The 115,343-nt window shown below is 37.5% G+C and carries 107 protein-coding genes and 2 pseudogenes (1 of these 109 running past the window's edge); 45 read left to right on the top strand and 64 right to left on the bottom strand.

Annotated features, from left to right (window positions below):
• The 3 genes from V6R96_RS06320 to V6R96_RS20740 form a co-directional block, all read right to left on the bottom strand.
• On the bottom strand, positions 1-1,411 hold the 5' portion of the coding sequence (locus tag V6R96_RS06320) for a substrate-binding domain-containing protein (RefSeq protein WP_336378360.1). The gene continues 1,358 nt to the left of window position 1, outside the view; 1,411 of the gene's 2,769 nt are visible here — the first part of the coding sequence; the start codon lies at positions 1,409-1,411; its stop codon lies off the left edge, out of view.
• 147 nt (positions 1,412-1,558) lie between these two features.
• Complete coding sequence (locus V6R96_RS06315; protein WP_336378359.1) at positions 1,559-2,116, bottom strand: dihydrofolate reductase family protein; 558 nt, start codon at positions 2,114-2,116, stop codon at positions 1,559-1,561.
• An 80-nt stretch (positions 2,117-2,196) separates the two neighbouring features.
• Positions 2,197-2,568: a DoxX family protein gene (locus V6R96_RS20740; RefSeq protein WP_111954645.1), complete on the bottom strand. Its 372-nt coding sequence runs from the start codon at positions 2,566-2,568 to the stop codon at positions 2,197-2,199.
• Between the two features lie 92 nt (positions 2,569-2,660).
• Between V6R96_RS20740 and V6R96_RS06310 the strand changes: the two genes are divergently transcribed.
• Both V6R96_RS06310 and V6R96_RS06305 read left to right on the top strand, forming a co-directional pair.
• A complete protein-coding gene (locus V6R96_RS06310; RefSeq protein WP_336378358.1) occupies positions 2,661-3,017 on the top strand; it encodes a helix-turn-helix domain-containing protein in 357 nt (118 codons plus the stop codon).
• Between the two features lie 169 nt (positions 3,018-3,186).
• A complete protein-coding gene (locus V6R96_RS06305; protein WP_336389744.1) occupies positions 3,187-3,603 on the top strand; it encodes a hypothetical protein in 417 nt (138 codons plus the stop codon).
• A 207-nt stretch (positions 3,604-3,810) separates the two neighbouring features.
• Here the strand turns inward: V6R96_RS06305 and V6R96_RS06300 are convergent, their stop codons facing one another.
• The 5 genes from V6R96_RS06300 to V6R96_RS06280 form a co-directional block, all read right to left on the bottom strand.
• Positions 3,811-4,752: an alpha/beta fold hydrolase gene (locus V6R96_RS06300; protein WP_336378356.1), complete on the bottom strand. Its 942-nt coding sequence runs from the start codon at positions 4,750-4,752 to the stop codon at positions 3,811-3,813.
• Positions 4,753-5,159: 407 nt separating this feature from the next.
• Positions 5,160-5,804 carry a hypothetical protein gene (locus V6R96_RS06295; RefSeq protein WP_336378355.1) on the bottom strand — a complete coding sequence of 215 codons (645 nt, stop codon included), beginning with the start codon at positions 5,802-5,804 and terminating at the stop codon, positions 5,160-5,162.
• Between the two features lie 754 nt (positions 5,805-6,558).
• The gene (locus V6R96_RS06290) at positions 6,559-7,110 is read right to left on the bottom strand and encodes a putative glycolipid-binding domain-containing protein (RefSeq protein ID WP_336378354.1); all 552 of its coding nucleotides are present in this window, start codon (positions 7,108-7,110) and stop codon (positions 6,559-6,561) included.
• Positions 7,111-7,281: 171 nt separating this feature from the next.
• Positions 7,282-7,755, bottom strand: a complete 474-nt coding sequence (locus tag V6R96_RS06285) for a DinB family protein (RefSeq protein WP_336378353.1) — start codon at positions 7,753-7,755, stop codon at positions 7,282-7,284.
• Between the two features lie 255 nt (positions 7,756-8,010).
• Positions 8,011-8,196 carry a hypothetical protein gene (locus tag V6R96_RS06280; protein ID WP_223559088.1) on the bottom strand — a complete coding sequence of 62 codons (186 nt, stop codon included), beginning with the start codon at positions 8,194-8,196 and terminating at the stop codon, positions 8,011-8,013.
• A gap of 22 nt (positions 8,197-8,218) precedes the next feature.
• On the opposite strand from V6R96_RS06280, the gene V6R96_RS06275 reads away from it, so the two are divergent.
• The 10 genes from V6R96_RS06275 (at position 8,219) to V6R96_RS06230 (ending at position 19,091) form a co-directional block, all read left to right on the top strand.
• Positions 8,219-8,755, top strand: a complete 537-nt coding sequence (locus V6R96_RS06275) for a cyclase family protein (protein WP_336378352.1) — start codon at positions 8,219-8,221, stop codon at positions 8,753-8,755.
• 306 nt (positions 8,756-9,061) lie between these two features.
• Positions 9,062-10,945, top strand: a complete 1,884-nt coding sequence (locus tag V6R96_RS06270; RefSeq protein WP_336378351.1) for a phage baseplate assembly protein V — start codon at positions 9,062-9,064, stop codon at positions 10,943-10,945.
• A 92-nt stretch (positions 10,946-11,037) separates the two neighbouring features.
• Positions 11,038-12,717, top strand: coding sequence for a PAAR-like protein (locus V6R96_RS06265; RefSeq protein WP_336378350.1), 1,680 nt, complete (start codon positions 11,038-11,040; stop codon positions 12,715-12,717).
• Positions 12,698-13,273 (top strand): hypothetical protein, encoded by a 576-nt coding sequence (locus tag V6R96_RS06260; protein WP_336378349.1) that lies wholly within the window; start codon positions 12,698-12,700, stop codon positions 13,271-13,273. The genes V6R96_RS06265 and V6R96_RS06260 overlap by 20 nt, the downstream gene beginning before the upstream one ends.
• Positions 13,274-13,293: 20 nt before the next feature.
• Positions 13,294-14,961, top strand: a complete 1,668-nt coding sequence (locus V6R96_RS06255) for a hypothetical protein (protein WP_336378348.1) — start codon at positions 13,294-13,296, stop codon at positions 14,959-14,961.
• Positions 14,958-15,440, top strand: coding sequence for a hypothetical protein (locus V6R96_RS06250; protein ID WP_336378347.1), 483 nt, complete (start codon positions 14,958-14,960; stop codon positions 15,438-15,440). The genes V6R96_RS06255 and V6R96_RS06250 overlap by 4 nt, the downstream gene beginning before the upstream one ends.
• Before the next feature lie 19 nt (positions 15,441-15,459).
• Entirely contained in the window at positions 15,460-16,329 is an 870-nt protein-coding gene (locus V6R96_RS06245; RefSeq protein WP_336378346.1) for a hypothetical protein, read from the top strand.
• Positions 16,316-16,486: a hypothetical protein gene (locus V6R96_RS06240; protein WP_336378345.1), complete on the top strand. Its 171-nt coding sequence runs from the start codon at positions 16,316-16,318 to the stop codon at positions 16,484-16,486. Before V6R96_RS06245 ends, V6R96_RS06240 begins: the two co-directional genes overlap by 14 nt.
• Before the next feature lie 33 nt (positions 16,487-16,519).
• Positions 16,520-18,112, top strand: a complete 1,593-nt coding sequence (locus V6R96_RS06235; RefSeq protein ID WP_336378344.1) for a hypothetical protein — start codon at positions 16,520-16,522, stop codon at positions 18,110-18,112.
• Complete coding sequence (locus V6R96_RS06230; RefSeq protein WP_336378343.1) at positions 18,105-19,091, top strand: hypothetical protein; 987 nt, start codon at positions 18,105-18,107, stop codon at positions 19,089-19,091. Before V6R96_RS06235 ends, V6R96_RS06230 begins: the two co-directional genes overlap by 8 nt.
• A gap of 47 nt (positions 19,092-19,138) precedes the next feature.
• On the opposite strand, the gene V6R96_RS06225 is transcribed toward V6R96_RS06230, so the two are convergent.
• Positions 19,139-19,849 carry a hypothetical protein gene (locus V6R96_RS06225; RefSeq protein ID WP_223559077.1) on the bottom strand — a complete coding sequence of 237 codons (711 nt, stop codon included), beginning with the start codon at positions 19,847-19,849 and terminating at the stop codon, positions 19,139-19,141.
• A 331-nt stretch (positions 19,850-20,180) separates the two neighbouring features.
• The gene (locus V6R96_RS06220; protein WP_336378342.1) at positions 20,181-20,705 is read right to left on the bottom strand and encodes a hypothetical protein; all 525 of its coding nucleotides are present in this window, start codon (positions 20,703-20,705) and stop codon (positions 20,181-20,183) included.
• 111 nt (positions 20,706-20,816) lie between these two features.
• Here V6R96_RS06220 and V6R96_RS06215 point away from each other — a divergent pair, with 111 nt between their 5' ends.
• From V6R96_RS06215 to V6R96_RS06205, 3 genes are all read left to right on the top strand, one after another.
• Positions 20,817-21,038 carry a hypothetical protein gene (locus V6R96_RS06215; RefSeq protein WP_099767852.1) on the top strand — a complete coding sequence of 74 codons (222 nt, stop codon included), beginning with the start codon at positions 20,817-20,819 and terminating at the stop codon, positions 21,036-21,038.
• A 224-nt stretch (positions 21,039-21,262) separates the two neighbouring features.
• Positions 21,263-21,394, top strand: coding sequence for a hypothetical protein (locus V6R96_RS06210; RefSeq protein ID WP_261512659.1), 132 nt, complete (start codon positions 21,263-21,265; stop codon positions 21,392-21,394).
• 139 nt (positions 21,395-21,533) lie between these two features.
• Positions 21,534-22,298, top strand: coding sequence for an HNH endonuclease (locus V6R96_RS06205; protein ID WP_223559074.1), 765 nt, complete (start codon positions 21,534-21,536; stop codon positions 22,296-22,298).
• 187 nt (positions 22,299-22,485) lie between these two features.
• On the opposite strand, the gene V6R96_RS06200 is transcribed toward V6R96_RS06205, so the two are convergent.
• A complete protein-coding gene (locus tag V6R96_RS06200; protein WP_336378341.1) occupies positions 22,486-23,940 on the bottom strand; it encodes a hypothetical protein in 1,455 nt (484 codons plus the stop codon).
• Positions 23,941-24,561: 621 nt separating this feature from the next.
• On the opposite strand from V6R96_RS06200, the gene V6R96_RS06195 reads away from it, so the two are divergent.
• Positions 24,562-24,792, top strand: a complete 231-nt coding sequence (locus tag V6R96_RS06195) for a hypothetical protein (RefSeq protein ID WP_336378340.1) — start codon at positions 24,562-24,564, stop codon at positions 24,790-24,792.
• A 411-nt stretch (positions 24,793-25,203) separates the two neighbouring features.
• On the opposite strand, the gene V6R96_RS20735 is transcribed toward V6R96_RS06195, so the two are convergent.
• The gene (locus tag V6R96_RS20735) at positions 25,204-25,374 is read right to left on the bottom strand and encodes a bacteriocin-like protein (RefSeq protein ID WP_155859086.1); all 171 of its coding nucleotides are present in this window, start codon (positions 25,372-25,374) and stop codon (positions 25,204-25,206) included.
• Positions 25,375-25,593: 219 nt separating this feature from the next.
• Between V6R96_RS20735 and V6R96_RS06190 the strand changes: the two genes are divergently transcribed.
• A complete protein-coding gene (locus tag V6R96_RS06190) occupies positions 25,594-26,034 on the top strand; it encodes a hypothetical protein (RefSeq protein ID WP_336378339.1) in 441 nt (146 codons plus the stop codon).
• 160 nt (positions 26,035-26,194) lie between these two features.
• On the opposite strand, the gene V6R96_RS06185 is transcribed toward V6R96_RS06190, so the two are convergent.
• Together V6R96_RS06185 and V6R96_RS06180 are read right to left on the bottom strand one after the other, a co-directional pair.
• Complete coding sequence (locus tag V6R96_RS06185; protein ID WP_336378338.1) at positions 26,195-26,791, bottom strand: Crp/Fnr family transcriptional regulator; 597 nt, start codon at positions 26,789-26,791, stop codon at positions 26,195-26,197.
• 129 nt (positions 26,792-26,920) lie between these two features.
• A complete protein-coding gene (locus tag V6R96_RS06180; RefSeq protein WP_336378337.1) occupies positions 26,921-27,094 on the bottom strand; it encodes a hypothetical protein in 174 nt (57 codons plus the stop codon).
• A 64-nt stretch (positions 27,095-27,158) separates the two neighbouring features.
• Between V6R96_RS06180 and V6R96_RS06175 the strand changes: the two genes are divergently transcribed.
• Both V6R96_RS06175 and V6R96_RS06170 read left to right on the top strand, forming a co-directional pair.
• Positions 27,159-28,433, top strand: coding sequence for an NAD(P)/FAD-dependent oxidoreductase (locus V6R96_RS06175; RefSeq protein WP_336378336.1), 1,275 nt, complete (start codon positions 27,159-27,161; stop codon positions 28,431-28,433).
• A 3-nt stretch (positions 28,434-28,436) separates the two neighbouring features.
• Positions 28,437-28,898 carry a PA2169 family four-helix-bundle protein gene (locus tag V6R96_RS06170; protein WP_336378335.1) on the top strand — a complete coding sequence of 154 codons (462 nt, stop codon included), beginning with the start codon at positions 28,437-28,439 and terminating at the stop codon, positions 28,896-28,898.
• Positions 28,899-29,174: 276 nt separating this feature from the next.
• On the opposite strand, the gene V6R96_RS06165 is transcribed toward V6R96_RS06170, so the two are convergent.
• From V6R96_RS06165 to V6R96_RS06115, 11 genes are all read right to left on the bottom strand, one after another.
• Entirely contained in the window at positions 29,175-30,683 is a 1,509-nt protein-coding gene (locus V6R96_RS06165; protein WP_336378701.1) for an FAD-dependent oxidoreductase, read from the bottom strand.
• Between the two features lie 365 nt (positions 30,684-31,048).
• On the bottom strand, positions 31,049-31,660 hold the full coding sequence (locus tag V6R96_RS06160) for a ferritin-like domain-containing protein (RefSeq protein WP_336378334.1): 612 nt from the start codon (positions 31,658-31,660) through the stop codon (positions 31,049-31,051).
• 79 nt (positions 31,661-31,739) lie between these two features.
• Positions 31,740-32,492, bottom strand: a complete 753-nt coding sequence (locus V6R96_RS06155; protein ID WP_336378333.1) for a KGG domain-containing protein — start codon at positions 32,490-32,492, stop codon at positions 31,740-31,742.
• 809 nt (positions 32,493-33,301) lie between these two features.
• Entirely contained in the window at positions 33,302-34,483 is a 1,182-nt protein-coding gene (locus V6R96_RS06150; RefSeq protein ID WP_336378332.1) for an alpha/beta hydrolase, read from the bottom strand.
• A gap of 4 nt (positions 34,484-34,487) precedes the next feature.
• On the bottom strand, positions 34,488-37,172 hold the full coding sequence (locus tag V6R96_RS06145; RefSeq protein WP_336378331.1) for a TonB-dependent receptor domain-containing protein: 2,685 nt from the start codon (positions 37,170-37,172) through the stop codon (positions 34,488-34,490).
• Complete coding sequence (locus V6R96_RS06140) at positions 37,159-38,037, bottom strand: prolyl oligopeptidase family serine peptidase (RefSeq protein WP_336378330.1); 879 nt, start codon at positions 38,035-38,037, stop codon at positions 37,159-37,161. The genes V6R96_RS06145 and V6R96_RS06140 overlap by 14 nt, the downstream gene beginning before the upstream one ends.
• Entirely contained in the window at positions 38,034-39,566 is a 1,533-nt protein-coding gene (locus V6R96_RS06135) for a long-chain fatty acid--CoA ligase (RefSeq protein WP_336378329.1), read from the bottom strand. Before V6R96_RS06135 ends, V6R96_RS06140 begins: the two co-directional genes overlap by 4 nt.
• Positions 39,567-39,796: 230 nt before the next feature.
• Entirely contained in the window at positions 39,797-40,672 is an 876-nt protein-coding gene (locus V6R96_RS06130; RefSeq protein ID WP_111954597.1) for a helix-turn-helix transcriptional regulator, read from the bottom strand.
• A 61-nt stretch (positions 40,673-40,733) separates the two neighbouring features.
• On the bottom strand, positions 40,734-41,864 hold the full coding sequence (locus V6R96_RS06125) for an alpha/beta hydrolase-fold protein (RefSeq protein ID WP_336378328.1): 1,131 nt from the start codon (positions 41,862-41,864) through the stop codon (positions 40,734-40,736).
• A 184-nt stretch (positions 41,865-42,048) separates the two neighbouring features.
• Positions 42,049-43,044 (bottom strand): alpha/beta hydrolase, encoded by a 996-nt coding sequence (locus tag V6R96_RS06120; RefSeq protein ID WP_336378327.1) that lies wholly within the window; start codon positions 43,042-43,044, stop codon positions 42,049-42,051.
• A 137-nt stretch (positions 43,045-43,181) separates the two neighbouring features.
• A complete protein-coding gene (locus tag V6R96_RS06115) occupies positions 43,182-44,039 on the bottom strand; it encodes an AraC family transcriptional regulator (protein ID WP_336378326.1) in 858 nt (285 codons plus the stop codon).
• Positions 44,040-44,116: 77 nt separating this feature from the next.
• Here V6R96_RS06115 and V6R96_RS06110 point away from each other — a divergent pair, with 77 nt between their 5' ends.
• Together V6R96_RS06110 and V6R96_RS06105 are read left to right on the top strand one after the other, a co-directional pair.
• Positions 44,117-45,055, top strand: coding sequence for an alkene reductase (locus tag V6R96_RS06110; protein WP_336378325.1), 939 nt, complete (start codon positions 44,117-44,119; stop codon positions 45,053-45,055).
• Entirely contained in the window at positions 45,016-45,996 is a 981-nt protein-coding gene (locus V6R96_RS06105; RefSeq protein WP_336378700.1) for an alkene reductase, read from the top strand. Before V6R96_RS06110 ends, V6R96_RS06105 begins: the two co-directional genes overlap by 40 nt.
• A 68-nt stretch (positions 45,997-46,064) precedes the next feature.
• Here the strand turns inward: V6R96_RS06105 and V6R96_RS06100 are convergent, their stop codons facing one another.
• Entirely contained in the window at positions 46,065-47,195 is a 1,131-nt protein-coding gene (locus V6R96_RS06100; protein WP_336378324.1) for an acyltransferase, read from the bottom strand.
• 184 nt (positions 47,196-47,379) lie between these two features.
• On the opposite strand from V6R96_RS06100, the gene V6R96_RS06095 reads away from it, so the two are divergent.
• Positions 47,380-48,438 (top strand): histidine kinase, encoded by a 1,059-nt coding sequence (locus V6R96_RS06095; protein WP_336378323.1) that lies wholly within the window; start codon positions 47,380-47,382, stop codon positions 48,436-48,438.
• Positions 48,435-49,130, top strand: a complete 696-nt coding sequence (locus V6R96_RS06090) for a response regulator transcription factor (RefSeq protein WP_336378322.1) — start codon at positions 48,435-48,437, stop codon at positions 49,128-49,130. The genes V6R96_RS06095 and V6R96_RS06090 overlap by 4 nt, the downstream gene beginning before the upstream one ends.
• A gap of 36 nt (positions 49,131-49,166) precedes the next feature.
• Here V6R96_RS06090 and V6R96_RS06085 read toward each other — a convergent pair whose 3' ends face one another.
• Entirely contained in the window at positions 49,167-49,667 is a 501-nt protein-coding gene (locus tag V6R96_RS06085; RefSeq protein WP_336378321.1) for a GNAT family N-acetyltransferase, read from the bottom strand.
• A 547-nt stretch (positions 49,668-50,214) separates the two neighbouring features.
• On the opposite strand from V6R96_RS06085, the gene V6R96_RS06080 reads away from it, so the two are divergent.
• The 4 genes from V6R96_RS06080 to V6R96_RS06065 all read left to right on the top strand — a co-directional run bounded on the left by V6R96_RS06080 (position 50,215) and on the right by V6R96_RS06065 (position 53,192).
• Entirely contained in the window at positions 50,215-50,784 is a 570-nt protein-coding gene (locus tag V6R96_RS06080) for a hypothetical protein (protein ID WP_111954581.1), read from the top strand.
• Positions 50,785-50,942: 158 nt separating this feature from the next.
• Positions 50,943-51,644, top strand: a complete 702-nt coding sequence (locus tag V6R96_RS06075) for an ABC transporter ATP-binding protein (RefSeq protein ID WP_111954579.1) — start codon at positions 50,943-50,945, stop codon at positions 51,642-51,644.
• 5 nt (positions 51,645-51,649) lie between these two features.
• Entirely contained in the window at positions 51,650-52,690 is a 1,041-nt protein-coding gene (locus tag V6R96_RS06070; RefSeq protein WP_336378320.1) for a hypothetical protein, read from the top strand.
• A 58-nt stretch (positions 52,691-52,748) separates the two neighbouring features.
• Complete coding sequence (locus tag V6R96_RS06065; protein ID WP_111954575.1) at positions 52,749-53,192, top strand: hypothetical protein; 444 nt, start codon at positions 52,749-52,751, stop codon at positions 53,190-53,192.
• 141 nt (positions 53,193-53,333) lie between these two features.
• Here V6R96_RS06065 and V6R96_RS06060 read toward each other — a convergent pair whose 3' ends face one another.
• The gene (locus tag V6R96_RS06060) at positions 53,334-54,134 is read right to left on the bottom strand and encodes a patatin-like phospholipase family protein (protein ID WP_336378319.1); all 801 of its coding nucleotides are present in this window, start codon (positions 54,132-54,134) and stop codon (positions 53,334-53,336) included.
• Between the two features lie 165 nt (positions 54,135-54,299).
• Between V6R96_RS06060 and V6R96_RS06055 the strand changes: the two genes are divergently transcribed.
• Together V6R96_RS06055 and V6R96_RS06050 are read left to right on the top strand one after the other, a co-directional pair.
• Positions 54,300-54,878, top strand: coding sequence for a TetR/AcrR family transcriptional regulator (locus V6R96_RS06055; protein ID WP_111954571.1), 579 nt, complete (start codon positions 54,300-54,302; stop codon positions 54,876-54,878).
• Positions 54,879-54,955: 77 nt separating this feature from the next.
• Positions 54,956-55,807: a nuclear transport factor 2 family protein gene (locus V6R96_RS06050; RefSeq protein WP_336378318.1), complete on the top strand. Its 852-nt coding sequence runs from the start codon at positions 54,956-54,958 to the stop codon at positions 55,805-55,807.
• 158 nt (positions 55,808-55,965) lie between these two features.
• Here V6R96_RS06050 and V6R96_RS06045 read toward each other — a convergent pair whose 3' ends face one another.
• The 4 genes from V6R96_RS06045 to lpdA form a co-directional block, all read right to left on the bottom strand.
• Positions 55,966-57,906 carry a prolyl oligopeptidase family serine peptidase gene (locus V6R96_RS06045; protein ID WP_336378317.1) on the bottom strand — a complete coding sequence of 647 codons (1,941 nt, stop codon included), beginning with the start codon at positions 57,904-57,906 and terminating at the stop codon, positions 55,966-55,968.
• 77 nt (positions 57,907-57,983) lie between these two features.
• Positions 57,984-58,568 (bottom strand): hypothetical protein, encoded by a 585-nt coding sequence (locus V6R96_RS06040; RefSeq protein ID WP_336378316.1) that lies wholly within the window; start codon positions 58,566-58,568, stop codon positions 57,984-57,986.
• Positions 58,569-58,631: 63 nt separating this feature from the next.
• Positions 58,632-58,718: a YvbH-like oligomerization domain-containing protein gene (locus tag V6R96_RS20730; protein ID WP_407934748.1), complete on the bottom strand. Its 87-nt coding sequence runs from the start codon at positions 58,716-58,718 to the stop codon at positions 58,632-58,634.
• Between the two features lie 29 nt (positions 58,719-58,747).
• Positions 58,748-60,136 carry a dihydrolipoyl dehydrogenase gene (gene lpdA / locus V6R96_RS06035; protein WP_111954561.1) on the bottom strand — a complete coding sequence of 463 codons (1,389 nt, stop codon included), beginning with the start codon at positions 60,134-60,136 and terminating at the stop codon, positions 58,748-58,750.
• Between the two features lie 276 nt (positions 60,137-60,412).
• On the opposite strand from lpdA, the gene V6R96_RS06030 reads away from it, so the two are divergent.
• The gene (locus V6R96_RS06030; protein ID WP_336378315.1) at positions 60,413-61,297 is read left to right on the top strand and encodes a hypothetical protein; all 885 of its coding nucleotides are present in this window, start codon (positions 60,413-60,415) and stop codon (positions 61,295-61,297) included.
• 144 nt (positions 61,298-61,441) lie between these two features.
• Here the strand turns inward: V6R96_RS06030 and V6R96_RS06025 are convergent, their stop codons facing one another.
• The 13 genes and pseudogenes from V6R96_RS06025 to V6R96_RS05965 form a co-directional block, all read right to left on the bottom strand.
• Positions 61,442-61,702, bottom strand: a complete 261-nt coding sequence (locus V6R96_RS06025; protein WP_111954559.1) for a hypothetical protein — start codon at positions 61,700-61,702, stop codon at positions 61,442-61,444.
• Between the two features lie 161 nt (positions 61,703-61,863).
• Positions 61,864-64,533: a glycoside hydrolase family 3 N-terminal domain-containing protein gene (locus V6R96_RS06020; protein ID WP_336378314.1), complete on the bottom strand. Its 2,670-nt coding sequence runs from the start codon at positions 64,531-64,533 to the stop codon at positions 61,864-61,866.
• A complete protein-coding gene (locus V6R96_RS06015) occupies positions 64,533-65,975 on the bottom strand; it encodes an alpha-L-fucosidase (RefSeq protein WP_336378313.1) in 1,443 nt (480 codons plus the stop codon). Before V6R96_RS06015 ends, V6R96_RS06020 begins: the two co-directional genes overlap by 1 nt.
• 143 nt (positions 65,976-66,118) lie before the next feature.
• A pseudogene (locus tag V6R96_RS06010) lies at positions 66,119-66,328 on the bottom strand (DUF2071 domain-containing protein); the annotation flags it as partial.
• Between the two features lie 11 nt (positions 66,329-66,339).
• Positions 66,340-66,807, bottom strand: coding sequence for an SRPBCC family protein (locus tag V6R96_RS06005; protein ID WP_336378312.1), 468 nt, complete (start codon positions 66,805-66,807; stop codon positions 66,340-66,342).
• 83 nt (positions 66,808-66,890) lie between these two features.
• A complete protein-coding gene (locus V6R96_RS06000; RefSeq protein ID WP_336378311.1) occupies positions 66,891-67,673 on the bottom strand; it encodes a fatty acid desaturase in 783 nt (260 codons plus the stop codon).
• 5 nt (positions 67,674-67,678) lie between these two features.
• Entirely contained in the window at positions 67,679-68,494 is an 816-nt protein-coding gene (locus V6R96_RS05995) for a DCC1-like thiol-disulfide oxidoreductase family protein (protein ID WP_336378310.1), read from the bottom strand.
• A 44-nt stretch (positions 68,495-68,538) separates the two neighbouring features.
• The gene (locus tag V6R96_RS05990; RefSeq protein WP_336378309.1) at positions 68,539-68,856 is read right to left on the bottom strand and encodes a hypothetical protein; all 318 of its coding nucleotides are present in this window, start codon (positions 68,854-68,856) and stop codon (positions 68,539-68,541) included.
• Between the two features lie 189 nt (positions 68,857-69,045).
• Positions 69,046-69,549, bottom strand: a complete 504-nt coding sequence (locus V6R96_RS05985) for a GbsR/MarR family transcriptional regulator (RefSeq protein WP_111955055.1) — start codon at positions 69,547-69,549, stop codon at positions 69,046-69,048.
• 121 nt (positions 69,550-69,670) lie between these two features.
• Positions 69,671-71,119: a VWA domain-containing protein gene (locus tag V6R96_RS05980; protein ID WP_407934747.1), complete on the bottom strand. Its 1,449-nt coding sequence runs from the start codon at positions 71,117-71,119 to the stop codon at positions 69,671-69,673.
• Positions 71,102-71,395: pseudogene (locus tag V6R96_RS05975) on the bottom strand (thrombospondin type 3 repeat-containing protein); the annotation flags it as partial. The gene V6R96_RS05980 and the pseudogene V6R96_RS05975, both read right to left, overlap by 18 nt.
• A gap of 227 nt (positions 71,396-71,622) precedes the next feature.
• A complete protein-coding gene (locus V6R96_RS05970) occupies positions 71,623-74,094 on the bottom strand; it encodes a von Willebrand factor type A domain-containing protein (protein WP_336378308.1) in 2,472 nt (823 codons plus the stop codon).
• A gap of 11 nt (positions 74,095-74,105) precedes the next feature.
• Positions 74,106-74,624, bottom strand: coding sequence for an RNA polymerase sigma factor (locus V6R96_RS05965; RefSeq protein ID WP_111954547.1), 519 nt, complete (start codon positions 74,622-74,624; stop codon positions 74,106-74,108).
• A 218-nt stretch (positions 74,625-74,842) separates the two neighbouring features.
• Between V6R96_RS05965 and V6R96_RS05960 the strand changes: the two genes are divergently transcribed.
• Together V6R96_RS05960 and V6R96_RS05955 are read left to right on the top strand one after the other, a co-directional pair.
• On the top strand, positions 74,843-76,045 hold the full coding sequence (locus V6R96_RS05960) for an aminopeptidase C (protein ID WP_111954545.1): 1,203 nt from the start codon (positions 74,843-74,845) through the stop codon (positions 76,043-76,045).
• 174 nt (positions 76,046-76,219) lie between these two features.
• Complete coding sequence (locus tag V6R96_RS05955; protein WP_157963356.1) at positions 76,220-76,381, top strand: bacteriocin-like protein; 162 nt, start codon at positions 76,220-76,222, stop codon at positions 76,379-76,381.
• A 202-nt stretch (positions 76,382-76,583) separates the two neighbouring features.
• Here V6R96_RS05955 and V6R96_RS05950 read toward each other — a convergent pair whose 3' ends face one another.
• Positions 76,584-77,645 (bottom strand): NADH:flavin oxidoreductase, encoded by a 1,062-nt coding sequence (locus V6R96_RS05950; RefSeq protein ID WP_336378307.1) that lies wholly within the window; start codon positions 77,643-77,645, stop codon positions 76,584-76,586.
• Positions 77,646-77,766: 121 nt separating this feature from the next.
• Between V6R96_RS05950 and V6R96_RS05945 the strand changes: the two genes are divergently transcribed.
• On the top strand, positions 77,767-78,153 hold the full coding sequence (locus tag V6R96_RS05945; protein ID WP_223559035.1) for a helix-turn-helix domain-containing protein: 387 nt from the start codon (positions 77,767-77,769) through the stop codon (positions 78,151-78,153).
• 84 nt (positions 78,154-78,237) lie between these two features.
• On the opposite strand, the gene V6R96_RS05940 is transcribed toward V6R96_RS05945, so the two are convergent.
• Positions 78,238-80,670, bottom strand: coding sequence for a transketolase C-terminal domain-containing protein (locus V6R96_RS05940; RefSeq protein ID WP_336378306.1), 2,433 nt, complete (start codon positions 80,668-80,670; stop codon positions 78,238-78,240).
• Positions 80,671-80,807: 137 nt separating this feature from the next.
• Between V6R96_RS05940 and V6R96_RS05935 the strand changes: the two genes are divergently transcribed.
• Positions 80,808-81,104 (top strand): hypothetical protein, encoded by a 297-nt coding sequence (locus tag V6R96_RS05935; RefSeq protein ID WP_111954535.1) that lies wholly within the window; start codon positions 80,808-80,810, stop codon positions 81,102-81,104.
• 330 nt (positions 81,105-81,434) lie between these two features.
• Positions 81,435-82,166 carry a hypothetical protein gene (locus V6R96_RS05930; protein WP_336378305.1) on the top strand — a complete coding sequence of 244 codons (732 nt, stop codon included), beginning with the start codon at positions 81,435-81,437 and terminating at the stop codon, positions 82,164-82,166.
• Positions 82,167-82,240: 74 nt separating this feature from the next.
• Here V6R96_RS05930 and V6R96_RS05925 read toward each other — a convergent pair whose 3' ends face one another.
• The 5 genes from V6R96_RS05925 to queA all read right to left on the bottom strand — a co-directional run bounded on the left by V6R96_RS05925 (position 82,241) and on the right by queA (position 87,653).
• Positions 82,241-83,218, bottom strand: a complete 978-nt coding sequence (locus V6R96_RS05925) for a polyprenyl synthetase family protein (RefSeq protein WP_336378304.1) — start codon at positions 83,216-83,218, stop codon at positions 82,241-82,243.
• A gap of 74 nt (positions 83,219-83,292) precedes the next feature.
• Positions 83,293-84,171 carry a hypothetical protein gene (locus tag V6R96_RS05920; protein ID WP_336378303.1) on the bottom strand — a complete coding sequence of 293 codons (879 nt, stop codon included), beginning with the start codon at positions 84,169-84,171 and terminating at the stop codon, positions 83,293-83,295.
• Between the two features lie 299 nt (positions 84,172-84,470).
• Positions 84,471-85,382 carry a sterol desaturase family protein gene (locus tag V6R96_RS05915; protein WP_336378302.1) on the bottom strand — a complete coding sequence of 304 codons (912 nt, stop codon included), beginning with the start codon at positions 85,380-85,382 and terminating at the stop codon, positions 84,471-84,473.
• Positions 85,383-85,454: 72 nt separating this feature from the next.
• Positions 85,455-86,489, bottom strand: coding sequence for a 23S rRNA (adenine(2503)-C(2))-methyltransferase RlmN (gene rlmN, locus V6R96_RS05910; RefSeq protein WP_111954525.1), 1,035 nt, complete (start codon positions 86,487-86,489; stop codon positions 85,455-85,457).
• Between the two features lie 114 nt (positions 86,490-86,603).
• On the bottom strand, positions 86,604-87,653 hold the full coding sequence (queA, locus tag V6R96_RS05905) for a tRNA preQ1(34) S-adenosylmethionine ribosyltransferase-isomerase QueA (RefSeq protein ID WP_111954523.1): 1,050 nt from the start codon (positions 87,651-87,653) through the stop codon (positions 86,604-86,606).
• 180 nt (positions 87,654-87,833) lie between these two features.
• Here queA and V6R96_RS05900 point away from each other — a divergent pair, with 180 nt between their 5' ends.
• The 4 genes from V6R96_RS05900 to V6R96_RS05885 all read left to right on the top strand — a co-directional run bounded on the left by V6R96_RS05900 (position 87,834) and on the right by V6R96_RS05885 (position 91,998).
• Complete coding sequence (locus V6R96_RS05900) at positions 87,834-88,526, top strand: AIM24 family protein (protein ID WP_336378301.1); 693 nt, start codon at positions 87,834-87,836, stop codon at positions 88,524-88,526.
• 154 nt (positions 88,527-88,680) lie between these two features.
• On the top strand, positions 88,681-90,078 hold the full coding sequence (locus V6R96_RS05895; protein WP_336378300.1) for a Gfo/Idh/MocA family oxidoreductase: 1,398 nt from the start codon (positions 88,681-88,683) through the stop codon (positions 90,076-90,078).
• Positions 90,068-90,973 carry a sugar phosphate nucleotidyltransferase gene (locus tag V6R96_RS05890; RefSeq protein WP_336378299.1) on the top strand — a complete coding sequence of 302 codons (906 nt, stop codon included), beginning with the start codon at positions 90,068-90,070 and terminating at the stop codon, positions 90,971-90,973. The genes V6R96_RS05895 and V6R96_RS05890 overlap by 11 nt, the downstream gene beginning before the upstream one ends.
• Positions 90,964-91,998 (top strand): aminoglycoside phosphotransferase family protein, encoded by a 1,035-nt coding sequence (locus tag V6R96_RS05885; RefSeq protein ID WP_336378298.1) that lies wholly within the window; start codon positions 90,964-90,966, stop codon positions 91,996-91,998. Before V6R96_RS05890 ends, V6R96_RS05885 begins: the two co-directional genes overlap by 10 nt.
• 191 nt (positions 91,999-92,189) lie before the next feature.
• On the opposite strand, the gene V6R96_RS05880 is transcribed toward V6R96_RS05885, so the two are convergent.
• The 4 genes from V6R96_RS05880 to V6R96_RS05865 form a co-directional block, all read right to left on the bottom strand.
• Positions 92,190-92,681, bottom strand: a complete 492-nt coding sequence (locus tag V6R96_RS05880) for a DNA-deoxyinosine glycosylase (RefSeq protein ID WP_336378297.1) — start codon at positions 92,679-92,681, stop codon at positions 92,190-92,192.
• A 124-nt stretch (positions 92,682-92,805) separates the two neighbouring features.
• A complete protein-coding gene (locus V6R96_RS05875; RefSeq protein WP_336378296.1) occupies positions 92,806-94,800 on the bottom strand; it encodes a S9 family peptidase in 1,995 nt (664 codons plus the stop codon).
• A 265-nt stretch (positions 94,801-95,065) separates the two neighbouring features.
• The gene (locus tag V6R96_RS05870) at positions 95,066-95,410 is read right to left on the bottom strand and encodes a phage holin family protein (RefSeq protein ID WP_111954513.1); all 345 of its coding nucleotides are present in this window, start codon (positions 95,408-95,410) and stop codon (positions 95,066-95,068) included.
• A 112-nt stretch (positions 95,411-95,522) separates the two neighbouring features.
• A complete protein-coding gene (locus V6R96_RS05865; protein ID WP_223559026.1) occupies positions 95,523-95,945 on the bottom strand; it encodes a PaaI family thioesterase in 423 nt (140 codons plus the stop codon).
• 319 nt (positions 95,946-96,264) lie between these two features.
• Here V6R96_RS05865 and V6R96_RS05860 point away from each other — a divergent pair, with 319 nt between their 5' ends.
• A complete protein-coding gene (locus V6R96_RS05860; RefSeq protein WP_336378295.1) occupies positions 96,265-96,687 on the top strand; it encodes a hypothetical protein in 423 nt (140 codons plus the stop codon).
• Between the two features lie 2 nt (positions 96,688-96,689).
• Here V6R96_RS05860 and V6R96_RS05855 read toward each other — a convergent pair whose 3' ends face one another.
• Positions 96,690-98,813: a DNA topoisomerase 3 gene (locus V6R96_RS05855; RefSeq protein ID WP_336378294.1), complete on the bottom strand. Its 2,124-nt coding sequence runs from the start codon at positions 98,811-98,813 to the stop codon at positions 96,690-96,692.
• A 504-nt stretch (positions 98,814-99,317) separates the two neighbouring features.
• On the opposite strand from V6R96_RS05855, the gene V6R96_RS05850 reads away from it, so the two are divergent.
• The 5 genes from V6R96_RS05850 to V6R96_RS05830 all read left to right on the top strand — a co-directional run bounded on the left by V6R96_RS05850 (position 99,318) and on the right by V6R96_RS05830 (position 105,402).
• Complete coding sequence (locus V6R96_RS05850; RefSeq protein ID WP_336378293.1) at positions 99,318-100,313, top strand: EamA family transporter; 996 nt, start codon at positions 99,318-99,320, stop codon at positions 100,311-100,313.
• 22 nt (positions 100,314-100,335) lie between these two features.
• Positions 100,336-101,364, top strand: a complete 1,029-nt coding sequence (locus V6R96_RS05845) for a methionine ABC transporter ATP-binding protein (RefSeq protein WP_111954503.1) — start codon at positions 100,336-100,338, stop codon at positions 101,362-101,364.
• A complete protein-coding gene (metI, locus tag V6R96_RS05840) occupies positions 101,357-102,013 on the top strand; it encodes a methionine ABC transporter permease MetI (protein WP_336378292.1) in 657 nt (218 codons plus the stop codon). Before V6R96_RS05845 ends, metI begins: the two co-directional genes overlap by 8 nt.
• A gap of 85 nt (positions 102,014-102,098) precedes the next feature.
• Positions 102,099-102,917 carry a methionine ABC transporter substrate-binding lipoprotein MetQ gene (metQ, locus tag V6R96_RS05835; RefSeq protein ID WP_336378291.1) on the top strand — a complete coding sequence of 273 codons (819 nt, stop codon included), beginning with the start codon at positions 102,099-102,101 and terminating at the stop codon, positions 102,915-102,917.
• A gap of 223 nt (positions 102,918-103,140) precedes the next feature.
• Complete coding sequence (locus V6R96_RS05830; RefSeq protein WP_336378290.1) at positions 103,141-105,402, top strand: glycoside hydrolase family 3 C-terminal domain-containing protein; 2,262 nt, start codon at positions 103,141-103,143, stop codon at positions 105,400-105,402.
• A 248-nt stretch (positions 105,403-105,650) separates the two neighbouring features.
• Here V6R96_RS05830 and V6R96_RS05825 read toward each other — a convergent pair whose 3' ends face one another.
• From V6R96_RS05825 to V6R96_RS05795, 7 genes are all read right to left on the bottom strand, one after another.
• The gene (locus V6R96_RS05825) at positions 105,651-106,610 is read right to left on the bottom strand and encodes a Fic family protein (protein WP_336378289.1); all 960 of its coding nucleotides are present in this window, start codon (positions 106,608-106,610) and stop codon (positions 105,651-105,653) included.
• A 134-nt stretch (positions 106,611-106,744) separates the two neighbouring features.
• Positions 106,745-107,299 carry a DUF2652 domain-containing protein gene (locus V6R96_RS05820; protein ID WP_111954495.1) on the bottom strand — a complete coding sequence of 185 codons (555 nt, stop codon included), beginning with the start codon at positions 107,297-107,299 and terminating at the stop codon, positions 106,745-106,747.
• A 59-nt stretch (positions 107,300-107,358) separates the two neighbouring features.
• Positions 107,359-108,777: an efflux transporter outer membrane subunit gene (locus V6R96_RS05815; protein WP_336378288.1), complete on the bottom strand. Its 1,419-nt coding sequence runs from the start codon at positions 108,775-108,777 to the stop codon at positions 107,359-107,361.
• A 17-nt stretch (positions 108,778-108,794) separates the two neighbouring features.
• Positions 108,795-111,935, bottom strand: coding sequence for an efflux RND transporter permease subunit (locus tag V6R96_RS05810; protein WP_336378287.1), 3,141 nt, complete (start codon positions 111,933-111,935; stop codon positions 108,795-108,797).
• Positions 111,936-111,944: 9 nt separating this feature from the next.
• A complete protein-coding gene (locus V6R96_RS05805) occupies positions 111,945-113,090 on the bottom strand; it encodes an efflux RND transporter periplasmic adaptor subunit (protein ID WP_336378286.1) in 1,146 nt (381 codons plus the stop codon).
• 239 nt (positions 113,091-113,329) lie between these two features.
• On the bottom strand, positions 113,330-114,247 hold the full coding sequence (locus V6R96_RS05800; protein ID WP_111954487.1) for an AraC family transcriptional regulator: 918 nt from the start codon (positions 114,245-114,247) through the stop codon (positions 113,330-113,332).
• A 91-nt stretch (positions 114,248-114,338) separates the two neighbouring features.
• Positions 114,339-115,085 (bottom strand): metallophosphoesterase, encoded by a 747-nt coding sequence (locus tag V6R96_RS05795; RefSeq protein WP_336378285.1) that lies wholly within the window; start codon positions 115,083-115,085, stop codon positions 114,339-114,341.
• Between the last annotated feature and the right edge of the window lie 258 nt (positions 115,086-115,343).

The following is a 115,343-nucleotide window of genomic DNA, read 5'->3' as shown; positions in this document are numbered from 1 at the left end:
TTTTTCTAAAATCCAGCAGGTTATCCACCAATCTCAATAATCTGTTGGAGTTTTTATTGATCAACTCTAACTCATAGGATGGTTTTGCACCTTTAGTTTTACCGGAATCCATCAAAGATTCCAATGAACTGAGAATAAGCGTGATGGGTGTTTTAAATTCATGAGACAATCCCGTGAAAAAATTAACCCTTGCCTCATTACTGTCTTTCAACTCATTGGCAATGGTTTCAATCTGGTTTCTTTGAATAGTAATTCTCTCGTTGGTAAGGGTAAGCTGCTTATTTTTTATCTTGATCGCATAAATAAGGTAAATAGAATAAGCCACCAGGCAAAACATCAATATCAACAATATGATAGACCAGCGGAACAATTCTTTTTGCGAAGAATAAAGCTCGATCTGCTTTTTAACTGCCTGTACCTGATTTTCTATAATCCCTTGTTGCTCAATGATTTTATCAAACTGATTACGCATAATTTCCGCATTCATTCTGTCGATGATCGTTGTGCTGAGCTTGATTCGTTTGGGAACGGCAACACCGTTATGAATTTTAATTGCAGTCTCAATGGCTTCTGCCCCACCTGTCGGATACAATAAAGTGGCGTTCAGCTTTCCGTCCAGAACCATTTGTATTCCGCCGTCTTTCGTATTCAGTCCGTCAATGCCGATAAATTTGATTTGATTTTCCAAACCTTTATTCCTTGCAGCCTGCCACGCAATGGCGGCAAGCTCATCATTAAAAGCAAAAACATACAGACTTTGATTTCCCAAGGAATCAAGTGTTTTCCGGAAAGCGTCTACAGGAAGACCTTTAAAGGTTTTTATCAGATCTGTGTTGGGATTGTTTTTGATGATTTCCTGAAAGCCGAGACTTCTTTCTATGGTTGGAGAGGAATTGTCATCGCCACTTATTTCGATAACTTTTTTATAATTTTTGGAATCTGAAAGAATGTAACTGGCCGCTTCTTTACCAATCTCCAAGTTGTCTGCACCTATATAGGTTGTATATTGTTCTGAATTGATTTTCCTGTCGAGCAAAATAACCGGAATATTTTTGGCAGCCGCTTTTTCCACTACAGGAATCAAGGATTCTGGATCAATCGGTGAGATAATAATCACATCCACCTTACGATCGATCATTTTTTGTATGTCCTGAACCTGCTTGCTAACCGAATTTTCTGCTTTCTGTATGTTCAGCTCTACTTCGGAATGGAGTGATGCCTGTATTTCCATAGCATGGTTCATTGTCAATCTCCAGGGATGATTTCCCAACCCCTGTGAAAATCCGATACTTATTTTGTCTGAAGTTTTCTGAGATTCTTTACAAGAAGAAAAAACAAGGAAAAACAGAAGAAATAACATTCTATAAGCCTGAGGAAAACCAAAAACTTTCAAAAATTTTATTGTTGACATATGAACACAATATTAATGAAGTTGTTGCATACAGGCAATTTTTAATTACAGTATTTTGTATTCAATCTTCTCTATTTATTATATACATATTTGATTTGATTCATAAGGCGACAGAAATTCTGGCTAATTTTAACAGTATTGTCAAGTTTAATCAATAGTTCTTGCTGGTTCATAGTACAGTATGACCGAGCCTCCGCTAAAGGTTTGCGTTCTTAAGAGCTTAAGAATAATCCTGCTATTTATGTTTTCAAATAACGGCAGACCATTTCCAACAATAACAGGATAAACACATAGCTGGAATTCGTCTATCAGATTAAGTTTCATTAATTGGATAATCAGGCTTCGGCTTCCTACTAAAATATCTTTACCTGTTTGCTGTTTTAATTTCAGGACCTCTTCTTTCAACTCCCCAGCGGCTAACTTTGCACTTTCCCATTCTATATTTTTCAGACTGTTGGAAAAAACGATTTTAGGAATTTTATCAATTGCCTGTGCAAAGTCGTCCATTGATTTTTCACCTGAGGGATTCTTTACATAAGGTCGCCAATATTCCATAAGCTGATAGGTTATTCTACCATATAAAATAACATCTGCCTGGTTTAACAGATCAGTATAATGCTTATGTATTTCTTCATCGGGAATACCTGCCGTATGATCACAAAATCCATCAAGTGTCATATTAAATGCCGCAATTATTTTTCTCATATCGGTCTAATGATTTTATTTGATCATTGAATTTAAAAGTTTACATTTTATCGGGGCTTTGCATAGGACAAGAAAAATGTTCAAAGAATAATTTTGAATTCTTTGTCAGTTACTAAAAGGACTATACTCAGAATGCACATTAGCAGTGAATTGTAATAGTGTTCATATTCATTATGTGACATGTGTGTTGTAAAAGCACCTACTGCAAAAGGAAAAAGTATTAATACAGCAAGATTCTTTATTGGTGGTTTAAACAATCCAATTATCAATAACACAACGCCAATTAACTCGCCAATGCCGATTAATATTGTCCACGTTTTATTAAATCCTAAGTTCTGCATATTCTGCATCATAGTCTGTTTTTGAAATACTTTAAATAACGAAGCGTATCCAAATACATACAGATAGTAGGCATATGCACTCCAATGAATTAATGTTTTAATTACCGTCATTTTGTTGATTTTAGAATTAAGACAAATTTATTTTTTAACTTTCAGAATTAAAAGAACTGACAAAATTGTATGGTACTAATAAAAAAGTATGTATGAATAAAAGGAAAATAAACTCTACAAATCATATTAACGAAGTTCAGATAAATGAGAATTGTGGAATTGCTTACACATTATCATTAATAGGAGGAAGATGGAAAATTAATATTCTTTCTTATTTACTAAACGAAAATAGGTTACGTTACAATGAATTATTAAAACGTCTGTCAGGAATTTCAGAACGCATGCTTATTGCAAAATTGAAAGAGTTGGAAAATGATAATTTGATAAATAGAATTGTTTATCAACAAGTTCCTCCAAAGGTTGAATATGAGTTAACGGATTTAGGGAAGTCATTATCGGATATAATGAAATTAATGGACAGTTGGGGAGAAAAACAATTAAAAATGTAAAATGACAAGCAATTTTGTGTCAGACGGACAGATTTACAAAACCCAACTTTTTTTTATAAATTTGGTTCAATTCAAGGTTTAACGTTTGTGCGCAATTTCCCACCCGAATGCCAGGCTGCGAACCTTTAGCGATCATTTGTAAAAAGATAACTCATTCAAATTTAAAAGCATGATAAACGACAATAAACATTTAAAGGACTTTGAAAATTTTATGCAAGTAAGACTTAAAGCCTCGGGAGATTTTGTAGAAGGAAAATTTGAACCTTTAGAGAAAATATCTGTAAAAAAATCTCCTGCAACAATTTTCCCACCACCAGGAATCTGTATTCAAGGTGCCAGCGAAGTGAATACTTTCAATAAAGAAGGTGCGACCAATTTCCTACCCGGCGCCAAAAATGAATTTGAGGTAATGCATCAGGATGCGGATGAGCATTTGGCATATTGGACAGGTATTCAACGTTCGACAGTGAAAATGAAAGGGCAGGACAATGACGTTATATTTAATTTAAGAGTGACAGAGATATTTCGAAAAGAGAACGACGAATGGAAATTAATGCATCGCCATGCAGACAAACTAACAGAATAATAAAAGGCAATGATATACTAAAATGCACCCAAAATTTTTTGTTTCTTCAAAACCGTAAAAGAAAGCAGATGACAGTATATTGAAGTATTGTGAGTAACCTAATTTTATACTGGTACATTTAAGTATTAACATTTTAATTTATATTAACTAGGATTCTGCTGCATCTCAGTCCATCTGATGCAAAAAGCTTGTTGACGATAATTCTTTCTACTTACTTTTTAAGGAAGTTAGACAGTTTTTGTACGTATCTATCAAAGCTTCTGCTACAATTTTGGGATCTTGCTGATGTATTCCATGGCTGTAACGCGGTAACAAGATCAACCGGCTATTACTGTTATTTTTTATCATTTCTGCATAATGATTTATTCTTAATTCATCCAATTCTTTCCACCACGGGATTAAATTGATCCCTAATTTCAGATTTTCGTTCATCTTTGTTTCATAATGTTCAATATGCTTGTTGTATGAAATCATTACGGTTACAGGAATGTCTTTAAGAGGCTGTAAGGATTTGTATCTTTTAAAGAATTCCGGTGAGCTTTCATTCAGTTCTCTCTTTGCCTCATTTCGAAAACCATCTGATGTTAAGGTATCATTTATAATGTTTTTAAGATTTATCACAAATAATTCCCTATAGCCTGTAGAGCTTGATGTATTAATTTTCACTTTGTTGTCTTCGTCTTTTGTAAGCATAAAATCTGTAGGATCTATAAAAAACAGACCACAAATTTCATTTGGATACATTGAGGCATACAGACGTATAAACGGTCCGCCTATAGAATGTCCTGCCAATAGATAAGGTGGACTTATTTTTAAAGCTGCTAGCAAATCATGAAGTCTTTTGATAACATCTTCATCTGTTTTTATGGAAGTATCGATTTCTGACTCTCCAATTCCATTTCTGTCATAAACTACCCCTGCAAAACTTTTTTGAATGAAAGGAAACAAACTTCCATAGCCTCCACCTCCTGAACCGAGACCACTTTCAAAGATTACTATTGGCTCATTAGCTTTTCTTTCATCAAGTCCAAAAGTTTTATATGCTATTTGCTTATTGTTAATGGATACAAATTTTCTTTCAGAAGTCTGCGAAAAAAATAATGTTATTGAAAAGAAAGTAATAAATACAGTTATTTTTATGGATTTCATCTTTTTTGATTTAGTATAAGTAGCAGGTCTTAAAATTACGTTCACTCAAAACACATTCAATTTGCATTCTGAATATTTTAAACAATATTAATGAATTTTAAGCCACAATATACTTTAATGCATGATTTAACCCCAGCATTGCTTTTAAGCAAAACATAAGGAGATGTATTCCACACAAAACCCTTCATACCAATTTTATAACATCAATTGCCGGCACATTAAAACAAAAAAAACACCAAATCATTGATTTTCAAACCCATAAAAACCAATACATTTTCAATCATGGCGAGTTTTAACAAGATTCTCCAAATCCGCATCGCCTTTTCTGTTGAGCTTCGCACACATGCTGGCGATTATTTTCCGTTACGAAGAACCTTCCGGTATAGTTCAAAAAAGTTCAAAAAACGTTATTTTAATCGTCTTACAGAAACTTGCGTGACAGGACCTGAACCCGTTGAGCCGGAGCTTGCATACTTGAGTGTGTAATCTTGTGTATTTATAGCCCTAAACGAATAGGTATTTGCGGCCTGCATCGGAATCGAAGTAATTAAGGTATATGTTTGTAATCCGCCGGTCGGCGCTGCATATGTGTCATTTACTCTGGCTACCCACAACCCGGTGTTATTATTCCATATACCAATAACCGGTGAAGTTCCGTTGGCAGTGGAAATCTGTACATTCATGTTAATCTGATAAACCCCGTCAGCAGACACTTTAAAAGAATTGGTTGTAGCCGTACCTGTATAAAGATTTTCGTTATCGATAATTTCATTGTTCAGATTGCCAATGGGATTGGCTACCGTAGCGCCCGGAGCACCTGCGCCACTCGTATCTGCAGTCATTTGAACAGTAATTTCCTGCGCAACTAAAAACTGTCCATTAACAACTATTACTGTTCCTGTTGATGTAGGAACGCCGGCTAAAGTTTGCCATGAAGGTGCAGCACCTGGTCCATTTGATTTCAGTACCTGGCCTATTGCACCTGCTGAACCTGCAGTATTACTATTACCCCCGACATTAAGTTCATTCGTAATTTGTAACGAACCATTCACATGAAGATTTTTTTGAGGTGTTGAAGTACCGATACCCACTTGAGCAGAAATTGCCGAACATATCGAAAAGGTCAATAAAAAAAGTGTTTTTTTCATACTTAGCATGTTTAAAAATAAAGTTAAAAAGCAGCCTCTTCTTGCGATTCCAGGGATCAGAGAGAATGGAGAGGAGGCTGAATATAGTGTTCATTTGTGTTTTTAGAATCCGAAAATCCTTAGCTACATTCTAATATTGTATTTTAGCTCCATTAATTACTGAAATGGATTACCATCTTTACTCATAGTTTTATAGCAAATAAATATTTTATAAACTAAAAGTTCTTTAAATAATTATCTTATTACAAAATTACCAACATTCGATGTAAATTATAAAGAATTCGCATCGACATATATCGATAAACGCATAGATGTTTATAGCTAATAATCTACTATCGCTAAGTTTGAAACTTTTTCCTGGGGTAATTATTGAGTACAGTCAGTGCTCTGAAACTTACTACGTAAGAATTAGTACAGTTAACAGATTAATATCATTGGAACTAAGATATCATTGATGCAGATATTGCGGATAGTCAGCAATATTTATGTAAACAGTATGGAAATATAGAAGGTTATCTAAAAGATATTGGGCGACTTAGCGCCGAGACGGCTGGAAAACTGGAAACTTATAGGTATTTCTAAATGTTACTTTGAATCAGAAGTAACGATCTTTCTATCAATAAAAAAATGTAGTCCATCAACTTCACATCATTACCAATTAAACCTGGCCAATTTTTTCAAACAGTTCAGGGTACTTCTCAACAAAGCCGTTATGATCAACTGTTAGTATTGCTTTAAAATCAGAGTCTATGTTTTCATAAGAAAAACTGAGCGTATCAAGTTTTGTGTATCTCTGCTTTACTGGTTTTATATGACCCTGTAAAATATCTATGTAAATAACATCAATATCCTGTGGCACCTTTTCCTTAAAGACTAGATTGTTTATAGGTAATGAATTTGTGAAAGGACTAAGGGAAATATCAATATAGTGTATGTTCGCCAATTCAGGTTCAGGTATATTATTAATTTCCCAGACACAATTTCTTTTTTTTCCGGTATAAGAAGTTGTGATAGAGTTTATTTCAGTAACTATTGTAAACTCATTAATAAACCAATTATCGTCAATTAGCAAATGATAAGTGACTGCGAAAACTGTATCCTCCTGAATACCAATAATTTTTGAATTAACCTTTAACGACCCTTCTTTTTTTTCGATTTTAAAATATTCAAGAGACTGATTGGCGAGTCCTTTCCAAAGAATTATTTTCATAAGGTAAATATTGTTTTGTTCATCAAATATCGAATGACCAGCATATTAGGAGTTTAAAATATTACAGAGCACCTTTAAAACATAATACTTTTGTGATAGTTCCAAGCCAAATTTTGATAAAGACTCTTGACCTCTTAAACTATATTACCAAAGTGCTACTGATTTCTTGGTTTAAGTTATGCCATTTGTCAGAAACTTAATAGTGATGCCTATTTGTCCCAGATGATAAAAATCGTGATGTATCAGTCCAGTGGCTAAATATTGGTAATTATGCGGGAAAGATGCATATGGATATGGGCTGTATAAATAGGAATCATCTTTTTCTGCCAGAAATGATATCAGCTGTTGTTGGCTGGTATAAAAACCATTTAGAAGATTTTCCCATCCCATTTCTTTAAGCTCTTCATTACTCCGCCAATTTGCGGCATCACTCATTTCAAGACCTCTTGGATTTCCTTGAAGTCTGCTTAAAACCTCCTTGCGCCATTCGGTTAAATGAGAGATAAGCTCCGCAACACTATGCAGATTGGCAATAGGACGTTCAAAAGCGGTTTCATCATTAACTTTTAAAAGTTTCTTCTTAAAATTTTCGTCAATCCATAGATCTGCATTCTCAACGTCCTTCAGTTGTTGAATTAAATCCATAATCAAAATATTTTCCATTTAGTTAGCATTAAGAAGTTTGACTTATTATTTTTAGTTTCAACTTAAGAATTCCATACCATTGCCTACCCTAAGCTTGAATTCATTACCGGTTTTGTCTCCAGCAATTTTCCATTAATTTATTTCCATACTTTTTACAAAATATAGGTATTTTGAAGAAAAATTGAAATGCATAAAGGAGGAATTACCAGGAATGTTCTTCAATTCGGGAATGCAATATTTTACTTTAACTTATAGTTATGCTTCATCTCTTGTATTCTTTACAAGACCTATTCCGGAGAAAAAGAAGATCAAACCGATCACGCCAACTACAGATAACGTAGTATATGCAGAACTTTTGTTGATCAATTCGTATCCAGTATAAATCATACCTGCAATTCCAAGGATTGTAAGTATTGCTCCAAATGTGCGTTTTACGTTCATAATATTTTTGATTAAGTGGGTTATGATTTTTATTTTACAAAAATCACACCGTTTCTTTTCATTATTTTTTTGGCCAAGCAGTCCTCAAATTAATCCCTCTCAGGACTGCAATATCTCCTATCCTATTTTACCATTTCGCCCCAATTCTGACGAGGAATTATTGGTTGGTCTCAGTCACACGATTGAAAATGGAAAAGATGTTTCCGAAATGAGCCTCAAATCCTTTGCAGAACTGGAAGCCGTTGTCATCCGGGTTCCCTATAACGAAACATTGGAAATTACCGAGGAACATCTCAAAAACAGAGAAATCAGGAACAGAGCAGTATTGATTCATACAGGCTGGGATGAGCACTGGAGTACAGAACGCTATTATAATAATCATCCTTATCTGACAGAATCCGCACCAGAATACCTTAAAAGCTGCGCTGTAAAACTGGTTGGTATTGATTCCTATAACATTGATTATACAGCAGGTAAAACCCGCCCGGTACATTCTATCTTACTGGGTGCGCAAATACTCATCGTAGAACATCTGTGCAATTTGGAGCTTGCTGCCTGATCAAAATTTCACCTTTACAGCTGCACCTCCAAAATTCAAAGGCGTGGGAACATTCCCTGTCAGGGCTTTTGCTTCCATAAAAAAATCTATGGAGAGGTCTTAAGAAAAAAAACATTGCCATAGCAAACAATATTAAAAAAATGGATTTGCCAGACTGGAACTTCCTCAATTTCCAAAACTTAAGCAGGATTTTTTAGTCAATCGTAGTTTTACTACAATTTTGAAGATTTAATGAAATTTTACATTTAATAGTCTATTTTTATCTAACTTAGGTGACATAATATCAAAAAAAACGCACCAAATATTATGAAAAACACCTCAAATTCTGATAAAGTTTCAGAAAACCATATTTCGGGAATCAACCGTGTGGTAAAACTGGACATTGTGGTTGAGGGCAAGGCTGTCAATCACTTTAAACACTTTCGTTTACAACAAAGTGCAAGAAGGCACCATGATTTTGAGCTGGTATTGGCTTATGACTCTTTAGGCGAGGCCCAAAATCACAATCTTGAACAGGCCCAAAAGTTTTTAGGAAAAAGAATCACCATTGTTTTTAAATATAAAGATGCCGAAACTGAAAGCCCCGAAAGAACATTTGTGGGTCTCATTACCAAAGTAGCATTCAGTCAGGAAAAAATGAGTCTGGGAAATATTATTTTAAAAGGAAAAAGCCCCACTATTCTCATGGATTCCGCTCCACATACCCAAAGTTTCGGAGGAAGCCAGGAGGTGAATACCAATATTATTGCCAACCGGATTATTAAGGAGACATTAGGGGCAAATAAATTTGATTTCAGGATAGATACCCAAAACAAAAGTTATATCAGTTACAGCTCACAATACAACGAAACCCATTACAATTACCTTACAAGGATTGCGGAAGCCTATGGAGAACAGTTCTATTATGACGGTGAGATTCTTCATTTCGGGAAGCTCCCCTCTTCTGAAAAACCTATCCTGCTGGTGTACGGAAGCAATGTAAATGATGTGAATGTTGAGCTGAAAGCCGTTCACACCAAACCGGAATACTTTGGCTATAACAGCAGCAGTCATACTAAAATGGTGGGTGCTGATGATCGCATACAACATTTGGGAGAGTTATCTTCGAAAGCCTACGAACTGAATGATACTATTTTCACAACCCGGTCATTGACTCCTACTCCCATCAATGCCAATATGTTCCGTGATGTAGATGATTCCCAAAAAAGCGCAAGAGGGAGTAAAGCAGTAGAGGTTTTTACTGTTTCAGGACAAACAACAGTTCCATTCCTGTATATTGGCTGTGTTGCAGACTTAGCCATGAGAAAGACCGGCAGCAATGAAACCTCACATTTTACAACGCTGATGATTACAGAGGTGACCCACGAAGTTGATGCAAGAGGATATTATACGGGAAGTTTTGAAGCCATTGCTGAAGGCACTGGTTTCATGCCAAAGCCTGATTTTGAAATGCCCAAAGCTGAACCGCAGGTGGCAACCGTTATATCCAATGTAGATCCACTGAATCAAGGCAGAATACAGGTCCGATTTGACTGGCAGTTAAATGATACGACCCACTTTATCAGAATGATGAGCCCAGATGCAGGCGGAACAGATGCTATTACACAAAACAGAGGTTTTGTAGCCGTTCCGGAAATTGGCGATCAGGTTATGGTGGGATTTGAATACCACAACCCTGATTTTCCATTTGCTATGGGCGGAATGTTTCACGGGAAAGTAGGCCTGGGCGGTGGCGTGGACAATCATTTGAAATCTATACAGACGAGAAGTGGTATCAAGGTCTTAATGAATGACGCGGAAAAAAGTGTAACCATTAAGGATCCAAGCGGAAATACTTATTTTATGGATGGCCAGGGTAATATTCATGTTACTGCACCTAAGAATATGACCTTTACTGCGGGGGAAGATATTCAGATTTCCGTGGGAAGGAATATGACCACTAAGATTGGACAGGACAGCACCATACATATTGGAAATGACCATACCGAATCCATTACAAAGAGATACACTCAGACCTCTGAAAATAAAAGCGTTACCGTTAAACAAGATCAAACAGAAAGCACCGGTAATAAGTTTAAAAGTATTTCCGGAGAAGCAGATATACAGACCTCTAAAGGCGATTTAAAACTAAGAGGAACATCATTGGCCGTATTCCAGGGCGGAAAAGACGTTAAAGTAAGTAAAGGCTAAATCTATTACGGATGATGAAAGTAAATTTTCATTGGTTACCAACAAATGAGATTCCGGTTTCAACAATTGAATCAAATCCAAAATTTTAACACATGGAAAATCAGAATACTTCAGCGCATGATCGTAAGCTTTCTGAAAAAAGAGCAGAAAAACAAAAAAAAGCCAACGAAGATTCTCCTTCAGAAAAAAGAGAAATGGTTATCCATGGAGCCAAGTTGAAATGTCCCTATGCTCAGGCGCCCGGAGAACTGAAGGTTACCTCTAATGAAATAAACCTTCAGGATAAGCTATTTGCAACAGAAGGCGATGGAAACAATATGGTAAACCTTCAGTTTAAAGGAACTTGCGGGCACCCGAAATGGCCTGCAAGAAACATGTCTCCCCCACCCTGTATGAGCGTTATAAAGTTAAGTCCGTGGCAAAACCTGGGAACTTCCATTATACAGGAACAAACTGTTTTGGTAAAAGAATCCTATATCAATTGTGACCCTGAGTTTAATGCAGCCACTGCAACACCGATTCCGCAGGCAGCAAGTATAAAAAGTGAGATTCAAAACAATGAAATTCCTAAAATTATTGATGCTTACTTTGTGAAGTGGATTTCAGAGAAAGGCACTCCTGTTGAAAAAGAAGAGGAAGTCTACAACAAGAAACTGGGCAAGAAAGTTTCTGTAAAAAAGAAAATAGAGACCACGAAAATATCTACAGAAAGAATATCAGAGCGGGGATTAAGTTATCAGGTTGCTTTAATTGTTGAAACTGAAGGACTTTCTGGAAAAAAAGTGAAGGTTAAGATTAAAAGCGGTAAAAATAAAGTTTTAACAGATGTTGATGCTGAGCTGAGTTTAATTGATCTAAAAGAGGTAGAAAAAGTTACAGATGCTGCAAAATATGCAGGCATAAAAGCAAAAAGTGAATTTGAAATAGAAGTTGATAATTTTGCAAATGATCCCACAATAGAAAATTCAAGCCAATTCAAAAACAAAGCGGTACTCAAACTAATGCTCAATCAACGTGCTGATGATTTATCATTTAATTTGGCAAAACTAATAACAGCAAGTCCTGACAAAGAAGCATCGGTATATATAGAAGTGACTTCTGATGAACCAAAAATTGAATATCTTGGCAAAGAAGGAAGCAGCAGCTTAAAAAATACCTTTTTAAATGAATTAGGGAAATATTTCAAAATAAAATATCTGGAACAGCCATGGGTTGTTAAAGCCCGAGAAGAACAGGAACTGGGCGTTTCAGAGTCCACCCATTGCTCAAAGATCATAGATGAATACCATGCTATAAACCGACAAAATAAACCAAAAGCTTGTGCTAATACCGATAACAGTTCTTGGTGTGCCTCATTTGTGGGCTGGTGTTTGAAAAACAGCGGGTATTCTGCCCAATTAGACCCGGGTGCCTATTCATATGGAGAAGAAAAGACTAGATATAGAGCTGGTTTTAAGAAAAATCCAACAGATAAAAAAGGTCTGGAAAAAGAGGAATTTGATGATCCGGTATGGGGAAAGCTTATAGCCGGGAATCACCCTTTGGTGGGTTCAATATGTGTTTTATTAAATAAACACCACGTAAGTATAGCTGTTGGAAAGAGCAGTGATGGGAAAACAATATATTATCTGGGAGGAAATCAGGGAAACAAAGTCTGTGTGGGAACTTTCGGACAAAGAACCTCTTCCATATATCCCGTAGAATATACCAAAAAATCTGAAGACGATGAGTTACCTATTTATTATACAAAAAATGAAAAGCTTAGTTACTAGTTTGATATTATTGTTTTTTATCCCTGTTTGTGGACAAAAGCCTGTGAATGATACTTTGAAAAGGTATTATCAGGATTCATTGATCATACAAAAAAACTTTAAAGACGGAACAATATCAAACAAACTTACCGTAAAAGTAATTAATCCTTGTAACTCTGAAAAAAACAGATTCGACGGAGCTGTAACCATTATCAGCGCTGCTGTCAAAAATAAAAATTACAGCGATAGCGTAGTTTATAATTATCCATATGCACAATCCGGTTTAATCAATTTAAAAACAGATCATATATCTGATCATAACATCAATAAGCATCAGGCAGTCTTCATACCCTTCACATATTGTGGGAATTGGGATAACGATACAAAAGTTTCCTACATTATATTTTATAACCATAAAAAATATCTGTATCATATAAAATATTATTGTGGAGAAGATGGCAAATGTAAACTGAATGATAATCTGAACATTACATTAAAAGATTTACCCTCAACATTAAGATTAAAAGTGACTAGAGACTTAAAAACAAAATATAAGAACTCAAATGATTTTCAATAATAAGCTCAAAATAAAATGATATGAGTGAAGTACAAGAAAAAGATGATTATTCTGTAAACCCCAATCAGAAGGTTTATGATCTCCCCCACCAGGTGGATCATGAAGTGAATGTGGTAAAAATATATTTTGCAAAACAAGTTCCTAAAATGACCTGGGAAACTAAAGAAGAAACTTATACCGTTAAAAGTGGAGGTCTGGTATCTGATGTCAAAAAGAAGTACGAAAAAAAAGGAAGAAGGAACCTCAAGGCAGATCAGGAGGATTCTGTAAAATTAAAGGCAAAAGAATCGGTGAAAATTACCTGGGAAGAGGAAGTACAAGCGAAAAAAGCTGATGGCAGTCCTGATTTTGATTTTGAGAGAATAAACAGCACCACCATTAAAAAGAAAGTATGGGTAGTCGCCAATTGTGAAGGAGCAAGCGGCAAACTCTCTGTTGAGATCCATGAAAATAAATTGAAAAATACTGAAAACGTATATGAAAATCCTGTCAAGTTTTTAGATGGCGAGGAGGAGAAAAGTAAAATAGAATTCACTATCAACGGAACACTGGTGTATGCCAAAGAAATAACGATGCGTCCCAAAAGTGACGAAGATTTAAAAAAATTAATAGATAAACTGAATAAAAGAGAGGACTTAAATGCCTTTTTATATTTCAAAGCTGAAGTAACAGGAACAGAAGATGAAGTGAAATTCCCGGATGAGACGCATGAGTTTTTAAATAAAGACAATGAAAGGTTTGAGATCAGATACTGTAATTGTGGAAACAACTATGATATTACCTGTACCCGATATAGTAAAAAATATGGACCAGCCTACTGGGGATCTAAAAAACTTGAAAATTATTCCGATTGGGATACATTGATTGAAGAAAAGAAAATTACAGCCGAAGAAAAGGCTATTTTGGTGGGAATGTCTGAAAATGAAGGCAAATTAGATTCTGTTCAATCCTATGACTGGGACCTTTCAGGTGAACAGATGATATTAACTGCGGGGGCCATGCAGAAAACAGTGGATCATACCGGAAAAGGTGAATTTACTACACAGGTTGAAGAATTTAAAGCTCAGCATCCTGAAAAATATGACGAGTTATTTGTATCATGCGGATGGACGGTAGACTCCGGGATTCTATACTATAAAGATCCGGCAGATCCTAAAGCGGAGAAAATTACAGGAAATACATTATCAAATAAAATCAGAGAAAACTGTAAAGAATCCTTATTTGGAAAAACAGTAGAATGTAAGCCTCTGCAACCGATTGTAAATGCTGTTATTGATAAAGTATTTCAGGAAAAACAAGTGCTGGATTTTATTAAGAGGTTAAAAGAAGTTGTACTTCCTCTAACTCCTACAGGCTATTCATATAAGCTGTCAGATTATTTAAAATCAAAATTAGGTAAAGCAACTGCATTGGATCATCACATTAACAGACCAGGATATGTACAAGATGATTTCGGCTCTGCACTAGACCGGTTTTTTGCAAAAAAAGATGCTAACACAGCCAAAGAAAATAAAACCAGAAAAGAAGGGGAAAAATTAGAAAAAATATCAAGAAATCCTGGCGAATGGGGAGATATGCACAGTAAATACGAGCAGGAAATTCTTGATGATTACGGGAATAAAAGAAGAGGTACAGATATGGATAAACGCTATGAAAAAATGGAAAAAAACTCAAATTTATCATCATGAAAAAATTGACATTTATGCTAATGATTTTAATCATTTTTGTTACCTGCGGAAACGTTGTTTCCCAAAAACATCATGATGTACAGAATAAAATGGTAAAGAAGGACACTATCATAACTTTAAATGATACTCTATCGTTGTATTATGCTTCCTACAACAGCCCTATGAAACTATGGTATAATCTCCATATTATTAATAAAAAGAAAAAGATAAAAGTAGGTAAAGGAAGTGAATTTAAAGGTACCGGAAGTGAGCTCTTTTCTTCACTGTCCCCTAATGCAAAGTACGTAGTAGTAGACGGCATCATTAAAGAATATGTACATGAAAGTGATAAAGACAGTACCCTGCATGAAAACTACACGTGTGCCATTATTGACATAAAAAAAGCAAAAATAATTAAACAAATGCAACAGGATTGTGATGGGTCTTGGAACAAAAAAAACCAGTGGGTTTCCTCCGGAGGGAAAGTAGTTTTTAAGTAAAAATAATGAGTGAAAAATTATGGAACCAGAGTTTCCCATAGATATTAAATTGAACCTTTCGGAAGGAAAGAAATTTTACCACTATTCCTGTAATGAATATACCACCATCAACAGAAAAACTCATAGAAGTGAGCTCAATAAAAATTTTCATGTTACGCTGAAGCGTTTAGAAAAAGAAAGATTTGAATACCATATCGAAATTTTTGACAGAGTTCATCGGGATAAAACACTATCCCTGTCCGAAAAAGATTTTCTAGCCAGAATTGCAGATATCAATGACGATGTAGTGCTTATAACGGACGAATATGGTCATTTAAAAAATGTACAGGAATTATCAATTCTTCAGGATAAAGTGGAAAAAACAGTAGAAAAGCTCTCCCGCTCCTATGTTGGCAAACAGGCAGAAGATTCTTACACCTTTTTAAAAACATTTTACCAAAACGAAAACTTAGTGGGTAAAGATTTTTTAAAAAGTAATCAATTGGGAATGATCCTCCATAAGTTTTATGGAAGGTATGAGCAGGAAGATCGGGTAAAGTATAGCGTGCGTTACCTTAATTTTTTGACCAATACCGTAATAGATATAGAAGAACGTGTACAAACGGAGGCCATGCGTTGTGATGATGAATTATTACTATTACAGTATACCGGGAACATTCCTTCAGATAAAAATTGGGAAATGTTTTATGGAGAAATGAAAAGAAAAGAAATTGCTTATAACAGGGAAACAGATTTTCCAAAACTTGACAAATATAAAGGGCAGATTTTATTGGATTTTAAAACCAAAGAAGTATTAGAGCATAAACTTACCATAGAATTTTCCCTGGGTGAAAACTACCAAAAGAAAATCATCTATCATATAAAAGAAATAAGCTATGAAGAACTATAAAAATACAGGATGGATTAAAGAAATGCAGGACCAGCCGGATGAAAAGTCTGGCAATGGATTGAACTATACTGGTTTTGTGTTTTTATTATTTGGAAATCAGAATCTTACCTCATTTAAGGGAAATAAAATCTCGGATAATCCTCGTCAGGAAATGTAAAAACTCCCGTATTAAAAAAAGAAAAATCTTAAAATGGCGACACGTATTACAATAACAGATTCCGGGCAAACCCAAACTTTAAATGGCCCATTGGCTCCGGATACCCCCGATAACTCTTTACAGCGTATTACTGAAGTTTATTTTGCCAAGAAAACGACAACAGACAACGGAACAAGAGTCAATTTTACAAAAATTGATTCTGCTCATGTACAGCAGGATCATCAGAATCAAAATATCCCATACGACTCCATATTAGGCAAAACAGTATATCTGATCATAGAGACCAGCAATATGACAGACCTGAGTATAGATGTGGTGATAAGGCCTTCAGCAAGTACGATGACAGAAAATACAGATCCATTACAGTTAATGCGTTTTGTATCTCCTGACCGGTATGAGGCACAGAGACTGTTTACCGTACAGGTAGGAAATTTTGATGCTCTTAACAATAGAGATGGCAGCCATGATCATTATACTAATTTACGGGCTGACCATATCAATAAAGCCATTATTAAGCTGCAGCTAAGGCCTGACGGAAGAGCTACTTTTGATGACTGGACCAGAAGACTGGCAGATGGCAGTATTAATTTGGAAGTGGCAGTAGAAAGAACAGACAATAATCCCTGTGCTTATGGAGATGGACAGGAAGAGGTAAACGGCGCCGGTATTTTCTTGAATGATGACAGAGGAAGATTCAGGGTGGTCAATAAAAATATCTATACCATTCATCATGGCAGCAATACGTACAATGCTTTACAGGTGATCAGTACAAATCCGGAAAGAAGAAGAAGGATTCAGAAGGTTCTGAATAACCATTCCACTGATGTTATCTTTTTTTATTACGACCAAAACGATAATGAACACAGGATTTGTAACAGAACTAAAGAAACTGTAACCAGAAAAAGAAGAGTCAACACCATCCCACCGCTGGCCCAAAGAGGGAATCTTTTGGACACCATAGATTTCACAGCGAACAGAGCCGCCGGAGAGCAGATAGATGCCCATCAGTTATTGATATATGCTAACGGAACTCTTGGTGATGGAGCCACCGACAAATGGTACATCAATCAACCGGGAAATGTCGAGTTGGTCAATATGGATATTTTAGCGAATGACGGTGTAGGGCCACAGATTTTTGAGGCATTCAATTATAATCAAGACGGGGTCATCATCCGGTATGGATTTCAGCATACCAGAAGAAGAAGCATTCAGCCGGATTTATTTGCAGGTTTCTTAGGAGCATTGGCACAATTCAGACAGGAAGGACATAATCATTATATCGTATCTCAGGGTTTTTCTTATTCAGACGCGTCATGCTACCCCAGCGCAGAACATGTGAACGGAGAAGCGGGAGATCTGAATTTATTAACGGCTCAGCAAAATGGAGTCAATACCATCCTTACGGCAGCGAATTTTGATTATGACAACCAGGTTATTCTCCGGAATATTCTTTTTGATTTTGGATTTGGATCCGGCCGGTCAGAGAATTTTTCCAACACCTCAAATGCCAGTACTGCAGACAATGCCAGCACACGGTTACCCCATACCACGCATACCGCTACCCCAAGACATAATAATCATTTGCATGTTCACGGTTTCACCCCAATATTAGATATATATGCCTAAAATTAATATCGCCTGTTTTACCATTCTGTTTTTCCTTTTTTCCTGTTACAGTAAGGCTCAAACAGAAAATAAGGCAATAAGTACAGAATCTCATTCCACAGATAAAGAATCAGTTTCCTTTAATACCAATAAAGCGGATTGTATTAATCTGCCATTTGGATATCCAGATATTTCAAAACGGATCACTGTTGACGCCATTCTGTCTGCTATACAGGATGAAAATAAATTAAAGGAAATCAATGCATTGCAATTTGAAAAACAAATAAAAAAAGATCTTGTATTGCTTCCTGAAGAATACAATGTTCTTCTGCCATTCAGCGCTATTGTCAATGAAAAATATGACCAAATTAAAATAGCCTCAGATTTTTTGTGTTATGGAGACTATTCACTGTACTTTATGGCGGTTTATAATACTGTTCGTTACGCCGAACCGTTTATTGAAAAAATGTATTTAGTTTCAACGAAGGACGGCAAGCTGATCAATATGAAAAGAATCTATCTTAATCATCAGGGAGAAATGGGATTTGCCAACTATACCCTGTTTAATATCGATAAAAATTACACCATTTCTCTACAGGATTATGAATTAACTGAAAGCCCTTTTCAATTAAAACCTTTACAGAAATACCAGATTCTGCCCTCCGGAAAATTTGCCAGATACTATGACAATGATGGCCCTTATAAAGATGATGAAGAACAGGGCCTGATAAAAAATCACCATAAAGAAGGAAAATGGATAGAATGTAAACCCAATGGATCTATGGATTTACAAAAACATCCTGAATTTACGGATCCTTATACTTATCTGGAAGCGGAGTATAAAAATGGGTTACCAACCGGGACATGGAAGTTTTATAAGTTATTGCAAAAATATAATGAAGATACCGGAGAACCTCTTATAAATACAAGGAAAAAGGGACAATTGATCTATACTGAAATGTATAGAGACGGAGTTTTAGAAAAACGGGAATTTCATTAAGGCAATGGAAGGCTTCAAAAGGAAAAGTCTTCCATTACACTCATCTCTTAATTTTTAATATTTTCCAACCATTGCTGAGCAAGGGTTTCTACATAATCAACAAATGTCGTTACACGATTAATTGTGTAAAAGGTATATTCTGGTTGGCCTTTTAAAACTTCAACATTTTCAAAACTATGATCAGAAGCAAAAAGTAAAACCTTTTTTGTGTTTCGGTCATAAAAAGTTTCATTTCCATTCGCTTCCTGAGCAAAACAAAACAGATCTTTTGTGTCAATTTGCTTTACATTTTCATCTTTACAAACCTGATCATATAAGTCAATCCAGTCACCTAAACCTTTTGTGAGTTCGGATTTAATGAAAATAAAATTCTGATTATCGGTCAGCATTTCATTTTCTGTATCAAAGCTGTGATAAGTTTCCTTTATCCCGCCCATTTCGTCTAAGAGTAACTGATGTTCAGATAAAACATCAATTTCACTATGAATTTGTTCAATCTTGCACAACCAACCACATTTAAAGCCATTTCTGTCCGTCCAGGTATATAGATAATAGTTTGATTTTTTGTTTTTAGATGTTGTTATATCAACACTCAAAATTGAAGTCGATTCTAGCAATAGTTGATATAAAGTTGGAAATGTATTGATAAATTCCGGACTGAAAGTTTTACTGATGATATGTTTAATTTCAACGCTATCATTTTGTCCTACAAACCAACTTACCTCTTGCTTGAAATTTTCAAAATCCTTTTGGTCCATTGTTTTTTGATTTAATTAAATGTTTTTTTCACATAACGCAAAATGAGAACTTGATAATGGCTGAACAGATTTCACATAGCTTTCACCTGCATTTTGTCAAATAAATCTTTGTTTTTTTTAACCATCGAATATACACTTTTAAAAATTTCTTTAAGACAGTCAATGAGTGGTTTGAGTTGAGAAAAAATACTTTTGTTTTTTATTCGCTGATGAAACAGCCTGATAAAACACGCGCTTCATCAAATCAATCAAGGATTGATTCCTTCTTTGCCTCCTACTCTATACATGATTATAGTAAACCTTTGCGTTAATGAAATTTCTATTCGTTAGTTTACTTCTTCCCTCTTCTTTCAAGAATGAGGTGTGCCGCATCCAGCATTTTAGTCAGATGAATGTACGGACTGATGATATTTCTTTCCGGCAGATTATCATAGACACCCAGTGAGAAGTAAACCATCCCGGACATAAAATAGTCAAATTCCTGTACGCTGTATTCTCTGAATGCTTTTTTAAAGACCAACAGAGGGTTTCGGTATTCTTTCTCCGAAAGCAAGCCCAGAACCAACGGAGAAACATCTTCCAACTGAGTATTGGCGGCCCAGTTCTTTTCCTTCAGCGTGATGAGATAACCTGCACGGATAAACGACTGGATCGACTGGCGAAAGTGAAAGATAACAGACGGATCTTCTTTGATCCAGCTATTCCTTTTTACCGCATAATTGATAATGCTGTTGAGTCTCTCTTTAGAGGCTGCCAGGTCATTGAGCTGAAAAAAGGTCTCCATAAGCTTTACTCCGGAGTGCTTTCTGCGAACTGCCCAAAACCGGGTGTCAAAGTCTGTTCTATTCTTTTTCATGGGTTTGTATTTTTATTATGCATTAATATTTTTTATAAATGTAATAAAAATTCGCTATAATTCGGATTTGAGTCCGAGTTTTTTATAAGAATAAGTAATTTATTTGTTTCTATGACAGAAGCAAATAGAAAAATTGTTGAATTTATAAGGGATGAATGGGTTGTTCCTCTGAACAATAACAGCAAATTTGCAGTGGATCATAACATCGATGAAAAAACAGTCCGAAGAATAAGAGATGATGAAACCTACCAAATCGCTCTTCTTACCATCATGCGAATTTGTCATGGTAAGAATATCACTCTTGCTAATTTCTTCAAAATGGTTGGAATATAAATGACGTAATCAATATAATTAATCCTGACGAGAGTTGGGATTTTTTTATGACGAAATTCTCGAAACTTCAAAGAATATATTTACTTGAATTCTTTAAGAATTTCCGTGAAAACACGGATTGAAAATTTTAAAATGATTTTTATTTTATTTTTTATGGGAAGCCGTAAGAGAATATAAATTATCATATGTAAATTTGATTTTGTTAACAATAAAACATTAATATTATGGGACTTAAACCAGGGCCAAAAAGAACAGCAACATCAACTGGCAAACCGGATCAACGCCAACGTGATAATAAGGAAACACCAGGAAATACACCTTCTTTGAAACCACCTAAGAAACAGCAAGGTAAATAAACGTTATCTTGTAGTAGCCAAAGACCAAATCCTAGCTTCTGTTTGGTTTTTTTGCTTATTTATCCCTAAAATTTGAAAAATTTGAGACTTGTATATTTGTACAAAATGCAGTAATTTAATACTATAATAATTTTACTAGATGAAGAAATGTATTTGGTGTTCAAAAACGGAAAATCTCACAACCTTTAATAAGCTTGCCCATACAATTCCTCAATCCTTAGGTGGAAAATTTACCTGTAAAAATGTATGCGACGAGTGTAATGAATATTTTGGAAAGAAAGAATTTGGATTACCTGCAGTCGAAATTGCATTAAAAGAAGTTTTGAATACTTCGAAGTATTTGCTTTTATCTCAACACAAAGAGCTAAGATTAAATAGATTTAAATCGGAATATTTTGCCTTCAACTATAAAAATGATAGAACTTTTAAGTTTAAGATGGGATACAAGCTGAAGCCAAACTTTCAGAGGGAATTTGCTAAGAGATTTAGAAGAGGTATTTACAAGGTATTTTTAGAAGAAAGAGAAAGGCAATTGGGGGATGCTCATGACGAAAGATTTAATTATATAAGAGAATTTTCCAGATATAACCTAAACGAATATCCAATTTATTTTCAAAAACCAAAGTTTAAAGCAGTTTTCTACAATACAGAAGATTTATTGGTACCTCAAATACGGTTTACTGAACATAGCGATGAAATGGATAAAAATTTTAGATTCTACAGCTATCCTTTGATGGGACATTCTTTCGTAATTCCAACTTCAAACCAATTTATGGATGAACGACTAGCTTCCTATAGACAACATCTTATTCAAAGCAATGATCCGTTTGGTCTTGAACTTATTGAAATAGACAAAGTTGAAAATATAGATTTTAGGTTCCAATATATGAATGAAAAACAATAATAACTTATATACTACTTTAATTTCTAAAGTATTAAACATAATAATAATATAGTCTAAAAGCCAAAGCCACACGAAAGAATTTGTGCGGTAGCTAGGAGAGTAATTTCGTTCATAGTATTGAATTCTTCAGATGACAGTTCAAGTACTTCTAATATCAAAAATTGAATTTACTTAATCATAAATTTAATTACCTAATGTCATAACTATCTACATCTTTCGTATAATTTTTAGGATTAGAGTTTTCAAATTCTTCTTTAGTTGCATACATATATCTGCGATTTCTATGACTAAAGTACTCAATTAAGTTTAAAATACAATCTCTTAATATATGATCTAGTTTTAGATAGTTTTGAAACATTTCATCATGATTTTTTCCAACTATACCTTCATGTACTGCAAGATTTCTTTCTCTTTTTATAAGACTTTTTACATTTTTATTAATAGGAATTTTAGCATATTCTAAGAAATTAGTCAGTGATTTATTGGTACTTGTATGATTGATATTTAAATTCGATATCACAGCATTCATTCTGTTCCATGATGCTTCATCAATACTTTTTACAGGTAAAATAGCCTTTATTAAATTGGGTTTTATCTCTTTTGAGAAAATATCTTCATCTATCATGCCTGTAGATTCAACAGCCATATAATTTGAATATTTTTTTGCAATTCTTTCGAAGGCTGTAATCAATATGAAATATCTCTCTTCAATTCCAGTAGTTTGTGATGAAACATTTAATGAAAAAATTAAAGATTCTAAATCTAAGATTTTATTAATTCTTTGAAATTTCACAAAAGATCGGAAAAATATTTCTCTGAAAATCTCATCAGAAAAAGAATTATGGGTATTTATAGGAATGTAGTCATTATAGTGATCGTCATTCTTGTTTTCGAAGGAATAATTTATTTCTACTTCTGATGTATATCGATTATTATTTTGTCCGTGGTATCTTCCAATATATTCTTTTCGTACCTTGACTTTAGCCCCATTAATAAATGATAGTGTGCTAATTAATTCATGTTTTATTTTTAAGTAATCCTCATAATACAGTATACAATGACTTCTTCGTTCTTTATGATTTCTGAAGTCTATTAATACATTTTCAGAATTCTTATGTTGAATTAATTTGAATTTAAAATAGTTCCCATTTCCTTCTAATCCATCAATCACCCACGATGTCTCAGTGTGATCGAATGTAAAATCAAAAAAACTATCATCATTTTCAATACCATTTATGAACTTTTTAGTTTTAGTGGAATTAGCAAATTTTGTCTTAAAATTCTCAAGTTCCACATACCAAATATTTTGTTTCTTCTCTACTTCTTTTTCCTCACCTTCATAAAGCGCATGCTCTGGAGTATGTAATTTAATATAGTCATCGCAAATAAATGTTACTTTATTATTACTCCCTTCATGTTTTGTCAAAAATAAATCTTGACATTCAATTTTATATTTTTTTTCAGTTAAACCAACTATTTTATAATAATGATTGAATTCGTTTTTTTCATAAATTGAATTGTCCGTAAGTAACGTTTCAATCTTATAAACCCCATTTTCTATAAAAACCAAAGCAAATGAAAGATCGATTATTTCATTTTGACATTCTAAATACCCAGAAGTAATAGTATAAACTAAATCCATTTTCTATGATAAGTAATTAAATTTTATTGAAGGTATAAAAAATTATGATTATAATATTCCCTGCTACCGCACGAATCCTTTCGTGTGGTTTTAACATTACATCAAGCATTCAAAAAACATCCAAAGACTAACAAAACCCCACCACAAATCCTGTAGGCCCTTCCGAAGGGTCTGCAGGTACTTCCCCAACCCCTTGGAGGGTCTTCCGAACGGCCTATACCCCCTTGAGGAACGGGCGACACCCCCTTACCCATGGGGGTAGAACCGGTTATGCAAGAGGGTAAAGAGACTTCCGAACAGCCTTCAGACCGTTATCCAAGGGAGTGCAGCACCTTGCCATACTCCCTTGAGGAGGTTATGTCCCCCGGAAACTGAGAAATGTCTACTATTTGCTTTTGTCAATTATTTTCACTATCATGTAACATGAAAAAAATTGAAAATCAAGGGAGTATAACCCATGCAGGCAGAATGAACGAACGAACAAGAGCGACGGAAGTTCTTGAAAAAGCCAAGCAAACACAGGGGAAAAATTACCTTTCTGAGACAAGGGGTCGGGAGAAACTTTAAGCCAAAAACTGAGGAGTCTTAAATCGGAATTGATTTAATTGATATCTTCAAAGAATGGTAAATTATCTCGTGGACAGAGAAGAACCCGAAAATAATATACTGGAAGTCTTAAAAGAAAAATACATCCGAACCGAAGGACATAACGGCAATAAGCTGGATGATGTTGACAGGATTCTAAATATCTCAATCGACAATCGTAACGCATTTCTTCAGTGTATGGTAGATGATAAGAAAATAGTGATTGGAGGTAGCGCAAACGAGCATATGATTATGCTGCCAAAATAAAGCAAAGCCCCTGAATTATCAGGGGTTATTTTTTGTGTTATAAGGATCTGGAAAAACAAGTAGTTCTTCAATTATTTCCTTCGCAGCAAGGACACGCTTTTGAAGTTTCACGTCGCTTTCCAAAGCCTAAACTGCCGGAGAAAATGTTTGCTTACTAGCTTTGTTGGAAAATCGCAGAAGGCAAGTTTTTCTCCAAATTCTTCAAACTGTGGAGCATTTTTAAAGGATTTTTTTTGTTTTAGTGACTCAAATTCAGGAGATTTTTTACAATGGTCCATAAGAAAAATTGTCTCTCGATATTTTTTTACAGGATCTATTAAAATAAACTCCCAAATATTCCGTTTAATTCTTAAATTTGGTTCATGCAGTCAAATTAATAAAAAAACACCCTTTAGTTAGAGTGTTAGTTTTTTAAGAGCCAATTGGTACGCAAGAACATACGCAGTCGTAAATACCTTGGTCTGGATCACATACGTATATTGATTCACACTTGAGATAGTGTTTAGCTGGACACACAATTGGATTATCAGCTCCCTTAATTGCTTTTAAATTTTCTCTTGAAAGTTTTTTGAATTTTTTCATGCTTAAATTTTAATTTGTTCAAGGCTAAATATACATAAATTCTTTATTGTGTGAATAATAAATTTTGTACTCTCTGCTTCACAAACTTTTTATTTTCTACTGAAAGTAAGACTTACTTTTTCTATTCTCCAAAATCTGCTCAACAATAGTATCAAAACAAAAATTACCATCTTTCAAAAGAAAACACCAAATATTCCGTTTAATTCTTAAATTTGGCTCATGCGAAAGAATCTTTATTTCATCATTATACTATTTTCTCTGACCAGCTGCTATACGTACCAGGTAAAAAAGCAAGTGGATCCAGCGGCCGACAATAAGCAAAATACAGCTGCGCAAATGAAAAGCACAACAGCTGCATCCCAAAGCCCGAACGCACAACAAATGCCTGCTCCTGTCAATATTCAGGAGAAACTTGCATCCGGTAAAAATGTTAGAATTGAAGCAGATGGCAAAAGTTATAAAGTAATCGTTGATAAGTGGGAAAGCGACAGTCTGGTGGCTCACCCGGTTCATAATCCTAATAAAATTCTGAAATTTCATAAGAACCAGATCAATGCCGAGAAAATTGCAGAAAAACGATTTTCACAACCCATCGCAGATATTCTTACGGTTACCGCTTATGCTGCAATTGGTGTTGGAATCTATCTTCTTGTCCGCTAGTTTTTTAGCCTTTTCCGGTAACGATAGAAAATATTATAAGATAATAACGAAACATACTGTCCGTGAAACGGATCAATAAAATAATGCCATATGATTCATATGGCATTATTTATAAAACATTTCACAATTAATACGTTATCATTAAAATAGGTTTAAAGGCTTAATAAAGTATTTTTCTGCCTTCAATTTTAACCATATTTTCATTTTCCATTTTCTTAACAGTTCTTATAACCGTCTCAACACGTAACCCTGTAAGGTTGGCAATCTGCTGCCGGGTATAGGGCACCTGAAAAGCTTGGTTACGATCGTTACCCTGGGTTGCCTTCAAATAGTCCATGACCGTTTTGATTTTGAACTGTGGATCTGTGGATGAAATATTAAAAAGCATTAAATATTTGTAGTAGAGCCGGTCGGACATGCATTTAAACATATCCATCATCACATCCTTATTTTGATGAATGAGCGAAAAGAAATCTGCCTGAGGCAGTTTCATGACGGAACATTGTGTTTTGGCAACGGCAGTCATGGGATACGGCTTATCGTTAAAAAGTAACGATTCGCCAATACTTTGCCCATCGGAAAGAATATTCTGTGTGAATTCTTTACCATCCTCATGGTAATTATTGAGCTCGACAACACCATTAACAATCTGGAAATAAAATTTAGCAAAGCTTCCTTCACTAAAAATAATCTCATTTGGTAAATAGGTTTCATATTCACCTCCATAAGCTAACAAAAGGTCTTCACTGATTATCATATCTTAAAATTTTATTGATAGTTAAGTAATGAACATCGTAGTAAAAAATTGGTGCTTTTCCAATATCAAAAAGCAAGCCATATTAATTTATTGTTACGAACAATACCAAATAAAAACCCGTGTTTATGATCAGGATAATAATATAAATGAGAAGTATTTGTTAATTTTATAAAGATTAGCATACCTGATGGTAAGCATTAAACAATGTTTTATGATAGCAGGAACCATATCTGCCTTTACATCGATAGCTTTTATAACTGTTGCTGTATTGTATTTCCGGACCTGTTCAACTAAATGTAACATACACGATCTATTTTTTGGTGCCATTATTGGAGGATAATCAAAACAATTCCAAATGTCAATTAACATGAAAAAGCATATCATTATTGTTGGTGGAGGATTTGCAGGAATTAATCTTATTAAATCCTTAAAAAATGACAATAGATTTCTTATTACGCTTGTTGATAAGAACAATTATCATTTCTTTCCTCCCCTTATTTACCAGGTGGCGACCTCTTTTATTCAGGCCTCCAACATCAGCTATCCTTTCCGTAGATTATTTTCAAAATACAAAAATGTGAATTTTCATATGGGAAGTCTTCTTAAAGTGAATCCCGAAAGCAAAACCATAGAAACAGATACAGGAAACCTGACTTACGATTATCTGGTTATTGCATTGGGAACTGAGTCCAACTTTTTCGGAATGGATAATGTGCAGAGATGTGCACTTCCTATGAAAAGTATTGAGGAGGCACTTTATCTGCGGAATCATATGCTCCTCAACTTGGAGGAAGCTGCCAGAAATAAAGACCCGAAAACCGCAGAAAAATTACAGAATGTGGTTATAGCAGGCGGCGGACCTACCGGGGTAGAACTGGCGGGCATGATCGCGGAAATGGGAAAATATATTGCTGAAAAAGAATACCCGGAGATCAAGCTCAACCTTTCCAATCTGTATCTGATTGATGCCTTACCTACCCTGCTTTCCCCGATGAGTAAAATGGCACAGGAGACTTCCCACAAGACTTTACAGGAGCTTGGTGTAAAAATACTTCTTAATGTTTCGGTAAAAGACTATGTCAATAATCAGGTGCTTCTGTCCGACGGAACATCGATAGATACCGAAACCCTCATCTGGACTTCCGGAGTTATAGGACGGGAAGTTCCTGGAATTCCGGAAGACAAAATAGGAAAAGGAAGAAGAATTTTAACTGATGAATACAACCGGGTAGAAGGAATGGAGAACATCTATGCGGTAGGAGATATCGCTCTTCAATTAACGGATAAAGAGTTCCCGAAAGGACATCCCCAGCTTGCCCAGGTGGCCATACAGCAGGCTAAAAATCTGGCTAAAAATTTCATCAGGATCGAAGAAGAAAAAATACTCATTCCCTTCAAATATAATGATAAGGGCAGTATGGCGATCATTTCAAAATTCAATGCCGTGGTGGATCTTCCCAAATTTTCTTTCAAAGGTTTCCTGGCTTGGCTTACATGGCTGTTTATCCATATTATTCCGCTGGTAGGCTTCAGAAGCAAAATCAGGCTAGCATTGGATTGGTTACGGCTGTTTATCACCAATAACCCATCCATCCGTTTAATTCTTTATCCAAAAAGAAATACAACTCAACAAAAAAAATAAAGTATGAAAACAGAAGAAACAGTATCCGTCCTCAATGACCTGCTTCACATTACGAATGACAGGATAGAAGGATTTGAAAAGGTTGAAGGAAAAATCTGGGAAATGTATCCCGGAATAAAAGATGAGTATGACCGCATGATCTCACAATCAAAAATCATGAAAAATGAGCTGATTAACCTGATCACTGAAAAAAACGGAAAACCTGAGGATTCAACTTCCATTGCAGGAGCTCTCCACAAGACATGGATTGATATTAAAAATTCATTTACCATAGGCAATCTCGAAGAATCTACCTTAGAAAATGTAATCTTTGGTGAAAAAGCGGCCATTGAGGCTTATCAAAAAGCTCTGGACAGCGGAGATCTCTGTGAAAAAAGCGAGAAAATTGTTTCAGAGCAATTACACAGCCTGAAGATATCTTATCAGCAGTTTAAAAATATTGAAGAATATAAAAAGAAAGAATAAGGATATGAAAATTTAAGTTCAACAATCACACACCAAATCTTAAAATAACATGAAAAAGAAATCACACAAAGAAATGCTATAGGAAAAACATCGACAACAATTGTTGTGGCTGCTGTTGCTCCAATTGTTTTTGCCCAGTCATAAAACATCAAACATACCGCAGGACAAAATCTTATCTACCCCACTACAAAAAGTTTATATCAAATATTAAAGTATTGAAGCCACCTCAGGGTGGCTTTTTAAACGATCACAGGTAATTTACTATAAAGATTTGGTCTAAAGTTCAATTCTATTCAAATCCTTTACGGTAGGACCTGTAAGCATTTTCCCATTGACATTGAATCTGGAACCATGGCAAGGACAATCCCAGCTTATTTCTGCACTATTCCAGCGTACTTCACAATTCATGTGAGTACACGTACTTTTAACAAGATGTATTTTCCCTCCGCTGTCTTTATATACAGCGTAAGATTCACCTTCGTATTTTACAACTTTTGCTTCACCTTCAGTAAGTTCGGTTAGGGAATTTATCTTCTCAATAAACAGTTTATCTTTCATAAAATCCAATACTACACTAGCCTGCTCTTTCACAAAATTGGTAAAGCCGGCCACCGGTTTTATCCTTCCCGGGTCAAAAAGCTCTTTATACTTACTGGAACCGGTTAAGATTAAGTCTCCAAGAATTTGTGAGGCAATAGTTCCAAAGATCATCCCGTTTCCCCGGAATCCTGTGGCTGTATAGATTTTTTTGCATCCCGGCAATATTCCAATATAAGGAAACCCGTCAGTCGGTTCATAGTATTGGCTGGACCAGCTGTAAACAGCAGTATCTACATCAAAATGTTCTCTCACATAGTTCTCTAATTTCGAAAAGCATTCTCCGGTATCCTCTGTATGTCCTGTTTTATGGTCTTCACCACCGGCAATCAGCAGATCCTCACCATTTATATTCTGAATTCTGTAGTAATGATAGGGATCAGTCAGGTCATACCCGAGATCTTTAGGATAATGATCTCCTTTCAGGCTGAACGCAATGGCATAACTGCGGTAAGGAGCGTTCATCAGATGAAGGATGCTCACTCCGGGAGGAATATGGGTAGCATAAATAACATGGTTTGCACTAATACTTCCTTTTGAAGACTTCAAGATTACTGAATTCTCCTGTTCATCATGCCCTTCACAAACACAGTCTTCTACGAGTGTCCCTCCCAGATTAATAAACGCCTCTGCAAGGCTTTTGATATATTTGATGGGATGAAATTGCCCCTGATTGGGAATAACAGCCGCCTTCCTGAACGCAAAAGGAAAAGGAATTTCATTGGTAAACGTCATCTGATGTCCTACCTGTGATGCCCCTTTTACCATATCCTCCAATTGTTTTTCCTGCTTCTCATCTAAAGCAAAAAGGTAGGCTGTTTTGTTTTCAAAATCACAGTCAATATTAAATTCCCTGATATTATTCCTGATGATATTTTTGGCTTCAATGCCCACATATTTCAAGAGTTTTGCGCTATTTAAACCAAAATCCTTAATGGCCTGGGCATAGGTGGTATCAAAGAAGTCATTTAAGTGGGCAGTTGTTCCGCCGGTGGTTCCAAAACCAATGTTGGCAGCTTCCAGAACAATACACTTCTGACCTTCTTTCTGTAATCTTATTGCGGCAGAAATGCCGGTAATACCGGCTCCAATGATGGCAACATCATAGTGTTTTTCCAAGACTGGCTCTAAAGAAAACTTTTTAATTTCCTCCTGCCATATACTTTTTCTGGCTCCATCCCTGTTCATCACTTTTTAGCTTTTAAAGTGTCGCTTTTTAATCTTAGATCGTTTTTCTTCTTTGCTTCATCCTCATTTATATCACAACGGCAAGCTGTTAAACTCGTAAGGCAAAATGCCATTAAAATGATTGTTTTCATATTTTTTTGTTAGGGTTTATCTATTATTTTATTGCCTTAATAAAGATTTTTGTCAAAGATTTCGTATCATTTAGAAACATCTTCAAGGGAATGAGGGTGCGTAATAATATCATCCAGCTTCATAATGTTAATATTTAGTGGGTGTGAAGAATCTCTTCGGACAACATCTCTGGTAGTTTCCGGATTAAAATGTCATATAGATTTTGAAATCTATATGACATTTCATTATTTGACTTAATCTTCCTGTTCTGCATCAAAGTTGATGAAGGTTTCAGCAATTTCAGTAAGGTTATAATCTGTATCTTCTTCCTCCTGAAGTGTTTTTTCGAGCAGGTCTGCAGCCTTATCGTGTCCCATGGTAATAGCAAGCTGAGCCAGCCCCCCATAAGTTGCAATCTCATAATGTTCTACTTTCTGCGCAGCAATAATCAAAGCTGCATCTCTGGTCATAGAACCTTCTTCTGTAGATTTTATAACTTCCTCGCCTTCTTTTATGATTCCTTTTATTGCTTCACATTCTTTTTTTGCAGGAGTCTCATCAATGAGCTTAAAGACTTTTTCCAAACGGCTTATATGTTTTTTGGTCTGAAGCTGATGGTCTTCAAATGCATCTTTCAGTTCTTCGGTTGTTGCCGCTTCCTGCATTTTCTCCAGTGCGTCGATAATGGCATTTTCTGCGAAATAAATGTCTTTAAGAGAACTCACAAAGAACTTGTGCAGTGGAGAATTCTTCATTTCGTTTTTGTCTACCGAAGCATTGTCTACTTTCATTTTTTTATCTGCAGCAGATGCTGTTGCAGTGCCTGCAGATGTTGTTGTACTATTTTCTGTTGTTTTTGTTGCCATGATATATGTATATGATGTGGTGTTGAAATTAAATTAAAAGATTACCTCTTTAAAGCTGTAAAGAGGTAATCTAAAAAAATTATGAATTATTACGTCTGCCTCCAAATCCTGATCTTCCTGAACCGGAAGATCTTCCACCACTATGAGAAGCTTGTCCTCCCATGCGGGCAATCCTAGTACGTTCAGCTTTACTCATGGATGCAAAACCTCTTCTTGAAGTTTCGTTTCCTGAATTTCCTGAATTAGAACCACGACCTGAGCCACTGCCGCTTCCTGAGCCTGAACCTCTTGAACTACCACCAGCGCCTGATCTTCCTGAATTTGAAGAAGATCTTCCGCCTCCATGGGAAGCTTCTCCTCCCATACGGGCAATTCTTGTACGCTCAGCCTTACTCATGGATGCAAAACCTCTTCTTGAAGTTCCGTTTCCTGAACCTGAAGATGATCTTCCTTTTCCTGATGAGCCGGATCTAGAGCCTCCTCTACCTCCGGAAGAAAATCTTCCCTGACTGTCTCTTTGTTGATTATCTCCTCTGGAACCTTCTCTTCCTACGAAGCTTCCACGTCCTCTATTATCATCGTCTTCATCATCATATTCATCATCGTCATAATCTTCGTAATCATCGTCCTCGTAGTCGTCATCATCATAGCTGTTTTCATAATCATCATAATCATCTTCATATTCAGAGAAATCATCATCATACTCTTCATCTTCGGATGCATCGTTATAACCATGGTCATAACCTAATTGATAAACTTCCTCTAAAGTAGATCTTTCACTGTTTGAAGAATTACTTCTTGAACTACGACTGTTTGAATTTCTAGTGCTCATAACTGAATGTTTTAAAAAATTAATATATAAGTGATGTATTGCAGTTCTTAACTAGTATCAGAAAAGCAATGGTGTTAGTATATTGATATAATTGTATTAAGCTGAACAGCTTATGTATGACCTCCACTATGGAAGCATCAGATTTTTAATCAGTTTGATATTTCAAATTTACAGCAGAATAATTCTCATGTTTATGACCCGCATCATATTAAATAATTTTTTCTGTTGATGATCTTCGATAATGTATTTATAAAGCGTGTAGTTCAAAATTACAACCCTATATAATTTATTTTTATGATTTACATCATAAAAAACAGATATTATTCAACATACTAAAGAACTGCACACATTTTAATATTAAATAACACATTTTAAGAATTATACTATTTAACCAAAAAAATCCAAAATATAATAACAGTAATAATAATCTAAAAAGTAAAGATATTATATACAAAAAACCTTCCTGAGTAGGAAGGCCAGAGTATATGAGGTCTAAAAAAGTGTTTAAAGGCTATAAAGTTATTTTCCATCCTCTGTTTCAATGCAGGACCGTTATAATCAGTTATTGCATCAATTGAGTACCAGTTTCTCAGTAAGAAACTACAGATTATTTTTCAAATTTATCTACTTATTCTTTTTTAGTTTATGAGCTAGATCACAAAGTAATTTTATTATCTTGAAAACACAATTATTTGGCACTTGTTCTTGTCCAAAAAGCACCGTATGTCAACATACAGTGCTCTATTCTTATTAAAATATATTCAGCTGAACCAATCATTAACCAGTCATTATCCCTCAGACAAAGATTATTAATTTTCCAGATGATTATTTTTTAAAAACTCTCCTATTTTATTCCATTCAATCTGTCCTGCAATGGAATTGGAATTGGCGTCAAAAACGTGTTCCCCGTAAGGAATTTCAACATAGGAAACGGGAAGCTTCATTTCTTCCGTTTTTTTTACAAATTTTCTTGTAGCTTCTACATTTACGACATGATCTATTTCGCCGGCAATAATGAACGTCGGGGAAATTCCTTCGGAAAGCTGGTCTATTAAATTCAGCTGTGCATAGCGCTGTGGGAATTCGGTGGGTGAACCTCCGAGATATTTTCTAGCCGCATATTTGAGATCAATATTCTTTTTTTCATCTATTTTCTGCCAGAGCTCGGATAAACTGACAGGCGGATAAATAGCAATAACTGCAGCCGGAACCGGAGGCTGGGGGGAATCGTAAGATTTGGCAAAACCTTTCCTTAATCCTAAATCTGCCTGCATCACCAAAGCGGCCCCAGCGGAGCCCCCTACTAAAACTATTTTGTTCGGGTCAACATTGAATTTTTTTGAATTTTTCACCACAAATCCCATTGAAGTCACGACTGAATTAACAGCAGATTCCCAATTGTGCCGGTCTTCTTTTCCTAAAGGATAATCGATGGAAAAAACGGTGTATCCATGATCTTTAAACCAATTGGCTGCATAACCTACCTGGGTTCTGTTCCCTTCAATAAAAGCACCACCGTGAACAAGAATAACAGGAATCGCAGGCACAGAAGATTTTACTTCCGGACGGAAAACATCTATATGCTGCTCTTCATTATAAATCGTAAGATAAGAATAGGTTTCCGTAGGTTTTATCGGTACTCCAGAACTTTTTAATCCCCGGGAAAAAGAAACTTTGGTATTGTATTTTTTGGCCGTGGAAAACATCACAGCCGTGAAATAAATCTGGGCAAGAAAAAACAAAACCGAAAGGACCAAATTGGCTATCAGTAATTTCCGCCAGTATTTTCCATATCGGTAGAAAAGAAAACAGATCAATAGTAAAACCAACCCCAAAACAACAAACTGTGAATTGAACTGCATGGTAAACGAACTGCTGTAACCGCTCAGAAGCATAGGTGCTTTCAGATATACAGAAATCATGGGAATAACCAATAATATCAGGATAATAAAGAGCAGAACTGAAAAAAATATAGATAAGGACTTTCTCATGGGATTAAAATTTATAAGTTACCGTAAAATATCCGGATGTGGGTGGAATGGCAATTGTAAAATAAGGAGTATTATTGGCCACTGCTGAGTTGTATTCAGCCTGGGTAAAGTTTTCGAAGCCGGCAAGCTGCTGCTGCAGGGTTCCCGGCCTCTGGTAGCTCATTACCCCATATTTGTTAAATACATTGTTCACATTAATAAGCATACTGATATTTTCGTTTAAATTATACCCTATTCCAAGATCAAACTGGGAAAATCCCGGAAGTTTATAGATATTGGTGTTGCTTCCTTCTCTTTTACCCATATAGCTCCAGGTCACGAATCCATATGCTTTGCCGATTTTCAAATTAGGAGTGACGTGGGCCATAATTTTCGGAGTATAGGCAATCGTAGTTCCTGAATATGAGGAAACAGTGTCATCTGAAGGACCGGCACTTCCCAAATTCCATAAATATCCTTCTTTAACTTTCGGATCCTGCAGGGTAAGCACAGCTCTGATACTGAAATTATCAGCCGGCTTTATATTGGTTTCCAATTCAATACCATAGGTTTCGTTTTTATTGTACAGGGACGGTGTGGTATAGAACCCGCCTTTGCCGTCATCAGCCATAAAGCTGTAAGGAATATTGCTCAGCAAACTGTAAAACGGGGTTATAAAAGCATCAAAATAAGTGGTTTTGGTTTTAAAGCCCATCTCCACCTGCTGTGTTTTTCTGGATTGCGGATTCAATAAGTCTATCGTTTCCGGCCTGTTGGCTGCAAAGAACATATCAAGATCCGGAGATTTGCTGCCTTTAGAATATCTGGCATATATGGCAACATTATTATTGAACTTATAATTCACCGCTGCTGAATAGGAAAAGTTTTCCAGCCGCCTGCTATAGGCAACATTGGTAAGTTTCGTTAAAGCATTGTTATTGTACAGGGTAAAAATGTTACTGTCCGTCCCTCCGTTTTTATCTGAAAACAGATAGGTTCTGGTATTATCCCCTTTGATCCATACTTTTTCATACCGGATTCCCCAATCCAGAGTCAGATGATCTGTAATATCCCAGGTATGTCCGAAAAATACGGCCCCCTGCTGCTGTTTGGCTTTAAATTCAATTAAATCCCCCGTACTGCCTGCTGCCTGCGCAAACCCGTCATTATTGGTCAGCTGGTAAACACCGGGTTTTGTAAAATCTAAAGTAGTGACACCCGTTAAGCTTACCGTCAGCATTCTCGGCCTGTTTTCCAAAGTCGTAAGCCCTATCCCGTTAATTCCGGAAAAACGCCATACATCAGAATAACCGTAATATCCTCCAAACGAGAAATTCATATGGTTCCATTTTTTATTGATGGTCAGCTGATTCATGGATTCTTTTACTTTATTTTCATAAAAATTTAGCGCCGACATTGCAAATGAATTATTCTGGATAGACTGACCCGGCAACTGATTCTTGGTGATCTGGTAAACAGGTAATCCTCCGGCCCCCAGGGCAGCATTCACACTGGCAAGTTCCTGTCCTGTAAGCGCATCTTTAAAGGAGTAAGTTCCGATTCCCAGTCCACCGACTAAAAAATAAGAGGTCATATCATCCAGTGAGGTAAGAAAAGAATTACCCACACTGTTCTGCACCACATCATTATCAGAATATTTGCTTGCAAAGAACAGCTTCCAGTCATTTCCCAGGTTATGATCCCAGTTGAGTCCTACAGAACGGTATTTATTGCTAACCAAACGCCCTGAATTATAATCTACATTACCTCCATGAATAAAATCCGGAGAATTGTACTGCAGCTCCGGAATAAGCAAAGACGAACTGCTGCTGAACCCTTCCGCCGGTTCGGGAGCCGTATAGTTTCTGGTAGGAATCAGCTGCGCATAGCCATTTCTGTCATCCAGATATTTAAGGAAAACTTTCAGGCTTCCTTTATTGTATTTTTTTACAATATTTGCTTTTACCTGGCCTCCGTTATTAAACGGATAGCCTGCATACCGGGCACCTAAATCATACCGGTAAAACCCGCCGACATTAAAAAACCAGTTATCACCCAGAGGTCCTCCAAAGTTGGCATCAATTCTGTGATATCCTGAGTTATTAGCTCCCTGAATTCCATATTTTGCACGGATTTCTCCTCCGAATTTATTGCCTCCTGTTTTGGAAATATAATTGAAGATTCCTCCTGGTGCATTGGCCGCCGTAATAGAGGCAGGCCCTCCTCTCACGGCATCAATCTGGGAAATGGTTGCATCTGCTCTTAGAAAAAAGTCGGGACCGTAATTATAATAGGTGGTATTGGTTACAGGCAAACCGTCTTCCTGCATAGATATATATTCGTAAGCAAAAGTACCGTCTGAAGAACCTGCACTGATTCCTCTTGAGCTTACATTGTTCCTGATCTCTCCCAATGATGAGTTCACATATACTCCGGGAACGTTTTTAAGCAGATCTGCAGCACTTACAGGGACCTGTTTTTCAATGACCTCGCTTTTCAGAACAGAGATAGCCACAGGAGCATTCATCCTTGTTCTTTTATCAAATACCCCGGTCATAATCACCTCATCGATATCTTTTGTTTTCGCTGTATCAGCTTCTTTTTTCTGGGCTGTTACATTGGAAAAAGCTGCCAGGAAAAGTACTGCTACCGTGATTTTTGTATTCAAAAATGTAGTCTTCATAATATTGTAATCATTAATTTGTGCCATACTTTTTAAGCCATTCTGCCACATGGGTGAATACCGCCTGCTCATCTGCCGGTAATTTTGTGATAAGATGCCCTGCGCCGGGAACTACAACCAATTTATACGGAACACCTTTTGCTTTCAGGGCTTTTTCCAGAATATAAGCCTGCTGGATGGGAACCACTTCATCCTTATCACCATGAATAATCATTGTGGGAATCTGATTGACAAATTTTACAGGACTGGTTTTAGCATAAGCTTCCGGAATCGCATCACCGGGTTTCCAGACTACTTTGTTTCCAGACATTTTATCCAGGACATTCAAAAGGTTAGCTGCTTTCACGTACTGTAACGTCTGAACATCTGTAAAATCTACGGGACCACACATTTCTATGATGGTTTTAATCTGAGGATTTTTGGTATAGGCATACATCAGCGAAACATGGGCACCTGAGCTCCCTCCGGAAATTGAAAACCCGTTTTTTCTGGTATTCCACTCATTGGCATGGGAAGAAAGATATTTTACAACGTTATCAATATCATCTAAAAGCTCAGGAAGATGGGTGTCAGTAAGATTGGCATAACGGTAATTGAGATTGGCAACAGCAATTCCCTGTGAAAGAAGATATTCAGAAATTTTACCATCATATGTCCTATCACCTTGCGTCCAGGCTCCACCGTGGATATTAACAAGAAAGGCAGTTTTCGGGCTTCTGTTTGCCGGTAGATAGACATCCATTACGTTCCTTTCGTGTGAGCCGTATTGTATATCGGTAAGCTTTTCTTCCTTTTGGCTTACAGAAACCGTTTTGGTGTTTTCAACATTTTGTGTTGAGCAGCTTACCGTCAATAATGTAATGGACAGGGCTGCGATTTTAAAATAATTCATTTCAGTTGTTTTTTTAAATTCTTTTTAAGTATTTTTCCTGTAGCGTTTAAAGGCATCTCGTCTATAAATTCTATGATTCTCGGATATTTATATTTGGCAATTCTTTCTTTTGTCCACAGCTTAATATCTTCCTCGGAAGCGTTGCTTTCTTTTTTCTTTACCACAAATGCTTTAATTTCTTCACCTAGTTTTTCATCATCGATGCCGATAACCGCAACCATGGAAATATCAGGATTCCGCATCATCACTTCCTCTACTTCACGGGGATAAACATTCATTCCGCCCCGGATAATCATTTCTTTTTTACGGTCAACGATGAAGAAAAAACCATCCTCATCCTTTACCGCGATGTCTCCGGAAAACATCCATCCGTTCTTCAGAACTTCCTGAGTTTCTTCAGGCCTTTTGTAATAGGCTTTCATCACATTGGGACCGCGATAGATCAACTCTCCTTTTTCACCAATCGGGAGTTCATTACCTTGATCATCTATAATCTTTACCTCAACTCCCCAGATTGGAGTTCCGATAGAACCGGGCTTTCGTCCCACTGCCAGCTGATTGAATGTCACCACAGGAGAACCTTCGGACATTCCATATCCTTCAATAATGGGAACGCCGAAGCGGGTTTCAAATTCGTCAATGATTTTTACAGGAAGGGAAGCACCGCCGGAGACACAGATTCTCAGTTTTTTAATGCTGTTTGTATTTTCTTCAGTGTTTTCCTCATTCAGCAGGGCCCAGTACATGGAAGGAACGCCGGCAAAAATCCGGATATCAAAACGGATAATGAGCTGATAAACTGCTTTGGCATCAAATTTCGGCATCAGGATAAGATGAAGCGATCTCCGGATTCCTGCAAGCATCATTACCGTTAAGCCAAAAATGTGAAATAAAGGTAAAACAACAAGCTGGGCTTCAAATTCGGTAGATGCAATTATAGTTGTGCTGGCTTCTGAATTGGTAAAGAGATTAATATGTGAAAGTTCGGCTCCTTTAGGTTTTCCGGTAGTTCCCGAGGTATAAATAATAATGGCCGTATCTTCTGACGAGTTAATATAGGATTCAAATTGGGTTTCTTCGTCTTTAATTAAATCATCAAAATTCTCAACATCTTCAGCGAGATTCCCTATACTGATAAAATCTTTGCATGAGGTGCTTTTATCAAATCCCTCCTTTCCAAACTTTCCTACAGGCATTTCCGGAGTTCCTGCAAAGCACAGAAACATTTTACTGTCAGAATCGGACAGCTGGTAAGCAATCTCATCAGGTTTAAGAAAAATGCTAAAGGGTACAACCGTTGCCCCGGTTTTTAATATTCCGAAAAAAATAACCGGGAATTGCAGAATATTAGGACATAGCAAAGCAACCTTATCGCCATATCCGATTCCTCTTTTTGCAAAGGCATTGGCCGCCTGGCCAACTTTTTCATGAAAAATTTTATAGTTGATTGTGGTTTCTCCCAGGCTTAAGGCTGGCTTTTCTGGATTTCTTCTTGCACTTTCTTCCACTAAAATTGATAAGTTCAGCATAATTTTGTTCATATTGAGTTAATGTTGATATGAAAAGGGCCTTGGTTAAAGGGAATTTCATATGAACTAATCTTAACTCCAAATTAATGATATGCTGCACAGGTGCTGACACGAAAAGGAAATTCCGTGATACGAAAAAGAAATTTTTTCATAGTGTATAAAACTGCAACTTCACGCAAATGTCAGGTATAACAGACATTCACGATATTCCGTATAAAAGTGTTTAAGTTTTACTGACGTTCTTCGGAAGGAAGCTTCCCGAAATGACGAAGATAAAGCTGTGAAAAGTGTCCCCGGTTGTTATACCCGATAAAATCACTGATCTCCCCTACGGATTTTTCGGTTTCCAGAAGCATTGCACGAGCTGTTTCCATTCTGGTTTTGATAATATACTGATGAATAGGCAATTGGGTATAATCCTTAAATCCTTTTTTCAGATCACTGCTATTGAGTCCGCAGTAACGGCTTATCTCCCTGATGGCCAGACTCTGGAACGCATTGGTATCTACAAAATCTTTGGCCAGTTTTATTTTGTCTTCAAATGCCTTCTTATGCTCAAAAGTCTTTTCATCGGACAGCAGATAATGGATCCAATAGCTTAAGAACTCTAAAATCCGGCTTTCGAGAATAATACTGCATGAAGCATCGTCAAACGGAGTATCGAAAATAGTTTTAAGTTTTTCCTGACTCAGGTAATTGCGCTGTGCATTTTCCAGCTTTTCTTTCAGAAGCCCTTTATCTTTTGAAAATATGGTTTTGGGTACAAAAATCCTTACGCCATCGATATCAGTAGTATTGTGTTCAAATTTTTTTTCGTCATTAATAAAATTACTGCTGATCTTCCCTTCTTTATTGATCCGGAAATCCATCATCCCATTATCTCCTACTTTATGCGGGGAATGAAAAATGGTTTCTTCATGAAAGTTCCATTTTCCACGGAAAAAATGAAAATTCTTCTTACTGAAAAGAATCAGCTTCCCGGTTCCTAAATCCTCCGGCATCTCCAGAACAGTAGAGTTCAGGAAATCTTTATCACAAAATCTGTAATCCTTCATCAGACCTTGTTTAAAACCATCCGGTTCCAGATAAGGAAGGAGTAATTCCATACAACGGTAATTTATTGGTGTAAGTTAATAAAATTTCAAAACATGACAAATATCATGTTTTTTATTTAAAAATCTGCTGGGCAAACTGGTAAAGAGATCTTCTCCACGTAAGCCATTCATGGCGGGTTTCAGAGGATTTGTATTGGAAATAAGGATAATTATTCCTGTTTAAGAAATCCGTCAATAATTGATCAAATTTAAAAAACATAGCGTCTTCTTTTTCCCCGATTCCGATAAAGAAGTAAGGCTTTTTCTTAGACTTCAGCAAGTTTCCGATAGGAAGTTCTTTAAAAGGTTCTGCCTCAGTTCCTTCATAAATCACTGGGCTGAATGCTCCGATCGCCGAAAATGTTTCGGGATGGGAAACTCCAATGAGCATGGCCTGGTAGCTTCCTCTGGAAAGTCCTGCAATAGCCTTCTTGCCGGAAGCTTTATATTTTTTCTCTATATAAGGAATCAGCTCCTGCGTAATGATTTTATCAAGATTTTTGGAAGAAAGCACTGTTCTGGGATAGTTGTCCGGCATTTTTTCCTGTTCGGCATTCAAGGCAACCCCATAGTCCATCACCACTATCATTTCCCGTGCTTTTTTTTCTGCGAAAAGATTGTCTAAAATGTTTAGGATATACCCTTGCTTTTCCCAACCTGTAATATCTTCTCCGGTTCCATGGTACAGATACAGAACGGGTAATTTTTTTGTACCGTAATTGGGGGGAAGATATACTTTAAAATTCCGTTTACCCTGGGTAATTTGTGAGTTTAAACTGTCATTAATGATTTTCCCATGCTTTACATTTTTTTCCTGGAAAAAAACCTCCCCGGAAGGAACTTCAATTCCACTCGTCGGCTGGCTGTACCCGAAATACAGCTGTGTATTGGGATCATTAGTCCGTTGCCCATCTACATTGAACCAATAGTAATGAAATCCTATTTCCATAGGTGTTGTGAAAATGTTCCAAAAGCCATCTTTATCTTTGGAAACGGAAGATTTTATACTTTTCATGCCGTCTCCTCCATCTAAAGTTACAGATTTTGCATCCGGAAAGTAAACACGGAATTCTGCTTTTTTCTCAGAGTCTATTCTGGGAAATTGCTTTCCCGGTAAAACTGTTGAAGAAGTTTTATAAACCTGGGAAAATACGATGGAAGAGAATAAAACGAAAATTAAAGGTATTTTTTTTGAGTACTGCATTATTTTAGTTTTAAAATATGATTCACAGTCAGACAGCTTTTCTAAAGGAAAGATCTCTTGTTACTTCTGTCAATCCTGTGTTATTACATCAATATTAAGGAAAATATTTTTTCTTTATCCGAATCTATAGAATATTATTCTATGACAGTTTGAAATCCAGATTTCTGCCTCATCCCTGTCCTGATTATTTAAGAAACTGCTTCATCATTCTCAGGGTGATCTCCATGCTTCCAGGAAGTGGCATTCCGTGGGCATAGCCTGCAAAAACGTGTAATTCTGTGAAAATACCTGCTTTTATCAGACGGTCAGCGTAAGCTATTCCACTATCCCGTAAAGGATCTGCTCCAGCAACAAAAATTACAGCAGGTGGAAGATTAGAGACATCTTTAATGTTGCCAGGCAATACGTATTTTTCTTTTGAATTACCATTTTTTCCTATATAGAAGTCTTTTAAAACTGGGAAATCATCACTTTTGACACCGGGAATTCTTTTAAATTCAACAACAGACGGGTAATCCATTCCGAAATCACCGGGAGGAATTTCCAGAACCTGTAAACTGATTTCCGGACCTTTCAGATCTCTTGTATATTGTGCCAGACTTCCGGATATCCCGGCTCCCGCACTGGAACCTCCAACTGCAATCAGTTTTGGATTTCCACCAATACGCACTGCATTTTTACTGGCCCATAACAGGGAAGCATAGGCATCGTGAAGTGCCGCCGGAAAAGGATTTTCCGGGGCGAAACGGTAATCTATATTGACAACAACAGCATGCCCTTTCAAAGCATAATCTGCACACCTCTGATGATCCCATTTAGGAGTTCCATATACAAAAGCACCCCCGTGGAACCAAAGAAATAGGGGAAGATTTTTCGCGTTTTTGGGTTTATAAATCGTTACCGGGATTTCGGGATCTTTGGCATTCAGTCCCGGAATTTTAGATTGGGTTACATCAACGCTGTCTTTGTTTTTCAGTTCCGGCCAGGCCATTTCTGCCTGGGTTTTGCGCTCTTTTTTTACTTCTTCCAGGGTAATATCCTGAATCGGAGCATTAATCATAGCTCTAAACTGGGGCAGTAATCTTTTTTCTGCTTCCTGAAGGGTAAGTGGATTATATTGTTGTGCAAATGATAAGCCCGGGATCAGGAAAGATATTAGGAATAACAGGTATTTTTTCATAATAACAGTAATGATAGATTCTATTCTTTCAAAAGTAATGTTATGCCTATCATTGGATGATACGAAAAGGAAATTTTGTGATACGGAAAAGAAATTTTTATAACCGGGTTTTCAAATTTGTCAGCAATTTTTTCTCTTTAGCTTTTAAACTGTTTCCGGAAGGCAGCAGCAGTTATCCCTTTATGCTTTTTGAACTGTCTGCTTAAATGGCTTTCATCAGAAAACCCTAAATCGTCTGCAATCTGTCCTATTGAATATTCACTGTAGATCAGCCGCTGTTCTATAATATTCATTTTATACTGAGTGAGATAACAGTGTAAGCTGTCGCCGGTGAGGTTCTTAAAATATTCGCCGATATAATTTGCCGACAGGTTAAACTGTTCTGCAAGATGTTTTATTCTTAAATTCTTAGGACTGTGTATGTTCTGGTGCAGATAAACAAGTATTTTATTAATCAACGGTTCATCCATGGTTGTATCTGATATAACCTGCTGGGGATTCACGTTACGGGAAATAATATTTAAAACAAGAATGACCAGATGCTGAAGATTTTCATCAAAATAGGAAGGCTTGTTGCTGTATTCTGTGATCATATTTTCAATTAATGAAGCGATCATGTTGCAGTCTTTCTCATCTTTAATCAATACCTGCTCAAAGCGGTTGTGGTGCGTGAAAATAGCTTCCAGCTGCTTTAACCATTCTATGACTCTTTCTTTTTCGTGTTTGGTTTTGTACTGTTCGAGAAAGACTTCGGAAAACCGGATGGAGCAATAGCGGGTATTGGTAGTGCTCTCAAAACCTCTGCAGTCCAGCGGGGTAAACAAAAAAATACTGCCTTTAGTATATGGAAACTTGTTTTCATTAATAATCCTGGTGCCTTCCCCTTCCATAATCTGTACAATTTCAAAGAACTGATAGATCAGCGGACGTTCATGCCAATGTTCCATATCGGATACAAATATATCTAAAGGTTTATGTAAATGTTTAGTTTTCATTACCCGAAATGTACAAAAAAAACCGCCCAATATCCCTGTTTTTACCTCTTGGTTCATGTTAATTTTGTCAAAAAAATATGCCACAGAAAAAATTAATCGCTCCGTTTATCAGCGAAAACATTTCCCTTTCCAGCAGAGTTGTAATGGCTCCCATGAACCGTAGAAGAGCCATTAAAGGCATCCCGTCACCATCCATGATTACCTATTACCAGCAGAGAGCCGGTGCAGGATTATTAATATCAGACAATATTGCCGTTTCCTCCAATGGTGGAGCGTATATGAATACTCCGGGAATATATACTAAAAACCAAAAAGATGCCTGGAAAAAAGTAGTTGAAGGAGTACATACAAAAGGCGGAAAAATATTTGCCCAATTAGTACAGTCAGGCCGTGTTGGTCATCCGGCCATCCAAAATAATCAGCCATTGATAGCACCGTCTGCCATACCTGTGAATGAAACTATCCGTATTCCTGATAACAGCTATCAAAGCATGACCATTCCTGATGCTATCAGTACAGAAGAGATTCCGGTTTGGGTAAAAGTTTTTAAAGAAGCAGCCATCAACGCAATGGAAGCGGGATTTGACGGTGTTGAAATTCATGCAGCTCATGGCTTTCTGATCGACCAGTTCATCAATCCTCTGAGCAATACCCGAGCGGATGAATACGGCGGAAGTATTGAAAACAGAACGAGGTTCCTTTTTGAAGTCATGCAGGAAGTTATTGCAGCAATTGGTAAGCATAAAGTAGGTATAAGACTTTCCCCTTTCCGCGAAATTTATGACCTTAAGACTTATCCTGAGGAACTGGCAACCCACGAATATATCCTTGATGAACTACAGAAACTGGATATTTTATATGTTCACTTTTCTAATGCAGTAGCTGATGGAAAACCTTCAATTCCATTGAGCTTTTTAGAGAATGCGAGACAACGTTTTAAAAACATCATCATGATTGCCGGCGGCTTTAGCGTAGAATTACCTATTACCAGCAGAGAGCCGGTGCAGGATTATTAATATCAGACAATATTGCCGTTTCCTCCAATGGTGGAGCGTATATGAATACTCCGGGAATATATACTAAAAACCAAAAAGATGCCTGGAAAAAAGTAGTTGAAGGAGTACATACAAAAGGCGGAAAAATATTTGCCCAATTAGTACAGTCAGGCCGTGTTGGTCATCCGGCCATCCAAAATAATCAGCCATTGATAGCACCGTCTGCCATACCTGTGAATGAAACTATCCGTATTCCTGATAACAGCTATCAAAGCATGACCATTCCTGATGCTATCAGTACAGAAGAGATTCCGGTTTGGGTAAAAGTTTTTAAAGAAGCAGCCATCAACGCAATGGAAGCGGGATTTGACGGTGTTGAAATTCATGCAGCTCATGGCTTTCTGATCGACCAGTTCATCAATCCTCTGAGCAATACCCGAGCGGATGAATACGGCGGAAGTATTGAAAACAGAACGAGGTTCCTTTTTGAAGTCATGCAGGAAGTTATTGCAGCAATTGGTAAGCATAAAGTAGGTATAAGACTTTCCCCTTTCCGCGAAATTTATGACCTTAAGACTTATCCTGAGGAACTGGCAACCCACGAATATATCCTTGATGAACTACAGAAACTGGATATTTTATATGTTCACTTTTCTAATGCAGTAGCTGATGGAAAACCTTCAATTCCATTGAGCTTTTTAGAGAATGCGAGACAACGTTTTAAAAACATCATCATGATTGCCGGCGGCTTTAGCGTAGAAACAGCGGAAGAAATATTGCAAACCGGGCTTGTGGACCTGGTCGCTTTTGGCAAACTCTATATTTCCAATCCTGATTTGGCAGAACGTATAAAAAATGATCTTCCGCTGGCGGATTGGGATGAGGAAACGTTTTATCACGGTGGAGACAAAGGGTATATCGACTATCCGAAAATATCATTTCAGGGATGTATAGAGTGTTAGCTTTCATATTGAACTAAATTTTAATTGATCTGACACGAATTCCCGGATAGCTGGGCATTTGTGTCAGATCAATCGCGTTCTGCTGTTCGGTTTAAAATCCTGTATTTAAGCCTTGAAGCAGGATTTTCAATCATAAAGCGATATAACAAACCTCCGGCGATACATCCTGCCAGGCAGACTAAAAGACTGAAATTGTCTGACACATTCATTCCAAACTGCCCAAGAGTATATTGAATCATATGGATAATTCCTTTATGTGAAAGATAAATTGCATAAGAAAGCGCCGCAATCTGTGTAGTACTATATGATTTTGACCTGAAGAGAAATGAAGACCCAGAAAGTGACGACATCAAAATAATTCCATAACTTATTGCTACAAAAGTAAATCCAAAGACGGAAGCTTCTTCAGAAACCTGATCATTACATATCCAAAATGAAATCCCCAACAAAATCGCTCCAAGAATGAAAAGCTTATTCCCGTTGTTATGAACTGCATTTTTAAACTGAGATGAATATTGCATTAAATAACTGACTGTAACTCCTACTGCCAGACCGTCCAGCCGTGTATGTGTAGGATAATACATTTCCATATACCAAACTTTCCAGAAATCTTCGGTATCCAGCACCGGAACAATAAAGTCTTTCCAAATGATAAATCTGGCTGTCAGCGAAAAGATGATGAGGAAGGCAGTAAAAAACACTGTATATCTCAAAACTTTTGCCTTCACTGCGACTAAAAGCATGAAAGGAAGGAAAAGATAAAACTGTTCTTCAATACATAAAGACCATGCATGCGAAAACGTTCCGCGGTTAATGACATCGAGTCCATAGTTTTGAGTAAAGGTGATAAACTTCCAAAAAGAGGATAATGCCTCTCTTTCCCTGAAAAACGGAAATGAAAAGTACAAAGCCAAAGTGAAACAATACGGCGGGATAATCCTGAAAAAGCGTTTGGTAAAAAATATTTTTAAACTGATACTTCCACTTTTCTCAATTTCTTTAAACAGCTGTCGTGATATCAAATAACCACTCAGTACAAAGAAAAGATCTACCCCGGTCCACCCGAATCTCCCTAAGGTATCCAGCCAGGCCGGATGTTGAAACGCTCGGTAATGGTACAATAAAACCAATACAATGGCTAAAGCTCGTAAATGATCCAGTCCGTAAAGTCTTTCAGAAGAATTGTAGTTTGCCTGCATTTTTTTTCTGCAAATGTTGTAAAACAGATCAGACTTTTTGTGTAATCATGGCAGACAGCTATAATCTGCATGCCAACCGTAAAATCAGCCGTCCGAATGATAAATAAATCTTTCCATCACTAATTTGCTTCTTTTTATCAAAAAATGGCAGGCTGCACTTCAGGATTTTATATTTTTGAAGACTATGACACTCGGACCGGAAAATAATCTCAAACAGAATATCTGTTTCCAACTGCTCTTTTGGACGGCTTTGTTTGTATTTGGAATTGCAAGAATGTATGGAGAATATGATGACGGAATCTCTTGGGAAATCATCATTTATAATTTCTGTCACTGGATATTTCAGATCGCAGGAGCCAATTTTATCTATTTTGTTCTTATCCGGAATTTTTTTGACCGGAAAAATTATTTCGCATTTTCGCTGTCCCTTATTTTCAGTCTGTATGTTATTTCTGTGGTCAACAGGATATTCATTGTTTATCTGGCAGAACCTTTCTTCATCAGTGTTCCTAAAGACAGCTTCTACAGTGTTTTTACGGATATCGGTTATCTTTGGACTCACTATATTTTTACAATTATCAGTGGAGCTTTTATTTTTATTTCAGTAATGTTTGTGATTCGGTATAAAGATGAAAAAGAAAACACGGCGAAACTGCAGAAGGAAAAAGCTGAACTTGAATTAAAATCTTTGAAATCCCAGCTTAACCCACATTTTCTGTTCAATACTTTGAATAATATTTATTCCCTTTCGATCAGCAATTCAGAGAAAACTTCTGAATCAATCAGCCGTCTTTCAGATATTCTGGATTACATTCTGTATAAAGGCCCTAAAAATGAAGTATCCATATCTGAAGAACTCAATATGATTGATCATTATATCACCTTGGAAAGCCTTAGATACAGTGAAGGAAGATTAAAAATCAGCAGAACGGCTTCCTTATATTCAGCCGCTATGATTCCTCCGCTACTCTACCTTACATTGGTTGAAAATGCTTTTAAACATGGCGCAGAAAAAACGATAGGCTCAACTGAGATAAAAATTGATGTTTCCACAGATGGCTCCTATTCAGTTTTCAGGATTCAGAATACTTGTGGAGATGATGAGTATAACAACCCTGAAGGTATCGGGCTGAAAAATATAGAAAAACAGCTCCGGCTCCATTACCATGATGATTTTATACTCAAAGTTTCAAAAGAAAACAATATTTTTAAAGTCGAAATAAAAACTCCAGCAATCTTATGATCAACTGTATCATTGTGGATGATGAACCTCTGGCAGCAGCCCTGCTTGAAAAACATATTTCCGGGATCGGACATTTAAAACTGACTGGAAAAGCTGAAAATGTAATGGATGCTTACAAACTTCTGCAGACGAAATCTGTAGACCTTATGTTTTTGGATATCCAGATGCCTCATTTAACCGGAATTGATTTTCTTAGATCACTTCCTCAAAAACCACCAACTATTTTCACAACAGCCTACCGCGATTTTGCCATCGAAGGTTTCGAGCTGGAAGCTGTGGATTATCTTTTGAAACCTATTACTTTTGAACGTTTTTTCAAATCTGTAGAACGGGTTTTAAGAAACAGAAGTGATTTTCAGGAGGACTTTATCATCATTAAAACGGAAGGAATGAACCGGAAAGTCTTTATTCAGAAAATTGTTTATTTTGAAAGCCAGGGAAACGATATCAAAATGGTGTTGGCCAATAATGAAAACATTATATCAAAGCATACAATAACAGAGCTGGAAGCCATTTTATCCGGAAGAAATTTTGTCAGAATTCACCGTTCATTTATGATCAATGCTCAATTCATGACTGCTTTTAACAACAATGAAGTCCTGCTAGGCATTCATCATCTTCCTGTAGGCAGAAGCTATAAAAATGAATTCAATGCTTTGATAACAAGGGTTTCTAAAGGCTCTATTAATTGATGAAAACCAATTATCTCCTCTAATCTAAATATAGATCTAATTACGTTTAACTATATAATAAGCTAATTCACCATATGTTCTTTTCAGATTATCAGTCCGATTAAATCCTGCTTTTTCCAATACTTTTTGTGAACCGATGTTATCAAGATCAGTTACGGCTACAACTTCATTGGTCTCAGTATTTAAAAAGCAATATTTTACGAGAGCACGGCTCACTTCTGTTGCTATTCCTTTCCCCCAATATTTTTTACTTAAAGTATATCCTATTTCAATCTGATCGGGTACATCAGCAAAGGTCCTGGCCAGGCACATTCCGATAAAATCATTATTTTCAGAATCAAATATTCCAAAACGGCCAAACGGGCCTTCAAGGTAATCCTTCAGAGCTATTTCGAACATTTCTATATACTGTTCAGGTGAACGATAAGGAAGATATTTAGTAACCTCCGCATCTTCAAAAAGGTCACAAAACAGATTTTGCTCTTCAACTGAAAATTGACGGATAATAAAGCTTTGATCCTGATGTAGAATATTCATATTGGAAAATTATACTAATGAAAAGATAAAATTACAAATTATATAGCTTTTATCAAGATTATAATGCTGATCACTTATATTTTCTGAAAGCAGGCGCTTTGAAATATTTTTTTCATTCAGAAATTTAATTAATTATCTTTGAACAAACTGAAAGGCAAAACGGCTCTCTGACCAACTGTGGAACATTTAAGTTTGTTCATGTCTGGAAAAAGACTCCTGACGGGTGGAAAATTTCAAGAGTGGTCAGCTACGGACACTAAATAAACTCAGAATAATTTTAAAGTCCCAGTTAATTAATAGTTTACAGCACTAAAAAGCTTATCCAGCTCATTTAATATTTTGGAAATGATGCAGATAACTTATAAACGTCTGCCAACAAATGATTTGCAAACCTTCCCGCATGCAATGGCATGCATAATATCAACAGCTTCCCCATCATGGATATTAAAAAAAAGTCTTACTTTTGTTTGAAATAATAAAATTGTTTAGAAACTTTTTATTAGTAATTTTAAGACACAAATTTATAAAACATTAAAATCCCTTCCACATGAGAAAAATAATTCTACTCATTACATGCATGTTCAGTATTTCAGTTTTCTCGCAGATCAAAGTGCTGAAAAATGAGAGCTTGGTGGAAATTGGCAAAGATAATTCCGTAGGTTTATATAAAAAAGAGGATAAATTTACCATCAACTACCAGGATCTTAATACAAGTAACCTGAATACCATAAGGTCTTTTTCTTTCCAGAACCTGAACAGCGATGTATCTGGTCTGTATAAACTGCTTATGGACGGCTTTATATCCTCTCCGGACGAAAACATCATCCTGGAACTTCCTAATGATATTATTGAGCTTCATTACGAGAAAAATTATGGCCAACCAACCGTACAGTTTATCCAATACATCAATAAAAACCGTAAATATGTTGGCAAATCCCAGTTTTTAACCAGAAAACAGGTAGACAAAGTATTCGGAAGAACGAACGGAAAATCTGCCATGTATGAGAAGCCTGCTACCATGCAACAGATCAATGGTACAAAGTCTTACTCAAATCAGGCATCCACTGCGGCACCAGCTTCAAACAGCGGCAGTAAAAACAAGAAATCAAGAAAATAATCATATTTATTTTTCAATAATACTGAACTCATTCATCCGGATGAGTTTTATTTTTAAGATAAATCCCAGATATACCGCTATTATTTCTAATATTACGCAACCGTACATTACGAAATGAGTTTTTTATTTTTTACTTTTGCAGAAAGACATTACTTATTATGCCGCTTCAGATAATCAATTTAACCAAGAAATTTGGGGAACAGACCGCACTAGACAATATCAATATTTCCATTGATAAAAATGAGATCATTGGCCTTCTGGGTCCGAACGGAGCCGGAAAATCCACCCTCATGAAATCTATTGTCGGAGCATTGAAAATTGATCAGGGCGAAATTATCTTTAATGGAATGAATATTTCCGAAAATGAGATCGAAAGCAAGAAGAAAATAGGTTTTCTTCCCGAAAACAATCCGTTATACCTGGAAATGTATGTCAGAGAATACCTTCAGTTCGTTGCCAATATCCATAAAATATCTGCAGCCAGAGTAGATGAGGTGATCGAGCTTGTGGGAATTACTCCGGAAAAATCAAAAAAGATCGGCCAGCTGTCTAAAGGATACAAGCAGAGGGTTGGTCTTGCGCAGGCCATCATTCATCAACCGGACCTGTTGATCCTGGATGAACCAACCAACGGCCTGGATCCTAACCAGATTATCGAGATAAGAAATGTAGTGAAAGAAATCGGGCAACAGAAAACAGTACTTCTGTCTACTCATATTATGCAGGAAGTGGAAGCGCTTTGCTCACGGGTCATTCTGATTCACAAAGGAAACATTCTTCAAGACTGCCCTATTGATGAATTTAAAGGCAGATTCGACAGTCTGGAAGAAGCTTTTGCAAGCTATACGGCTGTTTCTTAATACTCATGGAAATACACATCACTCACGGACAGGGCATTATCAAAGTTCTGTACGATGGTTTTGCCAGCTGCTTAATCATCAGGCGCCCTGTGGCTGTTAACTGGCCGGATTCCCGGGGAAGTGTGGGTGAATATTATGCTGTTTCAGAACTCTCTGATGAAGAGAAAATAACTTTGGCTGACGGTCTTAACCATGCCCTTACGGATGGAACCGAAGAAGAGATCATAGCTCAGGTTGAGGATTTTCTAAAGCTTTTTGAAAGTGGAAGTTACCAGGTTAATCTGGGTAAAATTCCGTTCGACAATTCCAATTTCTATATGGCCACGCCTTTGCCTGATGACGAAAATATTCCTGACCGGAAGAAATTTTCCGGCTGGTTCTACCCTTTCCAGGATTTTAATTATCTGTATACGTTGGAAAGTAAAAGTATAGATCCCAAAAGAATCGAATATTATGTAGATCTTATCAGAAAAGGAGGCCGTCCGAAACCCGTTGTATTTTACAGTCTCTACCATCTCGATCCGATGATGAGCTGTGCTTTTGTTCTGGACGGACATCATAAAATTGAAGCGTACACCCGTCTGAAGATGGATATCCCGGCAGTTTTTATTGTAAAGGATAATAATGACTACAGCCCTGCATCAGAGATCATGCATGGAGCACACCATCTCCTTCAGGATATTGAGTTTGAACATCTTTTTCAGAACAATGACGAAAATCTGCCCAACATTAATTTTATCGATGATGAGATACTGACCAATGCGCTGGATAAAATGCTTAAGGAATCGGAAAGAATTGACACCTCTATTATTGAAATATTGATCAGGCATCACGAGTCCGGTTCTATGGATGAAAGAAAGTGGCTGAACAGGCGGCTTGATTTTTTAAAGGAAAACGTTAACCTTAGCTTTTTTAGTTTCAAAAAAGGTTTAAATGTATATTCACCGCAATATTCTGAAAGACATAAGACCAATATATGGTTCCTGAAAACGCTTAAAAGCACAGTGGAACTGAATGTATGGATCAAAGAAACCATCTTACGATAAATATCCAATGGCTTCATATTTGATGGGTCTATTTATCTAACCAATAACCCATAATGCGATGATTAAAAGAATCTTATTAGGAGCCTTTTGTATGGCTCAGTTTTCTTTAGCTTATGCAATTGATAAGCCGGTAACCTCCAATTTTATTACTGTTTCCAGCAAGATACTTTCTTCTCAGCAGGTTCCGAAAACAGTGATCATTAAAACGAAAAAATTTAAAATCAGGATCGACAAGCAGCCAAATGGAAAATATCTTTACCAGTCATGGGCTGCCAACGCCAGGATCACATCAAAGCCAAGCATGATCATCAGTGACGGTGAGCTGATCCCTGACGGTTCCGGAGGAAATTACTATTTCAGCTTTGCCAATAAAGGATATACATATCAGATATGGAGAAACTACCTTACCGATTCAGCTTCCAAAGCACCTTATACACTGACCGTGAATAATGAGAATGATCAGGAAGTTGTACGCCAGGACGGATTTGTGGTGAAGCAATAAAATAATATTATATAGCTTAACTAATATAAAGCAACAAAGCATAACCAACCTGCAGATTACATCATTTCAAGACAGTTAAGCTGTGGAATTGTGTAATCCGTGGGATTTTTATAATATTAATTTATTGTATAGATAAGCTTATTACGAGCCAGACTGTTTCAGCTCTGTATAGAAACCGCTTGCTTCATAGCTTTCTTCAGCAGCTTTATACCCTATGTTAAAAATTTCTTCCAGACGGTCTTTTTTGCGCTCAAAAGTTCCATAGGAGGAAAGTTTTTGGGAAGAAATAAACCAGTCACAATAGTCGAATTTTCCTTTTTCGACTCTATATGAAAGAAGGTCGTAGGAACGGGAGACAATGGCTTTAATGGATTTCAGGTCTTTAATATCAATATCATGCGGTGGTGACACGAAAACACCGATCAGTTTATCGCATTCATCTCTGATGATATCTGCAGGAAAATTATTCAGAACGCCTCCGTCACAGTACATTTCCTCACCGATGATATAGGGTGTTGTAACTCCCGGAATAGAGCACGATGCAATAATAGCATCTACTACTTGGAAGTTTTCGTCAAAGATTTTTTGAGTCCCGGAAACCAGTTCTGTGGCTACAATTTTCACTTCTTTTTTCAAATCCCCTAATTTCATATCATGAAAAATGGGTTTAAGATAATTACTGAAAATCACCGAAGAAACCAACCCCGGCTGGTTGAAAGTAAAATGCTTCCAGTTGAAGAAATAAACCGAATTGAAAAATTCCAGAATCTCATCCGGCGTTTTTCCTACTGCATACAGACACCCCACGATAGATCCTGCACTGCAGCATGACAGCACATTAATATCTATGTTCTTTTCATTCAAGAATTTTAAAACTCCTGCATGGGCGATCCCTTTGGTACCGCCTCCTGACAAAACCAGCCCTGTTCTCTCAAAATTCATAGAATAAATGTAAGAAAACAGCCTGAAATAATCAGATTAATTTTAAGAAACATGCGGATTTTAGAATTATTTTAACAAAACACCTGGTAAGCTGTTCTTCTTATCTGATTCAAAAAAGCAGAGAATTTAATTTGGAACGATCAGTTTAAATTGTATATTTGTCTCATGCCAAGAAATAAGGAATTTGATTATACAGAAAAACTGGAACTAGTGCGCAACCTCTTTTGGGAAAAGGGATACCACACGACATCCATGCATGATATTGTAGCTGTCATGAAGCTGAACAGGAGCAGTATCTATGATACCTATGGCAATAAGCATGATTTATTTTTAAAATGTCTGGCGAATTATGCGGCCTTCAAAGAAAATCAATACTCAAAAGCGTCACAGGCAAAAGATAGAGGAATTGAATCTCTAGAATATATCATCCGGGATGTTGTAGATCAGACACTGGCAGATAACAGAGCGTGTCTTATTGTAAAAACTATTTTTGAAGTGGCCCCTTCAGACCAGAAGGTTAAGCAGTTCATCCTGAAGAATGGTGCGGTGCTGCAGGCGATTTTAGAACAGGCCATATTACAGGCCCGTACGGAAGGAGATATCAGAAGTGAAAGTTCTTCATCTGTTATTGCCCGTTATATTCTTGCTTCTTTCAGTAGTTTTTGGAGTCATTATATCTTAACGCAAAATAAAAAAGAAGTAACGGAAATGGTTGATTTTTTAATGGAACAAATCAGGAAATAAATTTTTTTATCCAATAACGGAACGATCGGTTTAAAATACAATAATAAAGATATTAATCAAGTAACAAGTAAAATAAAATGGAAAAAAAGACTTTAAATGAGATCAGAAAAAACAAAATTGAAACCTATTTCAAAAAGATAGATTCAGGAATATTTGATGATGAATACTTTGATCTTTATGCTGAAGATGTAGAAATGTATTATCCTAAATTTGGGTTTGAAAAAGGGCAACAGGGAATTAAAAATTTCGGAACGGTCATAGGAAAGCATTTGGAGAAGCTTACTCATGATATTCAAAATTTCAGGTATACTTTTTCAGATACTGTCATTGTGGTTGAAGGCAACGAAAAAGGAGTCACAAGGTCTGGTAAGGAATGGCCGGACAATCATACGTCGTTTGGCAAATTTTGCAATGTTTTTGAATTTGACGGTGAACTGATTAAAAGAGTTCATATCTATGTAGATCCTGATTTTACATCGGAAGATACCGAAAGGCTTGCTATTTTCAGGAACGACTCCGGTAAACAAAATTCAGTACCCTCGACCAGAGATGTAGTTGAAGAATTCTATGATCTGCAGTTCGGAAGGAAAGAAGGAAATATAGTAGATCTTTTTGCAGATTATGTAGACTGGGATCTGCCCGGCAACAAGGATAAATTCCCATGGACAGGAAAAAGAGAAACCCGTGAGGAAATAGAGCTGTTTTTTCAAGAATTATACAATAACATACAATCGGAAAACTTTACTATTGATTTTATTTCTGTAGAAGGGGAAAACGCAGCCGTAGCAGGACAGTTATCCTCCAGAATACTGAAATATGACAAAGTGTTCAGTACCGAATTTGTTGTTATTTTTAAAGTGATTAGCGGAAAGATTGTCAAATATCATTTCTTAGAAGACAGCTATAAACTTAATGAAGAAATGAAATAAAACGCATTCTCTTCCCTGTACAACACTCTTATGGTCGTTACATAATATTTTAAACCACAAAAGTCACAGAATTTTCAAATACTTTAAACCTATAAATTTTCTGACTTTTGTGGTTTTATTTTGATACATCCAGAATATGGACAGTTTTTATGCTGCTGCTATTTCAGCAGGTATTCCTGCATGAATCTGATCACGGCAAGACGCTGAAAATCCACATTTTCTTTTTTCCTGAATCCGTGGCCTTCATTTTTAGCTTCCAGATACCATACTGTTTTTCCCTGGGCTTTCAGCTTATCTCTCATCTGAACAGCTTCCGTCACAGGAACTCTGGGATCATTGGTTCCCTGGATGATGAACATTGGTTTTTTAATCTTATCGATATTATTCAGAGGAGCAATTTTGGTAAAGAATTCAGCCATTTTGGGAATCCTTTCATCACCGTACTCTACCCTTCTCAGGTCTCTTCTGTATTCTTCCGTATTTTTAAGGAAGGTATTAAAATCGGAGATTCCCACAATATCTACGGAGCATCTGATTTTATCGGCATATTCATAAGCAGTGGCCAGAGTCATAAAGCCTCCGTAGCTTCCTCCCATGATCATGATCCTGTCCTTATCCAGCTCAGGCTGCCTGGCGATCCAATCAAGAAGGGCTCCGATATCTTTCACGGAATTCATTCTCAGGTCCCAGTTATCGGCCGCAATAAATGTTTTCCCAAAACCGGATGAACCTCTTACATTAGGATAAATCATGGCAACTCCCATTTCATTGGTAAAATAGTTCGAAGAGCCTATAGAAGATGCCATAGACTGTCCTTCCGGGCCACCATGGATATTAATAATCACTGGTCTTTTTCCTGTAAACTTCGATGACGCTGGATAATAAAACCCTGAGATCTTCATTTGGTCAAAGCTCTTCCATTCGATCAGTTTTGGGACGGACATATCGGAAGGCTGCATTTCACCTTGCTCACTTTCCGTCCACCTTTCTATATTCCGGGTGGCCATATCCATTTTATAAACATCTGCACCGGAATCTGCTGCTGATCTGGAGAAATAAAGAGATTTCCCATCATTGGAAAACTTCACACCACCAATCAGACCGATCGGGATTTGGCTAACAGGTACATATTTTTTTGTAGCCGTATCCAGAATATACAATTTATTGATTCCGCTTTCATTGGTTACAAATGCCAGCGTGGATTTATCTTCAGAAAGCTCATAATCTTCTACATTCCATGGAATGGAAGAGGTCAGGTATTCTGTTTTTTTGGTTTTTAAATTTAAAACTGCCAGTCTGCTGAATTCATTATTCCGGTCTGTAACATAAAAAATTTCATCAGGATTTTTGCTGAAAATACCAGCGCTTTGCACGACTCCTTTTTCTTTGCGGTCTGTGATGGGTTCCAGTTTTTTAGCTTCCAGATCATACAGGTACAGATAGGAATCGTTAGCTGAAACATATTCTGCAACCAGAAGCTTTTTACCGTCTTCGGAAAGATCGGAAATTCCCCAGCCGCCTCCTTTGACTTCCAGTACCAATTGTGCATCTTCCGGTTTTAGAGGATTCATGTAATAAATATCCCTGTCGCCACCGTTTCTTTTTGTGGATGAAAAATAAAATCCTGACCCATCTTTTTTCCAGATTACTCCTCCATTCTGGGATCGTCCGCCATCGGTGAGAAGTTTAGATTCCATCGTCTTCAGATCAAGCTTAAAAAGCTGCCCGAATTCATTTCCTCCGGTATCTTTGGTATAGATCAGATACTCCCCCTTTACAGGCTCATATGAGGCTGTATTGACGGGTTCATCAAAGAAAGTAATCTGCTTTCTCGCTCCCATGGGAACAGAAATCTTATGAAGCTGATTGGTCGAAGCAAAACGGGTCACCGCAATGATCTCTTTTCCATTAGGATGAATGTCTGCAACACCTGCATTTCTACTCTCAGAATACTTTTTAATAGTCTGATTCAAACTCTTTGGAATAGGCAGAATATTTTCGACAATAAGATTCTCATTGGGGCTTACAAAGTCATTTTTCGTCTGTGCAGACAGGAGTCCGGCGAACAGAAGAGGAAGAATAATATATTTGTTTTTCATGCTTAAATTTTGCCTGAATTTACAAAGAACCACAGACATTATCCATGGTTTCATTTATTTACAAAGTTTCTATATGATTATTTTTTATCATATCGTTCAAGGATCTTTATTAAATCTGTATCCTCAACCATCCCATCTATCAATAGTGAAAGATCCGGGTACGCTCCAAATATTTCCTTCAATTGTGCCCTTGCTCCCGGTGCCCTAAAATATATTTCATTAATATTTTTATTCTTCCGCATGATCAAATAATCTGTATTCTTTGTTTCATAGGTATAGATCGGGCCGTCGTAAAAGCTCTTTCTGTACCATTGCGTCTTATTCCCGCTATACATTACCTGAAGCAATCCGGAATCTTTAGAAAGAACGGATTTTGAGTTAACGAATGTTCTTTTTACTTTTTTAAGGTCTCTTATTTCCAGGTATTTAATATCATTTTCATTCACTTTCAGCTTTTTACCTGAAGGATCTAACACTGTGATCTGGCGGATATAAGTTGCCGGAGAAAACTCTTCATTATCATACAATCCAATATTGAGAATTTTTGTTTTTATAGTGTCTTTAGAACTTTTCAGGACATATTTTGCCGGAAAGTATGTTTCTTTCTGAGAAAATAAAAAATTAAAACAAAGGAAAAGAAGGAGTAAATTTATCTTTTTCATAATTGCAGCTATCATAAAAAAAGCCCAGAGCAAATCTGAGCTTTAAATATAGTTATTAATATTTTAGTTATTCATATACTTTTCAAAAATCGCTGAAAAGTCATTCTGGTTGTATTTTTCAAAACTGTTTTTTGACCAGTTAAAACATATTCTGAATACAGGTATCAGTTAAATTGATCTTAGATATGGATTACTTCACCGTAAGCTGCTGCTGCTGCTTCCATAATCGCTTCGGAAACCGTTGGATGCGGGTGGATCGATTTAATGATCTCATGACCTGTAGTTTCCAGTTTTCTGGCCACTACTGCTTCTGCAACCATATCTGTAACTCCTTCTCCAATCATGTGACATCCTAACCACTCACCATATTTGGCATCAAAAATAACTTTGATGAATCCGTCTGTATTTCCGTTAGCAGTTGCTTTACCACTTGCGGAAAGAGGGAACTTCCCTACTTTGATCTCGTATCCTTTTTCTTTAGCCTGCTTTTCCGTAAGACCTACAGAGGCTACTTCTGGGTGACAGTATGTACATCCCGGGATATTGCCATAGTCGATTTTTTCAACGTGCATTCCTTTGATTTTTTCAACACAAGTGATTCCTTCAGCAGAAGCAACGTGTGCCAAAGCCTGTGTAGGAATGATATCACCGATTGCATAGTAACCCGGAACGGAAGTTTCATACCATTCGTTCACTAAAACTCTTCCTTTATCTGTCTGGATTCCTACTTCTTCCAATCCGATGTTTTCGATATTGGCAGCAATACCTACAGCAGAAAGCAAGATATCGGCTTCAAGGGTAATGTTTCCGTTAGCTGTTTTTACAGTTGCTTTAACGCCTTCTCCGCTTGTATCAACACTTTCAACTGATGCATTAGTCATGATCTCGATTCCTGTCTTTTTAAGAGATTTTTCCAGGTGCTTAGAAATTTCCTCATCTTCTACAGGAACGATGTTTGGCATAAATTCTACAACAGTTACTTTAGTTCCCATTGTATTATAGAAATCGGCAAATTCTACCCCGATAGCACCAGAACCTACAACGATCATAGATTTCGGCTGCTCAGGAAGAGATAATGCCTGTCTGTATCCGATTACTTTTTTACCATCCTGAGGAAGGTTAGGAAGTTCTCTTGAACGTGCTCCTGTTGCGATAATAATGTTCTCTGCTGCATATTCAGTCACTTTACCATCTTTATCTGTAACAGAAACTTTTTTACCTTTCTGAACCTTAGCTGTCCCAAGAATCACGTCGATCTTGTTCTTCTTCATCAGGAATTCAATTCCCTTGCTCATTTTGTTGGCAACGCCACGGCTTCTCTGGATTACATTTGGAAACTCAAAGCTTCCTTCCACTTTATTCAGACCATAGTCTTCAGCATGGTTGATATAATGAAAAACCTGAGCAGACTTCAGTAAAGCTTTCGTAGGAATACATCCCCAGTTCAGGCAGATTCCCCCTAAGTTTTCTTTCTCGATAATTGCAGTTTTGAAACCCAATTGTGCTGCTCTGATCGCTGTAACATAACCGCCAGGACCGCTTCCGATGACAATGATATCGTAGTTCATTATTTTAAAAATTTTATGCGAATTTAAGGAAAAATATTGGATGTTCTATGTTCTGCCATTTCATATTTCACTGAACACTAAGTTCATTTTATCAGTCAGCGCCCGGTCTAACAACCCTGAGCATCTTTTTTTTATCAAATATTAAATACCATTTCAAAAATTAAACACAATATATATAATTACAATCAAATGATTTAAGTGTCAAAGAATAAAAATAAACAATTGTAAATGAATATTTTACAATAATTTTCATATTTTTGCCGAAGATATAACAATATGAAAATAAAGAACTTTATTTCGATCTTTCTTCTGTGTAGTGCGTTTTTAAATGCACAAGTTGGTATTAAAACAACAACACCTAACAGTACTTTAGCTGTTGCCGGGTCTCTGGGAGCCGATTACAAGCAAATCACCGCGACAACCTATAACATAACCGCTACAGATCATTACATCACTTATGACGGAGTTGCCAATGCTACTTTTACACTTCCTGTCATCGGAACGGGTACTACTAGTTATACGGGAAGAATTTATAAAATGAAAAACATCTCTGCTTCCAGCATTACGCTTCAGGCATCGAGTGGCAATACCCTAAGGATCGACAATACTCCGGTTTCGTCTTTTGTGATTCCTACCGGAGCTTATGCGGAAGTGGTCAACAACAGCAATACGACAGGAGGAACATGGGATCTATCATTTACGGTACTTCCCAAACCGAGCAACGTAGAAATTTATGGGATACAGCTTTCTATTCCGCCTCACGGGGGTGGCTCTCCGGGAGTAGCTGACTGGACTAATCATACAGTAACATCTTATGATACGGGTACAGGTACAGATGCATGGTGGGTGATCAGCAAAGCTTCTACCACCTATGCACACACCGCAGGTTACTCCAATGCGAGCCGTATGACGATCGTCTATGAATACCAGGGCACCCCTTTCAATGTCACCAATATGTATCCTATTTTAACAGCAGGAAACAATTCCAGTTTTCCTGATGTTTTTACTGCTTCTTTCGTAAGTCTTGCGAATGTTTCAGGAAAAACAAGACTTACCGTTTCTGTTTCCCGTATTGACTTTATAGGAACCAACGGATCCAATAACAGTAACTGGACGGGGACTTTCATGCTGAATCTGTTGCTGGCTAGGAAATTATATTAAGGATGAGGCTAAGGTTAGGATAGAGGATGAGGCTAAGATGGAAGATGAAAAAAAGATTGAGAATAATTATAGAATAAAATGAAGAAAGCCGTTTCACAAGATGTGAAACGGCTTTTTATATCTGTTTTAATGTATAACCCAAGATTACAGTTTTTTAAGTAATCTTTTCTCGGTCCGGTATCTTTCATTTAAAGCTTTCATCTGATCTCTTTTCATCTTTTTTGTGGCAAGCGGATGATTCATAATCAGTTTCTTTTCTGTATTGTATTTTTTGTCCAGCTCACGCGATTTACTGCTGATTAGCTCACTTTTGGATGGGTGTGGAGGTGCCGGTGGTCGTTTCTGGGCATTCACACTCATCGATAAAACTAATAACAATACGGTTGATATAAAAAACTTTTTCATGACATTTTACTTTTAAGAATGATTTTAAAATGATTAATTAATATCCATTCAATTCATTCAGGTTTTGCAATACATATTACATATATCGTACCAGAGTTTTTATCCTTCGCATTCACCTTCTGTCAGCAGGCTTTAGAAAAAGATAAATCCTGAATAAGAAATTATTCTACCTCAATATTCTGTTTTAAGGGGAGATTTTTAGAGGAATTTCCGACCATAATTCTGTAGGTTCCTTTTTCTACTGTCCAGTTCATATTTTCATTTAAAAACCGGAGTTCTTTGACTGGGATTTTAATGGTTATCTGCTTTGATTCCCCGGGATTTACATACACTTTCTGAAAACCTTTTAACTCAATAACAGGTCTTGAAACTGATGCCAGCAGGTCTTTCACATACAGCTGAACGACTTCACTTCCTCCTTTGGTTCCTGTATTTTTGACATTGATTCGGGCAGTAACAGTATCATTTTCAGAATATTTCAACTGATTAAGCTGCAGATCCGAAAGCTCAAAAGTGGTATAGCTAAGGCCAAAACCAAAAGGATACAATGGCTCACCACTCAAATCATAATAATCATTTCCTCTTCCTGTCGGATGATGATTGTAGGTCAATGGCAGCTGCCCTTCTTCGGCTGGAAAGGTAATGGGCAATTTCCCTGAAGGATTTTCCGCTCCGAAAAGAATTTTCGCCACCGCGTTTCCGCCCTCTTCTCCCGGATACCAAACATCCAGAATGGCTCCTGCTTTATCTTTCCACACTGTGGTTTTGATAGCAGAGCCTCCAACTAAAATTACGGTTATGGGTTTGTTCAGTTTTGAAACTTCATGAATAAATTTTTCCTGATTTCCGGGCAGGCTCAGCGAGGAACGGTCCTGAAACTCTCCTTCATGAATTCCGGCAGCAACAATGATATGATCTGCCTTTTCTGCAGTTTTTAAAGCCTCATTAAATTCTTTCTGAGCATCATCAATACCATAATTCCAGATCAGCTCAACATGAGCTTCTCCCCTGCTTTCCCGGAATTCTATAATGAGATTGTATTGTTGGTCTTTCACAAAATCTATGGCAGCTGTTTTTGTTGAATAGCCCAGCTTTTCCCATTGATCAACAATTAATTTTCCGTCCAGATATAATCTGAAACCATCGTTTCCACGCAGGCCGAGCTGATATTTTCCATTACCCGGAGCCTTCAGTTGACCTGTCCACCGGATGCTGTAGTTGTCCGGCTGTAGTTTTTCAGGATCCGGCGAGTATAGGGTCCATTTGAAATTAATCTGCTCATCCTGCCTTTGAAAAGCCTCCTTTCCCTGGAAGCCCGTATTTGGAAAATAATTTCCTTTTAAACCTTTCTGATTTTCAGATGATAAAAGATCCGCAGGAACCGTTGCAAAATCCTTCAGATCCCATGTAATACCTTTTGAATAAAGGATCTCTATATTCTTGTCTTTCGTGAAGTTTTTAATTCCCTCAAGCATACTTACTTTATGGTTTCCCGGCCCGGAATAGCCGCCAAGTCTCGCATCAACGGCATCCGTCCCGATCACTGCTATTTTTTTCACATTGGCAGAAACAGGAAGTGTTCCCCTATTATTCTGTAATAAAACAATAGATTCAAGAGCTGCTTTTTCGGCTAACGGCTTATGATTAATCATTTTCAATTCATGAATTTCCCGGTCAGAGATATAAGGATTCTCAAAAAGCCCGAGTTCAAATTTTGCCTTTAAAACCCTTGCTACCGCATCATCTATCCTTTCCTGTGAAATCCGTCCATCCAAAAACGGAGGAATAAACAACTGATAATGTTTGTATTCTGTCTGGAAAATTACGTCAAGCCCTGCATTCATAGCCTGTGCAGAGGCATCATCATAATCTTTTGCTGTAAAATGAAGTACATTGGCACCTCCTACAGCACTGGCATCGCTAATGACAAAGCCTTTGAAATTCCAATCTTTTTTCAGTTTTTCTGTGAGCAGCCAATGGTTGGCAGTCGAAGGTCTTCCGTCGAGAAGGTTATAGGAGGTCATCACAGACCTGCTTTTTCCTGAGGTAAATGCTGTATGAAAGGGAATAAGATGGGTTTCTTCAAGATATCTTCTGCTCCAGTGAATAGGATAAGAATCTCTTCCGCCTTCTCCTACATTGGCTAAAAAATGCTTTGGAGTGGTAATGATTCCCTGGTTTTCAAATGAGCTTACGAAACCAACGCCCATCACAGAGGTTAAAAAAGGATCTTCCCCGCACGTTTCCTCTGTCCGTCCCCATCTCACATCGCTGGCCAGATTCACTACCGGGGTCAGAACCTGGCGGATTCCTCTTAATTTTGATTCTTTTGCAATGGCAGAAGAAACCTGCTTCATCATTTCGGGATTGAATGTGGCAGCAAGCCCAATGGCCTGGGGAAAAGCCGTTGCTCCCTCCCGCATTAATCCGTGTAAAGCTTCATCAAACGGGATGATCGGAATTCCCAGTCTGGATTCTTCAACAAAATATTTTTGAATAGCATTGATTTTTCTCGCGAGCTTTTCCGCATCTTCATCGGCATTATATTTCAACAGCTGACCTGCTGCCCCGCCACCCTGATTTCCCGCACTGACCTGCAGACCAAAGATTCCGTGCCTGTACTGGTCTTTGGGAACATTATCCAGATCTCCCGGGATCATAAAACACTGCCAGAATTTTTCTTCGGGAGTCATTCTTTTTAACAGATCCTGAACTCTTACTTCTACAGGCTGTTTCGGATCTTTGTATAAAGGTCTTTCTTTCTGGGCATACAGAAATGTGGAATTTACGAGCAGCGTAATGACTGTAATTTTAACAAAATAGAGGTTCATTAGTTCATCATTTGAATAGCTGTGGCATACTTTAATTTTTTTCTGTCTTCAGGCAACTTCAGCTCTACTGTAGTTCCCGTCTGTTTCCACGTCACTTTTGTATTGATTCCAAGAATTTTCAATGCTTTCGGTTTAAAGTTTTCCGGAAGTGAAAAAGTGAGTACATCAGGAGCCTGATACTCTTTCTGATCATCAATATGAAAAACATTGAGGGTTTTACCATCTTTAGACCGGGTATAATAGAAGTTTCCGTTGTGATAAGGCGCTGCACTTCTTGTAGCGAATACAGCTGACCGGTTTTTCTCCATCCAGCCGGAAATCTCATTTAATCTTTCATAAACCACTGCATCGTAGTCTCCATTGGGTCCGGGAGCTATATTCATGAGGTAATTTCCACCCCGGGAGATAATTTTGATGAGTGTTTCAATGATTTTTTGAGAGGATTTATAATGGTCGTTGGGAACATACGAGAAAGAATCTCCCATCGTAATGCAGCTTTCCCAGGGAATGGAAAGGGGATGTTCCGGGACAGCCTGTTCGGGGGTCACATAATTTTCCCACTTTCCGGGTACGGTACGGTCTACAACTATGATTCCCGGTTGGTTTTTCCTGGCCATGCTTCCAATTTTATCCATATCAATATCCTGCTCTACTTTGATGGTTCTCTGCCATTCCACAGACGGATCAATGGTTTTAAAAGGCCGTACCCAGCCACCATCCAGCCACAGAATATCAATTTTCCCGTAGTTGGATGTAATTTCATTAAGCTGATTAAAAGTGAATGTTTTAAAGCCTTCCCATCTTTCAGGATACTTTTTCGGATCGTAATTTACATTTCTGCCTTTCGGCGGAAAATAGGGCCACCAATAGTTTTCCGAATGCCAGTCGGGCTTTGAAAAATAAGCTCCAATTTTGAAACCGTCTTTTCTGAATGCATTGAAAATCTCTTTGGTAACGTCTGCTTTAGGATTTTTTGAGAACGGTGTTTTTGGTGAGGTAATTTTATAGTCCGATTCCTTGGTGTCAAACATGGCAAAACCGTCATGATGCTTTGTGGTGAAAACCACGTATTTCATTCCTGCTTTCTTTGCTGCCTCTGCCCATTTTTGAGGGTTAAATCCTGTGGGATTAAAGGTAGTCTGAAGGTTTTCATAGTTCTTGACATACTCATTGTAAGATTTCCCATGTTCAGGCCTTCTCTGGGTCCAGGATTCGTCTTCAGGGCATAAGCTCCAGCTTTCTACAATTCCCCATTGGCTGTAGGTCCCCCAATGCATAAACAGCCCGAATTTCAGATCCTGCCACTGCTCCAGATTCTGAACAACAAGCGGATCATCCGGCTTCTGATAGCCTGCAGATACATTATGAGCCTGTGAAAAGAAAGCAGAAGAAATAAGAAAAGATGAAAGAAAAAAGGTTTTTGTTTTCTGTTTAATGAGCATATGACGTTCGTTTTTGCTAAATTAAACATCCTGCCACTAATCAGCAAACCTTAATTTTTCAATAAATGCTGCAGCGCTTTATCCAGTTCATTTCTGCTTTTCAATAAGAGTTCAGTTTCCGTATTTAAAAAGAGGGAAGTTATCAAATTGACTTCTTCAAAATTTCTGTAGAAAGGAATGGAAAGTCCTAGTAATTTTGTGTTTAAAAACATAAATCCCACCAGGCTTACGTAACATTTTCCGTGATAAAAATCGAGTTCTGTACCTTCGGGAAGGTATTTCATTAAAATCTCAGGATCTATTTCGTAGTTGATGATGGCCAATTTTCGCCATTCGGCTTTCAGGAAGTTCATTTTTTTTCGTTTTAAAGGTTAGTATTTGTGCTTTTTTCGGCTATTTCCCCAATCAACTGATTCCGCTGCAACAGGAATTTCTTCATATAACCTTTCAGGAAGAAGTGGTTAAAAAGTTTTCCTACCCATCCCAGCGGAGATTCAAATTCAAAGATATCAATCATTACTGTACTGTCGTTTTTCTGTTTGAAAATATGGTGGTGCTTCATTGATTTAAAAGCTCCTTTAAGCATTACATCCGTGAATTGGGATGGCCTCTCCATGTTGATAATCTTTGTTGTCAAAGTTTGATTCACTCCTAAATGTCTGGCTCTCCATGTTACGGTTTCATTTTCTTCAATAAGGCCGGACGTTCTTCCTGCTATTGCCTTTTCATTAGTTTTTTCGGTTGATTTCTGATGCAGGTCAATATCCCTGGCTAAATCAAAAACTTTATGAATATCTGCTTTGATTGGAGTTTCTAAATATATTGTAGCCATTGTTTTAGTTTTAAAGAGTTTCGGGATTCGTGTTCCGAGATACATATTTTAGTTTACCATTTGCTGTCTAAGCTATTATTTTTTTAAAAAGTCTGTTTTTTGTTCAGCTCCGGCAGTTCCTTATCTATTCTTGCAGCCAGTTCCGGTAGTTTGATCGTTGGAACAGCAGGAAAAAGATGGTGCTCCATATGATAGAACATACTGAAAGTAATTTTGTTTTTCCAGGATCCACGCTGTGTTCTTGCGATATCAGGGCTTTCATGGGTGTCATGATGAACAGTCCATACTGCAAAGAATGCCATTAAAAATTCTCCGAAAAGCATGATCAACGCATGATAGATCAAAAAATTAATCTGAAAATAAAACACTATAAAAGTAAAAATCGCTATTGAAACGAGTTCTATCATCATATTTTTTTTATACTTTTTATTGGCTTTTTTAAAGGTGATCCAGTGGATCATGAACATATGTTTCGGACCATACAAGACTGCTTCATACCATTTCATAGAGGCCGATTTGCCTTCATAATCTTCTTCTGAAAGACAGAATTTATGATGCCTGATATGGTTAAATTTTACCGCATGAATAGATGCCATCATCAAAATACTGTTCAGATACAGGGAGAGCCATGTTAGAAATTTCCCGGTTCCCAAAGCATTGTGAAAGCCATTATGCACCTGTCTGAGTGCCGTCAGAAAATAGAATGCAGAAAAAGGAAGAGCCAGCCAGTAATATTCATAATAAGCCAAAAATATCGAAATAAAAAGCCAAGGCAGACTGATATTGTTTTCAATGAGCATTTCTTTAACGGAAAGAGTTCTGAGGTCTTTCCATTCTACTTTTTTAATAAGTTCAAGATGGTTCATTTTTTTCATTTTAAAAGGGTAAACCAAATAATAAATGCCCAGGCTGTCATTTTGAATAGGATCCATGAGATGGTAGGAAGATCATTCAACTTTAAGAGTTTGCATCGTCTTAAATGTTCCAGAAGCATTATCAATACAACAATTCCGAAGTAGATAATATAAAAAGAAGATGCGAAATTGGTTAATAAAACCGGAATTAAAAACAGTGTTCCGATCAGAGAAACTGTCATCATATTTCCGAGATAGTCCCAGATTTTATCTTTTAAATAAATTCTCAGAAATACAGTCTGCCAGATAATCTGTCCGATGCAAATACCCAATTCTCTTGTAAAACTATGATTCAGGCTTAGTCCCAGCTTTCCGGAAAATATACTTAGAATATACGCCGAAAAGACAATCACAAAGGCAATGTACATTACTCTGTATTTCAAATTAAAATCAGGAATACAAGCCTGTTCAGTGTGATTTGCTGATGGAATGATCTGTTTCCGGTTATAGGAAACAAATGAATACAGTTTTTTGAAAAACCAGTACAAAGGATTCATCCTGCCAATTCTTTCAAGCAGAGGAAAGGAGTTTCCAATGATCAGAAGAAGGCTGTCCAACCCATACACAACTTCATTTCTGTTGTGATCTATCAATGCAATCTCGTTTTTTGCACGGTTAAAGTCTATAATGGATTTATTCGCTTTTGAGATTTCTGTAAAAGCTTCTCTTCCATTCTCATCAAGCATTCCAAATTTTGTAAAACCTTTAGAATAGATATTGCACATGGGACATTCATTGTCGTAGATCAGGGTGTGTTTTTTTAAAGTGTTCATGGCTGTTTATTGGTAAGATTTATAAGTTCTGTAATTATCATAGATTAGATTACGGCCATAACCGGACTGTAAAATAGTGCACCAATTAAGATCATCAGAAGCATTTCAGTAATATCTGGATGCACCTTAAGTCCGAAAACGAGCAACAATGAAATCCAGACCGGTAGAATAAGAATTCCATAAATGATATATAAAAGAGTTTTTTTTCCCGGCTGAAGAACCCTTATTAAAAAGCTGACAAGCTGTGGAATGCCTACCACAAAATAAAATGCTCCTCCAAATATTCCGATGCTTTCGATTATGATTCCGGCAATCAAGATTGCTAACTGAATATAAAAGTCATATGCTGCAAATGTTTTCATGATCATTTATTTAAAAGATTAGAAAATCCCCGCGGGTTCTTTTATGGGAGGATCTGAAAGTGATATACATCCAGATCTTAAAGATGAGTGTTTTCATTTTGCAAGTGTTTTTATTAAACATCTTATAAATATTATATTTTCAGTAATTTTTGAAAGCAAAATTCAAATAAAAAAGGATGTTATCCTTTTCTATTTTAACAGATTAGTAATTTTACCTACCAGCCAGTGATCATCACTTTTGATTGCCATATCCATAATATTGTTGATCTTTCCCGTTACGGAACTGAAATCATCCATCAGCTTTACAAACTCTTTCGCTTCCTGAGAATCATTATCCTCTATGTTTTTTAATTCTTCCAGAAAAGCAATGACAGGTTCTATTTCCCTTTTTCTCCTTTCTTTTGTAATCTGTTTGAACAGGTACCAAACATCTTTTTCTGCTACAAAATATTCTTTACGGTCACCTTTTATAAATTCTTTTCTTACAATTCCCCAGTCAATCAAAGCCCTGAGATTCATATTGGCATTCCCTCTTGAAATTTCCAACTGTTCCATTACTTCATCGGTGGAAAGCGGTTTTCCAGTGGCCAAAAGCAATGCATGAACCTGCGCCATCGTACGGTTGATTCCCCAGTTTGTCGCGAATGTTCCCCAAGTCTGGATATACTTTTCTTTTGCTTCTGAAAGTTTCATTTGTTTTTCCATTTTCAATTTCTATAACAAATGTAATTATATTTTTTGAATTTTCAATAATTTTTGAAAATTAAATTTAAAATAAAACAGACATTCTATTGAATGCCTGTTATGATTGAATTTAATTTTTAATAATCTTAAAAGTATCCCATTGTTTTCCATATTTACATCTTATTAAATACACACTTTGAGGATAGGAAGTAATATCAATATTATTTGTGCCTTTTGGCAGCTTTTCTCGTCTTAATAAAATTTTACCACTGAAATCGTATAAATATAACTCATCAATTGCTTTATTAGATTGAATATTAATTAAACCTTTTGTAGGGTTCGGATAAATCTTAACCTTAGGATTTTCTTCATTTTCCAGTTCAACCTCAATCTTTTTGTTAATATATTCATTATTTGAAGGCAACTGACAAGACGGTATTGTCGATCTCTGTAAAATAAGTCTTATTAAAAGATCATTCATTTTTTCTACCTCATAAGAATCAGTTGTTGGTTCAATATGATTATTCCCGATTCCGCTGTGGTTGGTGAGGAATGTATAAGTTCCGTTTGTGAGCAAAGCAAACGTTCTCATAATATATTCTGTTTCTTTATCTGTATCGCTCGCTGCCAAAGGAATGATTGTAATACCTTTTTTTGTTGCCAATTTTATTTTATCATATATTTTATTAATATTTTCTTCGGAATAATGTGGAGATGCATCGAGAATTAAAAACATAATTTTAGTAGAATTTCCTTTGCTCCAGCTAAGTTTATCAATGGAAGAGTCTAATGCTTCAACAACAGCTTCAGGTGTATCTCCACCTCCATTAGCATTTTGGTTTTTAATAAAATCCACCAAATTTTCTGCTTTATCTGAAAAATCAAATTCACGCGTTACATATTCATCGCCTTGATCTCTGTAAAATACAGAACCATAACGAACATCAGTTGTATTTTGAAGTTTTTTTTCTATTTTTCTTAATACATCAAGTAATTCTGCCTGTAAATAAGAAATTTCATCCCCCATCGATCCTGTTGCATCTACAACAAAGACCAAATCCAAATCTCTTTTTGGGAGACACGGTGCATCGATTGTAATTACATTTTGTCCTTTCTTAAACAAATTTGCATTAGCTGTTAAGGTTTTTCCCTTGTCGTCACTTATAAAATAACTTTTTGATAAAGACTTATTGTCTATTCTTGGAAAAACCCATAATTCTGCATTTCCTTTGTTATCAGAAACAGCTTCCCAGATAATTTCTTTCTTATCATTCAATAATTTTATTTTTTTACCAATAACAGGTTTTTTATTTCTGTTGACTAACTGAACAGAAACTCTTTTATCAGGAAAAATTTTCCATTGATTTTTATATTCTGATAACACAGGAACTGTCATATCCTGCCAATAATTCCATTTTGAGAAATCATTTACTTCTCCGGCTGTAAGTTTTCCTGCTTCCGGAAATTCCTCAGTATCCTTTACTTTTTTACCTTTTATCTTGGATTTACTACTCTTTATGCCAGATGCCAATTTTGCTCCTGCAGCAGAAGAACTTCTAGGAGAAGATGAGACTTCCATAGCAGTTTGCATTTTAGGCTTCGGGCAGCCATTATATTCGGGCATTCCCGGAACTGTAGGACACGCATCATCTTTATCCAATATACCATCACCATCGGTATCCGGCCAGGGACAGCCATTATTTTCTGCTGGCCCGGCTGCGGTAGGACAGGCGTCGTCTTTATCTAAAACCCCGTCACCATCAGTTTCAGGCCACGGGCATCCATTATTTTCCACAGGGCCTGCAATTTCAGGACATTGGTCTAATTTATTGGAAACACCGTCCTGATCTTTATCTTTCCTTATGCTTAAAGGTTTAGAATTATTTTCAGCTGTAGATACTTTATTTGTGGTACAGTTTCCTAACAATACCAGAATTACTATTGCAATACTAATTTTTTTCATCCTATTTTTTTAGTAGCTGTGAAATTATCAAAATATATTTAATTTCTGTTAAATACCTTAAAATTTTGTTAAAATCCAATTCTCGACCTCTAGAAGTTATTCAGCATATTATTTTTAAATTATTTTGGAATCACTTTATAACTCTCAATAAGTCTTATAAATTCGGATCTGTACCCTTCTTCATCTTTATTTTTTCCTTCTCTGGCAAGTGTTTCGATATCATTAAGGTCTTTTTTGCTTATTAATTTTGAATCTCTCAAAACCAATCCAAACCATGCGACAGATGTTGCAAATTTAAAATCTGGGCTTGCAGAATGATCCGTATTTTTCACAGTCTTCACTATTTCTGTACTGGTATTTCCGTCTGGTTTCTTGTAACGGAATCTAATAGTTGCCAGTTCATCACTAAAATCCTCAGAAGAAGAAGTCTTGTTATATCTTAGTTTATTCTCTTCAGGCAGAAACTCAGATTTCACACCGGCAGGAATCATTTCATATAAAGCTGTTACCGTATGTCCGCTTCCCAATTCCCCGGCATCAATTTTATCATTGGTAAAATCTTCATTTCTCAATTTTCTGTTTTCATAGCCAATGAGGCGGTAAGAACTCACATATTTAGGGTTAAACTCAATCTGGATCTTTACATCTTTTGCAATTGTATATATGCTTCCTGCAAATTCTTTTCCCAGGAATTTATTGGCTTCTTGAAGATTGTCTATGTAAGCATAATTCCCGTTTCCTTTATCAGCTAGGGTTTCAAGCGTATTATCTTTATAATTACCCATTCCAAAGCCCAGGCAAGTCAGAAAAACTCCGGATTTTCTTTTTTCTTCAATCAAAGTTTTAATATCTGAAGTGGAAGAAGCACCAACGTTAAAATCTCCATCTGTAGCTATAATTACCCGGTTGTTGCCGTTTTTAATGAAATTTTCTTGCGCTAGCTTATAGGCAAGCTCAATTCCTGCACCGCCTGCCGTGCTTCCTCCTGCCTGAAGATTGTCCAGTGCAAGAACTATTTTTTCTTTCTCTCTGGCAGAAGTCGGTGGCAGAACCATACCTGCACTTCCAGCATACACTACAATCCCAACCCTATCTTCAGGCCTGAGCTGATCCAGAAGTACTTTGAAAGAGGATTTCAGGAGTGGTAACTTATTCGGCTCATTCATTGATCCAGAAACATCTATCAGGAATACGAGATTAGATGCGGGAACTTTATCCATGGCAATATTCTTTCCCTGAAGACCTATTTTTAAAAGTTTATGGGTTGGATTCCAGGGTGCATTGCCATATTCTGCATTAATGGAAAACGGATCGTTATTTTTCGGCTGAGGATAGCTGTATTTAAAATAATTGATCATTTCTTCAACCCTTACCGCGTTTTTATCTACGGTTTGTCCATTATTGATCATTCTTCTGATATTGGAATAGACTGCATTATCCACGTCAATAGAAAAAGTTGACAGCGGCTGGTTTTTGGTGGGCTCAAATGGGTTTTCTTCAAATGCATCATAGCCTTCATTATCGAAAACATTCTGTTTGTATTGGCTGATTGTTTTCTGTATTTCCTTCATCCTTCTTTTCTCCTTTCTGGAAAGCCTTTTGGTCTTTATTACAATAACTCCGTTCACTCCCTTGCTCCCGTACAAAGCTGATGCACCAGCTCCTTTTACCACTTCCACACTTTCAATCTTTTTGGGATTCAATGCATTGAAATAATCACGCTGTACTATTTCCCCGTTAACCACAAATAATGGTTCGTTTGTCCCTTTTAAACTTGCTGCACCTCTAATGCTTATTTGATTATTACCTGAAAAAGCATTATTGATTACATTCATTTTATTAGCAATCTGATCATTTTTTCTCCGCTTAGTCCCATAAGCCTGAATCTGGACTCCCATTACACTTCCCTGAAGTGCTTGGGAAACAGTATTTGATGCAATATAATTTGACTGTACGCTAACAGCACTTGAGGTATAAGCCTGTACTTTTTTAGGCGCAAATCCTGTTACAACAACTTCTTCAATATTCTGCGTCTGTAAAGTATCTTTCCACTTTCCTCCTTTTCCCGGTGCAATAGTACCATTATTAGCTTCTTTCTTTTTAATATAATATTCATCTGTTGAGTAAGCATTTTTTCCTAAAGCATACCTCTCCTCATTCTTATGAACAGCTAAGGTTTCACTCTTGTTGTTCGGGACTTTAATAGCTTCATCTTTTGCGACAGAAAGGGCTTTCTGTGATGATTTTGAGATTTCAATTTCCTTTTCAATATTTGATTTAACTGTGCTGTCTACTGTATAAATGTTCTTTTTTTCAGGATGTATTTCAGTACTGTTTTCTACCATTAAAGGAGCTGAATTTTCAACAGTTCCATTTTTGCCGATAAAATAAAGTGCTCCCAAACCAAGAATTAAGCTGGCTGCAACTCCATAAGGAAACCAAACCGGTAATATTCTCTTTTTTTCTTCTATTGTATCCAATTTTTCTTCAACCTTCGCCCAAACTTTATCAAAACCCTGAAAAACAGCCGGTTCTTCTGAAAGCTTAGAAGCATCATTGAATCTTTTATCTATGTCGTGATTATTTTCCATTTTCCTAAAGTTTAAATGTTCTGATTGACTAAAAGTTCCTGTAGTTTTTTCCTTGCAAAATTGAGCTGGGATTTAGAAGTCCCTTCGCTTATCGAGAGCATGGAAGCAATTTCTTTATGGGGATACCCCTCAATGGCAAACAGATTGAAAATCGCTCTGCAGCCTTCAGGAAGAAAATTCAGCAGGCTCAGAATATCTTTCTCAAATGAAATGCTTTCTGATAAGGTTCCGGATGTTTCTGCAAAACCGTCATCCATAGAGACGAATTGAGCTTTGGTAGCTCTCAATTTCTGAAGGCATTCATTGACTGCAATTTTTTTAGCCCATCCTTCAAAGGTGTCCAGATTCTGAAGCTGGGTGATCTTGGTGAATATTTTGTAAAAAGTATCGGCCAATACTTCTTCAATATCTTCATCGTTTTTCAGATAGCGTCTGCAGACTGAATACAGCCTGCCCGCCATTTTCTCGTAGATCTTCCGCTGGGCACTCCGGCTGTTACGCTGGCATTCTATTAGTAATTCTTTTTCCATAGTCAGGCTTTATACTGTAATAGATGCATAAACTGTTGAATGGGTTGGAAACAATTAGATCTTTTTTTGATAAAAGCAAAATACTTAATAAATTGATTGACAAATTAATTATTTACTTTGAACTTTTTATTCAAATTTTCACTTCCAAATTTAACTTTTCCCTTTGTAACAAATCTTTAATATGAACGACTATTCATATAAATAATCTTTTTATAGTAATGAAAAATACCAAAATTGCCTCATTACTTTTTGTTTTGTCTGCAGGAAGTATGATGTTTGCCCAAGATGACTTGATCAACAAATTAAAAAACAATCAATCTCAAAATGCTAATTTTCAGTTCACAGCGTTAAAAGACGTAGGAGCTACTTCAGTAAAGAATCAGGGTTCATCAGGAACCTGCTGGAGCTACTCAGGAAATTCTTTTCTTGAATCCGAAATGCAGAGAATGGGTAAAAAGCCTGTAGACCTTGCTGAAATTTTCACAGCAAGAAATTCTTACCACGATAAAGCTAAACTATATGTACTGAATAATGGAGCGATCAGCTGGGGAGACGGCGGTGAGCTGCACGATGTGGTAAACATGTACAAAAAATATGGTGCTGTTCCTCAGGATGTTTATACAGGTCTAAAATCGGGGCAAACCCTTAATAATTTTAAGGAAATGCAGGGTAAGCTGAAACCTGTTTTAGACAGTCTTGTTCAGGCAGGATCAAAAGCACAGCTTACAGATAACTGGATGGATTCCGTAGATGCCATTCTGGATGAATACCTTGGAAAAGTTCCGGCTAACTTTACGTATGAAGGAAAAAATTACACTCCTAAAACATTCGCTAAAGAAGTTGTAGGGATTAACCCTGAAGATTATATCGAGATTTCTTCTTATAAGGATTATCCATATTACCAAAAATTTGTAGTTCCGATTCCTGATAACTGGAGCCATGATTCTGACTGGAATGTTCCGATGAAAGATCTTACAGCTATTATTGATAACGCTGTGAACAAAGGATATTCTGTGGGATGGGCAACGGATGTTTCCGAACCTTATTTTTCCTACAAAAACGGAGTGGCTTACGTTCCGGACATGGATCTGAGCCAGATTACTGCTGAAAACAAGCAGACTTTGTTCACTGAGCCTAAAAAAGATAAAACCATTACAGAGGATATGCGTCAGAAATCTCTTAATAACCTTTCTACAACGGATGACCACGGTATGCATATCGTAGGATTGGCAAAAGATCAGACTGGTAAGGAATATTATATGGTTAAAAATTCCTGGGGTGTAACCAATGATTTTGAGGGTTATCTGTATGTAACAAGACCGTATGTAGAATACAAATCAACGGCTATCTTAGTACACAAGAATGCCGTTCCAAAAAGTATTCTTAAGCAGCTAAAGCCTACAAAGAACATCGGTTTATAATCAACAATCACTGTTACCGGTCACTACGGTAATTTTAGATATTTAAATCTGTTAAAACCGCGCTCCAAAATATTGGAGCGCGGTTATTTTTTATGGATGGTAATATTTATTTACATACTATTTCGCTATTTAGTGAAAATAGTATACTTTTATTATCCAACAAATTATTACCATATGAAAAATTTAAAAAAATTAACAAAATCTGATTTAAAGAAAATTAACGGTGGAAATGCACCTGATTGTCCTACAGGAACAACAGCATGCTATATTCCTCCTAAAAATGGTTTTCCATCTTACTGGAAATGTATTTCAGATACTATGGAATGCCCGGATTAAGAACAATCAAAACCCGCTTTCAGAAATTCTGAAAGCGGGTTTCTTTAAATAAATAGGTGAAAAATTTAATATAAAAATAAAGAAAAATATAATTTGTGAATGGTGAATTCGCTTCGCTGTCAATTTTTATTTTCGCTGAAATTAAGTGAACTGTTAATTCTATTCACTTGCGAAGCAAAATTGACCATTCACTATTGCCATCTTAATACAATTTCGCCATGCTTTCTGCTGAAAAGTCAAGAAGCTCTTCTGTATTTCCGGTTTTTATTTTCTGAACCCATTGAGGGTCCTGTAAAAGTGCACGTCCTACCGCAACTAGATCAAATTCTTCATTATCCAGTCTTCTGATCAGGTCGGTCAGGTCAGTTTTTTCAGTTCCCTGCCCTGCGAAAGCACTCATGAAATCTCCTTTCAGTCCTACAGAACCTACGGTGATCGTCGGCTGTCCTGTAATTTTTTTAGCCCAACCTGCAAAATTTAAATCTGAACCTTCAAATTCCGGTTCCCAGAAACGACGTTGTGAGCAATGGAAAATATCTACTCCGGCTTCTTTTAATGGCAATAACCATTCTTCCATTTCTGTTGGGTTATTGCTCAATCTGCTGCTGTAATCCTGTTGTTTCCATTGTGAAAGACGGAGAATAATAGTAAAATCCTCTCCTACTGCAGCTCTGATGGCTTTAATCACATCTACTGCAAAACGGTTTCTTTCTTTGATTGTTTTACCTCCATATTCATCGGTTCTTGTATTGGTTACTTCCCAAAAGAACTGATCAATAAGATAGCCGTGTGCACCATGAACCTCAACGACATCAAAACCTAAATCTTTTGCAGATTTTGCAGAAGCAGCAAACTGTGCAATGGTATCCTGAATATCTTCCAAAGTCATTGTTGAAGCTTTCTCCATAGGTGCAAGCGGATAATCTTCAGACATTCTTGTATCTCCTACATGCCAGATCTGGGGTCCCATTTTTCCGCCATTCTGATGAACAGCATTGATCACGTTTTTCCAGCCTGCCAATGCTTCATTCCCGTAAAAATCCGGGATGTTCTGCATATTTTTTGAGGATGGTCTTTTGATCACGGTTCCTTCAGAAAGAATTAATCCAACTTCTGAAGCAGCTCTTCTTGCGTAATACTCAGCGATATTTTGGGTAGGAACTCCATTATCAGACTGGGCTCTGGTCATAGGAGCCATTACGATTCTGTTTTTAAGTTCCAGGTTTTTGTAAACAAACGGTTTAAATAATGATTCTGTGCTCATTTTTAAATTGATATTTTATAATTGTTACACAAAGTAACTAATAATAGTTCGTTTTTGTATCTTTTATCAAAAAATAGTGGTAACTTCGCAGTAACTTACATTAGTAACATAAAAGTAACGCATGGTAAAGAATGAACTGATGAAATATAGCTGTCCTCTAGGCAAAGCAATGTCTGCGCTAGGAAGCAAGTGGAAACCGATCATTGTTTTGGTGATTAAAGACCGTAAGCTACGTTTCGGGGAACTAGCTGTACGAATTAATGTGATTTCCAGAAAAGTTCTTACGGACCAGTTAAGAGAGATGGAAAGTGACGGATTGGTTATTCGTGAGGAGTTTAAAGAGCTGCCTCCGAGGGTTGAATATTCTTTAACAGAAAAGGGATTGGCCTTGCTGCCAATTTTGTATTTACTGGAAGAATGGGAGGCGAAATTTACTACTGAAAATTTTAATTCTGAAAAAAACTGTAGTTTATTGGATAAGGAAAACAGAAAGGAGGCCAAAGTTTGATAATTTAGTCTAAAATCCAATGTGTTAAATAAAAAACCGCTTCCAGAAGTTCTGAAAGCGGCTTAATTTTATCTAAAATCCCAATTAAAATATCGCAGGATATTTCTGAGGATTTGTTTCATTGAACATCGCGTAGATCCTTTCTACCATATCATCTGAAGATGGCTTGCTGAAATAATCTCCGTCACTTGCATAAGCAGGTCTGTGATCGTTGGCTGCAATTGTCAACGGATCTGAATCCAGGTATCTGAATGCTTTCTGCTTTTCAAGAATCTGTTGAAGAATAAATGCTGAAGTACCACCTTCCACATCTTCGTCAATCACGACCAATCTGTTGGTTCTCTTCACGCTTTCTGCAATTTCATTCGTTAAATCGAATGGAATTAATGACTGAACGTCAATAACTTCCGCAGAGATTCCCAGTTTCTCCAATTGTTCTGCTGCATCCATTACAATTCTCCATGTAGAACCGTAAGTCACCAATGTAACATCTTTTCCTTCTTTGGTCACTTCAATTTTTCCTACAGGAACAGTGAATTCACCTAAGTTATCAGGCTGCTTTTCTTTTAATCGGTATCCGTTCAGACATTCAACGATCACCGCAGGATCATCACTTTGAAGCATGGTATTGTAGAAACCAGCCGCTTTCGTTAAGTTTCTCGGTACCAATACCAGGATTCCTTTAGAAAGGTTCAGAATTCCCGCCATCGGAGAACCTGAATGCCAAACCCCTTCCAGTCTGTGACCTCTTGTTCTGATAATCACCGGAGCTTTCTGACCGCCTTTTGTTCTGTACTGAACCGTCGCCAGGTCATCACTCATTCCCTGTAAACAGTATAAAATATAATCTAAATACTGGATTTCAGCAATAGGTCTCAGACCTCTCATCGCCATACCGATACCCTGACCAAGAATGGTAGCTTCACGGATTCCGGTATCCGCTACACGTACTTCGCCGTATTTTTCCTGCATTCCTTCTAATCCCTGGTTCACGTCGCCGATATTTCCGGCATCTTCACCAAACACTAAAGTTTCAGGATATTTTTCGAAAATTTTATCAAAATTATTTCTTACCACGACTCTTCCGTCTACTTCTTCAGAATTTTCTGAGAAAACAGGCTTTACCTCCTTCACATTTTCAGCTTTCCACTGAGACTGTGAATATAAGTGGGAAGAATAGTTATCTTTTTCTATTTCAAAAACCTCATTGTACTTCTGCATCAATTGGGTTCTTTCCGTAGAATTAGTTCCTCTTGTAGCCAGTAAAGCTTTTCTTGTCAGGTGGAAAATATCTTTTTTAGCTTTGGAAACCAATTTATTGAACTGAGCAATATATCCTTCGATTTCAGCATTCTGACCTTTAAGGTTTTCAACTAATGGAAGAACAGACTGAACTAAATCTGTAATGGTTTTCTGGTAATTATCCCAGGCATTTTTCTGACCTGCTTTTACTATTTTCTTAGCTTCCTCATCTATCGCATCCAATTCTTCTGCTGAAGCAATAATTTCTTCTTTTCCTTCGATTTCGATCGAATAATTCAGTATCCATTCTTTGAATTTCACCATACCGTCAAAATCTGCCTCCCAGGAAAGACGTTCTTCATTTTTATATCTTTCATGAGATCCTGAGGTTGAGTGCCCCTGAGGCTGTGTAACCTCAATAACATGAACCACAACCGGAATACTTTCTGTTCTGGCAAAATGTTCAGCTCTGGCATAAGCATCCAATAGTGAAGGATAATCCCATGCTTTTACCTGAATGATCTCGCAACCCTGGTTTTCACCTTCTTTTCTCTGAAAACCGCTTAGCATTTCAGCAATATCTGCTTTTGCTCTCTGGTTTCTGGTTGGAACTGAAATTCCGTACCCGTCGTCCCAGATAGAAACAATCATTGGAACCTGAAGCGCACAGGCTGCATTCAATGTTTCCCAGAAATGTCCTTCTGCTGTAGAAGCATCTCCAATAGTACCGAAAGCAATTTCATTTCCTCCTTTTGAAAACTTCTCGGAACCGTCGAATTTTACACTTTTATACACTTTAGAAGCTTGGGCCAATCCTAAAAGCCTTGGCATCTGTCCCGCTGTAGGAGAAATATCGGAAGAGATATTTTTTTGTGCCGTAAGGTCTTTCCAGCTTCCGTCTTCATTTAAACTTCTTGTGGCAAAGTGCCCGTTCATCTGTCTTCCAGCTGATGCCGGCTCTCTTTCAACGCTTGTATCTGCATACAACTGAGCGAAAAAACTTTCAACCGTTAAAGCATGTACTGCCAATGCAAAAGTCTGATCCCTGTAATATCCTGAACGGAAGTCGCCATTTCTGAAAACTTTCGCCATTGCCAGCTGAGGAAGCTCCTTACCATCCCCAAAAATTCCGAATTTAGCTTTTCCTGTTAGCACTTCTCTTCTTCCAAGATAAGACATCTCACGTGATATCTTTCCTAACCTGTAGTCTTCAAGTATCTGGTTTTTAAAGTCCTGGAAAGAAATTTGCTGTGTTTCAATATAGGTTGTCTGCATAGCTAGATATAAAAGTTTTTATTCTTCAAGTATGCCGCTAATATACAATTTTTAAATTAATTTTAATTTTCAATAATCTTTTTTAAAAATTTGATAATAAAAGAATTGTGTTTTATATTGTAAAAAAATTGTAAACGATGGAAAAAAAGTCAACTCACATCCTGAATGCATCCAGCAATCTTTTAGGTTTTTCCCTGATTATCATTACCTCGCTGAAAATCACTAAAATCAGTGGGAATACACATCTTGATGAGTTTGCAGGTATAGCATGTCTGCTATTTTCCTGCAGCTGCTTTTTTTCATTTATGGCGATCCGTACCAAAAGCCAAAAGCAAGAAAATAAATATGAGACCATTGCGGATTATCTATTTTTAATCGCTTTATTTTGTATTGTTTTAGCAGTTATTATTGTGACTGTAAAAATAATTGACTGAATCTATCATCTAATCATTCTGTTTTCAAATTTCATTTCTTTCTGATATATAACTCACTGCTCAGTTCTTATAGATAGAATGAGTAGAAGGCTTCACTATATATATTAAGTCAAATCCAAGAGATATATTTTAAATATTTCTCAATATTTTGATTAAAAACCTATCAAATACACCAAAAATCCAATCATTCTTTCTATAATGATGTAAAAAATAATCATCATAATAAAATATTATATAATTTTATATAAAATTAAAAACAAAAATGAAATGAAAAGAAAATTATTTTTGGCTTTTGGTGTTTTAGCAACATCATGCCTAATATATTCTCAAGTGGGGATAAATACCAGCAATCCACAAACAACTCTACACGTAGATGGTGCTAAGGATAATGCGGTAACAGGAGTTCCTACCGCGGCTCAACAAGCTAATGACTTTTCTGTTACTTCGTCCGCTAATGTAGGAATAGGAACCACTACCCCTAGTCAAAGGTTAGACATAGCCTCTGGTAATCTCCGCATTCGCGATATTAATACCAATATAGGTGTTGGGGGAACTGACAGAGTGGTAGTAGCTGATGGAAACGGCGTATTAAAAACCGTTAATTTTAATGATTATTCTTTATTCCATGCACGTTTGGCTAATGATCAAAACCACATTAGTGGTAATATAACAACTCTTGTATTTGCCACACCGCTTGCAACTTCTCCTTATTATACCTATAATAATGTTACAGGGGTCTTAACTTTTAATCAGGCGGGAAATTATATTGTCACCTTGCAGGCCAGTTTTGCTAATTTAGCTGCAGCGGGTACACAGCTGGTTTTAGGTATCCGCCCCGTTCCCGATGCCAATTATATAGCAAGGGGCAGCCATTATAATGCATCCAGTACAACTGGTACAATTGGTGAGCTGATGAATTATACTACTCTGGTAGTAATTCCAATAGTGGGCTATCAAATCCGTTTTACCTCCGCAGCTAATGCCAACTGTACTATTTTATCAACAGAAACAGGAAGTACGGGTAGTGGGAATGTGACCAACGTAACGGTTCAGAAAATATAAAATTTACCGTTTATATCAAATAAAAATCTGAGTGCCCCAAGCATTCAGATTTTTTATTTATGGTAATTGTTGTTCTAAAATTTTCGCTCAATCACGTAGTCCAACATACTGTGCAATGATTTTTTTGCTTCCGAATCAGGAAATTCATTGAGAATATCTTTAGCTTTCTGCTGGAAATCTTTCATTACTTTTATGGCGTAATCCATGCCTCCGGAATTTTTGACAAAGTCTATAAGCTCCTTAACGCGTTTCGGATCGTTATTGTAACGCTTGATGGTATTGAAGTAATATTTACGCTCTTTTTCACTGGCCATTTTTAAAGTATGAATCAAAGGAAGGGTCATTTTTTGCTCCTTGATATCAATTCCTACAGGCTTTCCGATGACGTTGGAACTCAGATAATCGAAAAGGTCATCCTTGATCTGGAAAGCCATCCCGGTATACGTACCGAAGTTCATCATCTTTTTAGCAAGAGTTTCATCCGCATCATTAGATAAAACCCCAATTTCACAGCAGGCAGCAATAAGAGTAGCTGTTTTCTGACGGATAATTTCATAGTAAACATCTTCTGTAATGTCCAGTTTTCGGGCCTTTTCCAGCTGGAGAAGCTCACCTTCTGACATTTCGCGGATCGTTCTGGAAATCACTCCTAAAAGATCGTAATCTTTATGGTCTGTAGAAAGCAATACGGATTTTGATAAAAGATAATCTCCTACCAAAACAGCAATTTTATTTTTCCATAAAGCATTGATGGAGAAGAAATTACGTCTTTTGAAACTTTCATCCACCACATCATCGTGTACCAGAGTTGCGGTATGGATCAACTCTATCATGGAGGCTCCGCGGTAGGTTTTTTCATTGACATCACCTATCAGTTTTGCGCAAAGGAATACGAACATAGGACGCATCTGTTTTCCTTTAGTAGTAACAATAAAACGGGTTACTTTATCCAATAAAGGCACTTTGCTCTGCATCGATTCATAAAACTTCTGTTCGAAAAGTTTCATTTCCTCATTGATCGGTCGTTTGATTTCTTCTACGATGTTTGCCAAAATCTGTTGAATGAAAGGTAAATACTAATTAATTCTCACAAAGATAATTGTTTTCACGCAATTTCAGGACAAAATTAATCTTTGAGTTCTTCATTTGGAATAAAATAGAGGGACGGCTGTGCACTTCCCAATCCAGACCTGAATTTTTCTCCTGAAATATAAATTCCCGATTCATTAACAGCAATGCCTTCAATCTGTCCTATTGCCAAAGCACTGCCCAGATAATAATGTTTCGGTTTTTCTTTAAAAAACATGCCGGATTCCGTTTCTGTAAAAACATTGAGAAAGACTTCCGTTTTTTTGGTATAGCCTACCAGATAAAGCTTTCTGTTAAAATAAGCAGCATCAGTTACCACAAAGTTGGTTTTGTAAGATTCTGTTTTTTCTGCTTTCTGCTTTTCAGATAATTGAGGATCAATGATGTAATGAGAAGTTGATTTTGATTTCCATTCTTTGGTAAACAGGTGCAGCTTTCCATCCAGATAGATCATGGCCTCTGCATCAAAATCATTGGCTGTGTATTTTGGGATGAATTCTGTCTGTTCCGGATAATAGAATGATATTTTCGTAATGGAATCATTCTTTATATCACCGTTTTCAAAAGGTAATTTATAGATTTCCAGATCTCTTCTTGTTCCTCCGTTATTCCCTATGTCTCCAATATAAAAATTCTTTCCATCATTAGTCAAAGCCTCCCAGTCTTTATTTTTAGCATTGATTGTGAATGTATTTTTGATATTGCCCGAAGTTTCATCCAGTTCAAAAAGTTCCGGAGCATTACCGCTGTCATTGAACGTATACAGTTTCCCGTTGAAAATATTCAGCCCTGATGTTTCCTTGATTTTATCATCTAAATAACCGATTCTGTATTTTCTAATTTTTAAAAATTCCGTCTGCTGTGAAAATGAGAATTGAAAAATAATAAGGGCAGTAAAAAGAAGGAGCTTTTTCATAAGGCAAAAATAGGGGTTTGTTAGGAAACTGGAAAAGACTGAACATATTTTCAGATTGCACCTCTTTAATGTGAAACTCTCCTTAATATTCTTAACAACTTAAAAATGCTTAATGGTTAAAAATTTTCTCCCGCAGATCAAGCAGATTTTTGGTCATCAAAGATTTAGATAAAACTTAAGCGTGTTTTTTGCCGATGTGCGTTATTGCTTCAATAAATTTAAATGTTAAAAACGTTTGTGCCTTTTGTCGCTAAATAAAGACAGCATATCTATTGCAAATTGTCAGGTCGATTTTATTTTTACTTTTGCTCCTGCTTCTTTAAATAATCTTTCTGATATTGTCTTACTGTTTTTCCCGTACCGTCATGTCTCCAGCCTGGAGAATTAAAAATATAATTGATCCGATCGGAAAATTTCAATCCCGGCTGCCTGATGTCTTTCCAGATCTTTCTCCATTCATAAAGGAGAACGGTATCAGGTTTATTGTCCGGCATTTTTGGATAGATTCCATACTTTACGGGTACATCCGGGTCTTCCTTTTCGAAGGTTCCGAATATTTTATCCCAGATGATGAGGCACATGCCCATATTTCTATCCAAATATTTGATATTACAGGCATGATGTACTCTATGATGGGAAGGGGTTACCAGAATGTATTCCAGTATTCCCAGTTTTTTTACAGCCTGCGTATGCACCCATGTACCGTACACCTGCCCTATGGCATAAACCACCATAATATGCCACGGATTAAAGCCTAAAAAAGCAAGCGGAGAAAAGTAAAGATATCTGTACAGCGGTTGCAGTACCGGACTTCTAAAACCTGTGGTAAGGTTGAAATACTCTGAATTGTGGTGGGTAATGTGAACAGCCCAGAACACCCTGGAATGATGATCTACATAATGCAGCACATAATAGGCAAAATCTGTGACAGTAAAACAGATGAGCCAGTACCAAACCGTGAAATCCCACGTAAAAAGCCTGTGATTATAAAAGAAAAACATGATTCCCATGGCAAAAGCCTTCATGATCAGATCCAGGCCAAAGTTCATCAATGCAAGATAGACACTCGTTGCCACATCCTTTCCATTATACAATTTAGCTTCAGAAATATGGCTGTAGATCATTTCTGCTAAAATTACTGTAGCATGAAGCGGAATTGACCATGCATAGACATTTTCAAGCCCATCTTCGCCTGTAAAGAAATCCAACATCCCTTATTAGTTTATGTAAAGGTAGGATTTTAGGAAATTTTTAAGGAAATTTTAATCTTTTTTAAGGAAATTTTAATCAGCTGTTTTATTGGCAAGCTGCCCACAGGCCGCATCAATATCTCCACCGCGGCTTTTTCTGATCATTACAGTAATTCCTGCATTTTCCAGCTGGCGTACATAATTTTCTTCTGCCTGCTTATTGCATTGGTCGTATTTTCCGTCTCCGATAGGGTTATATTGGATCAGATTCACTTTGGAAGGCACCTGTTTACAGTATCTGATCAGAGCTTTGATATCTTCATCCCCATCATTGATTCCTTTCCATACGCAGTATTCAAAAGTAATCACAGAGCCTGTTTTCTGGTACCAGTACTGAAGGGCTTCCATAATATCCGTCAACGGAAATTTATCCGAGAAAGGCATGATCTCATTACGCTTGGATTCAATAGCAGAGTGAAGCGAAAGTGCCAGTTTTACACGGAGCTCATCATCTGCCAGCATTTTGATCATCTTTGGAATTCCTGATGTAGAAACGGTAATTCTTCTTGGTGACATTCCCAGACCTTCCGGCTGGGTGATTTTTCTGATGGCTTCCACTACATTTTTGTAATTCATCATCGGCTCCCCCATTCCCATGAAAACGATATTGGAAAGCGGTCTGTTGAAATACATTTTGCTTTGACTGTCAATCAGAGCCACCTGGTCCACAATTTCTGCTACCTCAAGGTTTCTCATTCTTTTGAGCCTTGCTGTTGCACAGAATTCACAGTTTAATGAACATCCCACCTGTGAGGAAACGCAGGCTGTAGTTCTTGTTTCTGTAGGAATAAGAACAGATTCCACCAGAAGTCCGTCATGAAGTTTCACACCATTTTTGATGGTTCCGTCCGTACTTCTCTGAAGCTGATCTACAGAAACGGGATTGATGGTATACTCTTCGGAAATTTTTTCGCGGAGAGATTTCGAAAGATTCGTCATTTCATCAATCGAATGGAGGTTTTTACTCCATAACCAGTCATAAACCTGTTTTGCACGAAACGGTTTTTCCCCTAAAGTCAAAAAATAGTCTTTAAGCTGGTCTAGTGATAAAACTCGGATATCTTTCATTATTGTAAAAAGTATGATGTACAATGTACAAAGTAATAATCTTATGTATTATCTTAAGTTTTTAAACCACTAAAAAATACATTATACTTTGTACATTGTACATAAATACATAATTTATAGAATTAACATAGCGTCACCGTAAGAATAGAATTTATACTTTTCTTTTACGGCTTCTTCATAAGCATGCATAATAAAATCTTTTCCGGCAAATGCAGCAATCATCATCAATAATGTTGATTTCGGCGTGTGGAAGTTGGTGATCATTGAGTTTGCTACTCCAAAATCGTGAGGCGGATAAATAAATTTGTTCGTCCAACCGTTGAATGCAGAGATCTTTTTGTTGGAAGAAACGGAAGTTTCCAATGCTCTCATCGTTGTAGTACCTACCGCACAGACTCTTCTGTGAGCATCTACCGCTTTATTGATGATGTCAGCATTTTTCTCATCGATAATGATTTCTTCGGACTCCATTTTATGCTTGGAAAGATCTTCCACCTCAATCGGGTTAAAAGTTCCTAAACCAACGTGAAGTGTTACTTCAGCAAAATCAATTCCTTTGATCTCCAACTTCTTCATCAGATGCTTAGAGAAGTGAAGACCTGCTGTAGGGGCAGCAACCGCTCCTTCTATTTTTGCATAGATCGTCTGGTATCTTTCTGCATCTTCCGGCTCTACTGCTCTTTTAATATATTTTGGAAGTGGAGTTTCGCCCAATTCCTTCAGTTTTGTTCTGAATTCGTCATAAGAACCATCGAATAAGAATCTCAATGTTCTTCCTCTTGAAGTTGTATTATCGATCACTTCAGCTACCAAAGATTCATCTTCAGTAAAGAATAATTTGTTACCGATTCTGATTTTTCTTGCAGGATCTACAAGAACATCCCATACTCTGGTTTCTTTATCCAGCTCTCTTAAAAGGAAAACTTCAATTTTAGCACCTGTTTTTTCCTTATTTCCATAAAGACGCGCAGGGAAAACTTTAGTATTGTTGAAAATGAATAGATCTTTCTCTTCGAAATAATCCACAACATCTTTAAACAGCTTATGCTCAATGGTTTGTGTTTTTCTGTTAAGAACCATTAATTTGGCTTCGTCTCTGTGTTCAGATGGGTGTTCTGCTAATAATTCCGCAGGAAGATCAAAATTAAAATCTGATGTTTTCATTTTTTTAAATTACGGTTTAAAAATTATTCAAATTACAAGTGTAATTTCGGAGTGCAAATATACGACATTCAATACCCCTTTGTCAAGTATTATTTAAATCAAATTGAAAACCGGGATTCTACGGTGATCCATGAGGGAAAAAAAGATTATTTTTGGAAATATTTAAAAACAATTTACACTATGAGCAAATATTCATTGGAAGCTTTCGTCAACGAAACTAAAGAAAATCCACAACAGAGAGATTATTTTGAGCTTGAAACTCCCCATATGCTGGAAATTAACCTCAACAATCAGGCTGTATGGACCAAACGAGGAAGTATGGTAGGTTATGTAGGAGGCATCAACTTCGAAAGACAGGGAATGCTGGCCGGAGGTATCGGTAATCTTTTAAAGAAAGCGATCAGCGGCGAAGGAAGCAAACTGATGAAAGCCGAAGGAAATGGTAAACTTTATGTGGCAGATGCCGGAAAGAAAGTTCGTATCCTTTATCTGAACAATGAGTCGGTATGTGTGAACGGGAATGATGTTCTTGCCCACGAACAGAGTATAAAAAGTGATATCACTATGCTTAAAAGCGTTGCCGGAATGATGGCTGGCGGTCTTTTCCAGGTAAAACTTTCCGGAACCGGACATATTGCAATAACAACTCATGGTGAGCCATTAACTCTTATGGTTACTCCGGAAAATCCTGTTTTCACAGATCCTAATGCTACCGTAGCATGGTCCGGAAACTTAAGCCCGGATCTGAAAACCAATGTTTCTTTCAAAAGCCTTATCGGAAGAGGAAGCGGGGAAGAATTTCAAATGAAGTTTTCAGGAAACGGATGGGTACTGATTCAGCCGTACGAAGAAGTATATTTCACGGAAAAATAATATTAAAAATTGATGATTGTAACGGCTGCTCCTCATATCAGGGCAGCCGTTTTTATTTTCACACCGGATCTTAAATCCCCGATTCCACAGCTCAAAACCAGCACCCAATACCCCCTACTTCGCAACTTTTTAATATATTTAGGAAAAAATTTTAATGGACACCACCTCTTCACGCAGAAACTTTATTAAGACCGCTGCCCTGGCAAGCTTTGGGGCATTGGTTATACCTAATTCTTTATTTGCCTATTCCAATGATTTTAAATCAGATAAAAAAATCCGTGTCGGTTTTATCGGTGTAGGACTCCGCGGGCAGGAACACGTAAAGCTGCTGGCAAAACGCAATGACGTAGAAATTGTGGCTTTTGCAGATCCTGATAAAAGAATGCTTGCTGCATCGCAGAAAATATTAAAAGACAATAATAAATCTGCGGCCCAGGAATTTTCAAACGGTGACTACGACTACCGGAATCTTTTAAAATTAAAAACCATTGATGCAGTAGTAATTGCTACTCCATGGGAATGGCATCTTCCACAGGGTACCGAGGCCATGAGGGCAAAAAAAATTGTTGGTATGGAAGTTTCCGGAGCGATAAAGCTTCAGGACTGCTGGGAATTTGTAAAGGTATATGAAGAAACAAAAGTTCCTATTTTCATGATGGAGAATGTATGCTACCGCAGAGATATCATGGCTGTTCTGAATATGGTCCGTAAAGGGATGTTTGGAGAGTTGGTTCACGGAAGAGGCGGCTATCAGCATGATTTAAGAGGAGTTCTTTTCAATGACGGTGTTACGCCCTACAATTCGGGTGCTGAATTCGGAGAAAAGGGATTCAGTGAAGCACATTGGAGAACAGAACATTATGTAAAACGCAACGGTGAGCTTTATCCAACGCATGGATTGGGGCCTGTGGCAGTGATGATGGATATTAACCGTGGCAACCGCCTGACGAGGCTTTCCTCATTCTCTTCAAAGTCTGTGGGACTGCACAAATACATTGTGGAGCATCCTAAAGGCGGCGAAAATCATCCGAATGCCAAAGTAAAATTCAACCAGGGAGATATTGTTACTACACAGATTGCCTGTGCTAATGGAGAAACCATCCTTTTAACCCATGATACGAGCTTACAACGCCCTTATGATCTCGGATTCCGGGTGCAGGGAACGGAAGGTTTGTGGCAGGATTTCGGCTGGGGAGATTTCAACCAGGGGCATATTTATTTTGAAAAAACAATGAATCACACGCACCGATGGGAAAATACGGAAAAATGGATGAAAGAATTTGACCATCCGATATGGAAAAAATTTGAAGATACAGCTGCAGGCGCAGGCCACGGCGGAATGGATTTCTTTGTCATGAATACCTTCATCGAATGTATCAAGCGAAATATAGAATTCCCGATGGATGTGTACGATCTTGCTCTATGGTATTCTATCACACCGCTCAGCGAAGAATCTATTGCTAAAGGAGGCCAGGCTGTTGATATTCCGGATTTCACCAACGGAAAATGGAAGACCCGTAAACCTGTATTTGGAATGACAGATGAGTTCTAAAAAAGCACTGCTTATATTAGCCGGAGGCCTGGGAAGCCGCTATAAAGGCCTGAAACAGATAGACGGAATACTGGATAACGGCTCACCCATCCTGGAATATTCCATATATGATGCATTGGAAGCCGGCTTCAGTAAGGTCGTTATTATTGTGAACAGACTGATCCCGCAAAGCTATATTGACAGACTAAATACCATATCCGGCAAAGCAGGTTTTGAACTTCACTGGGTGTATCAGGAAAATGAAAGTTTTCTGCCAGTGAACGCCGATTTCTCACAGCGGCAAAAGCCTTGGGGAACGGGACATGCTGTCCTTTGTGCAAAAAATACAATACAGGAACCTTTTGTTATGATCAATGCCGATGATTTTTATGGAAAAGAGGCGTATCAGCTGGCAGCTGAAGAAATTGACGTTCATATTTCAGGATCGCAGTTCGGAATGGCCGCCTATCCAGTGGAATCTACTTTAAGTGGAAATGGAAATGTAGCCAGGGGAATATGTACTTTAGATGCTGAAAATTATCTTGTAAAAATAGAGGAACAGACCTCTATCCGGAAGGAAGAAAACCTGATTATGTATACTGAAAAAGGAAAGAATATAGAAATAGCTTCCGATACGCTGGTATCTATGAATTTTTTCATTTTTAATCCGGATATTTTTAATGCTCTCGAAATGTATTTTAATGATTTCATAAAGTCAGATCCGGAGCCCTCACAGGAATTTTATGTTCCTTCTGCCGTACAGAGAATGATTGACGAGAAAAAAGCAAAGGTACTGGTGAAAACCTCCCCATCAAAATGGATGGGTGTTACTTATGCAGATGATAAAAGCAGTATTAAAGATTTTCTGGCATCAGAGATCAAAAATAACAGATATCCTGAAGATCTATGGAATTAAAACAAATTGTTACCGGATTTACCGGAACTGAAAATTGCAGCATCACTCCTATTACCAACGGGCTGATCAATACGACTTATTTGGTAGAGAATAAAGATTCTGAGGAAAAGTTTATCCTTCAAAGAATCAACACTCAGGTATTTCAGTTTCCGGAAATTATTACCCATAATCATATTCTGATCAATGAAATGCTGGCAGATGGAGACTATCCGCTACAGCCGGTCATACCAAAACCAACGTTAGCCGGAAATTTTATTGTGAAAGATGAGGAGGGAGGATCCTGGAGAATGCTCAGCTTTATTGAGGATACAAGAACTTTCTTTAAGATTCCCGATATCAAAACTGCCTACGAATCTGCAAAGGCTGTAGGGTGTTTTTTAAATATGATCAATCCTGAATATCTGCCGGACATTCAGTCCCCCATTCCCGATTTTATTAATTTTGAGAAAAGAATTCTTGATTATCAGGCTTCTTTACGATATGCAAATGAAGACCTGCTGAAAAATGCCGGACCACAAATCGAAATGATGGATAAGCTGCTTTTTCTTCCGCAAAAATGGATAGAAATGGAAAGAAACGGTTTATTACCTAAAAGAATCATACACGGAGATCCCAATGTAAGAAATATTCTTTTTGACGAAAACTCAAGGCCTCTGGCTGTTATTGACCTGGATACGGTAACTGTTTCTACGATCCTATATGATTTTGGTGATATGGCAAGGTCTTATACCAATACTTTGGATGAGGATGATGGAAATGCCGAAAACAATTTTAACCCTCAAATTTACAGAACTGTGAAAGACGGATTTCTGCTGTACTTAAAAGATAAACTGACTTTTGAGGAGCTTGAAAACCTTGACTATGCTGCGCAGACTGTCATCTATATTCAGGCTATCCGTTTTCTGACTGATTATCTGAATGGGAATACTTACTATGCTACGAAATATACTGACCATAACCTGGACAGAACAAGAAATCAGCTGGAGCTGCTGAAAGGATTGAGGGAATATCTGCGTGTTGATTAGCTTTTCCCCACAAATCTTATAGAGTGCTAGTCATTGCGAGCGTAGCGAAGCAATCTCCCGGAAGAATTTTATAATCTCTCTAACATGAAAATCTGCTTTAATATGAGATTACTTCGTCGATACTCTCCTCGCAATGACTAACTACATTGCGTTTATTCGTCAAAACCTCTGTGATTTTTGTAGTGAAAATTTTACATTAAGAATTCCAGAATCTTCTTCCACTCTTCCAGTTTCTTATCCAATGACACCGTATGAAGCGGGCTTGTTGAAGGTAACTGAACTATTGGCAACCTATAATTTTTCCCTAAAAGCTTTTGGAGGTTTTTGTATGATTTTCCTCCGTTACAAAAGATAGCTCTAATATTGGGATGTTCTTCCAGAAGTTCATCAATTTGATTGGCTTCTTCATTTCTGATCTCCGAATCCAGGCTTCCTTTTCTTTCGCAGGAGTCGATAACGTCCCAGACTGCTATATGATGTTTCTTTAAAATATTTATCCGTTCAGGATAATTTTCAGTAAATTCTTCTTTGAACAATTCAAAAATAATAGTCCAGAATTTATTCTGCGGATGTGCATAATACTGTTGTTTTTCCAAAGATTTTACTCCGGGAATTGAACCTAAAATTAAAATTTCAGACTGATCATCGATTATTGGCGGAAAGGAAGAAATTCTGTTTTGCATACTCAAATATATAAAGTTTGGCTAAAGCCTCTCAAATCTGAAAACAAAAAGCGGGCTAAAGCCCGCTCCTATTGAATTTTGAACATTGAAAATTAATATTTCCGTTTATTCATTTATATTTTCATTACAAAGTTTCCTTCAGCCAGTCGAAGAATTCTCTCTGCCATACCAATCCGTTTTGCGGATGAAGTACCCAGTGGTTTTCGTTCGGAAAGTAAACTAATTTAGATTTCAATCCTCTTAACTTGGCTGCCTGGAAAGCTTCCTGCCCCTGCTCGTAAGGTACACGGAAATCGATTCCTCCCTGAACAATCATAATAGGCTTGTTCCATTTTTCAACAAAATTGCTTGGATTGAATTCTGTGTATGCCTTTGGAAGTGGTTTTTCCCATGGAGAACCAAGGTCCCAGTTCGCAAACCAAAGCTCTTCTGTAGTAAGGTACCATGATTTCATGTCGAACAACCCATCGTGTGCGATGAATGTTTTAAATCTGTTTTCATGGATTCCAGCCAACATAAATACGCTGTATCCTCCATAGCTCGCTCCTACTGCGGCTACTCTTTCGCCATCTACATAAGGTAAAGTTTTTGCGAAATCGGTTGCTGCCAGATAATCTCTCATCGGCTGTCCGCCCCAGTCTTTAGAAATATCTTCATTCCATTTTGTTCCCCATCCCGGCATTCCTCTTCTGTTTGGGGCAACAATGATATATCCGTTGGCTGCCATTAAAGAGAAATTCCATCTTGTACTGAAATACTGCGTCAGTGCAGATTGCGGACCTCCCTGGCAATATACCAATGTAGGATATTTTTTATTGGGATCAAAGTTCGGTGGATAATGGAACCAAACCCCCATCTCTTTGCCGTCTGATGTTTTCACCATCTTAAGTTCAGATTTACCTTGGGTCAACTTAGCATAAGTATCTTTGTTGACTTCGGTCACCTGCTTCATTTCACCGTTTTTCAGATTGACGGAGAATAATTCCGTTGCATGATTTATGTCTGTTCTTCCTACTAAAAGTGAAGATTTATTGTCGGTAAAGATCTCATTGACATCGAAATCACCTTTTGTAATCTGCTGTACTTTTGCTGACTTAGGATCTAAAGAGAAAAGCTGCTTTGTACCTCTGAATGCTGCTGTAAAATAAATGGCTTTTGAATCACCGCTCCAGAATACATCTCCTGAAACACTTTCATCCCATCCGGCAGTAAGATTCGTAGTTTTGCCAGATTTCCAGTCCATGATCTTTATATCATTTTTATCGGCTTCATAACCATCTCTGCCCATACTTTGCCAAGCCAGTGATTTTCCGTCCGGACTGAATTTTGGATTAACATCATACCCTTTATTGGATTCGGTTAAATTCTTTGTTATTCCTGAAGCAAGGTCGTAAGCAAAAATATCTGTGTTGGTGCTTGTAGCATATTCTTTTCCGCTTTTAGGTTTGGTAACGTATAAAAGCTGAGAGGAATCCGGGCTCCAGATAAAGTCTTCTGCTCCTCCGAAAGGTCTTTGAGGAGAATCCCATGTTTTACCATCCAAAAGATCTTTTGCAGATTCTGCTTTATCCGTGGTATTGACTACAAACACATGATTGTATTTTCCTTCATTGAAATAATCCCAGTGTCTGTGGTTCAGATCCGTATATACCTGGGCTGTCGTTTTAGGGGTATCGCTGTATTTGTCTTTCCCCATTAGTTTTTCTACCAGAACCTGTTTGCTGAACGCAATTTTTTTACCATCGGGAGAGATCACAATGTTATCAACTTCTCCAATGGTGTAAAATTCAGACCAGGTTTTTCCATTGTCTTTTGAAAGAAAAATCTTATCTCCTTCCTGTGCATAAATCCCGTTTTTATCCCACTGAATAAGGGCTTTTTTACCGAAATCTATTTTGGAAGACTGGTTATTAAGAACATTGAGAAAGTAGTTCTCATTTTTTGTCTTTTCTGTTTTCAGATCTACCTGTCCTACTTTATAGATCAATGAAGACTGATCCGGTGAAACGGCCTGTACTCCTACTTTTTTCAAAGTCCAAAGAATTTCAGGCGTCATTAACTGTTGTGCATTCATTAAGAGCGGAGCTGCCAGAGCCAGCAGACTGTACTTAAGTTTCATATGTTGATATTCATTTTTAACGGAATTATTAATCGTACTGATTTCACAACTCCTTTTATTTAATTCAAAGATGGCCAAAGTTAGTATTTAAAATAAAAATGAACGAAAGAATTAACATTAAAGTTTTGATTTATCCTGCTTTCAGTCTAAATATTTCCAGAAATGACAATATGGTCCCAAATGAGACTTCTTCATCGTATTCAAAGCAATAAAAAAGTCTGCCGTAAAAACAGCAGACCTAGTATTGTATTTAATTGTGGATTAATTAATCTCCATCTGAAAACATGGAATTGGCCAGTGAAGTTACAAAGGACAGCAGCACACTGAAAATAAGTGCCCACCAGAAGCCGTCTACCACCATACTGTCTATAAAATAATCTGCGATCAGAATAATCAATGCATTGATCACTAAAGCAAATAATCCCAATGTAATGATCGTAAGCGGAAGACCTAAAAGTCCCAAAATAGGCTTTACAAAAATATTTAATACCCCCAATACGATGGCAAAAATAATGGCCGAAGAAAATCCTTCGAAATGTACACCCGGAAGCACCTTAGTCAAAAGGTAGGCAACGATTGCTGTAATGAACAGCCTGATAATTAAGTTCATATTATTATTTTTTAATGTTATGTTATTTACGTTGCAAATCCTGTTCCATTTAACCCTAAAAAAAGCTGGTAATCCCTTTATTTACCGGATATTTTTTGGTTACGTTTTCTATTTATTTGATCCTCATCATGGTTACCAATGAAGTGGCCACATGGCTTTCTGAACCTGTATTTTCATCGAGAACATAAATTTCAGTTCTTACCACAATGATTTTTGCACCCCCTTTTACAACATATGACCTCGATATGAGGGCATCTCCCATTGCAGGACGAAGATAGTTCACCTTCAGTTCAACAGTCACTACATAACAATCATCTTTATAATGGCTTACCGATGCATATCCTGAAGAAACATCCACCAGAGAAGCGATCATAGCTCCATTGAACATTCCGGCTTTCCGGGTCATCATTTCCATTTTAGGAATTTTGATCGAGACGAAATCGGTGTCTACCTCCAACAGTTCGGCATTGTAAAATTTCAATGTTTCTGAGCGGCCGAAGCTGTCTGTCATGAGTTTCTTTTTTTCCGGAGTCATGAATATTTATTTAATCTGAATGTAAACACAAAGTACACAAATGTTTTTAGAAATGCCAGAAAATTTGAAACAAGTTTGCTTCTTACTACTGAAATTTCAAAATTTCAACAAGTTTTTAAACGCTTAAGCTTTTAAGTTAAATACATTGTGCATAAGAGTACACTTAAGTTTCTATGAAAATCTTTGATTTCCTCCTTATACACTTGTTTTCAGGACGGTAAAAACTTTTGAAATTAAGTATTCAATGAATTAAAAACTTTTGTGACTTTTGTGGTTAAATAATAGGGTTTATAGTAGCTTTGCAGTAAATAGTATCCGTATGACCACAACAAAGATCTTCACATTTTTAGGCCTTCTAGTTTGTTGTATTTTTCAGGCCCAGATATTACATCTGTACGGCGGTTCCAACCAGGATCAATATCTTGGATGCTTAAATTGCGATACTTTTGATAAAAATTCGATCTGGAATTCCTACAGTGATTATGGAAATGTGCTCAGCTCAAAATCCATATGGAACGGTTCCGGAAACTATGGAAGTTCATACAGTACATATTCTCCGTGGAGCAATTATGCTTCATATCCTCCTGCCATTGTTGATCAGGATGGTAATTTTTTCGGTTATCTGACCTTAAATTCTTACAAATCTGAAAGGTCCGAACTGGAACTGGCGCAGATCTTATGTAAATACCATGATGCTATCAAAAAAGACATCAGTGGCTGGTACGATAAATTATTCCGTTAAATTTAAGAAAGCTGTACATGGAAATCTTCTCCAAGTGCTAAAATTCCCTCTGTCAATGCTTCCGAATGGGTAGTGAAACCTTTCAGTTTTGAAGTTTTACCTTTTAAAACAAGATCTAAAAGCTGTTTATCTGATAATTTCTTACCGAAAATATCAAAAGTAATTTTGAAACCACAATTCTTGAAATCGGAACAACCAACAGCTGCTTTTCCTTTGATCAGGTGATGTTCTTTACATTTCGGACATTTGGTTTCTTCCCAGGACTGAAGCTCTTTTTTTACGGCAGGTTCGCGTTTTTTCTTTTCTTTGGCTTCTTCTTTTTCTTCGTACAATGTAATCACTTTCCCTTTTCCATACACCACTTTTTCGGTCAGTTCCGTCACCATCTGAATCAGCTCTTCCTTAAACTGGTTGGCTTCATATTCACCGCTTTCAATTTTACGAAGTTTTGACTCCCATTCTCCGGTTAACTCGGGACTTTTTAGCAGTTCGTCTTCAATAGTATCAATCAGCTGAATTCCAGTTTGAGTGGCAATCAGATTTTTCCTTTTCTTCTCAATATACTTTCTTTTGAAAAGGGTTTCAATGATATTGGCACGGGTAGACGGTCTTCCGATCCCGTTATTCTTCAGAAGCTCACGTAATTCTTCGTCCTCTACCTGTTTTCCGGCAGTTTCCATCGCCCTCAGTAGAGTTGCTTCGGTGTAAGGTTTTGGTGGTGTCGTCTTTCCCTGGTGGATCATTGGATCGTGAGGTCCGGTTTCCCCAACGGTAAATTCAGGGATGGTCTGTTCTTCTTCCTTCTCTTTTTCTTTATCAGTGGATTCTTCTTTAGGTTCTTTTGCATAAACCGCTCTCCATCCCTGTTCCAGCACCTGTCTTCCACTGGTTTTAAAAGGAATAGTTCCTACTTTTCCTTCTACTAATGTATTGGAAATTTTACATTCAGGATAAAAAACAGAGATAAAACGTTTTGCAATCAGGTCATAAACCAATTTCTCTTCCCTGCTCAGGTTTTGAGAAGGTGGAACTTCTGTAGGGATAATCGCGTGGTGATCGGTCACTTTTGCATCATCGAAAACAGCTTTTGACTTAGGAATAGGTGCTTCCAATAACGGGGAAACCAGATCCTGATAAAAATGCATTTTCCGAAGGATTCCTTCAATTTTAGGATACAGACTTTCAGATAAATAAGTGGTATCCACACGCGGATAAGTCACATGCTTTTTTTCGTACAGACTCTGTATATAATTTAATGTACTCTCTGCAGAGTAGCCATATTTTTTGTTGGCTTCTACCTGAAGTCCCGTAAGGTCGAAAAGTCTGGGATTTTTTTCTTTTCCTTCTTTAATTTCAAAAGAGACAATTTCAAAAGGATTGACTTTAAGATATTCCAAACCTTTCTCTGCACGGTCTAAAGTTTTCAACCTGTCGATCGCTGCATTGAAAATAACATCACGGTATTTGGTTTTAAGTTCCCAATATTCCTCGGTATTGAATACATCAATCTCTTTCTGACGCTGAACCAGCATGGCCAAAGTTGGTGTCTGCACTCTCCCGATGGAAAGAACAGCTTTATTACCGCCAAACTTCTTGGTAAATAACCTCGTTGCATTAATTCCCAGCAACCAGTCACCAATCGCTCTTGCATTTCCTGCCAGATACAGATTTTTATACTCTTCAGCGGGTTTCAGATTTTCAAAACCTTCTTTAATTGCTTCTTCGGTAAGGGACGAGATCCATAAACGCTGAACGGGTTTATTACATTTTGCTTTCTGCAAAACCCATCGCTGGATCAGCTCTCCTTCCTGCCCGGCATCACCACAGTTAATGACCTCATCACATTCTTCCACCAATCTTTCAATGACTTTGAACTGGTTTTCCACGCCTTTGTTAGGGATTAATTTGATCCCAAAACTGGCTGGAATTATAGGTAACAAAAACAAATTCCAAGATTTGTATTGAGGCCCATAATCGTGAGGTTCCTTTAGGGTGCAAAGGTGCCCGAACGTCCATGTCACACAGTATCCGTTACCTTCCATATAGCCCTGTTTAGGCGTGGTAGCACCTAATACTTTGGCGATATCTCTGGCAACACTGGGCTTTTCGGCAATACAAAGTTTCATGAATTTCGGAATTATTGAAGGGGGACAAAAGTCGGGATTTTTTTTGGATTTTGCTAATTTAGTTCGGAGTTGTAGCGACTTGTTGAGGGTATAGAAAAATAATGGTTAAACGTCTTTCTTTAATAATTTAAGTAGAATTAAGCAATAAAAAAGTTTATTATCTATGAATATTAACAAAACTTAAAATAAATTAATTCATTGAAAAACAATTGATTAAAAATTCACAAAACAAAAAACATTAAAAAGTCTATTGTTTTAGTGGACTAATAAAAATATATGTCCTATATTTGCAACCGTATTCAGGAAAAGAAAAACAAAATGATACAAGGATTTAAACATCAATCAGTGAAGAAACAGACCATCAAAACTATGATGATGTGCAGCTGTATGCCTATGCATCAGAAATCCCGTGGCTGACCTTATTTTTATATTACATATTCTAAAGGCCTTACCACGTTGTAGGGCCTTTTTATTTTAATACACATCACACAAAAAACATACAGAATGAGCACTTCTAAAAACAGCTGGCTGGTGCCGGTGGCATTTATCAATATTTACGTGATTTGGGGAATTACATTCCTCGCCATTTCATTCGGTCTTAAAGGGTTTCCTCCTTTTATTCTTTCCGGATTCCGTTTCCTGGCGGCAGGGATTCTGATGATAGGCTGGCTGCTGGCTAAAGGTGAAAAAGCCAATTCCCTCATCAACTGGAAAAAGAATGCCATCACAGGAATCCTTATTCTTACTGGTGGAACCGGTCTTGTCGCCTGGGGCGAGCAGTATGTATCGGCTTCTGAAGCAGCGATTGCCATTGCAACGGGACCATTCTGGTTTATTGCTATTGATAAGAAAAACTGGAAGTATTATTTTTCAGATAAATTCATCCCAATAGGTCTAATTATTGGATTTGTAGGCTTAATCTTATTCCTGAACGGAAGCGTTTCCAGTGCACACCATGCAGCGACAGACGGAAACCTTCGAATCACCGCATTTATTGTACTGGCATTAAGTTCTGTGGCCTGGGTTTTGGGATCTTTATATTCAAAAAAAAATCCGGCCTCGCAGTCTACGTTTATGAATATTGCACAACAGCTTATCACAGCAGGTGTTGCCGCCTTTATTATTGCTGCATTCAGAAAAGAATGGCACGGTTTTTCATTCTCCAATGTTCCGGTATCGGCATGGGCTGGTGTTCTGTTCCTGGTGTTCTTCGGATCGATAGTCGCTTATTTATCTTACATATGGCTGCTTTCCGTAAAACCTGCAGCTTTGGTAAGTACACATACTTACATCAACCCTATTGTTACCGTATTGGCAGGCTGGATCGTGGCCGGACAGACTATTAACGGAAGTCAGCTCTACGGATTATCCGTGATCTTAGTGGGAGTTTTGCTCACCAATGTAACTAAGTACTTCAGACTTTCAAAAAGATCAAAAGTGAAGATAAGAAGAATGAAACGGTTTTTCAATAAGACATCACGACCGTATCAGCCTATTTAAAATTAAAACTAGACATTAAAAAATGATAGAAATCAAAAACATTTCAAAGACATTTCATCAGAAAAAGCAGTCCTTCAAAGCTCTGGATCAGGTAAGCCTGAGCATAGAAAAAGGAGATATTGTTGGTATCATCGGGTTTTCCGGGGCAGGAAAAAGTACTTTGATCCGTACTGTGAATCTTCTGGAAAGACCTGATGAAGGTCAGATCATCATCAACGGGAAGGATTTCATTCAGCTAAGCTCAAAACAGCTCGCTGCTGAACGGAAAAAAATAGGTATGATTTTCCAGCATTTCAATCTGCTTTCCTCGAGAACGGTTTTTGATAATGTAGCGCTTTCATTAGAACTGGATCACATCAGTAAAGATGAGATTAAGAGAAAAGTAAATGAACTGCTGAAGATCGTAGGACTGGAAGAAAAGGCCAATGATTATCCCAAAAGCCTTTCCGGAGGGCAGAAACAGAGAGTAGCCATCGCGAGGGCTTTAGCAAATGATCCTTACCTCCTTCTCTGTGACGAAGCCACAAGCGCGCTGGATCCGGCAACCACACAGTCTATTCTGCAGCTTTTGAGGGATATTAACCAAAGGCTTGGCATCACCATCCTGCTCATCACGCATGAAATGGAAGTCATCAAGGCCGTCTGCAATCATGTAGCGGTTATAGACAAAGGAAAATTATTAGCAAAAGGAACATTAAGCGAGATCATCTCGGATAAAGAAAATCCGGTGATCCGACAATTTATAAATTCAGATATCATGACGATTCCTCAGGAACTCAATAAAAAACTTCAGAAAGAGCCACAAGACGGTTTATTTCCGCTGGTTGAAATAGAACTCAATGAACATATCAGTGTTGAAAAACTGCTTTCAACGCTTTATGATCAATACAAAATACCTTACCGACTTCTGAAAGCCGATGTAGAATATCTCGGTGACTCTAATTTCGGAAAACTTCTGCTTCAGCTGCAGGGTGAAACCGAAGAAAACCAGAAAGCGATCTATTATTTTAACCAGAATAAAATTCAAAATACAGTAAAAGGATATGCTTAGTGACTCGGTAATTGCTCTTTTGGGAAAGGGACTTTGGGAGACGGTTTATATGACGTTTGTTTCAGGATTTTTTGGATTTGTTTTAGGCCTTCCGGTAGGAATTTTATTGTTTTTAACAAGAAAAGGACAGCTGCTGGAAAACAAAATTTATTACAGGATTATTTCTATTCTGGTTAATATTTTCCGGTCTATTCCTTTTATTATTTTAATTGTCTGGATGATCCCTTTCACAAGGGTGATCATTGGAACTTCCATCGGTATGAATGCTGCTTTGGTTCCGTTAAGTGTAGGAGCAGCTCCGTTTATCGCCAGACTGGTGGAAAACAGCCTTCTTGAGGTTCCGCAGGGTTTGATAGAAACAGCCAGAGCTTTGGGTGCATCCCCTTTGCAGATTATCCGGAAAGTCTTGCTTCCTGAAGCGCTTCCTTCCCTGATCAACAATGCAGCGATCACCCTGATCACTTTGGTGGGTTATTCTGCAATGGGTGGAGCTTTGGGAGCCGGTGGACTGGGACAGATCGGATATCAATACGGTTACATCGGTTATGATGCTGTGATTATGAACGTGGTATTAGTGCTGTTGGTAGCACTGGTGTTTATTATTCAGTTTGCGGGTGACAGATTGGCTAAAAAATTTGATCACAGGTAAGTCAAAAACCGGAAATTTAAAATATAATTCTAATAATTAAAGGTGGCTTCGAGTGCCTCAGCCACCTTAATGATAAAAAAATCTAATGAAAAAGATAAAAATCATAGCCGTTTTAGCGGCTGGACTTCTCGTATTCAACGCATGTTCAGGAAAGAAAGATGATCCGAATCATATCGTGGTAGGAATTACTTACGGCCCGGAACTGGAAATTGCCGAAGCTGCTAAAAAAGTAGCCAAGGAAAAATACAATCTTGATGTGGAACTGATTCCCTTCAATGATTATGTGGTTCCGAATGAGGCTTTGAACAACGGAGATATTGAAGCCAATGCTTTCCAGCATGTTCCTTACCTAAACGAGCAGTCGAAGCAAAGAGGCTATAAACTGGCTGTGGTAGGAAATACTTTTGTGTATCCTATTGTAGCTTATTCAAAAAAGATCAGAACAATCAGCCAGCTTCAGAGCGGGAGTACAATTGTGATTCCCAATGACCCCACCAACGAAGGACGTTCCCTCCTTCTTCTTCAGAAAAACGGACTTTTAAAACTGAAAGAAGGAACAGGATTACTGCCAAAAGTTACCGATATCACCGAAAATCCTAAGCAGCTTAAAATCCTAGAGATTGAAGCTCCACAACTTCCAAGAGTTTTGGACGACAAAGAAGTAGTTATCGCGATTATCAACAATAATTTCGCATCACAAGCTGGATTAGATCCTGCTAAACAGGGCGTCTTCAGCGAGGATAAAGATTCTCCATACGTCAATGTAATCGTTGCGACCCATGACAATAAAAATTCTGCCAAAGTTAAAAACTTTGTCAAGGCCTACCAGTCTGATGAAGTGGCTAAAAAAGCTGATGAGATCTTTAAAGGTGGCGCTGTAAAGGGATGGGAGGATCATGAGTGATCAGTAATGAGTAATTGGTGATGAATTTGTTACGGTTACTGGGGTTGAAGAGCCAGAGGTTTAGAGCTCAAAACCTCGGAATACGAAACCCATACCCCCCACTCTCCTACCCTCAAACTTCGAAGCCCGAGATCAAAAAAATTTATTGATTAAATTTATTTTCTCAATTTGAGATAATAAAAATTTTACTTACTTTTGTTGTTAATCAATAAAAAGGCATTTTATGTTCAAAAAAACCGCCATAGTAAGTTTATTCACTTTTATTGCCGCTTCATATATGGCTCAGAATCATACTCAACCCGTTTATTTAGATGAATCAAAACCTGTAGAGCAGCGTATTCAGGATGCTCTTTCCCGAATGACCGTAGAAGAGAAGGTGGCTATGCTGCATGCACAGTCCAAATTCAGTTCGCCCGGCGTTCCAAGACTCGGAATTCCTGAATTCTGGACCACAGACGGTCCTCACGGGGTACGTCCGGAAGTGATGTGGGACGAATGGGACCAGGCCGGCTGGACGAATGACTCTATCATTGCCTACCCCGCCCTCACTGCGCTTTCTGCAACATGGAACAAAAAAATGTCCTGGAATTACGGAAAAGCTCTGGGCGAAGAAGCCCGATACAGGAAAAAAGATATTCTTCTGGGACCCGGTGTCAATATCTACAGAACACCTTTGAACGGAAGAAACTTCGAATATATGGGTGAGGATCCTTATTTAACTTCAAAAATGGTAGTTCCGTACATCCAGGGGGTGCAATCCAATGGTGTAGCGACTTCCGTGAAGCATTTTGCTCTGAACAACCAGGAAATGTTCCGTCATACAAGCAATGTTAATGTAGATGACAGGACGCTTTATGAAATCTATCTTCCACCTTTCAAAGCAGCGGTAACGGAAGGGGATTCCTGGACGATCATGGGTGCTTATGACATGTACAAAAATCAGTATGCCAGCCAGAATCAATATCTTTTAAATGACATTCTGAAAAAAGAATGGGGTTATAAAGGCGTTGTAGTATCGGACTGGGGAGCGGTCAACAATACGGAACAGGCTATCCACAACGGACTGGACCTTGAATTCGGGAGCTGGACGAACGGACTTTCTGCCGGAACTAAAAATGCTTACGACAATTATTATTTAGCAAAACCTTATTTAGACCTCATCAAAGCTGGAAAAGTAGGAATACAGGAACTTGACGATAAAGTAACCAGATTGCTTCGTTTAGCCTACAAAACTACGATGAACAGGAATAAACCTTTCGGAAATATTGCTTCTGAAGAACATAAAGCCGTAGCCAAAGAGATTGGCGAAGAAGGAATTGTTTTGCTGAAAAATCAGGGAAATATACTTCCTATCGATATTAATAAAGCTAAAAAAATTGCCGTTATCGGTGAAAATGCCATCAAGATCATGACGGTTGGCGGCGGATCTTCTTCTTTAAAAGTAAAATATGAAACCCTTCCATTAGACGGAATCAAATCCAGGTTTGGAAAGCAGGCTGATGTACAGTATGCAAGGGGTTATGTAGGTGACATCGGCGGAGAATACAATGGGGTAAAATCCGGACAGGACCTGAAAGACGATCGTTCTGCAGCTGAATTACTGAACGAAGCTGTAGAATTAGCCAAAAAATCCGACTATGTTATTTTCGTAGGAGGATTGAATAAATCTGACTTTCAGGACAGTGAAGGGAACGACAGAAAAAGTTACGGACTTCCCTACAATCAGGACAATTTGATTTCCGCATTAGCAAAGGCGAATAAAAATCTTGCAGTTGTTCTGGTTTCCGGAAACGCGGTGGCTATGCCATGGATTAAAGAAGTTCCTTCTGTTGTACAGTCCTGGTATCTTGGTTCCGAGGCTGGAAATTCTATCGCTTCTGTGTTAGCTGGTGATGCCAATCCGTCGGGGAAACTTCCGTTTACTTTCCCTGTGAAGCTGGAAGATAATTCAGCCCATCAGTTGGGAGAATATCCTGGACAGAAAGACGAACTGGCGGCCGGAAAAGGAAAAGACCAGAAAAACCCGATCAATATTACTTATAATGAGGGTGTTTTTGTAGGCTACCGTTGGCATGATACGAAGAAAATCAAGCCTTTGTTCAGCTTCGGGCATGGATTGAGCTACACTACATTTGAGTTTGGAAAGGCTTCTGCTGATAAAAAAGTGATATCCCAGGACGATAAGATCACATTCACCGTGACTGTAAAGAATACAGGAAAGAAAGCCGGTGCTGAAGTAGCCCAGTTATACATCAGTGATAATAAAGCTTCTGTACCACGTCCTGCAAAGGAACTGAAAGGTTTCGAAAAGGTATATCTAAATCCCGGTGAGCAGAAGAAAATCACTTTCACGATTGATAAAACGGCATTGAGCTATTTTGATGCAGATAAGCATGAATGGACAGCTGAGCCTGGAGATTTTGAGGCGAAGATTGGAAATTCTTCGGATGCGATTAAGACGAAGGTGAAGTTTACGTTGAAGTAATTTTTATTAATATATTTTAAATATCGAGGCAGGTTCTAAGGAATCTGCTTTTTGTTTAAAGTGTCTTTTATGGTTGTTTTTTAACCACAGATTTCACAGATGTACACAGATGTTTATGGTGACGCTGCAGTTTCTTAGGTCAATGATTGGTCGGTATTACGGGTTGAAGAAGCTAGTTATAAAATTCATTTTTTTTAGTTTCTTTTTTGTACTCAATTCCTTCGTCAATATTCTAGAGATACACCACCTTAACCTTTGAACTGATATTCAGTCAGTCTCTGCTCTCCGTATTTTTCTAAAATCCCCTGTTCTACAGCCCATTTTAAATCCCTGCTGGCTGTAGGTGCTGAAATATTTTTAAAATGTTGGAGATAACCTTTCCTACTGAACTTTTTGCTCTTTAAGTTTTCCTTAAAAATAAGTATCCTGTCTTTGGTATTTAAGTTGGTATTTTGAGATTGCAAAACCTCCTGAAGAGCTTCTAAAATAATTCCCAGCATAAATTCAACAAAGGGAGTAGAATTTCCTTTTTTATCGGATTCTGAAAGCTTGCTGTAATATTCCTTCTGACTTTTTTTAATAAGACTTTCTACTGGAAGATATTCAAATACCGGGTATTGTTGCATGAGAATCAACGTCTGCCATAGTCTTCCCATTCTTCCGTTACCATCTAAAAAGGGATGGATAAATTCAAATTCATAATGAAAAACACAGCTTTTTATTAAGACAAGTTCAGGATCCTTCTTTAAATATTGAAAAAGATCATTCATCAGACCTTTTACCATTGTTCCGGAGGGAGCAATATGTTCCACTTTAGAGCCTTTGACTATTCCTACATTGGAAGTCCTTAATTTTCCAGCCTTATCTATCAGATCTTTCATTAAAACAGCATGAGCCTTTTCCAGATCTTTAATATTGGCAGGATTAAACTGTTTTAAGCTAGCATACACTTCAATAGCATTCTGTACTTCCTGAATATCTTTCAATGGCGCAATGATTCGCTTATTATCCAGTAATGCCGTTATCTGTTCCTCGGTCAGCGTATTCCCTTCAATTTCCAATGAAGACTGGATCGTTTTAATACGGTTCTTTTTACGCAGTTCCGTTGTTGGTTTATAAAGATGATGGGCATTAATCTCTCCAATCTTTTCAGATATAGAAACAACTAATGATAAAATTTTATCGGTAATAGTATATGGCGGTTTCAAAACTTGATAGTATCATTTGATAGTATCAAAGATATAAAATCATTTTTAATCTATACCATATCAATCCACAAAAAAAAGCCCGGATCTCTCCGGGCATCACATAGCAAATTTACAAGGATTAAAAAATAGATATGCTAGTTGACACTTTCAAAATAATGAATCATTCCTCCTTCCGGAAGATGATATTTCTGTGTATTGGTTTCTGACTCGCTGTTTCCGCTGTTTTCCAGAAAAGAATTACTGAACAGGGCGTAAGACGGCTGCTCGGCAAATTCATTTTTCAGCATCTGATGGGCCTCTACTACTGTTTTACCATAAAGCTTTTTAAAATTTCCGATCGTATACTGCGAAAACTTTCCATAGTGAACGATGAATTTCAACGACATGTCAATGGCTGTACTGAGCTCCTTGCTCAATTCTTTTATCTTTTGGTTAAAAGCATCCCGCATTTTCCAAAGCATCGTTGAAATATTCTGATAGGACGGTTTGTCATCATATCTGTAAAATAAAATGGCATCGCCCTCGATCTCAGAAATTTCAAAATACTGATCATTCATATCGATCAGCGTAGATAGTAGTTGTCTTACAATATATTCTCCTGTATAAAGTTTCGTATTGAACACAAATTCAGTAAACCCGCTGAAATCAGGAATAAGAATAATACCTTCATGTATATTTGTATTCTTCATAATGATTATAGTTTAAAAACCTGCTGCATCCTTATAGACGAAGCAGGTTTCATTTTACTTTATTGCCAGCCGCCGCCAACCGCTCTATATAGAGATGTAATAGCATTTAAGCGTTGGGCTTTCAGGGAAGCGAGGTCCAGTTCTGCCTGAAGTTTGTTGCTTTGCGCGATGATTACTTCCACATATGTTGCTGAATTGTATTTAAATAAAATATCAGCTTTCTTCACGGCTTCACCGGATTTCGCAGCTAATCCTTCTGCAATTTTCTGCTGTTCTTCCAGCTTCTGGATCTGTACCAGCGCATCAGAAACTTCTCCAACCGCTTTTAAAACGGACTGCTTGAAATTAATTTCAGCCTGATCTGCCAGCACTTTAGACTGCTCATACTGCGTTTTTAACTGTTTTCCGTTTAAAATAGGCTGTGCAATCATTCCTGCCGCCATTCCGAAAAGCGAACCGGGAACACTGAACCAGTGACTGGCCTGGAAAGCATTCAATCCGCCCTGAGCAGTAATATTCAGGGAAGGATACATGCTCACTTTTGCCACGTGGATCGCAGCAGCACTTTTTCTAACTTCGAGTTCTGCAGTTTTAATATCCGGTCTGTAGCTTAACAGCTCTGAAGGAATTCCTGCTGCAATTTTGTCCGGCGACTGTACATTATTCAGGCTTGCACTTCTCTCAATCTTATCAGGCATTGAACCTGTCAGAAGACTCAATGCATTTTCCTGAACTGCGATAGAACTTTCAATGGCAGGAATCGTCTTTAAGATCTGATCTTTTACAATTTCCTGTTGCTGCACGGCAAGAGCAGTCGCTAAACCTAATTCCTGCTGCTTGGTTAAAAACTTCAGGGTCGTATCCGAATATTCCAGATTGGATTTTGTGATCTGCAACTGGGTATCCAGCATGAGTAAGTTGTAATATCCCTGGACTACTGATGCCACCAGCTGGGTTTTCACCGCTTTTGCCGCTTCCTGGGTTTTAAGATATTCTGTCAGAGCCTGTTCTTTTCTTCCTCTGATCTTTCCCCAGATATCTGCTTCCCATGAAATGTTGACCGATGTGGTATAATCTTCTGTATATTTTTTTCCCATGAACTGTCCGGCCATCATTCCGTTCATACTGTTGTCTGAAGGTCGACTGATACTGGCATTTCCTACCGTTGCACTGATGGTGGGAACATTCCCCCACTTGCTCTGGTTATAAGCAAGGGAGGCGTATTCTATCTGTTTTAATGCCACAAGAAAATTATTATTCTGTGCAATGGCTTTGTCGATAAGACCAACCAGAATCGGGTCTTTAAAAAAGTCCTTGTAGCTGGTCTTTGCTATATTGTCCTGAACATCCGCAACGATACTGTCACTTCTGAAAGCTTCAGGCATTTTCACTTCAGGCTGTTCATATTTCTGAACTTTGCACGAAACGGCAACTCCTGAGATCAATGCGATATATGCTATATTTTTAATTGAATTCATTTTAATAATCATTTGGATTAATATTCCCAGTCGGCTTCCGTTATTACTTTTCCGCTCATTCTTTCATGTAAAGCCTGGAAGACTACAAACAGCACCGGCACCACGAAAATTCCTAAAACAGTTCCGAAGATCATCCCGGAAACCGCTGCATATCCGATAGAATGGTTTCCTAACGCTGATGGTCCTATGACAAACAGCAATGGAAGAAGTCCCGCAATAAATGCCAATGACGTCATCAGAATCGGACGCAGACGGGCTTTGGCACCTTCTACCGCAGAAGCAATAAGACTTTTTCCTGCTCTTCTACGCTGAATGGCAAACTCCACAATCAGAATCCCGTTCTTAGCTAAGAGACCGATCAACATGACCAAGGCAATCTGAACGTAAATATTGTTGGAAAGATCCGCCATCGTAATTCCCACAAATACTCCTGATAAACCTACAGGAATCGCAATAAGTACAGCAAACGGAAGCACATAACTTTCATACTGCGCCGACAGAAGGAAGAATACAAACACAATACACAATCCGAAGATCATTACCGACTGTGAACCTGCACTTACTTCTTCACGGCTCATTCCTTTGTAATCGTAGGTATATCCCGGAGGAAGAACCTGCTTGCTCACCTCATCAATAGCCACCATTGCCTGTCCTGTACTGAATCCCGGAGCCGGCATTACCGTTAAGTTGGAAGAGTTGAAAAGATTGAAACGGTCTACCACTTCTGCTCCTGTTACCTGTTTTAAACTTACCAATGTATTGATAGGAACCATTTCGCCTGAATTATTTTTAACGAAAATACCGTTCAGTGATTCTTTGTCTTCTCTCATTTCCGGAGTAGACTGAACCAGTACTCTGTAATATTTCCCGAATCTGTTGAAATCCGAAGACTGAATACTTCCGTAATAACCCTGCATCACGCCCAACACATCGGAAACATTCACTCCAAGCTGAGCTGCTTTTACCTCATCTACCAACACTTCAAACTGTGGATAGGATACATCAAACGTTGTAAATGCCACCGCCACTTCCGGTCTCTGCATCAAGGCGCCCATCATTCCGTAAGAGATATTTCCGAGATTCTGAAGTTCGCCGTTGGTACGGTCCTGAAGCACAAGCTCCATACCGCTGGTATTCCCGAAACCGTCTACCGTAGGTGTATTGATGACAAGGAAATTCGCTCTTTTATCCTGGGAAAGTGTTCCCTGAACCTGACCGATAATGTCATTGATATTACTTACATTTCCTCTTTGCTCTGTTTTTTTCAGTTTAACGAAAATAGAAGCTGCTGAAGATGACATGGATCCACTGAATAAGTTCAGTCCATCCACCGAAATCACTTTTTCTACTGCGGGATTTTTCATTAACAGATCTTCCGTATCAGAAACTACTTTGGTGGTTCTGTCTTTCGAAGCTCCCGGAGCAAGATTGGCGGTTACGATGATAAAACTCTGGTCTTCATCAGGAATAAATCCTTTAGGTGTCGTCATAGACATCCATGCGAACAAACCTCCAAATCCAACAATGATGATGGCTGCTATCCATCTTCTTTTTAACAGGAACAGGATCGCTTTTCCATAACGGAAGGTCAGTTTATTAAAGCTTGCATTAAAACCGGCAAAGAAACGGTCTTTAAAGTTCATTTTCTCATGAGTACCCGGATGGTGCTGTTTCAAAAATATAGCACACAAAGCCGGACTCAATGTCAATGCATTAACCGCTGAAATTACAATGGCAATAGCTAATGTCAAAGCAAACTGCTGGTAAAATAATCCTGTAGAACCACTCATAAAGGCTACCGGAACGAATACCGCAGACATAATCAGGGTAATGGAAACAATAGCACCTGTAATTTCACTCATCGCCGACATGGTCGCAGCCCTTGGGTTAAGCTTTTTATGTTCCATTTTAGCATGGACTGCTTCCACGACGACAATGGCGTCATCCACCACAATACCAATGGCCAGTACCAGGGCAAATAACGTCAGGATATTAATAGAAAAACCAAATAAATTCATAAAGAAGAACGTTCCCACAATCGATACCGGAACTGCAATGGCCGGGATCAGTGTAGAACGGAAATCCTGCAGGAAGATATACACCACGATGAATACCAGGATAAATGCCTCGATCAAAGTATGAATCACCTGATCAATGGATTGGTCCAAAGCTTCTTTCGTCGCATAAGGAATTTCATAGGCCATTCCTTCCGGGAAGGATTTTTCAAGCTCTTTCATTCTTTCCTGAAGGGCGATCTGCACCTCATTAGCATTGGATCCGGCCATTTGGAAAATAGCCATTGTCACTGACGGTTTTTTATTGAAATTAGAAGAAACGGTATAGCTATACGCCCCGAATTCTACTTTGGCAACATCTTTTAATTTTAAAACAGAACCGTCGCTCAGTGCTTTAATCGTAATATTTTCATACTGTTCAGGCTCAGTGAATTTGCCTTTGTAACGAAGAACATATTCCATCGCTTCTTTACTTCTCTCCCCGAGTCTTCCCGGTGCCGCCTCAAGGTTCTGAGTCTGGATCGCCCGTGAAACATCTGCCGGCGTAAGGTTATAAGAGGTCAGCTTATTGGGATCAAGCCATACTCTCATGGAGTAATCCTTGTTTCCGTATACCATGGCGTCTCCTACTCCTTTTACCCTTTTCAGGTCAGGAACGATGTTGATTTTAGCATAGTTTTCAAGGAAAAGATCGTCCATCTTACCGTCTTTGCTGGTTAATGAAACCATCGCAATCATACTGTTCTGTCTCTTCACCGTTGTGATTCCGGCCTGAATAACTTCTGCAGGAAGCTGGTTCGTCACCTGCGCTACCCTGTTCTGAACGTTAATGGCAGCCTGATCCGGATCTGTACCCAGTTTAAAGATGACTGTGATACTTAACGTACCGTCGTTACTGGCTGTGGACGTAATATAGTCCATATTTTCAACCCCGTTGATGGCGTTTTCCAATGGCGGTGCTACGGATCTCGCAATCGTTTCCGCGTTGGCTCCCGGATAGGCAGCCGTTACCATTACGGTAGGTGGAGCGATATCGGGAAATTTTGTGATCGGCAGACTGATCATACCGACGATACCCAGAATAACAAGCAATACGGATATAACCGTTGCCAGTACGGGCCTTTTTATAATGGTCTTTAACATGATTTTTTCTTACGATTTTTTCGGTTGAGCATTCTTTTTCTGAGCGACTACGGGCGTTCCCGGCTGCAGTCTGTCGAAACCTGTTACGATGTACTCATCACCGGCTTTTAATCCTTTTGATACGATGAAATTATCTCCGGCCTTTCCAGTGACTTCTACCGGAAGCATCACTGCTTTTCCTCCTTTGATGGAGAATACAAAGATCTTATCCTGAATGGTTCTCGTAGAAGCTATCGGAAGAAGAACTACGTTGCTGTAAAACTGGTCCATCACAATTTTCCCGGTATTCCCGCTTCTCAAAAGGTTGTCCGGATTGGTGAATTTTGCTCTTAAAGTGATGGAACCTGTGGTTTTGTTGAACTGTCCTTCCACCGCATCTATTTTTCCGGTCTGTGCATATTTTTCGCCCCCGGAAAGCAGAAGAGAAACTGCCGGTGTGTTTTTGATGATCTCATTGATGTTGCTTCCCGCCTGTTGTTTCTGGAAGCTGTTGAAATCATTTTCACTCATGCTGAAATAGGTATACACCTCATGAATGTCTGATAAAAGTGTGATCGGCTCCTGATTGGAGGGCGTCATTAAGCTTCCAAGACGGTAATTGAACCTTCCGATAAATCCGCTTACCGGTGCTTTGATCGTAGAGAAATTAAGATTGATCTTTGCGGATTCAATGGCAGATACCGACTGACTTACCGCTCCTCTTGCCGCGTTGTAAGCAGCTTCTGCTTCTTTCACCTGGATATCAGAAACCATTTTATTTCTTAATAATTCCTTTTTTCTATCCAAATCAATTTTGGAAGTGGAAAGATTGGCTTGAGCTGTGATCAGAGCTGCCTGAGCACTTTTCATCTGCTCGCGGAAGATCTGGTCTTCTATTTTGAACAGAGGCTGTCCCGCTCTTACATAATCTCCTTCATCTACGAAGATCTTGCTTAAATATCCCGTAACCTGTGGTCTGATCTCTACATTGGAAATTCCTTCCACGGATGCTGCATATTCTCTGGAAACAGAAGCGTCTCCCTGCTTCACTTTTTCTATCGGAAGTTCAGGGGCCTGCTGTTGAAAAGCCTGGTTTTGATTGTTTTTCCTGCACCCCGCCAAGACGATCAGCGAGAGGAAAAGTATAGTTGATTTTTGAATAAAAAATCTCTGCATAACAATATTCCTTTTAAATTTACGGGGCAAAATTCGCCTTAAAAAAATTCAATCGAAATATTCAAAAAACTCCTTGTTTTGTCAAAAAGACTCCTGATTCTTCAAAACATGAGAAATATCATTTAACACCTTCAATAGAATACATAAATAATATAATTCCACTTTTTATATCAAAAAACAGCAATAATTTAGCAAAAAGACATCAATTATAAAATTTCCAAAATACAAAACACTGATTGTCAATACAAATCATCTTTTTTGTACTCTAATGGTGATTTCCCAACATGCTTTTTAAAAAATTTGCTGAAAGACGCCTGATCAGAGAACTTCAGCTCCACCGCAACATGATTGACATTGAGGTTCGGATTTCTGAGAAGAAGTCTTGCTTCCACAGCCAATACCTGATGAATAATATCTCTAGGGGATTTGAACATGGTCTTATTGATCACTTTGGTTAGATATTTCCGGCTGATGCAGAGTTTGTCGGCATAGAACTGTACATTATGCTCTTCTTTAAAATGTTCCCGAACCAGCGTAAAGAAGCTGGTTGTCAGTTCATCCTCACGATGGGTCACCTGATGGGGTTTTTCAATCTTTTTGAAATAATTGTCGATCTCATAGATCACGAGTGAAAAGTGATGCCAGATCATTTCATTGAAGTAATAATCTTCTTTCTCCGCATTGTTAAGGGCCTTTAGCTCATCAAGGTGGAAATCCAGCCTTCTATAGAGATCAGGTTCATTTCTGATAATATGAGTAGGATCTGCTGAAAGGCTTTTCAATACATCATTCGATTTGTAATTAAATCCGGCATCAGAAATAAATTCCAGGGAAAAGAAGATATATTTTGCTTTGTATTCTTCTGAGATCATATCTACCCAGAATATTTCTGAAAAAGGACAGAAAATGACGTCGCCTTCCGATACATCATAGCTTTTGTCATCCAACCTGAAACGAATACTTCCCTGCTGGACCATAAAAATGCAGAAATAGTCTGAACGGTATGGGGTATTGAGCTTGATAAGATAATTAGCCTTATCAATTTCCATGACCACAAATTCCTTTACCCTGAGATCAAACTCTACATCCCGAAGAAGCTCTTCAAAAGTAAATACGGATACAAATTCTGAGGGGTTTTCGGTAGACTTTTTAGCCATGAAGGATGAATTAGAGTACGAAATTAGGGTATTTGAGTGAAAGGGGCAAAATCAAAAAAAAGATTAAGCGGATAGAGAAAACTCTTTGATTTTACAATTCAATGATCAATTCTTTTTCATACCCATTATATTTTTCATCGATATAGCCATGCGGGTTGCAGATCACCTCGGTTTTCCCGATGTTGTATCTGCATGGGGTATGGATATGTCCGTGAATCCAGTACAGTGGCTGGTGCTCTGTAATGAAATCTTCAAGATTGGAGGCATAAGCGGAAGTCACGGGATCTTCTTTGTATTGTTCCGGAACAGACTGAATGCTGGGCGCGTGATGGGTAACGACAATATTCTTTAAGCCTTTAGAGTTTTCCAGACTTTCTTTTAACCACAGCTTTGAAAACTGATGAATTTTAAAGGTATCAATGGTCCTCATTTTTGAATAGGAAGGATCCCGTCTGATCATTTTATAATCATTCATTTTAGGCTGACAGATCATTCCGTAATGTAAAGGATTTCCGAAAATAGAAAAATCCGTCCATAGTGTGGCTCCGTGAAATCTGATTCCGTCAATATCCACGGATTCATTTTCAAGAACAAATACATTGGATCCTTCAGCTGCCTGTTTTATCTTGTTTAAGGTTTTAGGATAGGAACCTTTATAATATTCATGATTTCCCAGAACATAGATGACAGGCTTATTTCCTATTTTTGATTTGATCCATTCAATTCCTTTGGTCCCAAGATTAACATCTCCGGCCAATATGACAACATCCGCATGATCAAAAAATAAATCAGTCGATCCGAATTCCTGATGAAGGTCGCTGATGATCTGTATTTTCATGCTGCTAAAATAAAAAGAACCGGCACAATAATGCCGATCCTATCATATAGTTTGTATATTTTTAATAAAAACTGAACTTATCAGTAATAATATTTATTTAAGTTTATATGTTCTTTTGTCTTGAAACAAAATGAACCAAAAATTCAAGGCTGGAATCTTTCGCTAAAAATTAAAACTTGCTTCTAAAATTCCCAAACTCGTGCGGATTCATTGTTACCGCTTCGGTTCAATATTCTTCCCGCACTCAAACAGTGGGAA

It is taken from the genome of Chryseobacterium sp. CCNWLW53, from assembly GCF_037083525.1.
Lineage (GTDB): Bacteria > Bacteroidota > Bacteroidia > Flavobacteriales > Weeksellaceae > Chryseobacterium > Chryseobacterium lathyri.
Note: the sequence above shows the minus strand (reverse complement) of the source record. Positions and strands in the feature narration are given on the sequence as shown.

Bases quoted from the DNA above. Each gene is read 5' to 3' on its own strand.
- V6R96_RS05920 (WP_336378303.1), bottom strand. From the start codon at position 84,171: ATGAAAAAGCTCCTTCTTTTTACTGCCCTTATTATTTTTCAATTCTCA.
- V6R96_RS06065 (WP_111954575.1), top strand. From the start codon at position 52,749: ATGATTAAAAGAATCTTATTAGGAGCCTTTTGTATGGCTCAGTTTTCT.
- V6R96_RS06160 (WP_336378334.1), bottom strand. From the start codon at position 31,660: ATGGCAACAAAAACAACAGAAAATAGTACAACAACATCTGCAGGCACT.
- V6R96_RS06285 (WP_336378353.1), bottom strand. From the start codon at position 7,755: ATGGATTTAATTCAACAACTGAAGGACGTTGAGAATGCAGATCTATGG.
- V6R96_RS06150 (WP_336378332.1), bottom strand. From the start codon at position 34,483: ATGAGAAAGTCCTTATCTATATTTTTTTCAGTTCTGCTCTTTATTATC.
- V6R96_RS06250 (WP_336378347.1), top strand. From the start codon at position 14,958: ATGAAAAAATTGACATTTATGCTAATGATTTTAATCATTTTTGTTACC.
- V6R96_RS05945 (WP_223559035.1), top strand. From the start codon at position 77,767: ATGGTAAAGAATGAACTGATGAAATATAGCTGTCCTCTAGGCAAAGCA.
- V6R96_RS05820 (WP_111954495.1), bottom strand. From the start codon at position 107,299: ATGAAGAATACAAATATACATGAAGGTATTATTCTTATTCCTGATTTC.
- V6R96_RS06180 (WP_336378337.1), bottom strand. From the start codon at position 27,094: ATGTTACATTTAGTTGAACAGGTCCGGAAATACAATACAGCAACAGTT.
- V6R96_RS06070 (WP_336378320.1), top strand. From the start codon at position 51,650: ATGGAAATACACATCACTCACGGACAGGGCATTATCAAAGTTCTGTAC.
- V6R96_RS05935 (WP_111954535.1), top strand. From the start codon at position 80,808: ATGGAAAAAAAGTCAACTCACATCCTGAATGCATCCAGCAATCTTTTA.
- rlmN (WP_111954525.1), bottom strand. From the start codon at position 86,489: ATGAAAGATATCCGAGTTTTATCACTAGACCAGCTTAAAGACTATTTT.
- V6R96_RS05895 (WP_336378300.1), top strand. From the start codon at position 88,681: ATGGACACCACCTCTTCACGCAGAAACTTTATTAAGACCGCTGCCCTG.
- V6R96_RS05995 (WP_336378310.1), bottom strand. From the start codon at position 68,494: ATGAACACTTTAAAAAAACACACCCTGATCTACGACAATGAATGTCCC.
- V6R96_RS06245 (WP_336378346.1), top strand. From the start codon at position 15,460: ATGGAACCAGAGTTTCCCATAGATATTAAATTGAACCTTTCGGAAGGA.
- V6R96_RS05990 (WP_336378309.1), bottom strand. From the start codon at position 68,856: ATGAAAACATTTGCAGCATATGACTTTTATATTCAGTTAGCAATCTTG.
- V6R96_RS06060 (WP_336378319.1), bottom strand. From the start codon at position 54,134: ATGAATTTTGAGAGAACAGGGCTGGTTTTGTCAGGAGGCGGTACCAAA.
- V6R96_RS05960 (WP_111954545.1), top strand. From the start codon at position 74,843: ATGAAAAATACCAAAATTGCCTCATTACTTTTTGTTTTGTCTGCAGGA.
- V6R96_RS06210 (WP_261512659.1), top strand. From the start codon at position 21,263: ATGGGACTTAAACCAGGGCCAAAAAGAACAGCAACATCAACTGGCAAA.
- V6R96_RS06115 (WP_336378326.1), bottom strand. From the start codon at position 44,039: ATGAAAACTAAACATTTACATAAACCTTTAGATATATTTGTATCCGAT.
- V6R96_RS05950 (WP_336378307.1), bottom strand. From the start codon at position 77,645: ATGAGCACAGAATCATTATTTAAACCGTTTGTTTACAAAAACCTGGAA.
- V6R96_RS06290 (WP_336378354.1), bottom strand. From the start codon at position 7,110: ATGAAAATAATTCTTTGGAAAGGACTCGCCAATCAGTCTCTTGAATAT.
- V6R96_RS06015 (WP_336378313.1), bottom strand. From the start codon at position 65,975: ATGCTCATTAAACAGAAAACAAAAACCTTTTTTCTTTCATCTTTTCTT.
- metQ (WP_336378291.1), top strand. From the start codon at position 102,099: ATGAAAAAGATAAAAATCATAGCCGTTTTAGCGGCTGGACTTCTCGTA.
- V6R96_RS05980 (WP_407934747.1), bottom strand. From the start codon at position 71,119: ATGGAAGTCTCATCTTCTCCTAGAAGTTCTTCTGCTGCAGGAGCAAAA.
- V6R96_RS05795 (WP_336378285.1), bottom strand. From the start codon at position 115,085: ATGAAAATACAGATCATCAGCGACCTTCATCAGGAATTCGGATCGACT.
- V6R96_RS05880 (WP_336378297.1), bottom strand. From the start codon at position 92,681: ATGCAAAACAGAATTTCTTCCTTTCCGCCAATAATCGATGATCAGTCT.
- V6R96_RS06205 (WP_223559074.1), top strand. From the start codon at position 21,534: ATGAAGAAATGTATTTGGTGTTCAAAAACGGAAAATCTCACAACCTTT.
- V6R96_RS06165 (WP_336378701.1), bottom strand. From the start codon at position 30,683: ATGAACAGGGATGGAGCCAGAAAAAGTATATGGCAGGAGGAAATTAAA.
- metI (WP_336378292.1), top strand. From the start codon at position 101,357: ATGCTTAGTGACTCGGTAATTGCTCTTTTGGGAAAGGGACTTTGGGAG.
- V6R96_RS05830 (WP_336378290.1), top strand. From the start codon at position 103,141: ATGTTCAAAAAAACCGCCATAGTAAGTTTATTCACTTTTATTGCCGCT.
- V6R96_RS05875 (WP_336378296.1), bottom strand. From the start codon at position 94,800: ATGAAACTTAAGTACAGTCTGCTGGCTCTGGCAGCTCCGCTCTTAATG.
- queA (WP_111954523.1), bottom strand. From the start codon at position 87,653: ATGAAAACATCAGATTTTAATTTTGATCTTCCTGCGGAATTATTAGCA.
- V6R96_RS06030 (WP_336378315.1), top strand. From the start codon at position 60,413: ATGAAAATAAAGAACTTTATTTCGATCTTTCTTCTGTGTAGTGCGTTT.
- V6R96_RS06240 (WP_336378345.1), top strand. From the start codon at position 16,316: ATGAAGAACTATAAAAATACAGGATGGATTAAAGAAATGCAGGACCAG.
- V6R96_RS06025 (WP_111954559.1), bottom strand. From the start codon at position 61,702: ATGAAAAAGTTTTTTATATCAACCGTATTGTTATTAGTTTTATCGATG.
- V6R96_RS05890 (WP_336378299.1), top strand. From the start codon at position 90,068: ATGAGTTCTAAAAAAGCACTGCTTATATTAGCCGGAGGCCTGGGAAGC.
- V6R96_RS05855 (WP_336378294.1), bottom strand. From the start codon at position 98,813: ATGAAACTTTGTATTGCCGAAAAGCCCAGTGTTGCCAGAGATATCGCC.
- V6R96_RS06305 (WP_336389744.1), top strand. From the start codon at position 3,187: ATGATAAACGACAATAAACATTTAAAGGACTTTGAAAATTTTATGCAA.
- V6R96_RS06270 (WP_336378351.1), top strand. From the start codon at position 9,062: ATGAAAAACACCTCAAATTCTGATAAAGTTTCAGAAAACCATATTTCG.
- V6R96_RS06190 (WP_336378339.1), top strand. From the start codon at position 25,594: ATGCGAAAGAATCTTTATTTCATCATTATACTATTTTCTCTGACCAGC.
- V6R96_RS06310 (WP_336378358.1), top strand. From the start codon at position 2,661: ATGAATAAAAGGAAAATAAACTCTACAAATCATATTAACGAAGTTCAG.
- V6R96_RS05850 (WP_336378293.1), top strand. From the start codon at position 99,318: ATGAGCACTTCTAAAAACAGCTGGCTGGTGCCGGTGGCATTTATCAAT.
- V6R96_RS06125 (WP_336378328.1), bottom strand. From the start codon at position 41,864: ATGCAGTACTCAAAAAAAATACCTTTAATTTTCGTTTTATTCTCTTCC.
- V6R96_RS06155 (WP_336378333.1), bottom strand. From the start codon at position 32,492: ATGAGCACTAGAAATTCAAACAGTCGTAGTTCAAGAAGTAATTCTTCA.
- V6R96_RS05805 (WP_336378286.1), bottom strand. From the start codon at position 113,090: ATGCAGAGATTTTTTATTCAAAAATCAACTATACTTTTCCTCTCGCTG.
- V6R96_RS06170 (WP_336378335.1), top strand. From the start codon at position 28,437: ATGAAAACAGAAGAAACAGTATCCGTCCTCAATGACCTGCTTCACATT.
- V6R96_RS05800 (WP_111954487.1), bottom strand. From the start codon at position 114,247: ATGGCTAAAAAGTCTACCGAAAACCCCTCAGAATTTGTATCCGTATTT.
- V6R96_RS06080 (WP_111954581.1), top strand. From the start codon at position 50,215: ATGAGAAAAATAATTCTACTCATTACATGCATGTTCAGTATTTCAGTT.
- V6R96_RS06185 (WP_336378338.1), bottom strand. From the start codon at position 26,791: ATGATAATCAGTGAAGACCTTTTGTTAGCTTATGGAGGTGAATATGAA.
- V6R96_RS05870 (WP_111954513.1), bottom strand. From the start codon at position 95,410: ATGAACTTAATTATCAGGCTGTTCATTACAGCAATCGTTGCCTACCTT.
- V6R96_RS05940 (WP_336378306.1), bottom strand. From the start codon at position 80,670: ATGCAGACAACCTATATTGAAACACAGCAAATTTCTTTCCAGGACTTT.
- V6R96_RS06020 (WP_336378314.1), bottom strand. From the start codon at position 64,533: ATGAACCTCTATTTTGTTAAAATTACAGTCATTACGCTGCTCGTAAAT.
- V6R96_RS06255 (WP_336378348.1), top strand. From the start codon at position 13,294: ATGAGTGAAGTACAAGAAAAAGATGATTATTCTGTAAACCCCAATCAG.
- V6R96_RS06045 (WP_336378317.1), bottom strand. From the start codon at position 57,906: ATGAAAAACAAATATATTATTCTTCCTCTTCTGTTCGCCGGACTCCTG.
- V6R96_RS06215 (WP_099767852.1), top strand. From the start codon at position 20,817: ATGACAGAAGCAAATAGAAAAATTGTTGAATTTATAAGGGATGAATGG.
- V6R96_RS05865 (WP_223559026.1), bottom strand. From the start codon at position 95,945: ATGACTCCGGAAAAAAAGAAACTCATGACAGACAGCTTCGGCCGCTCA.
- V6R96_RS05970 (WP_336378308.1), bottom strand. From the start codon at position 74,094: ATGGAAAATAATCACGACATAGATAAAAGATTCAATGATGCTTCTAAG.
- V6R96_RS05815 (WP_336378288.1), bottom strand. From the start codon at position 108,777: ATGAATTCAATTAAAAATATAGCATATATCGCATTGATCTCAGGAGTT.
- V6R96_RS06225 (WP_223559077.1), bottom strand. From the start codon at position 19,849: ATGGACCAAAAGGATTTTGAAAATTTCAAGCAAGAGGTAAGTTGGTTT.
- V6R96_RS06075 (WP_111954579.1), top strand. From the start codon at position 50,943: ATGCCGCTTCAGATAATCAATTTAACCAAGAAATTTGGGGAACAGACC.
- V6R96_RS06195 (WP_336378340.1), top strand. From the start codon at position 24,562: ATGGTAAATTATCTCGTGGACAGAGAAGAACCCGAAAATAATATACTG.
- V6R96_RS06140 (WP_336378330.1), bottom strand. From the start codon at position 38,037: ATGAATTATTTTAAAATCGCAGCCCTGTCCATTACATTATTGACGGTA.
- V6R96_RS06095 (WP_336378323.1), top strand. From the start codon at position 47,380: ATGACACTCGGACCGGAAAATAATCTCAAACAGAATATCTGTTTCCAA.
- V6R96_RS06260 (WP_336378349.1), top strand. From the start codon at position 12,698: ATGAAAAGCTTAGTTACTAGTTTGATATTATTGTTTTTTATCCCTGTT.
- V6R96_RS06055 (WP_111954571.1), top strand. From the start codon at position 54,300: ATGCCAAGAAATAAGGAATTTGATTATACAGAAAAACTGGAACTAGTG.
- V6R96_RS06040 (WP_336378316.1), bottom strand. From the start codon at position 58,568: ATGAAAAAGATAAATTTACTCCTTCTTTTCCTTTGTTTTAATTTTTTA.
- V6R96_RS06085 (WP_336378321.1), bottom strand. From the start codon at position 49,667: ATGAATATTCTACATCAGGATCAAAGCTTTATTATCCGTCAATTTTCA.
- V6R96_RS06005 (WP_336378312.1), bottom strand. From the start codon at position 66,807: ATGGCTACAATATATTTAGAAACTCCAATCAAAGCAGATATTCATAAA.
- V6R96_RS06135 (WP_336378329.1), bottom strand. From the start codon at position 39,566: ATGCTGAACTTATCAATTTTAGTGGAAGAAAGTGCAAGAAGAAATCCA.
- V6R96_RS20740 (WP_111954645.1), bottom strand. From the start codon at position 2,568: ATGACGGTAATTAAAACATTAATTCATTGGAGTGCATATGCCTACTAT.
- V6R96_RS05965 (WP_111954547.1), bottom strand. From the start codon at position 74,624: ATGGAAAAAGAATTACTAATAGAATGCCAGCGTAACAGCCGGAGTGCC.
- V6R96_RS06315 (WP_336378359.1), bottom strand. From the start codon at position 2,116: ATGAGAAAAATAATTGCGGCATTTAATATGACACTTGATGGATTTTGT.
- V6R96_RS06000 (WP_336378311.1), bottom strand. From the start codon at position 67,673: ATGAACCATCTTGAACTTATTAAAAAAGTAGAATGGAAAGACCTCAGA.
- V6R96_RS20735 (WP_155859086.1), bottom strand. From the start codon at position 25,374: ATGAAAAAATTCAAAAAACTTTCAAGAGAAAATTTAAAAGCAATTAAG.
- V6R96_RS06130 (WP_111954597.1), bottom strand. From the start codon at position 40,672: ATGGAATTACTCCTTCCTTATCTGGAACCGGATGGTTTTAAACAAGGT.
- V6R96_RS05810 (WP_336378287.1), bottom strand. From the start codon at position 111,935: ATGTTAAAGACCATTATAAAAAGGCCCGTACTGGCAACGGTTATATCC.
- V6R96_RS05915 (WP_336378302.1), bottom strand. From the start codon at position 85,382: ATGTTGGATTTCTTTACAGGCGAAGATGGGCTTGAAAATGTCTATGCA.
- V6R96_RS05900 (WP_336378301.1), top strand. From the start codon at position 87,834: ATGAGCAAATATTCATTGGAAGCTTTCGTCAACGAAACTAAAGAAAAT.
- lpdA (WP_111954561.1), bottom strand. From the start codon at position 60,136: ATGAACTACGATATCATTGTCATCGGAAGCGGTCCTGGCGGTTATGTT.
- V6R96_RS05860 (WP_336378295.1), top strand. From the start codon at position 96,265: ATGACCACAACAAAGATCTTCACATTTTTAGGCCTTCTAGTTTGTTGT.
- V6R96_RS06100 (WP_336378324.1), bottom strand. From the start codon at position 47,195: ATGCAGGCAAACTACAATTCTTCTGAAAGACTTTACGGACTGGATCAT.
- V6R96_RS06090 (WP_336378322.1), top strand. From the start codon at position 48,435: ATGATCAACTGTATCATTGTGGATGATGAACCTCTGGCAGCAGCCCTG.
- V6R96_RS05985 (WP_111955055.1), bottom strand. From the start codon at position 69,549: ATGAAACTTTCAGAAGCAAAAGAAAAGTATATCCAGACTTGGGGAACA.
- V6R96_RS05845 (WP_111954503.1), top strand. From the start codon at position 100,336: ATGATAGAAATCAAAAACATTTCAAAGACATTTCATCAGAAAAAGCAG.
- V6R96_RS05885 (WP_336378298.1), top strand. From the start codon at position 90,964: ATGGAATTAAAACAAATTGTTACCGGATTTACCGGAACTGAAAATTGC.
- V6R96_RS06280 (WP_223559088.1), bottom strand. From the start codon at position 8,196: ATGAACGTAAAACGCACATTTGGAGCAATACTTACAATCCTTGGAATT.
- V6R96_RS06050 (WP_336378318.1), top strand. From the start codon at position 54,956: ATGGAAAAAAAGACTTTAAATGAGATCAGAAAAAACAAAATTGAAACC.
- V6R96_RS06235 (WP_336378344.1), top strand. From the start codon at position 16,520: ATGGCGACACGTATTACAATAACAGATTCCGGGCAAACCCAAACTTTA.
- V6R96_RS05955 (WP_157963356.1), top strand. From the start codon at position 76,220: ATGAAAAATTTAAAAAAATTAACAAAATCTGATTTAAAGAAAATTAAC.
- V6R96_RS06220 (WP_336378342.1), bottom strand. From the start codon at position 20,705: ATGAAAAAGAATAGAACAGACTTTGACACCCGGTTTTGGGCAGTTCGC.
- V6R96_RS06145 (WP_336378331.1), bottom strand. From the start codon at position 37,172: ATGGCACAAATTAATGATTACAATATTATGAAGACTACATTTTTGAAT.
- V6R96_RS06275 (WP_336378352.1), top strand. From the start codon at position 8,219: ATGATTTTTATTTTACAAAAATCACACCGTTTCTTTTCATTATTTTTT.
- V6R96_RS06265 (WP_336378350.1), top strand. From the start codon at position 11,038: ATGGAAAATCAGAATACTTCAGCGCATGATCGTAAGCTTTCTGAAAAA.
- V6R96_RS06120 (WP_336378327.1), bottom strand. From the start codon at position 43,044: ATGAAAAAATACCTGTTATTCCTAATATCTTTCCTGATCCCGGGCTTA.
- V6R96_RS06300 (WP_336378356.1), bottom strand. From the start codon at position 4,752: ATGAAATCCATAAAAATAACTGTATTTATTACTTTCTTTTCAATAACA.
- V6R96_RS06200 (WP_336378341.1), bottom strand. From the start codon at position 23,940: ATGGATTTAGTTTATACTATTACTTCTGGGTATTTAGAATGTCAAAAT.
- V6R96_RS06175 (WP_336378336.1), top strand. From the start codon at position 27,159: ATGAAAAAGCATATCATTATTGTTGGTGGAGGATTTGCAGGAATTAAT.
- V6R96_RS06230 (WP_336378343.1), top strand. From the start codon at position 18,105: ATGCCTAAAATTAATATCGCCTGTTTTACCATTCTGTTTTTCCTTTTT.
- V6R96_RS06110 (WP_336378325.1), top strand. From the start codon at position 44,117: ATGCCACAGAAAAAATTAATCGCTCCGTTTATCAGCGAAAACATTTCC.